Source organism: Pseudomonas sp. NPDC047961 (assembly GCF_050272435.1).
Classification (GTDB): Bacteria; Pseudomonadota; Gammaproteobacteria; order Pseudomonadales; family Pseudomonadaceae; genus Stutzerimonas.
The window spans coordinates 848,324-962,196 of the sequence record NZ_JBNNMD010000001.1 but is presented as its reverse complement, the minus strand read 5'-3'; the positions used below and the strand labels follow the sequence as shown (position 1 = coordinate 962,196).

The window sequence follows — 113,873 nt, the reverse complement described above, 5'->3', positions numbered from 1 at the left end:
CCTGCCTGTTTCTGCAAATTGCGCGGCGGCGCCGAGGCGGGTGAGCCTCTGTTGAAACTGGGCTCCTAACTTCCGACTGCGGCTGCGCTGAAGCGTTTCATTCATGTGCGCCCGCTGCGGCGCTGAGAACCTCTCATACCTGTGCTGTAGCCGCTCTGGGCCGGCTGTTTCGGTTAACCAGATAAACCAGCCCGTGATAGTCGATCCCGCCATGTTGTGACAGGCCGATTTCGCAGGTTCGGCTAGTGGAGATGCCTTCTTCGCAGATCTGCACAGCGTCTTTCAGGCTACGCAGAGCGTGGGCATTGAGCTCGGGGGTGGTGAAGCCTTTGTCGCCAGCAAAGCCGCAACAATGGATACCTTCTGGTACGACCACTTCCTTGGCGCAGCGGCGTGCGATATCGATCAGGGCCTGGGCTTCGCCGAGGTGTTGTGTACTGCAGGTGACGTGCACGGCAATCGGCGCGTCCTGCGGCTCGAAATCCAGCTTGCCGATCAGATGCGTGCGGATGAAGCGCACCGGATCGAAAACCTGCAGACGATCATCCGCCAGGTCTTGAACCAGGCGCAGTGTGCATGGGCTGGTGTCGCAGTAGATCGGATCGAGCCCGCCGCGGCTGGCCTTGAGCAGAGCATCGAGCGTTTGCTGACGCTTTTGTTCGGCCTGTTCGGCGTAGCCTTTGGAGGCAAATGGCTGGCCGCAGCAAAGGCTGTTTAGCTCATCGGGAAAGACGACTTGGTAGCCGGCTTTCTCCAGAAGCGCACGGGTGGTGTCGAGCAGTGGCTCTTGTTCTTGATCGCGTGCTGCGGGACCCATGGCTCGCGAAACGCAGGCGGCGAGGTAAACCACGCGCGGACGTTGGTCCTGCGATGATGGTGTGGGCAGATGAAGTCGCTGTAGGGGCTGCGGTGTGGCTGGCGTCCACTGAGGTACGCGACCTTTGCTGGCGTTGGTCAACGCTGCGGATGTCTTGCTCAGCAGGCGGGTGCCCATCATCAGGTGTGCACCATTGGCGACATGCAGCATGAACCGTGCGCCCTGCACGGCGGTGCTGAAATGCTCGGCCAACCAGCTGGCGGCGCGGGTACTCTCCGCATTGCGACCGCGCAGTTTGCGAACCAGATCGCCCGTGTTGATACCGACCGGGCATCGCTGCGCGCAAAGCCCGGTCGCGGCGCAGGTCTCGACGCCGTGGTAGTCGTAGAGTCGCTCGAGTTCGCTTGTGTCGATGCCGGCCCGCTTCTTCGCTTGAATATCGCGCCATACGACAATGCGCTGGCGCGGCGTCAAGGTCAGTCCGTTTGACGGGCACACCGGTTCGCAGAAACCGCACTCGATGCATTTGTCGACGATCTCGTCGGCAGCCGGCATCGGCTTGAGGTGCTTGAGGTGTATCTGTGAGTCTTCGCTGAGCACCACGTCCGGGTTGAGGATGCCTTGCGGGTCCAGCAGGCGCTTGATCTGCCACATCAGTTGGTACGCCTCGTGACCCCATTCCAACTCGACGAAAGGCGCCATGTTACGACCGGTACCATGCTCGGCCTTCAGCGCACCACCGAACTCCACCGCAACCAGTTGTGTCACGTCTTGCATGAAGGCTTCGTAGCGGGCGACCTGCAGCGGATCGTCGAAGCCCTGGGTGAAGACGAAGTGCAGATTGCCTTCCAGAGCGTGGCCAAAGAGGATGGCCTCGCTGTAGGCGTGTTTCTCGAACAACTGGATCAGACGGTAAACCCCCTCGGCGAGGCGCTCGATGGGGAAGGTCACGTCCTCGATGATCACAGTGGTGCCGGTCTGGCGCACCGCACCTACGGCCGGAAAAGTGTCCTTGCGGATCTTCCAGAGCTGGTTGTAGACCGCTGGGTCTTCGCTAAAGTCGACCTGCTTTTCCACGGGGAAGTGGGCGATCGACGTCATGATCAGATTGATCTGCTCTTGCAGCAGCGACTGGCTGGCTGCTCGCGATTCGATCAGCAGCGCACAGGCGTCTGCCGATAATGCCTTGACCCATTCCGGCATGCCGGCCTTGTTTTCTACAGAGCGCAGGCTGCGGCGGTCGAGCAGTTCCACTGCCGAGACGGGCTGTTGCTTGAGCACCGGTACGGCCAGGCAGCAGGTTTCCACATCGGGGAATACGACCAGCGCGCTGGCCTTGTGCGGATGATCCGGCACGGTGTCGTAGGTCACCGCGCTGATAAAGCCCAGCGTGCCTTCGGAGCCGACCATCAGGTGGTTGAGGATGTCGAGCGGCTCGTCATAGTCGACCAACGCGTTCAGCGAAAAGCCCGTGGTGTTCTTCAGGCGGTACTTGTGGCGAATCTTTACAGCCAGGTCGGTGTTGGCGCGCGTGGTGCGGCCGAGCTCTGCAAGCTGATCGAGCATGTTGCCGTGCGTCTGTCGAAAGAACGCGACGCTGGCCTGGTCTTCGCTGTCGACCACGCTGCCGTCGGCCAGCACCAGGCGCAGGCCAGCAAGGGTTTTATAGCTGTTCTGTGCCGTTCCGCAGCACATGCCGCTGGAATTATTGGCGACGATGCCGCCGATCTTGGCCGCGTTGATCGAGGCTGGGTCCGGGCCGATCTTGCGCTGCATAGGCGCCAGAACTGCATTGGCGTTGGCGCCGATCACGCCCGGCTGCAGGCGAATCTGCGCGCCGCCGTTACGAACTTCGCGCCCGTTCCAGTTATCGCCCAGCACGATCAGCACCGAGTCGGAAATCGCCTGACCGGACAGGCTGGTGCCGGCGGCGCGAAAGGTGACTGGCACCCGCGCGCCATGCGCTAGCTTGAGCAAGCCCACCACTTCCTCCTCGGACTCGACCCGTACCACCAGCTTGGGAATCAGCCGGTAGAAGCTGGCGTCTGTGCCGAAGGCCAGCGTCGAAAGCGGATCGTCGAAGCGCCGTTCAGCCGGTATCAGCTTTTCCACGGCGGCGAGAAAGTCGGTCGGTAGAGCGGCAGGCGCGTTCATTTTGGGCTCCGGTAGAAGAAGCGGGCCGCGTCGGTGTGCCACACGGCCTTCTGGATGGAACCAGCCAGACGTCAGTCGACGTGGCGGCTGGTCTGATAGTGGTCCACTTCGCGCACCAGCGAGTCGGCGCTGATTTCGCTGATGGTCTTGGCGCCGGTCAGAACCATCGCAACACGCATTTCCTTCTCGATGAGGTCGAGGAGGTTGGTCACCCCCGCTTCGCCGTCGACCGCCAGGGCGTAGGCGAATGCGCGGCCGAGCATGACGGTGTCCGCGCCGAGGGCGATCATCCGCACTACATCGAGGCCGTTGCGGATGCCCGAGTCGGCCAGGATTTTCAAGTCACCCTTGACCGCGTCGGCAATCGCCGGCATCGCGCGGGCACTGGACAGAACGCCGTCGAGCTGACGTCCGCCGTGGTTGGAGACGATGATGCCGTCGGCACCGAAGGTCACGGCGTCACGGGCGTCTTCGGGATCGAGAATGCCTTTGATCACCATCGGGCCGTCCCAGAACTCGCGGATCCACTCCAGGTCCTTCCAGGAGATCGACGGATCGAAGTTGGCCGCGAGCCAGCCGATGTAGTCTTCGAGGCCTGTGGTGTGCCCACGGTAGGTGGTGATGTTGCCGAGGTCGTGCGGCTTGCCGTGCAGCCCAACGTCCCAAGCCCAGAAGGGGTGCGTCATGGCTTGCAAAATTCGCCGCATGCTGGCGTTGGGGCCACTCATGCCCGAATGCGCGTCGCGGTAGCGGGCGCCGGGTGTCGGCATATCGACGGTGAAGACCAGGGTCGTAACGCCCGCGGCCTTGGCGCGCTCCAGCGCGTTTTTCATGAAGCCACGGTCTTTCAGCACGTAGAGCTGGAACCACATCGGCCGCTTGATTGCCGGTGCGACTTCCTCGATCGGGCAAACCGATACGGTGGACAGGGTGAAGGGAATGCCTTTCTTGTCTGCAGCGCGAGCGGCCTGGACTTCACCGCGGCGGGCGAGCATGCCAGTCAGGCCGACCGGGGCGAGGGCCACCGGCATCGACAAGGTTTCGCCGAACAGCTGGGTCTCCAAGCTGAGTTCCGACATGTTGCGCAACACGCGTTGGCGTAGGGCGATGCTGGCCAGATCCTCGACGTTGCGCCGCAGGGTGTGCTCGGCATAGGCGCCGCCGTCGACATAGTGAAAGAGGAAAGGCGGCAGTTTGCGTTTCGCGGCGGCGCGGTAATCCGTGGAGGCAGAGATGATCATCGTGTGTTCTCACCGAATGAAACGAGGTAGGTCTCGTGGTGCTCTCGTATACGACGAGAGGGCTTGTTCAGTCTGACGCTTCGATCCAGTGCCGAGGCGAATCGCGCGACCAGAGGGAGATTCCAAACGACTCTGCCCCGAGTTCAATCGGGGCAGAGTCCGTGCATTACATCAGACGCCGACCAGTGGGTCCGTCACGCCCATCAGGTAAATGGCGATCATGCCGATCACGCCGGTGGCCAACACGTAGTACAGGGTAGGCCAAACGGTCTTGCGCAGTGTGATGCCTTCGCGGCCGAGTAGGCCGACGGTGGCCGACGCAGCAACCACGTTGTGGATCGCGACCATGTTGCCCGCAGCGGCGCCGACAGCTTGGATCGCTACGATCATCGCCCCGGAGATACCCAGCGACTGCGCAACACCGAACTGGAATTGGCTGAACATCATGTTGCTGACGGTGTTCGACCCGGCGAGAAATGCGCCTAGCGCGCCGACCGAAGGCGCCAGCAACGGGTAGATGCCGCCTACGCTATCGGCCACATAACGTGCCATGGCGATTGGCATGCTTGGCAGATCACCCGCATTGACGCCGGAGTTGATCAAGATGCGCACCATCGGCACGGTGAACAGCAGCACGAAACCTGCGCTGAGCAGAACGCTGCTCGACTCCTTCACTGCCGCCTTGAGCTCTGCGGCACGCATGCGGTGCATGAAGAAGGTGATCAACACCACAGCAACCAGAATTCCGCCGGGCAGATAAAGTGGCTCGATGCTGGCGCTCACTCCGGTCTCGCCAAGAATGTTGGCAAAGCCGATTGAAACGGACTTCAGTGCGGCGGTGACCTGGGGGAAGACGCGGCTGATGACGAGAATCGCACCGACCAATACGTAGGGCAGCCAGGCGCGGAAAGCACTCATCGGGCGCGCCGCCAGGTCGTCGAGCTTCATCTCGATGGTGCCGATCCACTCAGCTGGCCAGTCTTTAGCGTCAGCGAAATCCCAGTTCGTTTTCGGCACCAGGAAATTGAAACGAGCTGCGGTGGTGACGATGGCCAGGCCGACCAGGCCGCCAAGCAGCGACGGGAACTCGGGGCCGAGGAACACGCCAGTGGCAACGTAGGGCAGGGTGAAGGCCAGGCCGGCAAAGAGTGCGAACGGCAGTACCTCGAATCCGGCCTTCCAGCTTTTTTCCTTGCCGAAGAAGCGCGTCAGCATCATTACCATGATCAGCGGCATGACGGTGCCAACGATGGCGTGGGTGATGGCAACGCTGCTGGTGATCTGCTGCAGGAAAATCGGCCAGCTGGAGCCTTGGGCGGCCAGCTGCGCACCGAGGGTCGCAGTGTCCAGTCCGCTATTTACGCCGACGATGATCGGTGTGCCGACCGCGCCGAAGGACACCGGCGTGCTTTGTACAAGCATGCCCATCAGCACCGCAGCCATGGCCGGGAATCCCACCGCAACCAGCAGCGGTGCTGCGATCGCCGCGGGTGTTCCAAATCCGGACGCACCTTCGATAAAGCAGCCGAACAGCCAGGCAATGATAATGGCCTGAATCCGACGGTCCGGGCTGATGGTTGTGAAACCTGCACGAATGGCGGTAATGCCGCCCGAATGCTTGAGAGTGTTCAGCAGCAGGATCGCGCCGAAGATGATCCACAACAGCCCCAGTGTGATGACCAGGCCTTGCAGGGTCGAGGCGATGATGCGGGTAACGCTCATGTCCCAGATGAACAGGCCAATGGCGGCAGTGAACAAGAACACGACCGGCATGGCGCGGCTGGCTGGCCAGCGCAGCCCGATCAGCAGAACGGCAGCTAGCAGGATCGGGGTAAAGGCAAACAGGGCGAGCAGTCCGTTAGACATGTCAGGCTCCCAGGGTCGAATTGAGCGAATGGGGGCCCGAGCGGACCGGTGATGAACAGATAAACGGAGACCGCATGAAGTAGTCCTCTTCTTGTTGGGTACTTCCGCTTGTAAAGTGGTATTACCAATTTACAAGGAAGTCCGGCCAGCGTAAGAGGTCCGTCGGCGTTGCGTCAATTAGCTAGCTATAGACTTTGGTCGCAGCACCAGCTGTTGCGTAGGCTCAGGTGGCTGGCTACGCTGGCTTTCCATATACAGTGGTCAAACCAATCGAGAGGCGTGATGGAAGTGGGAATGGTGCGTCAGCGGAGGCTGGCCGATAACATCGTCGAGCAGCTCGAAACGATGATTCTCGAAGGCACGCTCAAGGCCGGCGAGCGCCTGCCGGCCGAGCGTGTGCTCGCTGAACAGTTCGGTGTGTCTCGTCCATCCCTGCGAGAAGCGATCCAGAAGCTGGCGGCCAAAGGCTTACTGATCAGTCGACATGGTGGTGGTAATTTCGTCGCTGAGTCCCTGGGTTCGACCTTCAGTGATCCGCTATTGCATCTGCTCGAGAACAACGCTGATGCGCAGCGCGACTTGTTGGAATTTCGTCATACGCTCGAAGGTAGTTGCGCCTATTACGCCGCATTGCGGGCGACTGAGGTCGACCAGCAGCGTCTCGGCGAAGCGTTTGCGGCATTGCAGGACTGCTATGCGCGGGAGGGAGCGGTGACTCGTGCCGAGGAGGGCGTTGCTGATGCGCGATTCCATCTGGCGATTGCCGAAGCCAGCCACAACGCGGTTCTACTGCACACCATCCGTGGCCTGTTCGATCTGCTCAAGCGCAACGTGGTGACCAACATTGGTGGTATGTACGCCCTGCGCAACGAAACGCGGGACATGCTCATGCGTCAGCACCAGGAGTTGTACGACGCGATCATTGCCCGTCGAGCGAACGATGCGCGCGACGTCATCCATCGACATATCAGCTACGTGCAGGAGGTGTTGGCGGAAGGCCAGCAAGAGGCTCAGCGCCTAGCGCGTGCGCAGCGGCGTCAGGGACGGTCGGAAAAGCATATAGAGAGTTGATGCGCTGAGAGAGGCAGCTAAGCGGTCCGGCCGACTGGGCGGGGCACGACTGAGCGGGACAGGCCCGCTCGGTGACGTGAAAGGCTTAGTCTTCCTTTCCCTTGGTGCGCATGGCGCGCTGAATCTCACGGTCGGAGTCGCGCTCTTTCTCGGTGTGGCGCTTGTCGAATTCCTTTTTGCCCTTGCCCAGTGCGATATCACACTTGATCAGGTGCTTTTTCCAGTAAATCGATAACGCGACGCAGGCGTAACCCTTCTGCTGCACGGCACCGAACAGCTTGCCCAGCTCACGCTTGTTCAGCAGCAGCTTGCGGGTGCGAGTCGGGTCGGCAATGACATGGGTGCTAGCCGTGGTCAGCGGGGTGATGTGACAGCCCATTAGCCAGGCTTCGCCATCTTTGAGTAGGACGTAGCTGTCTACCAATTGCGCTTTGCCGGCGCGGAGGCTTTTCACTTCCCAGCCGGCCAGAACGAGGCCCGCCTCGAATTTCTGTTCGATGAAGTAGTCGTGTAGCGCTTTCTTGTTTAGCGCAATGGTCCCGGGGGACTGTTTCTTCTGTTTGGCCATAGGCTGCGCATTATAGGGAGTCGCGTTGCGGCTGGCGATAACCTCATGCTGCGACGGTGCGAAACTTGAGAGGGGTGCGCTTATCCCCGACAATGGCGATCTTTACGTTTGTTCATGCTCAGGGACCTGCTCCGCCACCGGGATCTGAGTTTTCATGCTTGTTCTCGATAGCCGCTGCCGGCTCTGGCCGTAGCTGCTGTTGTTGACTGACGAAGTAGAAGGGATCGAATGACGACGCATATTCAACGTTCGGCGCTGCTGCCCTATCCGGCACGCGCGCTGTTCGACATGGTCAACGATGTAGCCAGCTATCCCCAGTTTCTGCCCTGGTGTTCGGCGACCGAGGTGCTGTCCAACAGCGAAACCCAGATGCAGGCAAGCATGACCGTGGCCAAGGCTGGCATTAGCCAGCGCTTCCTCACGCGCAACGAATTGCAGGTGGGCAAACGCATCGAAATGTCGCTGGAAGAAGGGCCTTTCAGCCATTTGCATGGAATCTGGGAGTTCAAAGCGTTGGGAGAGAAGGCCTGCAAGATTAGTCTTGATCTGACCTTTGATTATGCCGGGCCCGTGGTCCGTGCCACCTTGGGGCCTTTGTTCAATCAGGCGGCCAATACCTTGGTCGATGCGTTTTGCGACAGGGCTAAGCAGCTGTATGGATAAGCCGATGATTGCGGTCGAGATCGTCTATGCACTGGCGGACAAGCAGAAGTTGCTGAGCTTGGCCGTGCATCAGGGCACCAGCGTCCGTCAGGCGGCGCTACGCTCGGGAATGGACAACTACTTTCCGGGGCTAGATCTCGCCACGTCACCGCTGGGCATTTTCGGCAAGGCGGTACCCAAGCCGGAAGAACGCACACTGGTCGAGGGGGAGCGTGTCGAAATCTACCGGCCACTGATCGCCGACCCGAAAGAAGTGCGCAAGCAGCGCGCGGCGAAGGCCGCGCAGAACAAGGCGGGCGAAGCGGGTGAGTCAGCCATCTAGGCCGTAAGGTGCTACGAAAAAAAAGCCCGGCATGCCGGGCTTTTTTGTGTTCGTTTGAAGTCTAGTCTGTTTCCAAACGGCCTGGAGTTGGCACTGGAACAGGCTCGGCCGCGTCCACGTCGCCCTGAATCTGTTCGAGCAAGGAGCCGGGTTTAGTTGCCTCAGGCTCAGTGCTGACAGGGTCTTCAGTGCTCGCTGGCAAATCGGTCCCCAGAATGGCTTCGTCACGGCTCACGCCGGGCTTGAAGTCACCCGCAAGACCGGCAAGCTGGTCGTTAGCGTTGAATACAAGGCTGACCCGTTCCTGCTGGCGTTGTCTACCGCCTGGCTGGATGCTGTACAGATAATCCCAGCGGTCGGCGTGGAAAGTATCGGTGATCAGAGGGTTGCCCATGATAAACCGCACTTGCGATCGGGTCATTCCTGGGCGCAACTGGTCTATCATGTCTTGCGTAACGACATTGCCCTGTTGAATGTCGACCTTGTAAACCCCGGGGAATGAACAACCGGCGAGTGCGAACAGGCCCACTAGCGTGAGGCTGGACAGCATGAGCTTGGTGTTTTGCATCGGTAGGTGACTTCCACTATCTTGGCTGGGCAAAGCCCGGATCATACCCGTATTGAAGGAGGCTGCGAAACAGCAGCAGCGAGAAAGCCAACCATGGTTGAAAATAGCGAACTACGCAAAGCTGGCCTCAAAGTAACCCTGCCACGGGTCAAGATCCTGCAGATGCTGGATACCACCGATCGGCGCCATATGAGTGCCGAGGACGTCTACAAGGCGTTGATGGAAGCCGGCGAGGATGTCGGTCTGGCGACCGTTTACCGCGTGTTGACCCAGTTCGAGGCGGCTGGCCTCGTGGTTCGGCATAATTTCGATGGCGGCCATGCCGTATTCGAGCTAGCAGACGGCGGCCACCATGATCATATGGTCTGCGTTGATAGTGGCGACGTCATTGAGTTCTTCGATCCGGAGATCGAGAAGCTGCAAAAGGAAATCGTCAAGCGTCACGGCTACGATCTGGTCGATCACAACTTGGTGTTATACGTCCGCAAGAAGCCCGAATGATCGCCTGCAATCTGCAGCAAAAATGAGTTCTAACACTTCTTGCCGCATGACAAAGCCCGCCTATTGGCGGGCTTTGTTTTTAAGTAAATGATTGTTCGAGAGCCGCCGCTTCGGTTTTTCGGCCATCTAGCCGATCACGGCCAAGCGTTGGCCGCGTGCGTGCGCTCTGTTTGTATGCCAGTCAGTGCGAGCCGCAAGTAAGTAAGCGTAAGGTGGCTGGCCCCAAGGCCGCTAACTAGCCTTTCTCAGCAGGCGAGGCGATCCTGAGTCGCAGTGCTTTTAAGTTTGATCAGGATGCTTGGGCAGAGTCGATCATCTGACGGGCATGGGCCAGTGCTTGCTCGGTCAGGTCGAGTCCGCCAAGCATGCGGGCGATTTCCTCGACCCGCTCGCCGCCATCCAGTGCGGCAACGGCTGTGTGGGTTTCCTCGGCACCGCGTGCCTTATGGACAAACAGGTGGTGGTGCCCTTGGGCAGCGACTTGCGGCAGGTGGGTTACGGTCAGTACTTGGCCTCGCTCGCCAAGCCGGCGCAGCAATTGGCCAACCACTTCCGCGGTTGGCCCACCGATGCCGACGTCTACTTCATCGAACACTAGAGTCGGGATGCGTGAGGTTTGTGCAGTGATCACCTGGATCGCCAGGCTGATACGCGACAGCTCACCGCCTGAGGCAACCTTTGCCAGCGGGCGTAATGGCTGGCCTGGGTTGGCGCTTACGAGAAACTCCACCTGTTCCAGTCCGTGCGGCATAAGGTCTCCGTCTGCGGCGGGCTTCAACACGACGCTGAATTTGCCGCCCGGCATGCCCAAACGCTGGATTTCCGCTTCCACTGCCTCTGCCAACGAATCGGCCGCGTGCTGGCGCGAAGCGCTCAGCTGTTCGGCCTTTTCTCGATAGTGCCTTTCATAGGCAGCGAGCTCCTCGCTGAGCTGCTCCAGTGCAGTGTCGTCGGCGTTGAGGCTTTCCAGTTCTTCGAAGAGGCGTTGCTGCAAGGCTGGTAATTCCGGCGGCTGAACGCGGTGTTTGCGCGCCAGGGTATAAATGCTGTCGAGACGTTCTTCCAGCGTTTGCTGCCGCTGTGGGTCAGAATCGAAGTGATCGAGAAAGCGGTTGAGTTCGCCCACCGCTTCTTCGACTTGGATCTGTGCGCTGGAGAGTAGGTTGACGGCCTCGCCGAGCGCGCCTGGCTGGTTCTGGAACCCAGTCAGGCGCTGCAGGCTCGAGGTCAGCGCCGACAGCACATTGCCAGCGTCGTTCTCGCTGCACAGCTCGATCACCTGGCGACAAGCGCCAAGCAGGTGCTCCGCGTTGGCGAGGTTCTTGTGCTCCTGCTCTAAGTGTTCCAGTTCGTCGTCACCTAGAGCCAACGTCTCGAGCTCTTCGAGTTGATAGCTGAGCAACTGGTGGCGGGCGCGCTGTTCGTCGCTGCTGCTGCTCAAGCGTTCTAAGCTTTGCCGGGTTTGCCTCCAGCGCTGCGCGGCCAGCTGCACCTGGCGGGCAAGATCCTGGCTGCCGCTGTACTCGTCGAGCAGTCGCCGGTGGGTATCAAGTTTGAGCAGTGATTGGTGTTCGTGCTGGCTGTGAATATCGATCAGCAATTCACCAAGCGCTTTCAAATCGCCCTGCGGGCAAGGCGTTCCGTTGATATAGCCGCGCGAACGCCCTTCGGCGGTGATCACGCGGCGCAGAATGCAAGGGCCATCGTTGTCCAGGTCTCGCTCGGCCAGCCAGGCTCGCGCATCTGGAATGTCATCCAGGTCGAAGCTGGCAAGAATGTCTGCCTTGTCCGCGCCAATGCGCACCACGCTGCTATCGGCACGGTCGCCCAGAGTGAGCCCCAGGGCGTCCAGCATGATCGACTTACCTGCGCCGGTTTCACCGCTGATCACGCTCATGCCGCGTTTCAGCTCAAGATCGAGATGCTCGACGATCGCGTAATTGTGAACGGAAAGATGAACCAGCATGGCAGGGCTCCTGCATTGGTGACTGGCTATTTATACAGTGCTTTCGCGTGACTCATCAAGCTGCTCGGCATAAGCGGTACGTAAACAAAGCGGTCGGGTTCGCTCCGAAAATCTTTCCGAGTTTCGTGTGTACGAGGTCGAGATGTGGGCGCGCCCTTGAAGCAGATTTTGTCGCCCCCATATAGCGGCACAAGCGCGGGTCGACGCCCGCTGACGTATCGATGAGGAGGACCGCATGGCCGACGAGCAAAACCTGGATAACCAGACCCCCGAAGAGAACGAGACCGCGCAAGCAGAGGTGACCGAGGATTTAGCTGGCCGCGTGCATTCTCTAGAAGAGCAGTTGGCCGCAGCCCAGGATCAGTCTCTGCGTGTGGCAGCCGAGCTGCAGAACATTCGCCGTCGCGCCGAGCAAGATGTCGAGAAGGCGCATAAGTTTGCGTTAGAGAAATTTGCTGGAGACCTCCTGGCTGTCGCGGACAGTCTGGAGCGTGGCCTCGAGTTGTCGAACCCGGACGACGAGGCGGTCAAGCCGATGCGTGAAGGTGTCGAGCTAACGTTCAAGTTGTTGCTCGACACCCTGGCACGCCATCAGTTGGTACAGCTGGACCCGCAGGGAGAGCCATTCAATCCTGAGCATCACCAGGCCATGGCGATGGAAGAGAGCACCCACGCCGAGCCTGGCAGTGTGCTCAAGGTATTCCAGAAGGGTTACCTGCTCAACGGACGCCTGTTGCGCCCGGCGATGGTAGTCGTCAGCAAGGCGCCGGCAGAAACCCCGCCTTCGATTGATGAGAAGGCTTGAATTTCCGCTAGCGACCCCCATCTCGTAGCCAAGCGTTTTTGTGTTACCCGCAGCCGGTAAACAGGCGCGGATCAATCAAAGTTCGGAGAGAAGCACATGGGCAAAATTATCGGTATCGACCTGGGAACGACCAACTCCTGCGTCTCCATTCTTGAAAACGGCAAGGCCAAGGTGATCGAAAACGCCGAAGGCGGCCGCACCACGCCGTCGATCATCGCGTATGCCAATGATGGCGAGATCCTGGTAGGTCAGTCGGCCAAGCGTCAGGCAGTGACCAACCCGCATAACACCCTGTACGCCGTGAAGCGACTGATCGGTCGTCGTTTCGATGAAGAGGTCGTGCAGAAAGACATCCAGATGGTCCCCTACAAGATCGTCAAGGCGGACAACAACGACGCCTGGGTTGAAGTGAGCGGTCAGAAGATGGCGCCGCCGCAGATCTCTGCCGAGATCCTGAAGAAGATGAAGAAGACTGCCGAAGACTATCTCGGCGAGCCGGTTACCGAAGCAGTCATTACCGTGCCGGCCTACTTCAACGACAGTCAGCGTCAGGCGACCAAAGACGCTGGCCGCATCGCTGGTCTGGACGTCAAGCGCATCATCAACGAGCCGACAGCGGCTGCGTTGGCGTACGGCATGGACAAGGCCAGGGGCGACCACACGGTCATCGTTTATGACCTGGGCGGCGGTACCTTCGACGTATCGGTGATCGAGATCGCTGAAGTGGACGGCGAGCATCAGTTCGAAGTGTTGGCCACCAACGGCGACACCTTCCTCGGCGGCGAAGATTTCGATATTCGCCTGATCGACTATCTCGTCGACGAGTTCAAGAAAGAAAGCGGCATGAACCTCAAGGGCGACCCGCTGGCGATGCAGCGCCTCAAGGAAGCCGCGGAAAAGGCCAAGATCGAGCTGTCCTCCAGCCAGCAGACCGACGTCAACCTGCCTTACATCACCGCGGATTCGACTGGTCCTAAACACCTGAACGTGAAGATCTCCCGTGCCAAGCTGGAAGCGCTGGTCGAGGATCTGGTGCAGCGCACTATCGAGCCTTGCCGTATGGCAATGAAAGATGCCGGCATCGACGTGGCCAAGATCGACGACGTGATCCTGGTCGGCGGTCAGACCCGTATGCCGCTGGTGCAGCAGAAGGTTGCCGAGTTCTTCGGCAAGGAAGCGCGCAAGGACGTGAACCCGGATGAAGCTGTCGCCATGGGCGCCGCGATTCAAGGGGCCGTGCTGGCGGGTGACGTGAAAGACGTTCTGCTGCTCGACGTGTCGCCGCTGACCCTGGGTATCGAAACCATGGGCGGCGTGATGACTGCGCTGATCGAAAAGAACACCACCATTCCGACCAAGAAATCGCAGGTTTTCTCGACGGCCGATGACAACCAGGGCGCGGTGACCATCCATGTGCTGCAGGGTGAGCGCAAGCAGGCGTCGCAGAACAAGTCGCTGGGCCGCTTCGATCTGGCTGACATTCCGCCAGCTCCGCGTGGTGTTCCGCAGATCGAGGTGACGTTTGACATCGATGCCAACGGCATCCTGCACGTGTCAGCGAAAGACAAGGCCACAGGCAAGCATCAGTCCATCGTGATTAAGGCCAACTCTGGTCTTTCCGAGGAGGAAATCGAGCAGATGGTGCGTGACGCCGAGGCCAATGCCGAGGAAGACCGCAAGTTCGAGGAGCTGGTGACCGTTCGCAACCAGGGCGATCAGCTGGTTCATGCGACCCGCAAGATGCTGACTGAAGCCGGCGACAAGGCCACCGAAGAAGATAAGGCCAACATCGAAAAAGCCATCGGCGAGCTGGAAGTTGCCATCAAGGGCGACGACAAGGCTGAGATCGAAGCCAAGATCGCGGCGGTCTCTCAGGCATCCACACCCCTGGCGCAGAAGATGTATGCCGAGCAGCCTCAAGGCGGCGAAGGCGAACAGGGTGGCGACAGCGGACAGTCCGGTGACGACGTGGTCGATGCTGAGTTCGAAGAGGTCAAGGACAACAAGTAAGCCGCGGCTTATGACCTCCATGAGTGGAGCGAGCGCAGGGGCCTGCATTGTGGCCGCTGCCTTTTCCTCCAGCCCGATGCGGTGATGCCGCGACGGGTCTAATCGCCGCGCGGGGGCTTGCTCCCGCGTCGGCGTGTCTGGAGGGTACGAATTTGAAGGTTCAGGAAACTTATGGCCAAACGTGACTATTACGAAGTGCTGGGTGTCGAGCGCGGCGCCAGCGAGGCAGAGCTGAAAAAGGCTTATCGTCGCCTCGCAATGAAGCACCATCCGGATCGTAATCCCGGAGACAAAGCCGCCGAAGATGCATTCAAGGAAGCCAACGAGGCTTACGAGGTGCTGTCCGATGCGAGTAAGCGTCAGGCCTATGACCAATATGGTCATGCCGGTGTCGATCCGCAGATGGGGGCTGGCGCGGGCGCGGCGTACGGTAACGCCAACTTCTCCGATATCTTCGGCGACGTGTTCAGCGATTTCTTCGCTGGCGGACGGGGCAGTTCGCGTGGCGGTGCTCAGCGCGGCAGTGATCTACGCTACACCCTCGAGCTGGATCTGGAAGAGGCTGTGCGGGGCACCACGGTTACCATTCGAGTGCCGACGCTTGTCGAGTGCAAGACCTGCGACGGTTCCGGCGCCAAGAAGGGCACCAGCCCGGTGACCTGTACCACCTGTGGCGGCATCGGCCAGGTGCGCATGCAGCAAGGGTTCTTCTCGGTGCAGCAGACCTGCCCGCGCTGTCATGGCAGTGGCAAGATGATTTCCGATCCTTGCGGCAGTTGCCATGGACAAGGCCGCGTCGAAGAGCAGAAGACACTTTCAGTCAAAGTGCCGCCGGGTGTCGACACAGGTGACCGGATTCGTTTGACGGGTGAGGGCGAAGCGGGCGCTCAAGGCGGTCCGGCTGGAGATCTTTATGTGGTGGTCAACGTCCGCGAGCACCCAATCTTTCAGCGTGACGGCAAGCACCTGTTTTGCGAGGTGCCAATCAGTTTCGCTGATGCGGCGCTGGGCGGCGAGTTGGAAGTGCCCACCCTCGACGGGCGGGTGAAGCTAAAAATTCCGGAAGGCACTCAGACCGGCAAGCAGTTCCGTTTGCGTGGCAAGGGTGTTGCTCCTGTACGTGGCGGTGCCGCCGGCGATCTGCTATGCCGGGTGGCGGTGGAGACGCCGGTTAACTTGGGCAAGCGCCAGCGCGAAATACTCGACGAGTTCCGCAAAACATTGCAGAGCGACAGCTCTCATTCGCCAAAAGCCAGCGGCTGGTTCGAAGGCGTAAAGCGATTTTTTGGCGATCTTTAACCCGGCGGCGAGCTGCAGGTGGCAGCCTTCCTGAAGGCGTCCTTGCAGCTTAAGGCTTGCAGCTTGGAGCTGTTTTTATGCGACGTATTGCAGTAACGGGCGCCGCGGGGCGTATGGGCAAGACGCTGGTCGAGGCTGTTCAGCAAACCTCTGGTGCTGCGGGCTTGACCGCGGCTATTGACCGGCCAGATAGCACCCTCGTGGGCGCTGATGCAGGCGAGCTGGCTGCTATCGGGCGGCTCGGCGTACCGCTGATCGGCGAGGTGGCGAAGGTCGTCGACGAGTTCGATGTGCTGATCGATTTTACTCATCCTTCGGTCACGCTGAAGAACCTTGAAGTGTGCCGGCGCGCAGGCAAGGCAATGGTGATCGGCACCACTGGTTTCTCGGTAGCAGAGAAGGAAAAACTGGCTGCTGCAGCACAAGATATTCCCATCGTGTTTGCCGCGAATTTCAGCGTCGGAGTCAACTTGTGCCTGAAGCTGCTTGATACGGCTGCGCGCGTGCTGGGCGACGAGGTCGATATCGAAATCATCGAGGCACATCACCGCCACAAGGTCGACGCGCCATCGGGTACTGCGTTGCGCATGGGGGAGGTCGTTGCGCAGGCGCTTGGTCGCGATCTGCAGAAGGTTGCGGTTTATGGTCGCGAAGGGCAGACGGGCGCCCGTGCGCGGGAGACGATCGGTTTTGCCACGGTGCGTGCGGGCGACGTTGTGGGGGATCATACGGTGTTGTTCGCTGCCGAGGGCGAGCGCGTCGAGATCACCCATAAGGCGTCTAGCCGGATGACTTTCGCCAAAGGCGCGGTGCGTGCCGCGATGTGGCTGGAGCACCAGCCTGCCGGGCTGTATGACATGCAGGATGTGCTTGGGTTGCGCTAATGAAGCGCTTCGCAGGGCGTTTTGGCTGATTGCGGCTGGACCTGAAAGGGCGGTTTCTGTAAGCTTCCCGTTTTAGTGTGTCCACTAAAAGTTGCGCAGAATGAATCAAATAAAAAGCGGGATGACCTTCACACGTCATCCCGCTTTTTTACAATCTGCGCTTGCTTCAGCCTTGATCTTTGGGAGGTCTCTTGACTAAGCCAGCCATTCTCGCCCTTGCCGATGGCAGTATTTTTCGCGGCGAATCTATCGGCGCCGACGGCCAGACTATCGGTGAGGTGGTGTTCAATACCGCCATGACCGGCTATCAGGAAATCCTCACCGATCCTTCCTATGCCAAGCAAATCGTCACCCTGACCTACCCGCACGTTGGGAATACCGGCACAACCCCAGAGGACGCTGAATCCTGGAAGGTTTGGGCTGCCGGGCTGGTGATCCGCGACCTGCCTCTTATCGCGAGCAGCTGGCGCGACAAGCAGTCTCTGCCGGATTACCTCAAGGCCAACGGTACCGTGGCCATTGCTGGCATCGACACCCGCCGCCTGACCCGTATTCTGCGTGAGAAAGGCGCTCAGGATGGCTGCATCCTGGCGGGAGATGATGCAACCGAAGAGAAGGCGCTTGAGCTGGCGCGCAGCTTCCCCGGCCTCAAGGGCATGGACCTGGCCAAGGAGGTCAGCGTCAAGGAGCGCTACGAGTGGCGCTCGAGCGTCTGGTGCTTGGATAATGATGGTCATGCCGAGGTGCCTGCCAGCGAGCTGCCATACCATGTTGTCGCCTTCGACTATGGCGTGAAGTACAACATCCTGCGCATGCTGGTCGCGCGCGGCTGCCGTGTCACTGTATTGCCGGCCCAGTCACCGGCCAGCGATGCGCTCGCCCTGAATCCGGACGGCGTATTCCTCGCCAACGGCCCAGGTGATCCTGAACCCTGTGATTACGCGATCAAGGCCATTCAGGAAGTGCTTGAAACGGACATACCGGTATTCGGCATCTGCCTTGGTCACCAGCTGTTGGCCCTGGCCTCAGGCGCCAAGACGGTGAAAATGCCTAACGGTCACCATGGGGCCAACCATCCGGTACAGGACCTCGATACCGGCGTGGTGATGATCACCAGCCAGAACCATGGCTTTGCCGTGGACGAAGCCAGCCTGCCGAGCAATTTGCGAGCGACGCACAAGTCGCTGTTCGACGGCACGCTGCAGGGCATTGAGCGCACCGACAAGGTCGCCTTCAGTTTCCAGGGTCATCCTGAGGCTAGCCCGGGGCCGCATGATGTAGCGCCGCTGTTTGATCGCTTCATCGACGCCATGGCCAAGCGCCGCTAAGCCCGCCGAGCACAGAATTCGAGAGAGACCATGCCAAAACGTACAGACATCAAAAGCATTCTGATCCTCGGCGCTGGCCCGATTGTTATCGGTCAGGCGTGCGAGTTCGATTATTCCGGCGCGCAGGCGTGCAAGGCGCTGCGCGAAGAAGGGTTCCGGGTCATCCTGGTCAACTCCAACCCGGCGACCATCATGACCGACCCGGCCATGGCAGATGCGACCTACATCGAGCCGATCAAGTGGGCCACCGTCGCCAAGATTATCGAGAAGGAGCGGCCTGACGCGCTGCTGCCAACCATGGGCGGCCAGACAGCGCTGAACTGCGCGCTAGACCTGGAAAAGCACGGCATCCTGGAGAAGTTTGGCGTCGAGATGATCGGTGCCAACGCCGACACTATCGACAAGGCCGAAGACCGCTCACGCTTCGACAAGGCGATGAAGAACATTGGCCTGGCGTGCCCGGTTTCCGGCATCGCGCACAACATGGACGAAGCCTACGGCGTCCTCGAGAAAGTCGGCTTCCCCTGCATCATTCGCCCTTCGTTCACCATGGGTGGCACCGGCGGCGGTATTGCCTACAACCGTGAAGAGTTCGAGGAAATCTGCGCCCGCGGTCTGGACCTGTCGCCGACCAGCGAGCTGCTGATCGACGAGTCGCTGATCGGCTGGAAGGAATACGAGATGGAGGTGGTCCGCGACAAGAAGGACAACTGCATCATCGTCTGTGCCATCGAAAACTTCGATCCGATGGGTGTGCACACCGGTGACTCCATCACCGTCGCCCCGGCGCAAACTCTGACGGACAAGGAATATCAGATCCTGCGTAATGCATCCCTGGCGGTGCTGCGCGAGATCGGCGTGGAAACCGGCGGTTCCAACGTGCAGTTCGGGATCTGCCCGAGCACCGGCCGCATGGTCGTGATCGAGATGAACCCGCGTGTTTCGCGTTCCTCGGCGCTGGCTTCTAAGGCCACCGGCTTCCCGATCGCCAAGATCGCGGCCAAGCTGGCTGTGGGCTACACCCTCGATGAGCTGCAGAACGACATCACTGGCGGTCGCACTCCGGCGTCCTTCGAGCCCGCCATCGATTACGTTGTGACGAAGATTCCGCGTTTTGCGTTTGAGAAATTCCCCAAGGCCGATGCGCGGCTGACCACCCAGATGAAGTCTGTCGGTGAGGTCATGGCCATCGGTCGTACCTTCCAGGAATCGGTACAGAAGGCACTTCGCGGTCTGGAGGTGGGTGTATCCGGCTTCGATCCGAAGCTTGATCTGGCTGATCCGGAAAGCGAGGGCACGCTCAAACGCGAGCTTACTGTGCCGGGTGCAGATCGCATCTGGTATCTGGCCGACGCTTTCCGTGCTGGAAAGTCGGTTGCCGAAGTCTTCGATCTGACACGGATCGATGAGTGGTTCCTGGTGCAGATCGAGGATCTGATTAAGGAGGAGGAACGGATCAAGACCATGGGCTTGTCCAGCATCGATCGCGATGTGATGTACAAGCTCAAGCGAAAGGGCTTTTCCGACGCGCGGCTGGCCAAGCTGCTCGGCGTGACCGAAAAGAACCTGCGGGCCCATCGCCACAAGCTCAAGGTGCTGCCGGTCTACAAGCGCGTTGACACCTGCGCCGCCGAATTCGCCACCGACACAGCCTACATGTATTCGACCTACGAGGAAGAATGCGAGGCCAATCCGTCGAGTCGCGACAAGATCATGATTCTCGGTGGCGGACCGAACCGTATCGGTCAGGGCATCGAGTTCGACTACTGCTGCGTACATGCCGCGCTGGCGCTGCGTGACGATGGCTATGAAACCATCATGGTCAATTGCAACCCTGAGACCGTTTCCACTGACTACGACACGTCAGATCGTCTGTACTTCGAGCCGGTAACCCTGGAAGACGTATTAGAAATCGTCCGTGTTGAGCAGCCTAAGGGCGTGATCGTGCAGTATGGCGGTCAGACTCCGCTGAAGCTGGCTCGTGCTCTGGAAGAAGCGGGTGTGCCAATCATCGGTACCAGTCCTGACTCCATCGACCGAGCCGAAGATCGCGAGCGCTTCCAGCAGATGGTCGAGCGCCTGAACCTGCGCCAGCCACCAAACGCTACAGCCCGTAGCGAAGAAGAGGCTCTCGCCGCCTCGAAAGTGATCGGTTATCCGCTGGTGGTGCGTCCGTCTTATGTACTCGGCGGTAGGGCGATGGAAATTGTCTACCAGGAAGAAGAGCTCAAGCGCTACATGCGCGAAGCGGTGAAGGTGTCGAATGACAGTCCGGTGCTGCTCGATCACTTCCTTAACTGCGCTATCGAAGTTGATATCGACGCGGTGTGCGACGGCGAACACGTGGTTATTGGCGCGATCATGCAGCACATCGAGCAGGCTGGCGTACACTCGGGCGACTCTGCCTGTTCCTTGCCGCCTTACTCTTTGCCGCCGCATATCCAGGACGAGATCCGAGATCAGGTCAAAAAGATGGCCCTCGAGCTCGGTGTGGTCGGCTTGATGAACGTGCAAATGGCCGTTCAGGGTGAAGACATCTTCGTGATCGAAGTGAACCCGCGTGCGTCACGCACCGTTCCCTTTGTATCGAAGTGCATTGGCGTGTCGTTAGCAATGATTGCCGCACGCGTCATGGCTGGCAAAACACTGGCGGAAGCTGGCTTGACCGAAGAGATCATTCCGAACTTCTACAGTGTCAAGGAAGCGGTATTCCCCTTCGCCAAGTTCCCGGGTGTCGATCCGATTCTCGGCCCCGAAATGAAATCCACCGGTGAGGTGATGGGTGTCGGCGACAGCTTCGCCGAAGCTTTTGCCAAGGCACAGCTAGGTGCGAGTGAAATCCTGCCGAATAGTGGATGCGCCTTCATCAGCGTGCGTGACGACGACAAGCCGCACGTTGCACAGGTCGCTCGTGATCTCGTCGAATTGGGTTTTGAAGTGGTCGCAACTGCTGGCACCGCCAAGTTGATCGAGGCTGCCGGATTGCCGGTGCGCCGCGTCAATAAGGTAACCGAGGGTCGCCCGCACGTTGTCGACATGATCAAGAATGACGAGGTCACCCTGATCATCAATACTACCGAGGGGCGTCAGTCCATCGCCGACTCCTATTCAATCCGTCGTAACGCTCTGCAGCACAAGATCTGCTGCACCACCACCTTGGCTGGTGGGCAGGCGATCTGTGAGGCGCTGAAGTTCGGTCCCGAGAAGACTGTGCGTCGTTTGCAGGATCTTCATGCAGGAATCAAGGCATGACCAAATACCCAATGACTGTCCAGGGTGCGCGTGCCCTGGAAGAAGAGCTGCACCATCTCACCAAGGTGCTTCGCCCCAAGCTCAGTCACGACATCGGCGTGGCGCGCGAACTGGGCGACCTGAAGGAAAACGCCGAGTATCATGCCGCGCGCGAACAGCAGGGCATGGTCGAAGCGCGGATTCGTGATATCGAGGGGCGTCTGCAGAATGCCCAAGTCATCGATGTCAGCAGCATCCCGCACACCGGCAAAGTGATATTCGGTACGACCGTTGAGATTGCCAATGTCGAGACCGACGAGCGTGTCACCTATCAGATCGTTGGTGAGGACGAAGCGGAGATCAAACTGGGCAAGATTTCGGTAGGCTCGCCGATAGCACGTGCTCTGATTGGCAAGGAGGAGGGTGACGTCGCGGTGGTGAAGACTCCGGGTGGGCTGGTCGAGTTTGAGATCGTCGAGGTTCGCCATCTCTAAACGTCAATCGATGCGGGCCGGAACCATAAGCTGGCAGCTGGCTCAGACTTTCTGGGTCGGTGGTCTTTGGCTGCTGCAGTTCGTCATGCTCCCGGCGCTCGGCAAGATTGGCCTTGCGCCGATGCTTATTGACGAAATCGCGAATAGCCTTCGCCCATTGCTGGTGGGCTTCGCTGCATTCTGTGTCGTCCTTCAGGCCGTCGTGCTGATTCAGCTCGGTGGATTGCGAAGCCTGTGGGAAGATTTGCGCGGTCAGCTTTTGCTCAGCATATTGCTGCTGGCGGCGAGTTTTTTCGTGGTGCGTGCCGGGGTCGTCCAGTCTCCGTACTGGCTGGTGTTCAGTTATCTGGTTATCGGCATGTGCGGGCTGATTTTGGTGCTGCAGGCCGCTCCCGGGCGGGAGCGGTCATGACTGGCGATGCTTGCGTCAGGCTTAGGCCTGAAAACGATGTACGTTGGATAGCAGCTTGTTCACGTTGGGGTTCTTGCGATAGACCAGCGCCATCTTGCCGATGGACTGGACCAGTTCGCAGCCTCCAATCTTGCATAGCTCATCGGTTACCGCACGCCGATCCTCACGCTCGGTGATCCGCAGCTGCACCTTGATCAGCTCATGATCGTTCAAGGCGCGCTCCAGTTCGGCCTGTACGCCTTCGGTCAAGCCGTTCTCCGATACGATCAACACTGGCTTCAGATGATGGCCGATGGATTTGTACTGTTTCTTCTGCTCGTTAGTGAGCGGCATAATTCGACCCTTGCGTCAGAACCCTGAAAATGGCGGCTAGTGTAACTGACACGCTCTGAGCCGCACAGATGAGGTAACAGCTTGGCACGCTCCAAGACCAGCCCGCGTTGGCTGAAAGAACATTTTGATGACCCCTATGTGAAGATGGCGCAGCGCGACGGCTATCGTTCTCGGGCCAGCTACAAGCTTCTCGAAATACAGGAAAAGGATCGTATTCTGCGGCCAGGCATGACGGTGGTCGATCTCGGTGCGGCGCCGGGAGGCTGGTCGCAGGTCACCAGTCGAGTGATCGGTGATCGCGGGCGGCTGATCGCTTCCGATATTCTGCCCATGGACAGCATCGCGGACGTCACCTTTGTGCTCGGTGACTTTACTGAAGACCAGGTATTCGCCGAGATCCTTCAGGCCATCGGTGAAACCCAAGTGGACCTTGTGATTTCCGATATGGCCCCCAATATGAGTGGGGTGAAGGTCGCTGACCAGGCGCGAGCGATGTTTCTTTGCGAGCTTGCGCTGGATCTGGCCATGCGAGTGTTGCGCCCAGGCGGCGATTTTCTGATCAAGATTTTTCAGGGGGATGGTTTCGATGCCTACCTGAAGGATGTCAGACAGAATTTCGACAAGGTACAGATGCGCAAACCCTTGTCCTCAAGGGATCGCTCCCGGGAACAGTATCTGCTGGCGCGCGGTTATCGGGGTGATGGCAACGAGATGCAAGCGCTGCGGTCTTAACCGCACGGGGACTGAGACTATTCTGGCAAATGCCAGCCGTGAAATTACGGGCTAGCATGTTTCATATCGGGTTACAGACCGAGCTGCGTGTTCAGCTACGTTGTGTAGTAAGTTAGGCCGAGAGCGAACCATCGGCCGTCATGCAGGCTCCCGACAATACGCCTGCTCTAGAGGGTAGTGAATTGAACGACATGGCAAAAAACCTGATTTTGTGGTTGATCATTGCCGCTGTCCTAGTGACGGTGATGAACAACTTTTCCAGCCCTACCGAGCCGCAGACGCTCAACTATTCGGATTTCATCGAGCAGGTCAAAGAAGGCCAAGTCGAGCGCGTGACCGTTGACGGTTTCGTCATTACCGGAAAGCGCAGTGACGGCGAGACCTTTAAAACCATTCGGCCTGCGATTCAGGATAATGGTCTGATCGGTGACCTCATCAACAACGATGTGGTGATCGAAGGCAAACAGCCCGAGCAGCAGAGCATCTGGACGCAGCTATTGGTGGCGAGCTTCCCGATTCTAGTGATCATTGCTGTCTTCATGTTTTTCATGCGTCAGATGCAAGGCGGCGCTGGCGGCAAGGGTGGGCCGATGAGCTTTGGCAAGAGCAAGGCTCGGCTATTGTCTGAAGACCAGGTCAAGACGACGTTCGCTGATGTTGCGGGTTGTGACGAGGCCAAGGAAGAAGTTACCGAGTTGGTCGAGTTCCTGCGTGATCCGGGCAAGTTTCAACGGCTTGGGGGGCGTATTCCACGCGGTGTGCTGATGGTCGGTTCGCCGGGTACTGGTAAGACGCTGTTGGCTAAAGCGGTTGCAGGTGAGGCCAAGGTTCCATTCTTTACGATCTCCGGTTCCGATTTCGTTGAGATGTTCGTTGGTGTGGGTGCCAGCCGCGTGCGCGACATGTTTGAGCAAGCCAAGAAGCACGCACCGTGCATCATTTTCATCGACGAGATTGACGCCGTCGGGCGTCATCGCGGTGCAGGTCTCGGTGGCGGTCACGACGAGCGGGAGCAGACGCTGAACCAGTTGCTGGTCGAAATGGACGGTTTCGAAATGAATGACGGCATCATCGTCATTGCTGCCACCAACCGTCCGGATGTCCTCGACCCTGCCCTGCTTCGCCCCGGCCGTTTCGATCGTCAGGTGGTTGTTGGACTGCCCGATATTCGTGGTCGGGAACAGATCCTGAAAGTACATATGCGCAAGGTTCCGCTTGGCGATAGTGTCGAGCCGGCTTTGATTGCGCGTGGAACTCCTGGATTTTCAGGCGCTGACTTGGCCAATCTTGTCAACGAAGCATCGTTGTTTGCTGCGCGCGCCGGTAAGCGTGTGGTTGAAATGAAAGAGTTCGAGCTGGCCAAGGACAAGATCATGATGGGCGCTGAGCGCAAGTCGATGGTCATGTCCGAGAAGGAGCGGCTCAATACGGCCTACCACGAGGCGGGTCACGCCATCGTTGGACGCGTCGTTCCGGAACACGATCCGGTCTATAAGGTATCGATCATTCCCCGCGGCAGAGCATTGGGAGTGACGATGTTCCTGCCTGAGGAAGACCGCTACAGCCTTTCCAAGCGCGCCTTGATCAGTCAGATCTGTTCGCTGTTCGGGGGACGGATCGCAGAAGAAATGACGCTCGGCTTTGAAGGTGTTACGACCGGCGCGTCCAATGACATCATGCGCGCCACCCAGCTGGCTCGTAACATGGTTACCAAGTGGGGGTTGTCCGAAAAGTTGGGCCCGCTGATGTACGCGGAGGAAGAGGGTGAAGTTTTCCTTGGTCGCAGTGCGGGTAGTCAGCACACAAATGTGTCCGGTGACACTGCGAAGCTGATCGATCTCGAGGTTCGTAGCATCATCGATCAATGCTATGGCACAGCGAAACAGATTCTCGCCGACAACCGTGACAAGCTTGATGTTATGGCTGAGACGCTGATGAAGTACGAGACCATCGACGCTGATCAGATCGATGACATCATGGCTGGTCGGACTCCGCGCGAGCCGCGGGACTGGCAGGACGGCTCCGGCCCAACCGGAACGCCCGTTCAGCCTGAAAGCGGCCGCCCACAGACACCGATTGGTGGCCCAGCTGGCGAGCACTAAGCTAAGGCTGAGTTAGATGAGTGAAAAGTCGTTCTCGACCCGGCTGTCCTGTGGCAGCCGGGTTCTTGATTTATCGCGCCCGCATGTCATGGGTATTCTGAACGTTACGCCCGATTCGTTCTCCGATGGCGGCCAGCATGCTAGTGTCGATGCTGCGCTGCGGCACGCCGCCGCAATGGTGGTGGCGGGTGCGACGTTGATCGACGTAGGTGGGGAGTCGACTCGCCCGGGCGCAAGCATTGTTTCGCCAATCGAAGAGCTTGAGCGTGTTGCGCCTGTGGTAGAGGCGATTGCCCGTGAGCTTGACGTGATTATTTCGGTGGACACCTCGACACCTGCCGTGATTCGCGAGACGGCCCGACTTGGTGCGGGTTTAATCAATGATGTCCGTTCGTTGTCTCGTGATGGGGCCCTGGATGCGGCAGCAGACAGCGGACTGCCGGTGTGCCTGATGCATATGCGGGGTGAGCCTGGTGATATGCAGAACGATCCTCACTACGACGATGTCACCAGCGAGGTCGTGAGCTTCTTGCGTGGGCGTATGGAGGTTTGCTTGGCTGCAGGCATCCCTGACGACCGGATTGTGCTCGATCCGGGGTTCGGCTTCGCTAAGACCCTCTCTCATAATCTGCATCTGTTCAACAGGCTGGAACAGCTCCATGTGTTGGGGCGGCCGTTGCTTGTTGGCGTTTCCCGCAAGAGTATGGTCGGCCAAGTTTTGCAGCGCGACGTGGCGCACCGTCTATATGGAAGTTTGGCGCTTGCAGCGCTGGCTGTTGTGAAGGGGGCTGGCATCCTCCGGGTGCATGACGTGGCCGAAACGGTTGATGTGGTTCGAATGATTGCCGCAGTGCAAGCGGCAGAATAGGGATTAATTCATGGGTAGAAAGTACTTCGGCACCGATGGCATTCGGGGTCATGTCGGCCAATTTCCGATCACGCCGGAATTTATGCTGAGGCTTGGTTGGGCGGCGGGTATGGCATTTCGTAAGCACGGGAAATGTCGCATTCTGATCGGCAAAGACACGCGGATATCCGGATACATGTTCGAATCGGCGCTGCAGGCTGGGTTGTCTGCCGCAGGCGCCGATGTATTGCTGTTGGGGCCCATGCCTACCCCGGCAGTTGCGTATCTAACGCGCACCTTCCATGCCGATGCCGGCATCGTAATTAGTGCCTCGCATAATCCCCATCACGATAATGGGATCAAGTTCTTCTCCGGGCGCGGAACGAAACTGCCTGATGAAGTTGAGCTGATGATCGAGGAGCTGCTCGACACGCCGATGACGGTGGTTGATTCGGTGCAGCTCGGTAAAGCTTCGCGGATTAACGATGCAGCGGGGCGCTATATCGAATTCTGTAAAAGCAGCGTGCCGACCAGTACCGATTTCAGCGGTATGAAGATCGTGCTCGATTGCGCTCACGGAGCTACTTACAAGGTGGCGCCTAGCGTCTTCCGAGAACTTGGTGCCGAAGTGGTGGTTATCGCTGCTCAGCCAGATGGGTTGAATATCAACGCTGATGTAGGGTCCACGCATGTAGCGCAGTTGCAGAGGGCGGTGATCGAGCACGGTGCAGACCTTGGTATCGCCTTCGATGGTGACGGCGACCGCGTGATGATGGTCGATCATACCGGGGCCCAAGTAGATGGTGATGAGCTGCTTTACATCATCGCCACTGACCTGCAGGACCGCGACCGCCTGGTAGGTGGTGTTGTCGGAACTTTGATGAGCAACCTTGGTTTGGAGCTGGCGCTCAAGGCGCGTGATATCCCCTTCGTTCGCGCCAAAGTCGGGGATCGTTATGTGATGGCGGAAATGCTCGAACGCGACTGGGTGCTCGGTGGCGAAAACTCAGGTCACATTGTCTGCGCGCAGCATGCCACCACGGGTGATGCCATTATCGCTGCGCTCCAGGTTGTGCTCGCTTTGAAACGTCGCGGGTGCAGCCTGGCACAGGAGCGTCTGGCTTGGAGTAAATGCCCCCAGGTGTTGATAAACGTTCGGTTCCGCGGTGATATGGATCCGATTGCACATCCTCAGGTTCAGGCAGTCTGTGACAGTGTTACCGAACGGATGGCAGGGCGGGGGCGCGTGCTGTTGCGCAAGTCCGGGACCGAGCCTTTGGTGCGGGTGATGGTCGAAGGCGATGATGAAAGTCAGGTTCGCTGTTACGCTGAGGAACTAGCGAACGCTGTAACGCAAGTTTGTGCGTGATTGCCGCTTGCCAGAGGTGTTTTCGTTGAGTACCATCTGCGCCCACTTTGACCGACGAGGTAAAGCATGCGTCGCCCATTGGTAGCTGGTAACTGGAAAATGAACGGTACCCGCGCCAGCGTCGCAGAGCTGATCGAGGCGCTTCGCCAGCAGGGCATTCCTGAAATGGTCGAGGTGGTGGTGTTTCCGACCACTCTGCACCTGATGCAGGTTGTGAGTGGCCTGGAAGACATGGCAATCGCCGTAGGTGCTCAGGACTGTGCGGTGGATGCTGGCTTTGGTGCATTGACGGGCGAGGAGTCCGCCTCTCAGCTGGCTGACGCGGGTTCCAGTTGGGTGTTGGTTGGCCACTCTGAGCGGCGCCTGATTTTGGGCGAAAGTGACGAGGTGGTAAGCAAAAAGTTTGCAGCGGCATTGGTGTGCGGTATGACGCCGGTGCTGTGTCTGGGCGAGACGCTGGAGCAGCGTCAGGCTGGGCAGACTCTTGAAGTGGTTGAGCGTCAGCTGGCTCGCATTTTGGCTGATGCCGGGGTTTCCGCTTTTGAGAGGGCGGTTGTGGCGTACGAGCCGGTCTGGGCGATAGGTACCGGGCTGACGGCGACGCCGCAACAGGCTCAGGAAGTACATTCGGCTATTCGAGAGCAGCTGTCCCGTGAGGATCAACGTATCGCCGAAGGCGTGCGGCTCCTGTACGGTGGCAGTGTAAAGGCGGAAAATGCTGCCGAGCTTTTTGGCATGCCGGATATCGATGGGGGGCTTATCGGTGGCGCCTCTCTGAAAGCGAATGATTTCGGTGCGATCTGTCGTGCCGCAGGGAACTGATCAGATGTTGCAGACTGTTGTGATTGTGGTGCATCTGCTGGTTGCTATTGGCGTGGTTGCGTTGGTGTTGCTGCAGCAAGGTAAGGGGGCTGACGCAGGTGCGTCCTTTGGTTCGGGTGCTTCGGCAACTGTGTTCGGAAGCCAAGGTTCTTCTACCTTTCTGAGTCGTTTTACTGCTATACTCGCCTGCGTTTTTTTCGCTACAAGCTTGGGTTTGGCGTTTTTTGCAACGCGCCAGGCTGACCAGGTATCGGGCGCAGGCCTGCCGGATCCGGCAGTGCTGGAAGTTCCGGCGAGCAAGCCGGTAGTGGAAGATGTGCCTGTTCTGGAAAATGCTCCGTCCGCGCCTGTTGCAGATGAAGTGCCTCAGCTTCAGCAGCAGGAATAAAGGTTTTTGCCGAGGTGGTGGAATTGGTAGACACGCTACCTTGAGGTGGTAGTGGCCATAGGCTGTAGGGGTTCGAGTCCCCTCCTCGGTACCAAACAAGTAGGCCCGCAGATGCGGGCTTTCTTGTTTTTTGTGTTTAGGTTGACCTGGTTTTGGTGCGGTCGTATAATTCGTGCCCAGTTTGACGCGGGGTGGAGCAGTCTGGTAGCTCGTCGGGCTCATAACCCGAAGGTCGTTGGTTCAAATCCAGCCCCCGCAACCAGTTGATGAAAAGCCCCTGTTAAGGGGCTTTTTATTAGCTTCAAGCCAGGTCGCCGGCATTCACAGGCGATCATCATGGATGGGCGTTTCGCCCATTTTTCATTTGTACGGCATGCACGAGGGACTTCGATGTCGAGCAAGCTAGAACAGTTGCAGGCCTTGATGGCCCCAGTGGTAGAGGCCCTCGGCTATCAATGCTGGGGCATCGAATTCATTTCACAGGGCCGGCATTCTCTGTTGCGCGTCTATATCGATAATCCCAACGGGATACTTGTCGATGACTGCGAAAAGGTTAGCCGTCAACTGAGTGGTGTGCTCGACGTTGAAGACCCGATCAGCTCCGATTACACGCTTGAAGTGTCTTCACCTGGTATGGATCGGCCGCTGTTCACACTTGAGCAGTACGAGGCGCACGTCGGCGAACAGGTCAAAATAAAGCTGCGCTCGCCCTTCGAGGGTCGGCGCAATTTCCAAGGTCTTTTGCGCGGGATCGAGGCACAGGATGTGGTGGTGCTGGTCGACGATCACGAATATCTGCTGCCAATCGATATGATCGACAAGGCCAACATAATTCCCCGTTTTGAGTGAATCGCGGATCCCGCGGACCCCAATGGATTGCGATAGGCGAGGCGTACGATGAGCAAAGAAGTACTGCTGGTTGTGGAGTCGGTATCCAACGAAAAAGGCGTACCGGCCAGTGTGATCTTCGAAGCGTTGGAGCTGGCTCTGGCCACTGCTACCAAGAAGCGCTTCGAAGATGAAGTTGACCTGCGGGTCGAGATTAATCGGCAGAACGGTAGCTATGAAACCTTCCGCCGCTGGACAGTGGTTGAGGAAGAGGATTTCGACGATCCGGCCCATCAGCTGACCACGGACATGAAGCAGGCACAAGAAGCCAACGCCAAGGTTGGTGATGTGCTCGAAGAAAAGATCGACTCCATCGAGTTTGGTCGGATCGCTGCTCAGACCGCCAAGCAAGTCATCGTGCAGAAAGTCCGCGAGGCTGAGCGCGCCCAGGTCGTCGAGGCTTATCGCGATCGGCTCGGCGAGATCATTTCCGGCACTGTGAAGAAAGTGACCCGTGACAGCGTGATCGTTGATCTGGGTAACAATGCCGAAGCACTGCTGGCTCGGGAAGATATCATCGCTCGCGAAACCTTCCGCGTTGGTGCCCGAGTGCGGGCGCTGCTCAAAGAAATTCGCACCGAGAACCGCGGGCCGCAATTGATTCTTTCGCGTACGGCGCCGCAGATGCTCATCGAGCTTTTCCGCATTGAAGTGCCAGAAATTGCGGAAGGCCTGATCGAGGTGATGGCCGCCTCACGTGATCCGGGCTCTCGCGCCAAGATCGCAGTGCGCTCGAAAGACAAGCGGATCGATCCGCAGGGTGCCTGTATTGGTATGCGCGGTTCGCGCGTACAGGCCGTCTCTGGGGAGATTGGCGGTGAGCGTGTCGACATCGTGCTGTGGGACGAGAACCCTGCACAATTCGTCATCAATGCAATGGCCCCGGCTGAAGTGGCTGCCATCATCGTCGACGAAGATGCCCACGCCATGGATATCGCGGTTGGCGAAGACAACTTGGCTCAAGCCATCGGTCGTGGTGGTCAGAACGTTCGCCTCGCCAGTCAATTGACCGGCTGGACGCTGAATGTGATGACCGAGGCAGACATCCAGAGCAAGCAGCAAGAAGAAACCGGCGACATTCTGCGCAACTTCATCGAAGAGCTGGACGTCGATGAAGAGCTGGCACAAGTACTGGTCGAGGAAGGTTTCACTTCGCTCGAAGAGATCGCCTACGTTCCAATGGAGGAAATGCTCGGCATTGAAGGCTTCGACGAAGATATCGTCAATGAGCTGAGAACCCGCGCTAAAGATCGTTTACTGACTAAAGCGATCGCAACGGAAGAAAAACTGGCAGACGCCCAGCCAGCCGAGGATTTGCTCGCGTTGGAAGGCATGGACAAGACACTGGCGGTCGAGTTGGCAATGCGAGGTGTTATCACCCGCGAAGACCTGGCCGAGCAGTCAATTGACGACCTGCTCGACATAGACGGCATAGATCAAGAGCGTGCCGGCAAGCTGATCATGGCCGCCCGAGCCCATTGGTTCGAGTAAGTAATTAGCGGCCTGAGGAGAGAGATGCATGACGCAAGTCACGGTGAAAGAACTGGCCCAGGTGGTCGACACACCGGTCGAGCGACTGCTACAGCAGATGCGTGAGGCAGGACTGTCGCACACCAGCGCCGAGCAAGTAGTGACCGATAACGAAAAGCAAGCCCTGTTGGCGCACCTCAAGAGCAGCCATGGGGCTAAAGTGGCCGAGCCAAGCAAGATCACCTTGCAGCGCAAAACCACGACCAAGTTGAAAGTGAGTAACAGCAAGACCATCAGCGTTGAAGTGCGCAAGAAGAAAACCTTCGTCAAGCGCAGCCCTGATGAGATCGAAGCTGAGAAGCAGCGCGAGCTCGAAGAGCAGCGCGCCGCCGAGGAAGCTGCTCGTCAAAAGGCGGCAGAAGAAGCACGGCAGCGGGCCGAGGAAGAAGCGCGCCGTCAGGCTGAGTCTTCCAAGACTGAAACGCCAGCCGCCGCCTCTCCCGAGCCTGTTGCAGCTGTCGCGCCTGAGTCCGTACCGGTTACGCCTACTGCTCCTGTTGAGGATCGCAAGAAGGATGAGCCACGTCGTCCGGACAAGGCCCGTAGTGAAGACGACGAACGTCGTGATCGCAAGCAGGCTCAACATCGTCCTTCGTTGAAAGCAAAGGCGCCGCTGTCGCGTACTGCGCGTAGTGGCGAAGACGACGCTGACGGCTTCCGTCGCGGTGGGCGTGGCAAATCGAAGCTGAAGAAGCGCAACGCGCATGGCTTCCAGAGCCCGACCGGTCCGGTCATTCGTGAAGTTGCCATTGGTGAAACCATCACTGTTGGCGATTTGGCGCAGCAGATGTCGGTCAAGGCCGCGGAAGTCATCAAGTTCATGTTCAAGATGGGTACCCCGGTGACCATCAACCAGGTGCTTGATCAGGAAACCGCACAGCTCATCGCAGAAGAGCTCGGCCACAAGGTCAAGCTGGTCAGCGACAACGCGCTTGAAGAGCAGCTGGCTGAGCTGTTGAAGTTCGAAGGTGAGGCGATTACACGTGCTCCGGTTGTGACCGTTATGGGTCACGTCGACCACGGTAAGACGTCGCTGCTCGACTACATTCGTCGCGCCAAGGTGGCTGCTGGCGAAGCGGGCGGTATCACGCAGCACATCGGCGCCTACCATGTGGAAACGGATCGCGGCATGGTCACCTTCCTCGACACCCCTGGCCACGCCGCGTTTACCGCGATGCGTGCTCGTGGTGCACAAGCGACCGATATCGTGATCCTTGTGGTAGCAGCCGATGACGGCGTGATGCCGCAGACCATCGAGGCGATCCAGCATGCTAAGGCTGCTGGTGTTCCGCTGGTGGTTGCGGTGAACAAGATCGACAAGCCTGGCGCCGATCTCGATCGGATTCGTAGCGAGTTGTCTGTTCACGAAGTAACGTCGGAAGAATGGGGCGGTGATACGCCGTTCGTGTCGGTATCCGCGAAGATGGGTACTGGCGTGGATGACCTGCTCGAGGCGGTGCTGCTGCAGGCCGAGATCCTCGAACTCACCGCTACCCCGTCGGCTCCAGGTCGTGGTGTTGTGGTCGAGTCGCGTTTGGATAAAGGCCGCGGCCCGGTTGCTACCGTTCTGGTTCAGGACGGTACGCTACGCCAAGGCGATATGGTGCTTGTCGGGTCGAACTACGGCCGTATCCGCGCCATGCTCGATGAGAACGGCAAATCGATCAAGGAAGCAGGACCTTCGATTCCGGTCGAGATTCTTGGCCTCGACGGTACACCGGACGCAGGTGACGAACTCAGCGTGCTCGCTGACGAGAAGAAGGCGCGTGAAGTGGCCTTGTTCCGTCAGGGCAAGTTCCGCGAAGTGAAGCTGGCCCGTGCGCATGCCGGTAAGCTGGAAAACATCTTCGAGAACATGGGTCAGGAAGAGAAGAAGACGCTTAACATCGTCCTCAAGTCCGATGTTCGTGGATCGTTGGAAGCGCTGCAAGGTTCGCTTAGCGGCCTGGGTAACGACGAGGTGCAGGTTCGTGTCATCGGTGGCGGCGTCGGTGGTATCACCGAGAGCGACGCCAACCTGGCGCTGGCATCCAACGCTGTTCTGTTTGGCTTCAACGTGCGTGCCGACGCCGGTGCGCGCAAGATCGTTGAACAGGAAGGTCTGGATCTGCGTTACTACAACGTTATCTACGACATCATAGAAGACGTCAAAAAGGCCCTGACCGGCATGCTGGGCAGCGATGTTCGCGAGAACATTCTCGGTATTGCAGAGGTTCGGGACGTGTTCCGCTCACCGAAGTTTGGTGCCGTGGCTGGTTGCATGGTCATCGAAGGCATGGTGCACCGCAATCGTCCGATCCGCGTCCTGCGCGACGATGTGGTCATCTTCGAAGGCGAGCTGGAATCCCTGCGTCGCTTCAAGGACGACGTTGCGGAAGTGCGTGCCGGCATGGAGTGCGGTATCGCGGTGAAGAGTTACAACGACGTCAAAGCTGGCGACAAGATCGAAGTGTTCGAGAAAGTCGAAGTGGCGCGTTCGCTCTAACAGCAGCTGTTAGGCAAATCGGCGGCAAGCTTTCAGGAGAGATCCGGGAAGCTTGCCGTTTGCCTTTGCAGCACGACGTTTTTTTAGGTTAGCAGCTTGCTGCTCAAGGCAGATTTTATGGCCAAAGAATTCAGCCGTACCCAGCGTATTGGCGATCAAATGCAGCGCGAGTTGGCGCAGCTCATCCAGCGTGAAGTTAAGGATCCCCGTCTGGGTCTGATAACCATCACGGCAGTCGAGGTCAGCCGTGACCTGTCCCATGCCAAGATTTTCATTACGGTCATGGGCAAGGATGACGATGAAGATGCGGTCAAGGGCAATCTCCGGATTCTCAACGATGCCAGCGGTTTCCTGCGAATGCAGCTGGGCAAGGCGATGAAGCTTCGGACCGTGCCGCAGTTGCATTTCAACTATGACGCCAGCGTGCGTCGTGGCGTCGAATTGACGTCGCTCATCGAGCGAGCGGTAGCGGAAGACCGCAAGCACAGCGACGATCTTGGAGAGTAAGGTTTGGCCCAGGTAAAACGCATCCGCCGCGCGGTCAGCGGCATCATTCTTCTCGACAAACCCCGCGGCTTCACATCGAACGCCGCGCTGCAGAAAGTTCGCTGGTTGCTCAACGCCGAGAAGGCCGGGCATACCGGTAGTCTGGACCCGCTGGCGACCGGTGTTCTGCCACTGTGTTTCGGGGAAGCTACCAAGTTCTCTCAATATTTGCTGGATGCTGATAAGGGCTACGAGACCGTCGCCCAACTTGGTGTGACTACTACCACGGCCGATGCCGAAGGTGAGGTGATCGAGCGTAAGCCGGTCGCCGTCAGCCAAGCGCAGCTAGAGGCGCTTTTGCCACAGTTTCGCGGTGATCTGCAGCAAGTGCCGCCGATGTATTCGGCACTCAAACGCGATGGCCAGCCGCTGTACAAGCTGGCGCGAGCTGGAGAGGTAGTGGAGCGCGAGCCGCGTTCTGTTACCATTGCGCGCTTGGATTTGTTGTCGCTTGAAGATGACCGTGCGCGATTGGCGGTTGCCTGTAGCAAAGGCACCTATATCCGGACGTTGGTCGAGGATATCGGGCATGCGCTGGGTTGTGGTGCGCACGTCGCCGAACTGCGTAGAACTCAAGCGGGGCCGTTCGATCTCAGCCAGACGGTCAGTCTTGAAGAGCTGGAACGACTGCACGCAGAAGGGGGCGCTGAGGCGGTTGATGCCTATCTGAAACCGGTGGACAGCGGGCTTGAACATTGGCCTCTACTGCAACTTTCAGAGCACAGCGCGTTTTATTGGTTGCATGGGCAGCCAGTACGTGCCCCGGAAGCGCCGAAGTTCGGCATGCTGCGAGTGCAGGATCATAACGGTCGCTTCATCGGTATCGGTGAGGTGAGCGAAGATGGGCGTATTGCGCCGCGTCGACTGATTCGGTCGGAATGACCGATACGCAGCTTACCTTTAAGGTGTGCAGCGTTACGAGGATGGCTGTTGGCAGGCACGGTCACACCTCTTTTAAAACACGGGACATATCCCGGCCTGTTCATAGAAGGAGCCCATCATGGCACTTAGCGTTGAAGAAAAAGCTCAGATCGTTAGCGAGTACCAGCAAGCTGAAGGTGATACCGGTTCGCCGGAAGTGCAGGTTGCCCTGCTGACCACCAACATCAACAAGCTGCAAGGTCACTTCAAAGCCAACGGTAAAGATCACCACTCGCGTCGTGGTCTGATTCGTATGGTTAACCAGCGCCGCAAGCTGCTGGATTACCTGAAGGGCAAGGACACCACTCGTTACAGCACCCTGATCGGTCGTCTGGGTCTGCGTCGCTAAGCGATGTTGGTGCGAAGCTGAATGCCAAAGCTGGAAGTAGGGCTCGCCCTGCTTCCAGCTTTTGCCTTTCAGAGGTACACCTCTGGACAGCGTTCGGGTCGATACCCTGCACTGCCCAAGAATTCGAATAAAGCGCTTCGCGCGTGGCATGGCCCGCGAGGCGTGAGTTAAGTTTCCCCCAAGGCAACATAGAGAAGGAACCACCGTGAACCCGGTAATCAAGAAATTTCAATTCGGTCAATCGACCGTAACTCTCGAGACTGGCCGTATCGCCCGTCAAGCCAGCGGCGCCGTACTGGTCACCGTTGATGACGACGTGACCGTGCTGGTTGCCGTCACTGGCGCTAAAACTGCAGACCCGAGCAAGGGCTTTTTCCCGCTCTCGGTTCACTATCAGGAAAAGACCTACGCAGCCGGCAAGATTCCAGGCGGTTTCTTCAAGCGTGAAGCGCGTCCTTCCGAAAAGGAAACCTTGACCTCGCGCCTGATCGACCGTCCGATCCGTCCTCTGTTCCCGGAAGGCTTCCAGAACGAAGTCCAGGTGATCTGTACTGTCGTTTCGACCAGCAAGAAGACTGATCCGGACATCGCTGCGATGATCGGTACTTCGGCTGCGCTGGCGATTTCCGGCATCCCGTTCAACGGTCCGATCGGTGCTGCTCGCGTTGCCTTCCACCCGGAAACCGGCTACCTGCTGAACCCGACTTACGAGCAGCTCAAGGCCTCGAGCCTTGACATGGTCGTTGCCGGTACCAAAGATGCCGTACTGATGGTCGAGTCGGAAGCCAAAGAGCTAACCGAAGACCAGATGCTGGGCGCGGTACTCTTCGCTCACGACGAGTTCCAGGCCGTAGTGCAGGCCGTTACCGAGTTGGCAGCCGAAGCGGGCAAGCCGACCTGGGATTGGCAGCCAAAGGCTGAAAATACTCAGCTGCTCAATGCCATTCGCAGCGAATTCGGCGAGGCGATCTCGCAGGCGTACACCATCACCATCAAGCAGGACCGCTACGCGCGCCTGGGTGAGCTGAAAGATCAGGTAGTTGCCAAGTTCTCCGGTGAAGAAGGCCAGCCGACAGCTGGCGAAGTCAAAGAAGCCTTCGGCGAAATCGAGTACCGCACCGTTCGCGAGAACATCGTCAACGGTAAGCCGCGCATCGATGGTCGCGACACCCGCACTGTTCGTGGTCTGAACATTGAGGTCGGTGTACTCGACAAGACCCACGGCTCGGCGCTGTTCACCCGTGGTGAAACCCAGGCTCTGGTCGTTGCCACCCTCGGCACTGCCCGTGATGCGCAGCTGCTCGACACCCTGGAAGGCGAGAAGAAAGATCCCTTCATGCTGCACTACAACTTCCCGCCTTACTCGGTGGGCGAGTGTGGCCGCATGGGCGCTACCGGTCGCCGCGAAATCGGTCACGGCCGTCTGGCTCGCCGTTCGGTTGCTGCAATGCTGCCGAGCGCTGATGAGTTTCCCTACACCATTCGCGTGGTGTCGGAAATCACCGAGTCGAACGGCTCCAGCTCTATGGCTTCGGTCTGCGGTGCTTCGCTCGCGCTGATGGATGCCGGCGTGCCGATGAAAGCGCCGGTAGCCGGTATTGCCATGGGTCTGGTCAAGGAAGGCGAAAAGTTCGCGGTTCTGACCGACATCCTGGGTGACGAAGATCACCTGGGTGACATGGACTTCAAGGTGGCCGGTACCTCCAAGGGCGTGACCGCGCTGCAGATGGATATCAAGATCCAGGGCATTACCGAAGAGATCATGGAGATCGCGCTGGGTCAGGCGCTTGAAGCGCGTCTAAACATTCTCGGCCAGATGAATCAGGTCATCGGTCAGTCGCGTACAGAGCTGTCGGCCAACGCGCCGACCATGATTGCGATGAAGATCGACCAAGACAAGATCCGCGACGTTATCGGCAAGGGTGGCGCGACCATTCGCAGCATCTGCGAAGAGACCAAAGCCTCGATCGATATCGAAGATGACGGCTCGATCAAGATCTTCGGTGAGACCAAGGAAGCTGCAGAAGCCGCCAAGCAGCGGGTTCTGGGTATCACCGCTGAGGCTGAGATCGGCAAGATCTATGTCGGCAAGGTTGAGCGCATCGTCGACTTCGGCGCCTTCGTCAACATCCTCCCAGGCAAGGATGGTCTGGTGCATATCTCGATGCTGAGCGATCAGCGCGTCGAGAAGGTTACCGACGTGCTCAAGGAAGGCCAGGAAGTGAAGGTCCTGGTGTTGGACGTCGACAACCGCGGCCGTATCAAACTGTCGATCAAGGATGTGGCTGCTGCCGAAGCATCAGGCGCATAAAGCATCCCAGTGACAAGAAGAGCCCCTCGGGGCTCTTTTTTTTGCGGCGGCGAAATGCTGGTCAAAACGTTGCGCGCGTTGAGCGCATTGCAGTCTGCACGCTTCGCTTGATCGAAACATGCAGAGTGCTAGTGGCAGAGCGGCACTACTAAGCTTTATGTCATTGAATCTTAGGAATATTTATAAATCCTTAGCTTGGCACGTCGCTTGCGATCTATTAGGTGAATCTGCGGAGACATACCGCAGTTACTATGAGAAAACAGGAGTGCCACTCATGAACAAGATCCAGACCTCTATTACTGCTGCCACCATTGCGACTGCCTTGAGCTTGCCGCTGGCAGGGGCTGCGTTCGCCGACACCACGCCTGCATTTGACGAGGCCCAACCAATGATGTTGGCTGCCAGTGACACCATGGACGCCGCTGAGCACACCGCAGACGAAGCGGGCGAGGCGATGTCTGACACTTGGATCACCACCAAAGTTAAATCTGCTCTGCTTGCTGGCGACTCGACTCCAGGCATGGAGATTGAAGTCGAAACCAACAACGGCGTGGTTTCACTGTCCGGTACTGTGGCTACCGAAGCACAGCGTGAGATGGCCATCGACAAGGCCAAGACGATCGAAGGCGTCAAAGACGTTTCTGCAGATGGTCTAAAAGCGGTCGACTAACGGGTCAGGTAACACTGGAACCCGCTGCTTGCAGCGGGTTTTTTTTGTTGCCGGTCAGCCTCGTTCGCTATCGATGTTGCTGAGGCGGTTACCCTCGAAGCGCAGAAAATGGTACATGCCATTAGTGGGGCCATAGGTCCACTCTTCAATTTGCACCTCCTGACGAAAACCGTATTCGTCGACCAGCTCCTTATACCCGGTCAGTGCACGGCTAGTGGGCTCACCGCACTTGGCTTGTACTTCGGCTGTCGAGGCTCGCAGGCTTACCAGGTTGCTTCCGCAACGAAAGGTCGAGGAGGCCTGCGCATGTAGCGTACAGAACGTGATGGTAAGCGCAGCCAGTACGGCACTTTTTTGCATGGTGACTCCCTGATCAATTAGCTCGGCTGGTTTCGATCCGTACCAGTCGGTTTCCCTCGAATGTGAGGATGTTGAATACCCCATTGTCGGGGCCGTATACCCATTCCTCGCGCATCATTTCCCGGCGTTGGTTTGGGCCCAGTGTGTAGCCCACCAGATCACGCTGAACAGGTTGGCCACATTTACGCTCGACCTCAAAGGTGCGGTCGCCTGTGTTGATCAAGTTGCTTCCACAGCGGAGGGTGTCTGCGCCGGCTATTGAACTCGCCAAGCTGGCCACGAACAGGAGGACCATCTTCCAACGACGCCCGATTGTTCTCATTCCGCCTCCAAATGCAGCACCGTTGGGACTCCACCGTCCTGGACAGTCTGGGTGATGCTGGTATCGAGCAGGTACACCCTGTCCGCAGCCAGCCCTGCGTTGTCTACCAGATAGTCCTTGATGCTGGCGGCCCGTGCACGGCTCAGGCGCCGCAGGAGTGCCGTGCTGGTTTCACGGCTGCTTAGAATCGCTTGCCGAAGCTGCCGCGTGCGGGCTTCAGCATCGAGACTTTGCCACTCGGCGGGTGGTTGTTGCTGCAGGCGGCTGCGATAGATTCCTTCCAACATGGCGGCTCTTTCTTCTTCACCGATTTCGAGCATGGATGGATCGGCGGGAACGGTATCACCACGTCGCTGCAAAACTTTATACCAGGTCTGCTGATATTCACGCTCGAGCCATTGTTCGGCGAGCAGCGCGCCGTCAACTGCCGGAGCACTCATGCCTTCGACCTCCAGGCGGAGTACGGGGCGCTCTTTCAGTGCGCTGGCCAGCGCGTCGAGCTTGCTGCGCGCTCTGCTGTCCAGTTCGCTGCTGCCGGGCAGGAACAGAATCTGGCTAAGATCCGCCTGTTCACGACCGACGAGTCCTCCAAGGAATTTGAAGGGTGACTTGGCTGCCCGTACTACCAGATTGCGTAACGTCTGCCAGATGATGGGCACCACGTCGAACTGTGGATTCTTGAGATCTCCCTGTACGGGAATCTTCAGCGCAATGGTGCCGCTACTGTCTTTCAATAGTGCCACCGCAAGGCGCACCGGCAAATCTACGGCCTGCTCGCTGTCGACTTTCTCGCCCAGCTGCAGCTCTTCCAGCACCACTTCGTTTTCAGCATTCAGCTGCCCTTGCTGGATACGGTAATGCAAATCCAGGTTGAGCCGTCCCTTACGAATACGATAGCCCGCGAACTTGGCGGAATAGGGCGAGAGCGTGGTCAGCTCGACCTGCCTGAAGCGGGTGGTGATGTCGAGGCTCTGGAGCGGCTCGAAAGGCGTCAGGCTGCCCTCGATGCTCACGGGTGCGTAACGATCAACTTTGCCCTCTATATCAACGCTGGCAGCGTTGTGCTGACGATTATCGAGGGTGCCGATGCTACCGCCGAGATCTTGGATAGCAGTGATGAAGGGCGGGCGCAGACTGAGGTCGGAGAAGTTGGCTGAGCCGTCAGCTATCTGAATACCGCCAATCCTCAACGCGAAGGGCACGTTTGGCTCCTCTGGGGAGGCGGGTGCTTCGGAGGGTGGAGCCTCTTGGTTGGGCGAAGCTGAGGGCTTGTCTACCAGCAGGTCATTGATGTTGGTCGTCAGGTCCGGGTTGATAATGAAGCGTGCATAGGGCTGGTTCAGGTCGATCTTTTCGATCTGCAGCGCGTTCGGATAGCTATAGTCCAGACCGCTGACCTGCAACGACTGCCATTTCATCAAGTCACGGTCCTGGATGGTGTCGAGCGTATGAAGCTGGGTAATCTCGGCGGAACCGCCTATGTGAAATGCTAGCGGCTCGACGCCCGTCAGCTCGACCGCAAGCTGGCTCGCCAGCTGTCCGCTGCGTAACTCCAGGTGAACGAACGGCGACAAATAGGGCTGCGCCAAGCGCAAGTCGATGCCTGTCAGCGTGACGTCGAAGCTCCCCTGCATTGGCGTCAATGTCAGCTGGCCCTCGGCAAGTAGCGAACCTTGTTTACCGACCTCGGTGGTCAGCTTGAGCTCCATCGGAGCTGTGCCGCGGCTGTCGAAGTTACGCACGTCCAGATCGAGGGGCCCGAGTTCCAGTTCGACGTTTGGCTCAGGAACGTTATCCGCCAAGTGCAGCTGATAGTTACGCAGTTCAGCGTCACGTAGAACGATCCGCCAAGGCTGATCAGATGTATCACCTTCCTGCGTTGGCTTAGGCTCGTCCTGCGTCGGTTGCTCCTCTGTGTCGGTTGGCTGCGGTTGCGGTTGCGGTTCTGGCTTGCTGGCAAGCAAGCGCTGCCAATTGAGTTGGCCGTCAGGCTCACGAATCAGCCAGCTCTCCAGTGCCTGGCTGCGCAGCTGGCCAAGGGTGAGTTGTCGTTTCGGCAAATCCAACGAAGCTTGGGCGATCTCTGCCTGTTCCAAACGGAGTAATGGCTGGCCATGGAGGCTATCGATACTCAGCGATGCCAGCGTAGCGCTCGCGTCGCTCAATTGAAGTGAAGTGCCCTTGCTGAGGTCGAGCTGGTACTCGGTCTTTAGGCTCAGCTGCCCTTCGTTAAGGGCGAGCGGTGCCATGTCGCGGACATAGGGCCAGAAGGTTTTCAGTGCCAACCCATTTATTTCAAGCTGGCCGGTGGACGTGACGGGGGAGAGGTTGAGCTGACCTTTCCATTTGATGCGTGATCCGTCCGGGCCTCTGGCAACTAGGACGGCATCAGCGGCGTCGTCTGAGCGGGTCGCAAAGTTAAGGAGCTCAAACTCCAGCGAGTCGAGCAGGAAGTCGATCGGCTCCTGGGTTCGCTGATCAGCGAAATGCACCCGTCCGCCGGCCAGTTGCAGGCGATCGATGCGCAGGGCCAGGGGCTCTTTATCCTCTGCGGGCGTATCTTCATTGCTGGGCAGCTCGAACAGCTCGGCCAGGTTCAGCTTGCCGTCAATGTCAAACAGGACTTCGGCGTTCGGCCCGATGAGCTCGATATCCGAAAAGTGCAGGGAGCGGCTCCACAGGCTGTCCCAATCGAGGTCAACGAATAACCGCTCGAAAGCCAGTTGCTCGGCATCCGGCTCGCCCAAGTGCAGGTTGTGGAGTCTCAAGTTCAAGGTGAACGGATTGAACTCGATCCGCTCAAGGCGAGCCGGTACCGTCGCGTATTTTGCCAGCTGTTGGTTGACGACACGCTCCGCCACTCCGGGCAGGATCAGAAAACCGAGCAGGCAATAGACGATCAGGGCGGTCATCACGCCGATGAGCGCGCGCTTCATTCCGTTGGGCATGCGGATCTACTTTCCAGGCGATGAACTGCCTTGGAGTATGGCATGGCACGCGGGTTCCTCCTGCGCGCGCGGGCGCGCGTTACCTCACAACTGGAGCATCAGCACCTTGAGCGGCGGCTTGCCGTCCGTTGACGGGAAGTCGGCGGCCGGTGGCAGTACTTGGCAGTCCTGAACCGGCCGACCAGCCTTGGTTGCGCAGCGCAGGACTTGATCGCGCCATTCGTCGAGATCGACCTTTGCCAGGTTGTTGCAGCAGATGAGGACGCCGTTCTCGGCGGTCGCGAGTAGGGCGGGTTTGAGCAGGCTTTGGTAGTCGCGCAGCAGGTCGACGGTTCCGAACGCGCTCTTCGACCAGGCGGGAGGATCGAGCAAAACCAGATCGAACTGCTTCGGTGACAGGCGCGGGTAGTCTGGCAGTGGACGGCCGCGTCGCTGCGGGATCGGCATGTCGGCGAGCTGACGGATCGCGGGAAAGTAATCCGACTGAATGAACTGCATCGGGGCCAGCTCAGGATTCAGCGCGCCGTTCTCGCGGCCCACCGCGAGGTTGCTTTCGGCGAAATCCAGATTGCAAACCTCACGAGCACCACCAGCGGCAGCGCAAAGACCGACCCCGCAGGTGTAGGCGAAGAGGTTAAGCACAGACTTGCCGGCACTGTTGGCCTTGACCCAGCCGCGCACATTGCGCAAGTCCAGAAACAGCAGCGGGTCCTGGCCGCTATGGCGTGCACGGACGCGGTAGTTCAGGCCCCACTCGTGACCGATCACGTCTTCTAGTGCCGAAGGTGCTGCGCGATATACCGGATCGCTGCGGTCGATACGCGAGTTGCCTTGGGAGCGATCGTTGTAGACGAGTGCCAAGGGCAGGCCGAGCTCGGTGCATATCTGCTCATGCAGGGTCAGCAGGGCGTCACGTTCAAGCGGCTGATGGAAGCTCTGTACCAGTAGCAGCGGGCCGTAACGGTCGATGGTGAGCCCTGGTGAGCCCTCCTGACTGCCATGGAACAACCGATAGCAGTCGGTGGCCTGGTGGTGCAGTTCGGAGAGCAGTGCTTCGCGATTGTGGTAGGCGGCGCGCAGCGCCTGTTCGAGAGAGCGCATGCGCGGCGACTCGGGAAAGAGGGCCGCGCAGTTTATCGGAAATCGCCGATAATGGGCCGGCGGGCTGCCTGTCGGTCAGCGTTCGATTGCCAGCGCGACGCCCTGACCGCCACCGATGCAGAGCGTTGCCAGTCCTTTATGGACATCGCGGCGAATCATCTCATGCAGCAGGGTTACCAGGATGCGGCAGCCCGACGCGCCAATCGGGTGGCCGATGGCAATAGCGCCGCCGTTGACGTTGACCTTCTGTTGATCCCAACCCAGCTCTTGGCCGACCGATAGCGCTTGTGCCGCAAAGGCTTCGTTGGCTTCGATCAGGTCCAGCTCATCGAGCGTCCAGCCGGCCTTTTCCAGGCAGCGGCGCGTGGCCGATACCGGGCCGATGCCCATGATCGCAGGATCGACGCCAGCGTTGGCATAGCTGGCGATGCGAGCCAGCACTGTTAGGCCAAGCGTCTTGGCCTTCTCGGCGCTCATCAGCAACACGGCTGCGGCACCGTCGTTGAGGCTGGAGGCGTTACCGGCCGTTACGCTGCCATCCTTCTTGAAGGCTGGTTTGAGTTTGGCCAGGCTCTCTGCCGTGGTGCCCGCCCGTGGCTGCTCGTCCGTATCGAAAACCAGCGGTTCGCCCTTGCGCTGCGGAATCTCGATCGGGGTAATTTCGTCGCGCAGACGCCCGGCTTCGATGGCGGCAATTGCCTTTTGCTGTGAGGAGGCAGCGAATGCATCTTGCGCTTCGCGCGTGACGCCGTACTTTTCCACCAGATTTTCGGCGGTGATGCCCATGTGGTAGTCGTTGAACGCGTCCCAAAGGCCGTCCTGAATCATGCTGTCGATCAGCTTTCCGTGACCCATGCGCAAGCCCGTGCGTGCGGCGGGCATGACGTACGGCGCCAGGCTCATGTTTTCCATGCCGCCGGCAATCACCACTTCGGCATCGCCACAGCGAATCGCCTGTGCCGCCAGGTGCAGCGCTTTGAGGCCGGAGCCGCAAACCTTGTTCAGGGTCATCGCCGGTACTGCATGGGGCAGCCCTGCGTTCATGGCCGCCTGTCTCGCCGGGTTCTGCCCCGCGCCAGCAGTCAGAACCTGGCCGAGGATGACTTCATCGACCTCGGCGGCATCGATTCCGGTCTGCTTAAGAAGTTGGCGAATCACCGCGGCGCCCAGGTCGACGGCAGGGATGTTGGCCAGCGCGCCCTGAAAGCTGCCGACAGCAGTGCGAGTGGCGGCGACGATGACGACGTCTTGCATGATCTTGAACCTCAAGAAGGTGCGGGCTCCCGCGGGGCGCTCATGTTGGCACAGGCCTGAAGGCGGCTCCAGGTGCGGAACCTGCCGGTCACGCTAGCGTATGGGCAGGTCCATGCGGCGCCGTGCCCGGTGCACCGAGCCGCTGCGTACGGCCCAGCGCAGCACCGGGGCGGTTCGCCTTACTGCTATCCGAATCAGTTGCCGTTCGCGGTCGGACTGGCTGAGATCGAGCATATCGCTGGCCCAGTCCGGCAACAGGTCGATGCCGGCGCGCATCATCAGGGCACCGAACGGCTTGGCGAGGCGACTCGGAGCGGGCGCTTCGAACAGGATGCGTACGATCTCCCGAGAGCGCTCATCACAGCGCAGTTCTGGCCGGATAGCCGCGAAATAGTCCTCTATCTGCTGCCGCGAGCGCGGCACCTTGCGTGCGCCGAGCGCTTCGGCGATACGTGCGACCTCGGCGTAGTAGCGGTCCTGTTCCTGACCTGGCAACGCCGGGTTGAGGTAACGCAGGTGCGCCTTGAGAAAGCTCCTGACTTCGGCGACATGCACCCAGGTCAGCAGGTCCGGGTCGTACGCGGCGTACGGGCGGCCGTCGGGTGCGTGGCCGGTAACCTTCAGGTGAATGGCTCGGACCCGTTCAATCAACCGCTGCGCATCGGCCTGGCTACCAAAGGTGGTCGCCGAGATGAACTGGCCGGTGCGACGCAGTCGGCCGAGCAGATCGTCGCGGAAATTCGAGTGATCCCAGACGCCGGCGAGCGCAAGCGGATGCAGGGCTTGGAGCAGCAGTGCGGAAATGCCGCCGATTAGCATCGAGGTAAAGTCGCCGTGCACGCGCCAGCAGACCGAATCCGGGCCGAACAGACCGGGGTCGCCTGGTGGGTTTTCGTAGTCGACACCGCCGATGGCCAGCCCGGTGAGGCTGAGCACCTGCGATTCGATATGACGGCGGATCATTTCCAAAAGGGCGACATCTGGCTGGGCTGGGAAGTCGAATCTTACTCGATGTCCAGGCGTTACCCAGGCCCAGTCGATCAGCGTGGTGCCGAAGGCGTATCTGTGAAGCAGCGGAGGAAGGAGCACCGGACAGCGGTCAAGCGCTGTCCGGTGTTGCACATCGATCAGCCGCGATGGCGGCCGCGGAAGAAGTCGATCAACCCCTGGGTCGAGGCGTCTTCGGCGGGTTGCGCATCGAAGCTGGTCATCTGGCCGTAGACGGCTTTGCCCAGGTCCTTGCCGAGCTCCACGCCCCACTGGTCGAAGGAGTTGATTCCCCAGATCACGCCCTGGACGAACACCTTGTGTTCATAGAGCGCGATCAGCGCACCAAGGCGGCCGGGGCTGATGGTTTCCATCACCACGGTATTGCTTGGCCGATTACCCGGAATGACCTTGTGCGGCGCCAGGCGCTCGACTTCGGCTTCGCTCATGCCTTTTGCTCGCAGCTCCGCTTCGGCCTCTTCGCGCGTCTTGCCGCGCATTAGCGCCTGGCTCTGTGACAGGCAGTTGGCGTACAGCCACTCATGGTGATCGGCAACCGGATTGTGACTGACCACTGGCACGATGAAATCTGCCGGAATCAGCGGCGTGCCTTGGTGCAGCAGCTGGTGGTAAGCGTGCTGGCCGTTGGCGCCGACGCCGCCCCAAATCACCGGTCCGGTGGTGCAGGACACTGGGGTGCCGTCCTGACGCACGCTCTTGCCGTTGGATTCCATGTCCATCTGCTGCAGGTGTTTGACGAAGTTGCGCAGATAGTGGTCATAGGGCAGGAAGGCGTAGCTCTGCGCGTCCCAGAAGTTGTGATACCAGATGCCCAACATCGCCAGCAGAATCGGCATGTTGCTTTCGAACGGCTCGTTGAGGAAGTGCTGGTCCATGCTGTACGCGCCGGAGAGCAAGTCCTTGAAGTTGGACATGCCGATGGCCAGTGCGATCGGCAGACCGATGGCCGACCATAGCGAGTAGCGGCCGCCAACCCAGTCCCACATAGGGAAGATATTCTTCTCGCGGATACCGAACTCAACGGCGGCTTTCTTGTTGCTTGTGACAGCGATGAAATGCCGGTAGAGCTTTTCTTCGGTGCCGCCTTTGCCTAGGTACCAAGTGCGTGCAGCTTGGGCGTTCTTCAGCGTTTCGAGGGTGCCGAAGGTCTTGCTGGAAATGATGAACAGCGTCGTCTCAACGTTCAGTTTGGCGGTCACCTCGCGGAACTCGCTACCGTCGATGTTCGCCAGGTAATGAGTGCGCACGCCGTGCTGAGTAAAGGGCAGGAGCGCTTCGGAGACCAGCTGTGGACCGAGGAAGGATCCGCCGATGCCGATGTTGACCACGTCGGTGATGGTCTTGTCGCTGAAGCCGCGCCAAAGGTTGTTATGAATACGGGTGACGATGTCAGTCATCTGCGCCAGGGCAGCATGCACATCACGCATGATGTTCTGCCCGTCGACCATCACCGATTCGCCCATGGGGCGTCGCAACGCGGTGTGCAGTACCGGACGATTCTCTGAGCCGTTGATTCGCTCGCCTTCGAACATGGCGCGAGCCGCTTGCTCGACGCCAGCCTCGCGGGCCAGGTTCACCAGCAGAGTGCGAGTCTCGGGGGTGATCAGGTTCTTCGAATAATCGAGAAACAGGCCGCAACAGGATACCGACAGGTCATCGAAGCGCGTCGGATCGGCCTTGAATGCCTCGCGCATGCTGAAGTTTTGCATGGTCAGGCGGTGTTCTTCCAAAGCCTTCCAGGATGGCAGGCCGGTGGCATCGAGAGGGTGCTGGTAGTAACTCATGGTTGTGCGGCTTCCTTTGCTTTGGCGGACTGTCTGCGGCTCTGCGATTCGTTCGGACAGTCATTCGATCATGCTGGCACGCTGGCATTCGTCCTGAATGTGACAGGCGCGTTCCGCTGCGGCTGGACCGCAACGGCGGCGGCGCATCCTGCACCGTCGAGACTGGTCTGACTGGCAAAAACGCGCGGCGTTCCGAAGCGTTGCGCACAGGGTACGGATAGCGGCCAGAACAGGGCGACCATTGCAGATTTCCGCCGCCAGGGGAAACCCTTTGCACACAAAAAAAGCCCGCGTCACGCTTGGCGATGCGGGCTTTCGAACAACCGATGGTGAATCAGGCGACCTGAACTGGAATCGCGTTGCTGGTGTGACTGAGATCCCCATCAGCGCCCATATACAGAACGTGTGGTTTGAAGCTAGCCAGTTCAGCTTCGCTGTAGTGGGCGTAGGCACAGATAATCACCCGATGACCAACGCCAGCCTTGTGTGCGGCGGCGCCGTTGACGGAAATGATCTTCGAGCCTTCTTCGCCACGGATGGCATAGGTCGTGAAGCGCTCGCCGTTGTCGACGTTGTAGATCTGGATCTGCTCGTATTCGCGGATGCCGGCGAGGTCCAGCCAGTCACCGTCGATGGCGCAGGAGCCTTCGTAATCCAGCACCGAATGGGTCACCTGGGCGCGGTGCAGTTTAGCCTTGAGCATGATGGCGTGCATGGCGGGGTCCTCCGGAGGCGCAAGCGGCGCAGAGTGTGCCCGAACCCTCAGGTCGGTTCAAGACCGAGGGCCGAGCTGGGTTATGCCGATGATCGGCCGTTATCAGTCCACTGGCGGAGCGATGTCGACCAGCAGGTTATCCAGCAACCGAGTCTTGCCCAGGAACGCTGCGGCGAGGATCACAACTTCGTGGCTGTCTGGCTTGACCGGTTGCAGGTCCGGGGCGTTGCGGATCTCCAAGTAGTCGGGCCGCAAGCCGGCAGCTTGCAGTGCCTGATGGCCGGATGCGAGCAGGGCGGGGTAGTCCCGTTCTCCGTTGCGCAGGGCGTCCGCCAGCTGTTGCAGCGTACGGTGAAGTACGGGCGCGGTTGCGCGCTCGTCGGCGCTGAGGTAACCGTTGCGCGAAGACAGTGCGAGGCCGTCGTCAGCCCGCACGATGGGTTCGCCAATGATCTGCACGGGCATGTTCAGGTCGCGGACCATGGTGCGGATAACCGCCAGTTGCTGGAAATCCTTCTGGCCAAAGACCGCAAGGTCCGGCAGCACCATGTTAAACAGCTTGCTCACCACGGTCGAAACGCCGTCGAAGTGCCCTGGGCGGCTGCCGCCACAGAGTCCCTCGGACACGCCCGGTACCCGAACGATGGTCTGCAGTGCCTGGCCGTGCGGGTACATTTCCTCGACGCTGGGCGCGAACAGCAAGTGGCAGCCGGCCTCGAACAGCTTGTCCTGGTCGGCCGCGAGCGTACGTGGATAGCTGGCGAGGTCTTCGTTGGGGCCGAACTGCAGCGGATTGACGAAGATGCTGGCAACCACGAAGTCGGCACGCTGGCCGGCCTTCTTGACCAGTGCGATATGGCCGGCATGCAGGTTGCCCATGGTCGGCACGAAGCCGATGCGCTTGCCTTCGCCCCGCGCGCGGGCCACCGCGGCGCGCAGATCAGCAACGGTTTTCACCACATTCATGCGGAGAACCCATGTTCGGCTGCAGGAAACTCAACGGACTTGACCGCCTGGACGTACGCGGCAATGGCCGTCGGTATATCGCCATGCTCACGCATGAAGTTCTTGACGAACTTTGGCGCTCGGCCGGTCAGCGACAGGCCGAGCATGTCGTGTAGAACCAGTACCTGGCCGTCCGTGTCGCTGCCCGCACCGATACCGATCACCGGAACCGTAACCGCCCGTGTGATCCTCGCAGCCAGCGCGCTTGGGACACATTCGAGCAGCAGCATGGCCGCGCCAGCATCCTCAAGCGCCTTGGCGTCGGCAATCATCTGTTGTGCCTGCGCTTCTTCGCGCCCCTGCACCTTGTACCCCCCAAAGATGTTGACCGCCTGCGGGGTGAGGCCCATGTGCGCGCAAACCGGGATCCCGCGCTCGGCCAGCAGGCGAATGGACTCCGCCAGCCAGGCTGCGCCTTCGACCTTGACCATGTGGGCGCCGGCCTTCATCAAGGTCGATGAGTTGTTCAGCGTTTGCTCGACGGTCGCGTTGGCCATGAACGGCAGATCAGCGACGATCATGGCGCCGCGGTTGCCGCGTTTGACACAGGCCGTGTGGTACGCCATCTCGTCAACTGAAACCGGCAGCGTGCTGTCGTGACCTTGCAGGACCATGCCCAGGGAGTCGCCGATCAGCAGCATCTCGACACCAGCTTCGCAGGCTGTCTTGGCGAAGGTTGCGTCATAGCAGGTCAGCATGACGATCTTCTCGCCTTTCTGCTTGAGGCCTTGCAGGGTGGTCAGGGTTACGTCTGGCATGAAAGCCGTCCTCCTAAAGCCTCTCGGGGATCACGTTGCAGGCGGAGCGTCAGGGTTGCCCCGTTTCGATGCGTGCCGGCAGAGGGCGCTTATAGTCCTGATGGCGGCGAGCTAAGTCAATCGCGAGTGTTACCCGCACGTTACATCTGTTACCCACTGGTTACAGCGGGTCGCCGAGCCGCTCGAGGCCTTCAAATGGGCAGGCAGCGAGTAACTCAGCAAGCGTGCGGCCATCGGCGAGCTTGAGTTCGGCGGGAGCAATCTCGGCCAGCGGGTAGAGCACAAAGGCCCGCGCATGCATGTGGTAGTGCGGAACCGTCAGGCGGGGCTCGCTGATCAGCCGATTACCGAACAGCAGAATATCGAGATCCAGTGTGCGAGGGCCCCAGCGTTCGGCTTTACGTTCGCGCCCTTGAGCGAGCTCGATCGCTTGCAGCGCATCAAGCAGAGCAAGCGGTGACAGCGAGGTATCCAGCGCCGCCACGGCATTGTTGTATCGGGGCTGGTCAGCAGGGCCGAGCGGGTCGCTGAGATAAAGCGAGGAGACGGCTGCCAACTGCGAGTCGCGAATGCATGTCAAAGCATCCAGGGCTCCGCGCAGCTGCCGACGCGGCTCGGCCAGATTGCTGCCGAGGCCGATGTACACACGTTCCATATCAGTCCGCTGATGCGGGTGCGCTTTCGTTCGGGCCCCGCTTGCGACGGTTGCTTCGGCGACGTTTGCGCGGCGCACCGTTACCCTCGTCTTTGCTACTGAGGCCGCGGATCATGTCACGGCGCTCACTGTCGCTGGCTTCCTGGTAGTCGGTCCACCATTCGCCAAGACCATCGGTTTCCTCGCCGGCGCTCTCTCGCAACAGCAGGAAATCGTAGCCAGCGCGGAAGCGTGGATTCTCCAGTAGCTGGTCTGCACGACGTCCTTGTCGGCGTGGCAAGCGTTCCTGCATGTCCCAGATCTCGCGCATGGGCATGGTGAAACGCTTGGGAATGGCCGTGCGCTGGCACTGTTCCCATATGAGGTCATGCGCGGCTTCCTGCATCGCCGGTATTGGCGGCAGGCCGCGCGCTTGGACCTCGGCGACGCGCGCCGGCAAGGCCGGCCAGAGCAGGGCCGCAAACAGGAATGCCGGGGTGACGGGCTTGCCTTGGGCGATGCGCAGGTCGGTATTGGCCAGGGCGTTGCGGATCAGCGTACCGGCATACTCAGGGTTGTCTTCCAGCGCATCGGCGCTGGCCGGGAATAGCGGTGCGAACAGGTCGTACTCAACCAGCAAATCGAAGGTGCGTTCGGCTTTACCGCTAAGGAACAGCTTGATGATCTCGTCGAACAGGCGCGCAGACGGCACGTCGTTCAACAGGTCGGCCAGGTCGGCAATCGGCTCGGCGCTATGCTTTTCGATCTCGAAGTCCAGCTTGGCGGCGAAGCGGACCGCTCTCAGCATGCGTACCGGATCTTCCTGGTACCGCTGCTCTGGGTCGCCAATCAGGCGGATCAGCCTGTTGCGAATGTCGTGAACCCCGTGGGTGTGGTCGAGGATCCGCTCGCTGGAAGGATCGTAGTACAGAGCGTTAATTGTGAAATCGCGACGCTGCGCATCGTCTTCTAGCGTGCCATAGATGTTGTCACGCAGAATCCGCCCGCTCTCGTTGCGCGAAGCCAGGTGGTTGGGTTCATCATCCTCTTCTTCGGGATGATTGGCGCGGAAGGTTGCGACCTCGATGATCTCGCGGCCGAAGTGCACGTGAACCAGCTTGAAGCGACGACCTATGACACGTGCATTACGAAACTCGGCGCGCACCTGCTCGGGCGTGGCACTGGTAGCCACGTCGTAGTCCTTTGGCTCCAGATCGAGCAGCAGGTCGCGGACGCATCCACCCACGACATACGCCTCGTAGCCGGCATGCTGGAGCCGCTCGACGACACTGACGGCGTGCCGGCTGAGATCGTTGCGGTGCAGCGAATGCTGCCGGCTGGACAGTATTTCGGGGGTGCGACGAGGATGCGGGAGTCGGCGCAGGGGTAAACGAAAAGACTGGAACAGCTTTTTCAGCATGAGAGGCACTGTGTGGCGAAATGACAAGGTGGCGACGTGAATAGCCACGAAACAGGCGTGGATTCTAGCACCGGGAGCAGGGATGGTGAACGAAGCGCGGAGAGGTGTCAAAACTCGGCCGAGGCCAGAAAGCACTAGGGGGAGCCGAAGCTCCCCCTTTAAATGATGTCGCGTGCTTTGTTGTTATTAGTATTTCGGGCGTGTTGTTTTTGTTTGGGTCACCCGTTCCATTCAGCTATCGCATCCAGGAATCGCTCCTACGTTGGGAGCAAAGAGCAAACGGATTTCTTTGGTCGCTGATTTACCATCGATCATTCGATCCAACCAGTTCAGGCGCTGCTTATGCAGTTCTTGTTGTTCTCAGCCTGGTCGCGGGGCAAAACCCCATTTGGCATTTCCTCTCCAAAAGAATCAGTTAGCTACGCCTCTGCCTTATTGTCTTTATTTTGCTAGAGCCGGTACGTCTTGTTCTTATTGTGGGTCTGCTTGTTATTGTTGTTGTGCCAGATATAAAGCATTCGCCGTGCCAGTTTTAGAAAAGTCTTTAGAATCAATGGTTTGATCTTTTTGATTGTCGCTCTGGTCCGAAGAGTCTGTAGCGTTCGTTACCGATGAACCCGCATTTTGTTACGTCTTGGTAGTGGGGGTAACAGCTCACTACCCAGCCGTGGCCGATTTGCGTCGTGGGATCCCGAGCCGCTGACGACGCTCCCAAAGGCACTTGCGGCTGATGCCCAGCTTGCGTGCCAGCTCGGTCTCGGTCATGTGGTCCTGGTGCTCAAGTACGAAATGCTGAAAGTAGTCTTCCAGCGATAGATCCTCGGTCGGCTCGTTGCTGGTCGAGACAGCGGAACCTAGAAGGGCACCGGGTTCATCAAAATCCTCGTCGAGGGGGTCGAGCTCGATGTCGATACCCAGCAGCTCAGCACTGATTTCTTCGCTCTCACTGAGAATCGCCGCCCGCTCGATGGCATTCTCCAGTTCGCGCACGTTCCCCGGCCAGGTGTATTGCCGTACGGCCTGCTCGGCCTCTCGGGAGAAGTGCAACCCCTCGGTGGCCATGCGCGCACTCTGGCGCGCCAGGAAGGCCTTGGCGATTTCCAGCACGTCGGCGCCGCGCTCGCGTAGGGGGGGCAGTTTCAAGGCGATGACATGCAGCCGGTAGTAGAGGTCCTCACGAAATTGCCCATTCTTGGCCAGCGTTTTCAGGTCACGGTGGGTCGCGGCGACCAGGCGCACATCGACTTTTTGCGACTGGGTAGAGCCTACCCGCCGGATCTCGCCTTCCTGCAATACGCGTAACAACCGCGCCTGTGCTTCCAGAGGCAGCTCACCGATTTCGTCGAGGAACAGGGTGCCACCATCTGCGGCCTCGACCAGGCCGGCGCGACCGGCACTGGCGCCGGTAAAGGCCCCTTTCTCGTGACCGAAGAGTTCGGATTCGATCAGGCTTTCCGGAATGGCGGCGCAGTTGACTGAAATCATCGGCGCCTTGGCGCGACGGGAAAGGTTATGCAGCGCGCGGGCAACAAGCTCTTTACCTGTACCCGATTCGCCTTGGATCAGCACATTGGAGTCGGTTGGGGCGACCTTGCGGATCTTGCCGAACAAATCCTGCATCGGGCCGCAGCGTCCGATGATGCCAATCTCACCATTGATCGAGTCGTCTGTCTTGCCGGCAACGGGCGTGGCGCTGCGCGACGCCTCAGCCGGCGCCGAGGCGGCCTGCTGCCGATCATGAAGAATGCGCGCCACGGTCTGCAGCATCTCGTCGTGGTCAAAGGGCTTGGCGATGTAGTCCACTGCCCCCATTTTCATCGAGTCCACTGCCGAGCGTAGGCTGGCGTAGCTGGTCATGATAAGCACGGGAGTGCCTTCGGCCAGCTTGATCAGTTCGGTGCCGGGCGTGCCAGGCAGACGCAGATCGCTGACGATGAGATCAAAGGAGGGAATGCTGAAGCGCTCTTGTGCCTCCTGCACCGAGCCGGCTTCACTCACCTCGTACTGGTTGCGCTCGAGCAGTCGGCGCAGGGCGGAGCGGATAATGGTTTCGTCTTCGACGATCAGAATATGGGACATCAGTACTCTCTCGACGGTCTGAAGGCGGCTACACGGTGGTGGGAACGGCGCCAAAAGAGGGCTCGTTCCCGAACCTGTGCTAGTTGCCGCGCTGCGGCTTGGTGCGGGGTGCCAGTGTCATCTTCATCCAGGACGCGGCGGGGCCAGCTATACGCTGGGCCGCCCATGGTCGAGACCTGGCAGAAAACGGCCGGTGCCTCGTCATTCACCGGAATCTGTGGCCTCGACATGACGCGGCAAAGTGATGCGGAAACGCGTGCCGCGTTGGGTTTCCGGGTCGGCCGGGCTGTCAATATTGATCTGCCCATAATGCTCTTCCACGATCGAATAGACCAGTGCGAGGCCCAGCCCTGTCCCTTCACCTGGATCCTTGGTGGTGAAGAACGGCTCGAAAAGCCGATCCTGAATCGCCTGCGGAATGCCGCTACCTTCGTCTTCGACGATGAGATAGACAGTCTGTTCGGACACTTCGCTGCGTACTCGGATCGCGCCGCCGGGCTCGGATGCGTCGCGGGCGTTGGACAGCAGGTTGATCAGCACCTGAGCGAGGCGCTGCGGGTCTCCTTCTGCCAGATGATCGGGGTCGCAGAGGTTGAAGAATCTCACCTCGGTTCCCCTCCGGTTGAGTGAGAGCAGGGCAATCGCATCTTGCGCCGCCTCGGCCAGACTCACGGGGTACCGGTCCTGTTGTCTGCCGCCGGCATGGGCGAAGCTCATCAGCGACTGGACGATGCGTGAGACGCGTTTGGTCTGCTCGACGATCTGGTTGCTGATCTCGATGATCTCGGGGTCTGCCTCGCGCTCCTCGCGCAGGTTCTGCGCCAGGCAGGCGATGCCGGTGATCGGGTTGCCAATTTCGTGGGCGACTCCCGCCGCCAACCGACCAATGCTGGCCAGGCGTTCGGAGTGAACGAGGCGGTCCTCCAGCTGTTGGGTTTCGGTGAGATCTTCGATCAGCAGTACCAAACCGCTACTGCCGGGCGCCAACGGTTCGGCGATCGCGGCCTTGTGCAGGTTCAGGCAGCGGCTATGGCCGTCCAGCTGCAAGCGTTGTTTATGCAGGTGCTCCTCGCGCTGCTGCGTGAAATCGCTTAGCAGGCTCTGCCAGGGCTCGGCGATGGTCGACAGGCGAGAGCCCACCACCTGCAGCGCGGGAATTTCGGTGAGTTCTTCCAGGGCTTTGTTCCACATCAGGATTTCCTGGTCCTTGGCCAGCGAGCAGACGCCCATCGGCAGCTCCTGCAGGGTCTGCCGGTGGTAACGGCGCAGGGCATCGAGTTCGGCAGCAAGGCCGGTAAGGCGTGAGTGATAGTCCTCCAGGCGACTCTCGATGAAATGGATGTCTTCGGTCACATAGCTGTCTGCACCGTTCTTGTACGAGAGAAAATTCTCAACGATGTCCTGGGCGACGCTCGGCCCCATCAGGCCAGACAGGTTTGCCTCAATACGATCGCGTAGCCGGCGCAAGGCATAGGGGCGATGCTCGTCGAAGGGCAGTTGCAGATCCCGCAGCGCCTGTTCCACCTCCCGCTGCGCAGTCTTGGCGCCCAGCGGCTTGGCTAGCTGAGTGGCGAACTCCTGCGGCGAGGCGGCTGCCAGCTCACGACGTTGAGGTCGGCGCACGTTTTCCACCGCGCAGGCTTCTGCTGCGGCTTGCTCCTCGGCGCTGGTCTCGGTGAACAGCGATAACAGCGAAAACGCCAGCACGTTGACCGCCAGCGAGGCGATCGCCGCTAGGTGCCAGCTGGTGTCGTCGAGCACGTAAACCACGTTGAACAGGGGGATGTAGAAGCCATCGAGGTTGCCGACCAGCGGCAGCAGCATGGTCACAACCCAGACGGCAATACCGGCGAGCAGCCCAACGATGTAGCCACGACGGTTGGCGGTCGGCCAATAGAGCACTGAAAGCACGCCGGGCAGGAACTGCAGGGTCGCCACAAAGGCAACAATGCCCAGGTTTGACAGGTCCTGCTCGGCGCCCAGCATCAGATAGAAGCCGTAGCCGGCCATGATGATGGCGAGGATCAGGCTGCGCCGGGTCCATTTCAGCCAGCGATAGATGTTGCCTTCGGTAGGGGGTTGGTAGAGCGGTAACACGAGATGGTTGAGCGCCATACCCGACAGGGCCAGGGTGCTGACAATGATCAGACCGCTGGACGCCGAAAGCCCGCCGACAAAGGCCAACAGCGTCAATGCCTCGCTCTGCGCCGTAATACCGAGGCCGAGGGTGAAATATTCGGGGTTGGTGCTGACGCCAAGTTTGAGCCCGGCCCAGAGAATCAGCGGCACGGCCAGGCTCATCAGCAGCAGATACAGCGGCAGGCCCCAGCTGGCGCTGACCAGCGCGCGCGGGTTGAGGTTTTCGGTAAAGGTCATGTGATACATGTGCGGCATGACAATCGCCGATGCGAAGAACACCAACAGCAGGGTGCGCCAGGGCCCTTCCTGCAGCGGCGTATGCAACGCCTGCAACGCCGACTGGTTCTGTAGTAGCCAGATTTCCAGCTGATGCGGCCCACCGAACACGACAAACAGCGCGTACAAACCGATGGCGCCGAAGGTCAGCAACTTGACCACCGATTCGAACGCGATGGCGAAGACCAGCCCTTCGTGCTTCTCCCGTGTGGCGATATGCCGGGCGCCGAAGAGAATGGTGAACAGCATGATCATCACGCAATAACCCAGCGCGACCCGTTCCTGCAGGGGCTCGAGGGTGAGAATCCCGATGGCATCGGCGACCGCCTGAATCTGCAAGGCGAGTAGCGGAAGCATGCCAATCAGCATGACCACCGTGGTCAGCGCGCCGCTCCAGGTGCTGCGGAAACGGAAGGCGAACAGATCCGCCAGTGAGGCCAGCTGGTAGGTTCGGGTGATACGCAGTATCGGATAGAGCAGGACCGGCGCCAGCAGAAACGCACCGCACACGCCCAGGTAGGTGGCGAGGAACCCGTACCCATACTGATAGGCCAGACCCACCGTGCCATAGAACGCCCAGGCACTGGCGTAGACGCCGAGGGACAGGGTGTAGGTGAGCGGGTGCCGAATCACCCAGCGCGGGATCAGTCCTCGCTCGCTGATCCAGGCCACCCCGAACAGCACCAGCAGATAGGCGACACTGATCAGAATCAGGTGGCTGAGGCTAAAGCTCGTCTGCATCGCGTTGACTCTGAAGGATGAAGGTCACCACGATGAGGATCAGCCACAACAGATAAGGCCGGTACCACGCGCCGTTGGGGTCGATCCACCAGTCCATGATTGCAGGGGAAAACAGATAGATCCCCACCACCAGGAGCAGCACCAGTCGGTAGATGTACATGCTGGAACTCGTGTCGAAAGTAGGCGGATGGTAAAGGAAGCGGCAAGCGGCAAGCCACAGGCTGGCGGAAAAGAGCGTCTCGCGTCGGTTTTGCCCATATTAAGAGGCACGGATGCCGCCTCAGTGAAGCTGCGACTCGGCCAGGGTTCGACAGCGCGGGATGCGCTCAGCATTCCAGTGGGCTGTCGCCCAAGTCAGCACCTCGTCGGGCAGGGCGTCGCTCAGCTCGCCCGGCGTGGGTTGGCCGAGCGCGCGCAGCGCACGCAGTAACAGTGGTGTGGCTTCAGCCGGTTGCAGCGGCGGTGAGCGGTAACGTTTTCCCAGTTTATGGCCGTCGGGCTGAATGATCAGAGGGACATGCAGGTAGCGCGGGTGTGGCAGGCCAAGCAGGTCCTGCAGAAAGAGTTGCCGCGGGGTCGAGTCGAGCAGATCGGCACCGCGGACGACATCGGTCACGCCCTGCCAGGCATCATCGAGCACCACCGCCAGCTGATAAGCAATCAGCCCGTCTCTGCGGCGGATAACGAAGTCGCCCACTTCGCGGGCCAAGTCCTGGCTGTACTGGCCCTGGACGCGATCGCTGAAACTGTAGTTCCGATCCGGCACGCGCAGGCGGATGGCGGCGTCAGTGGTGTCGCGGGCGGCTTCACGGCAGAACCCTGGATAGAGTCCGGCAAACGCCTGCAATTGCTTGCGCGAGCAGGTACAGGCATAGGCATGGCCGTCCTGCCTGAGGCGATCGATCACCTCGTTATAGACGTCGAGCCGTTCGCTTTGGCGGACCATCTGGCCATCCCACTGGAAACCGTAGGCTTCCAATGCCTGCAGAATCGAGGTCTGCGCCCCCGGCATTTCTCGCGGCGGATCGAGGTCTTCCATGCGCAACAGCCAACGGCCGCCAACGGCGCGGGCATCGAGATAGGAGGCGAGGGCAGCGATCAACGAGCCGAAGTGCAGATAGCCGCTGGGGGTCGGCGCGAAGCGACCTATATAGGGAGAGGGTGTGGACATGGGCCGGCTCGGGTAAGGGGCGTCGAGGCGGGGTGAAGCAAAGGCGCGGGAGGCCGAAAATGAAGCGGGGCGCCGTAGCGCCCCGTTCGGGATCAGGAACCGATCTGCTTTTCCTTGATCTCCGCCAGCGTCTTGCAGTCGATGCACAGCGTAGCGGTCGGACGGGCTTCCAGACGGCGAATGCCGATCTCGACGCCGCAGGAATCACACCAGCCATACTCGTTGTCTTCGATCAGCTGCAGCGTCTCGTCGATCTTCTTGATCAACTTGCGCTCGCGATCACGGGCGCGTAGTTCCAGGCTGAATTCTTCTTCCTGGCTGGCGCGATCGGCCGGATCGGGGAAGTTGGCCGCTTCGTCCTGCATGTGATGCACGGTACGGTCGACTTCCTCCATCAGCTCCAGCTTCCACTTATTGAGGATGCCGGTGAAGTGAGCGCGCATGTTGTCGCTCATGTATTCCTCGCCCTTGGACTCCTTATAGGGAACGAAGGCGCGGATCAGTTGGTTGCTGGGTGTCGTTTTAGTAATGGGCATGGATGAACGCCTCTCGCTATGTCCATTGCGCAGGATAGTGAATCCCTCTGCCGGCCCGTGCCGGCCCTGCGGCTGCAAGCGGGCGAACTTACCAGATCGTATCGGGGTGCGCTACTCCCGAATATCACGGTGGCTGCGGTGTCAGGGGGACCTTCGGTAGAATTCACGTTTTGTACTCGTCAGGAAGGTCAGATGACCTCGTCATATAGCGCGCGTAGCCGTGCAATCGAACCCTTTCACGTCATGGCATTGCTGGCCCGGGCCAACCAATTGCAGGCGTCTGGACATGATGTCATTCACCTGGAGATCGGAGAGCCGGACTTCACCACCGCCGAGCCCATTGTCGCGGCCGGTCAGGCTGCCCTCGCGGCTGGTCATACCCGCTACACCGCTGCCCGAGGGCTGCCGCAGCTGCGCGAGGCGATTGCCGGTTTCTACAAGCAGCGCTATCAACTGTCTATTGACCCCGAACGCGTGCTGATTACTCCCGGCGGGTCCGGTGCGCTGCTACTGGCCAGCAGTTTACTGGTCGACCCAGGCAAGCACTGGTTGTTGGCCGACCCGGGTTATCCCTGCAACCGACACTTCCTGCGCCTGATCGAAGCTGCCGCGCAGCTGGTGCCGGTCGGTCCGGATGTGCGTTATCAGCTGACGGCCGATCTGGTCGAGCGTTACTGGGACAAGGACAGCGTGGGCGCCCTGGTGGCTTCGCCGGCCAATCCCACCGGTACCTTGCTGACACGGGACGATCTGGCGGGCCTGTCCGCTGCGTTGAAAAGCCGCGGCGGGCATCTGGTGGTGGACGAGATCTACCACGGCCTCACCTATGGCACCGATGCGGCCAGTGTGTTGGAAGTCGACGACTCGGCGTTCGTGCTCAACAGCTTCTCCAAGTACTTCGGTATGACCGGCTGGCGTCTCGGCTGGCTGGTCGCGCCACCTCAGGCTGTCAGCGAGCTGGAAAAGCTGGCGCAGAACCTCTACATCAGTGCGCCGACCATGGCCCAGCATGCCGCACTGGCCTGCTTCGAGCCGGCCACCCTGGAAATTCTCGAAGCGCGCCGCGGCGAATTTGCCAAGCGCCGTGATTTTCTGCTGCCCGCATTGCGCGAGTTGGGCTTCGGCATTGCGGTGGAGCCGGAAGGGGCTTTCTATCTCTACGCCGATATCAGCGCCATCGGCGGTGATGCTTATACGTTCTGCCAGCACATGCTGGAAACCGAGTTCGTCGCCATCACGCCGGGGTTGGATTTCGGGCGGCATCAGGCCGGTCACCATGTGCGTTTCGCCTATACGCAGGATTTGCCCCGGCTGGAGCAGGCGGTTGAGCGCATTGCGCGTGGCCTGCGGAGCTGGAAAGGCTGATGCAGTTCACAACGCCTCTGGAGCAGGGTCGGCTGGTCCGGCGCTACAAGCGATTCCTCGCCGATGTCGTTACCGACGCCGGCGAGCACCTGTGCATCCACTGTCCGAATACCGGCTCGATGCTCAATTGCATGGGCGAGGGCGCGCGCGTCTGGTTTCAGCGCAACAGCGATCCCAAGCGCAAGCTGCCGGGCACCTGGGAACTGGTTGAAACCCCGCAAGGGCGGCTGGCCTGCGTCAACACGGCACGGGCCAATCGACTGGTCGAGGAAGCCCTGCTGGCCGGAGTGATCGGGGAATTGAACGGCTTCACCGCGCTCAAGCGTGAGGTGGCGTACGGCATTGAGAACAGCCGCGTGGATTTCCGCCTGGACTATCCCGCAGGACCCGCATTCGTCGAAGTCAAAAGCGTGACCCTGGGCTTCGCTGATACGGCTGTTGCGGCCTTTCCCGATGCGGTGACGGACCGCGGCGCTCGCCATTTGCGCGAACTCGCGGTGCTGGCCCGTCAGGGCGTACGGGCGGTACAACTGTATTGCGTCAACCTCACTGGAATCGAGGCCGTGCGCCCTGCTGGCGAGATCGACCCGCGCTACGCCGCCGCGCTGCAGGATGCAGTGGAGGCGGGCGTCGAAGTGCTGGCCTATGGCGTCGAACTGTCGCCGAAAGAAATCCGGCTGGTGCGTCCCTTGCCGGTCATTCTGTAAGCAGACCTGTAGCGACCGGCTTGGGCCCCGGTCGCGATCCTATCCCTTCATTGGCCGCTGGGTGTGATCCGCCAGATCACGTTCCCGACGTCATCGGCCACCAATAGCGCGCCGGCCTTGTCCACTGCGACGCCCACCGGGCGACCCATGGCCTGCTCATCCTCGTTGAGAAAGCCGGTCAGCACGTCTTCGGCTGTGCCGTCCGGCTTGCCATCCTTGAAGGGTACGAAAACCACTTTGTAGCCACTGCGTGGCTTGCGGTTCCAGGAGCCATGCTGGCCGATGAACGCGCCGTGACGGTAGCGCTCGGGCAGCAGCGAGCCTTCATAGAAGGCCAGTCCGAGCGACGCCGTGTGTGCGCCAAGTGCGTAGTCGGGCATGATGGCTTTGGCCACCAGATCCGGGCGCGGTGGCTTGACCCGCTCGTCGACGTGCTGACCGTAATAGCTGTAGGGCCAGCCGTAGAAACCGCCGTCTTGTACCGATGTCATGTAATCGGGCACCAGATCGCTACCGATTTCGTCGCGCTCGTTGACGGTGGTCCACAGCTCGCCGCTGTCTGGTTGCCAGGCCAGACCATTGGGGTTGCGCAGGCCAGAGGCGAACAACCGCATCGTCTTATCGTACGGGTCAATCTCAAGAATGGCCGCGCGGTTTTCCTCGGCCTCCATGCCGTTTTCACCCACGTTGCTGTTGGAGCCGCTGGTGACGTACAGCCGTGATCCATCGGGGCTAGCGATGACGTTCTTGGTCCAATGGTGGTTGATCGGCCCGGCTGGAAGGTCGACCACTTTCTCACCCGCCGCGTCGATCCTGGTCGCACCTTGCTTGTAGGGGAAGCGCACCAGTGCATCGGTGTTGGCGACGTAAAGCTGATCGCCAATGAGTGCCATGCCGAACGGCGAGTTCAAACCTTCGAGGAATACCGAGCGGTCCTCCAGCGTGCCATCACCATCACTGTCACGCAGCAGCGTGATGCGGTTGGCGCTCTTGCCGCCGGAGCCCGCCCGCGCCATGACCTTTTTCATGATCCAGCCACGAATGCCCTGGCCGTCGTCCGGCTTCGCGGGCGCATTGCTTTCGGCCACGAGCACGTCACCATTGGGCAGCACATAGAGCCAGCGCGGATGATCGAGGTTGCCAGCGAACGCCTGGACTTGCAGGCCGGGAGCCGCTTGCGGCGAGCGATCCGCGGGCCACCCGGTGGCCTCGGCGATGTTGACGGTCGGGATCAGCGACTTGTTCGGCTCGGGCAGCGCCGGGGCCGGGCCGTAGCCAGCTTCGACTGGCAGTGTTGCAGTGTCGCCGCAGCCGGCCAGGCCAAGCATAAGCGCCCCGGTTGTCAGGTAAGCGTAACGGCTAGGCATGGTCTACTCCTGTGTGATGATCGCAGCTGGACTCATGGGGCATTGTCCTGATCACGCCCCCTCTTGTGGGTACTGGCCGATCTATGCGCTGCATGTTGTTCCAGGCGAGGCATCAGCAGAAAGATGACCAATGCGAAGGCCGTCGTCATCACTGCGGTGGACTCATGACCCAGCCCCGTGGCGACGCCGATTGCCGCGGTCAGCCAGATTCCTGCCGCCGTGGTAAGGCCTTTGACGTCCTCCACCGAACTGCCCTTCAGAATTGTGCCGGCGCCAAGAAAGCCAATGCCAGTGATGATGCCTTGCATGACCCTAGACAAGTCTTCGATCGGCATCCCCGCTTCCAGTGGCACCAGAACGAAGAGGGCGGCACCCAGCGATACCAGCATATGGGTGCGCAGGCCGGCGGCCTTGCCCTTGTATTCACGTTCGTAGCCGAGCACGCCACCCAAAAACGCGGCCAGGACCAGCCGTACGGAGACGCGAATCGCATGCTCGAAGTCGGGGATGTCGGAAAATTCCGAGGCGACGGTGCGGCTCAGGATATCCCACCATTCCATGCATTCCTCCCTTGGGCTTAGCGGACGTGCTTTGCCGTTCGAGTACCGCCTGGCTTCAGCGGTTCATTCCACGACCTCGAAGCGCAGCATGCCGATCATCTGCCCTGCCTCGGTCATCACCCGCACGCGCCATTTACCTTCGGCCTGCTTTGGAAAGTTGCGCTTGTGGGTCCAGGCACGATAGCCGGCCTCCCGGCCACCGCTGATGTCCAGCGGGATGCGGTCGACCCGCTTACCGTTGTGCATCCATTCATGGTAGATGCGTTCTTTCAGGCCGCGCGGTGCGTTGATTGCGGTAAATGCGTAGAGGCCATTGCTGTGCAGCTGTTGGCTGGAGATTTCACGCAGACGACTGCCAGGCTTGCGCGAGGCATCATCGAGGGTCGTGGTCACTGCGACATCCGTCAGCCAGAGCGTTGCCGGCGGCACCCAGGTGCGTCCCACCCAACCGGCCAGCCCGACCATGGCAGCGAGCGCCAGCACCCCCAGCACGCTTCTCCAGTTCCACGATGCAAACAATCCGCTGAGGCTCGGCAGTGCGAGTACCACGGCGATGCCCAATGCCCAGAGGTAACTTTGCGGTGTCGACAGGTGAAAGATGATCGGTAGCGCAGTGAGTAGAACGGCAAATAATGTCAGCGCATGAAATGCCAGATAGACCCAGCGTCGCGGCGCGAGCCACTTGTAATAGAGCGGATCGACCAGCGAGACCAGCGCTGCCAAGCCCAGCATCACGGTGAACGCGGCCTGGCCACTGTTCCAGGTCGTGGTGATGAAAAAGAACGGGATGATGAAGAACAGGCTTTCCTGGTGGACCATTTGCGTCACATAGCGCAGCAAAGGCGGCGGCACCTTCCAGCCGAAGCGGCGTTCCAGACCGGCGCGTAGGCTTTTCTCCAGCATCAGCCAGAGCCAGCTGAACAGCATCAAGGCGGCGATGACCTTGGCCAGCCCGGCGTGGCGCTCGACCAGCACAAAACTGGCCAGGCCCGAACAGAAACCAAAGAGTGCAACCGTGCCGGGGTAGCGGCGAATCAGCCGCGAGGCCAGCTCGAACAGGCTCAAGAAGCGGGTCTTCAACGACATGACGACTTCACAGTGAGGGGTGTCTCCGGTTGATACGAGGCAGACGCGGAATGAGCGAGGGGCTCATCGTTGTTCTGTAGGCAGGCTATTGTGCTTGAGTTCCCGGGCTGCCGTTCAGGCATCGCAGCGGCTGACTATGCCGAGCCGTGGGAGATCGGAGGGATTGCCTGATCAATGGCGGCACACAAGCGATCATAGGCGCGGGCGGTCTCCGGTGTCAGGCGGATCAGTGGTAGATCGATGGTCTGGCAGAGCTCATCGACGAACGCGTTGGCCTCGTCAGGCTGCTCCATTTCGATGGCGCAACAGGGCGTCAACGTCAGCGGGTCGCACAATAGGAAATCGAACCGTGCCGCGGAGATGCGGTTGACCGCCTGATACCAGGGCGCACGCCGCGGAACCGCTGTGACTTCAACCACATCGGCGACACGCACCTTGCATAGAATCAGGAAGCGCTCACCCACGGCCTGCTGCAACAGGGCCAGCAATTCCTGCTCGCTCGGCTGAAAAAACGGCTCTTGTAGTCGGTAGGGCATGCGCAGCGCCGGGTGGTTGTACTGACGCTGCTTGATAAAAAAGACCAGCGCAAAGCAGACGAATGCCACTAGCACCAGAGCCAGGAAACTCATCATCGAGCGGCCTCCGGCACTGACGGAGGCGAGCTTGCAGAAGCGAGCCATGACGGCATGGAAGAGCTCCGGTACGGCGAATGTAACTATTGGAGGAGGCGACCCCGGTGAAGTTCGTTACACCGCAAACACCGTTCAGCGATCCGAGCGTCGCCTGGAACGCTCGCAGATAGTTATCCCATATATCTGTTAAGTGTTCTGTGGATAACCTTGGGGTCAACAGCGCAGCGCCACAAGCTGCACCGCTTTCCGTCGCTTGGTCAACTTTTGATCAGGCCGCCGCTACAGGTGAAAAAACACAGCTAAGCGGTTTTTGCAATCTCAAAACAGGCCCATTTGCGGGTGTTCGTCCGTATGCATAACGCGAGGTTCGGACTTATCCCCGATTGCTGTGGAGAGTGCTGTGGATAAAGGAAGGTGAACGCTGCCGAAACGCCGCCGCACCTAGGCTGTAGCTGATCGGTCGTTTTTCATACAGCGGTACGGCGCACAATCGGCCAATAGCACACTGCAGGTGAGGGTGGATTGCCCCGCGCGTCGCGGAGCTGGGCTGCAGTTCGTTCAGCAAGGGGACCTGCGGCTGCCGTGGTTCGCGTTGCTGGAATACGCCGGGACACTGCGCGCTCCTTCAGGCCCTGTTGCGCGATTCCGAAACTCCGTCCGCTGCGGCTGGTGCGTGATGCCGTCCATTGGAAATACAGCCAGTGATACTGGCGCCGCGAAACGTGTCCGGCGAACGCCAGGATTCCCTACGGCCAAAACGTCAGCAGCGCTCGCCAATGCAGACACCATTGATCCCTAAGGCGTAGTTGGCAAACAAGCTCTGGATCATCTCAAGACTGGGCATGGGCGACTCCTCGTTATTTAAAACAAGCCTAGTCGCTTCCCGACGGCATGCCCTTTAGCTTTTATTGATCGCTTCGATAGGCCTCGTGCAGAACTTATCCCCTTAGTCTGTGCAAGCTTCTGTGCATAACCTATTAGTGACCTTCGCAAACAGGCGGTATCACTGGCGTTGCGGGCGCTGATCAAGAACTGATCAGCTAACGCCTGAGAAGCGTTAAGTGGTTGTTACGCGGAATAGTTTGCTTGACAGCGACTGCGTGTTGAGAGCTGGGAGCGCAGCCGATTATTGTCCAGTATTACTGTGGGGCTCTCTGTGGATAACGTGGGGAAACGAAGCGCCAGGGCGCGCTACGACTGGGGTGTAGCTGGCTGGTCGTAAAATGATCAGCTGGGGCTGAGCTGGCGCTCTAATTGGAAGTCTTGGCGAGTGAAGCGGCCGACAATCCTTCAGTCGTCCGTACTGACAAGGCCTTTGCGCAGCGCATACAGCACCAGCGAGGGCACATCACGCAGTTTGAGACGATCCATGATCTGCGCCCGGTGCGCATCCACCGTCTTTACGCTCAGGCCCAGGCCGCTGGCGATATCACGCGTCGAAACGCCGCGCACGATCAGCCGCAGGATTTCAACCTGGCGTGGCGTCAGCGACGGAGCGCCAGGCTGCTCGCGCTGGCCGCCTTCGATCACTGCCGACTGGATGACTGTCTGCGCGATACCGGGGCTGAGGTACGACTCGTTGCGCGACAGCGCCCTCAATGCCAGCTCCAGCTCCTGCGCGGCGGCGTCTTTGAGTAGGTAACCGCTGGCACCCAGGCGCAGCGCCTGCAGGACATAGTCGGGCGTGGTGTGCATCGACAGAATCAGGAACTGCACATTAGGGAATTCGGTGCGCCACTGACGCAGGGCATCCAGGCCGCTCATGTGTTTCATGCTGATATCCAGTAACAGGATGTCAGGCTTGAGTTCGGTGAGGATGGTGTGAACCTCGCTGCCGTCGGCTCCCTCGGCTACCACCTCGTATCCCGGCTGGTCTTGCACCAGCGCCCGCAGGCCTGCTCTGACCAGTCCATGATCGTCAATCAGTGCTACCCGTTTCATGCATCTACTCCGTGGTGCGGGGATGGGGCTGCTATCGGCAAGCTCACGGTTACCCGTGTGCCGACCCCGCTGAGGCTTGCTATGTTCAGTTCTCCGCTCAATGCAGCGACGCGCTCTTCCATGCTGGTCAGGCCCAGACTTAGAGCGCGTGCACGAGCCGCTCGAAAGTCGAAGCCTACGCCGTCATCAATGACTTCGACCTGAAGAAGGTTGACCGTACGGCGGATATGGACCTCCACGCGGCTGGCATGGGCATGGCGGGCGACGTTGTTTACCGCTTCCTGGATGATGCGGAACGCAACCAGCGCGATGTCAGGAGATAGGCCGACCGTTTCGCCATCAAGCTTAAGCGACCAGCGGGTATGCGCAGCTTCGAGGAAACGCGACAGGTGCCAGTGGACGGCGGCCTGCAGACCGAGCGTCTCGAGTTGCAGCGGATGCAGCGCCAGCGACAGGCTGCGCACCTTGTCCAGCGCTTCGTCGGCAGCATCGCTGAGCTGGGCGGCGAGCCTGGCCAACACCGGTTCATGCGCCAGCGACCCGCACAGCCGTTGCAGGTGCAGCTTGAGGGCTGTGAGTTGCTGGCCGATGTCGTCGTGCAGGTCACGTGCGAGCTGGCGGCGCTGGTTCTCCTGGACCTCCATCAGCCGCTGCGACAGATGTTGGAGGCGCTGGTTGGCCTGCTCCAGCTCGCGCTGCATCCGCTCCGACTCGCTGATGTCACGCAGCAGCAAGAGCACGTCGTGGTATCCGTCGTTTTCCAGTAGCAGCTCGCTTACTTCGGCCTGGAACGGGGCGCCGTCGGCGCGCAGCAGGGTGACGTGTCGAAAGCACAGCGGGCCGATCACGCCACACTGCAGGCGGTCCAGCCGCTCGGCTTCGCGTGCTCGCAGGTCTGGGGCAACGTAGGGCTGCCATTCACCTGTGACCGATGGCGCCTCGCCTGACGGATCGAACAGGCTGCCCGCCGCCGCATTGCAAAAGCGGACCTGTCCGCTGCGAATGATCACCACGCCGTCGGGTAGGCTGGCGACCACCCGTTCGTAAATGCGCGGCGGATAGGTGCCGGTCGGTTCGGCTGGCGGCGATGGGGCGACGTGCGTGGCGCGGGCGATTACGCCTTCGCTGGCGGCTGACTGTTGCGCCCGCATCGAGCGGAGCATGACCTGGATGGCCAGCCACACCAGCGCTGACGACAGCAGCACCGCCAGCAGACTCCAGCCGATGGGCATCGATGGCCGTGTCCCGATCCAGAGCCCGCCCAGGAGCATGAGCCCCGCATGCAGCGCGGCGATTGCCCAGGGCATCCAGCGCAACAGTGAGTGGGGCGAACCCAGGCGATCTGTAATGTTTGACACACGCTCCGTCATCTAAGAACCGTTACCTGCGGTCGGTGGGTGCCGCTGCGTGCGGCACCGCCAGGGGTAGCTGTTTCTGCGCGAGCGCTCTATCTAGCCTAGTCCGCGCGCCGGCCCCCGCAACCTTGCAGCCCGATGGATGACGCGAGGCGGCCCATGCAGCCCCGGCAGCGGCGGGGAAAACTTTAGCGCTTTCACACCTTAGGACACCCTAGAGCCGCCTAGGGTTTAGCCTGATATCGCGGTCTCTGCCGGCTCCCTATCGTGACGACCATTCGACTCTGTCATGCGAGGCCGTACCGTGTTTGCCTACCCCGTACTCTGGATTGGAATTGCCATCGGGCTCGCCGGTCTTGCCCTGGGCTCGTTCTGGATCGTCGGTACGGGCAGCGCCATTTGCGTCGCCGCTGCGGTGTTCCTGAAGCCTCGCGCCTCGCGTGGGCCGGCCACCCCCGAACCAGTCACCGCGCCGCCGGTTGCCGTACCGGCCGTCGAGCCGCTGCTCAACGCCGTTTTGCCGACCTGGGGCAAGAACCTGGGGCAGGTGCGCGACATCCAGCAAAACAGCGTGCGCCAACTGTTCGAGCACTTCGCTGGATTGTCGGCTCGCCTCAGCCAGACCCTGAGCAATTCGGACAATGTGATCGGCGGCGATGGCATGGCCAGCAGCCTGCGCCAGGCGCAGAACCGCCTCAATGAAGTGACCTCGGCGTTCCACGCCGCCAGCGGCCGCAAGGCCGAACTGCTGGGCACCATTTCCGACCTCAACGGCTACGCGGCTGAGCTGCAGTCGATGGCCAAGCACGTGCAGGACATCGCCAGCCAGACCAACCTGCTCGCGCTCAACGCCGCCATTGAGGCGGCCCGGGCCGGGGACTATGGCCGTGGTTTCTCGGTGGTCGCCGACGAGGTGCGCAAGCTGTCGACGCTGTCGGCCGAGACCGGCCAGCAGATGGGCAACAAGGTCAGCGAAATCAACCAGGCGATCCGCGCCACTGTGACCGCGGCAGACGAACTGACCACCAGCGAGCGCGACAACCTGAGCTACCTCGACAGCGTGGCGGGTGACGTCATGCAGGGGCTGGGGCAGAGCCTCAATGAACTCTCGGTCACCTCGTTGCAGCTGCAGCAGGAAACCCGCGTCACCCAGGCGACGATCGAGGAAATCGTGGTCAGCCTGCAGTTCCAGGACCGCACCGACCAGATGCTCGACCACCTGCAACATGACATGCAGCGTCTCGATCAGGCCGTGCGTGCCGGCGACAACAGCGTGAGCGACCCGCAGCGCTGGCTGCGCGAGCTGCACCAGCACTTCACCACCGACGAGGAGCGCCACGGCAAGACCCGTAGCAAGAGCGCTGCCGACGACGTGACCTTTTTCTGATTCAACAAGGAGCATCACCACATGGCCAAGACCATTCTCATCGTCGACGACTCGCTCTCCATGCGCCAGTTGGTGAAGATGACCCTCACCGGCGCGGGTCATCAGGTCATTGAGGCCGTCGATGGCAAGGACGCGCTGACCAAGCTCAACGGGCAGAAGATCAACCTGATCATCAGTGACGTGAACATGCCGAACCTCGATGGCATCGGCCTGGTGAAGGCGGTCAAGGCCAATGCGGCCTACCGCTTCACGCCCATCGTCATGCTCACCACCGAAAGCGAGCAGGGCAAGAAGGCCGAGGGCCAGGCCGCCGGTGCCAAGGCCTGGATCGTCAAGCCGTTCCAGCCGCAGCAACTGCTGACAGCTGTCGACAAGCTGGTCGGCTGACATGCTCGAACTCACTTACGACCGCAGCGTGGAGCCGGCCCGGCTTCGCCTGTCCGGCAGCCTGACCATCTACGAGGTCGGCGAGGCGCATGCGACCTTGCTGAGCATGCTGGCAAAGCCTGAGGCAACCCCCTGCCTGCTCGACCTCGAGGCGCTCGAAGAACTCGACACCGCCGGGGCGCAGCTGCTGCTCGCGACCCAGCGTTATTTCGAGGCGGCCGGCGGCAGTTTGAAGGTGCAGGGACCGGCCGCCGCGGTGACCGAGGTGCTCGAGCTGTTGCGCCTTGAAACGCTGTACCCCGACGTCCTACTGGCTCATCGCTGAAAGGAAACCGTGATGCTTGATGGCGAACAATGGAGCCAGCTGTTGCTGAGCTTTGTCGAGGAGGCCCGCGATCTGGCCAAGCAGGCTGAAGAGTACCTGCTGCTGCTTGACGAGTGCCCCACCGATGAACAGTCGATCAACGGGCTGTTCCGCGCAATGCACACGCTCAAGGGCTCGGCGGGCCTGTTTTCGCTCGCGCCGCTGGTGGGCTTTACCCATCACCTGGAAAACCTGCTCATGGCGGTACGTGACGGTGCGCAGAGCCTGTCGCCAGAACTGATCTCGCTGATGCTGCGCTGCCTGGATGAAATCAGCGCGATGATCGAGCTGATCGATACCGACAAGGGCGAGCTGCTGGTCGACGACAGCCGCCACCAGCCGCTGCTTGCCGAGCTCGCCAGCTGCATCAACGCTGCGCCCCAGGCGCTGCAGATCCCGGTCGTGATGCTGCCCGACAGCTGCAACAGCCGCGGGGGGCTGGAACGCTGCGCCAGCTGCGACGCCGATGGCGCCTGGCACATCTCGTTGCGCTTTCACGCCGATCTGCTGAGAAACGGCTTCGAACCCAGTTCGTTCGTCCGCTTTCTGAGCCGCCTGGGCGACATCCTGCATCTACAGACAATCAGTCAATCGTTGCCCTCGCTGGCCGAACTGCAGCCGGAGACCTGTTACCTCGGCCTCGAAATCGCGCTGTGCACGCCGGCCAGCAAGGGCGAGATCGAGGAAGTTTTCGAATTCATAGAGGACTTCTGCACCCTGCGCATCCTGCCGCCGACCAGCGAGCTCGAGGACTATCTGCAGCTGATCCGTGACCTGCCCGAAACTGATGCACAAATCGGCCGGATCCTGGTCGCCAGTGGCCTGTTGACCGAGCGCGAACTTGAAGAAGGCCTGGCGCTGCAGGCCGCGGAAACGGTCGAGGTCAAGTCGCCGCTGGGCACGGTGCTGGTGAATGAAGGCATCGTCGCCCCCCAGGCGGTGAACGCCGCCCTGGCCAAGCAACAGGTTGCCCGTGAAAAGCGCAGCCAGGAAAACAGCCAAATCCGTGTGGCTGCAAACAAGCTGGACGAACTGATCAACCTGGTCGGTGAGCTGGTCATCAGCGCGGCCGGTGCCCAGCTGCGTGCGCGCTCGCATGGCGATGCCAATTGCATCGAGAGCACCCAGACCGTCAACCAGCACGTCGAGCTGATCCGTGAAGCCGCACTGAAGCTGCGCATGATCGAGATCGGCGACACCTTCAACCGCTTCCAGCGCGTGGTGCGCGATGTCAGCCAGCAACTGGGCAAGGATATTCGTCTGGATATCCGTGGCGCGGACACCGAGCTCGACAAGGCAGTCATCGACAAGCTGGCCGACCCCCTGACGCACCTGGTGCGCAACGCCATCGACCACGGTATCGAGTCAGCAGAAGGCCGCGTCGCCGCGGGTAAACCGGTCGAAGGCCACCTGCGCCTGAACGCCTATCACGAGTCGGGCATGATCGTGATCGAAGTCGGCGACGATGGGCGCGGCCTCAACACCGCGCGTATCCGTGAGAAAGCGATCGCGCGCGGCCTGATCGATGCCGCATCAAACCTGCCCGAACAGGACATCCAGGCGCTCATATTCGCCGCCGGGTTCTCCACCGCCGAGAGCGTGTCCGACCTGTCGGGACGAGGCGTGGGGCTGGATGTGGTGCGCAGCGCTATCGATGCGTTGCGCGGCACCATAGAGATCGATTCCCGTGAAGGCCTGGGCTGCACCTTCCGCATCCGCCTGCCGCTCACGCTGGCGATCATCGATGGATTCCTCGTCAGCCTTGGCGACGACTATTTCGTCATCCCGCTGGACATGGTCACCGAGTGTCTGGAGATGGACGCCGAGCAACTCAGTTCAGGCGCCTACGGCTACCTCAATCTGCGCGGCAAGCCGCTGCCCTGTCTGTCCCTGGCCGCCCACTTCAACCTGGCGGAAAGTCACGCCAAACGCCGCAACATCATTGTCGTCAGCCAGGGCCGGCAACAGGCCGGGCTGATCGTCGATCACCTTCACGGTGAACTGCAAACCGTCATCAAGCCGCTCGGGCAGCTGTTCCAGCACCTGCAAGGCATTGGTGGCTCCACCATCCTGGGAACCGGGCAAGTAGCCCTGATCCTGGATATCCCCAGCCTGTTCCGTTACCTGCAAAACCACGTCGACGCGAATCCTGCTGCCCAGCGCATCAGCCAATCCCGCCAGGACCTCGCAGGCCAGTAAGGAGAAACAACCATGAACGTATTCGGTAACTTCAAGATAGGGACGCGTCTGATCGCGGGTTTCCTGATAGTGGTGGCACTGACCATTACCGTGGGCATGCTGGGTATACGTAACCTTGAACACGTCAGCGAGTTGTCCGACCAGATGTATGACCGCGAGTTGATCTCGCTGAACAACATCCAGTCGGCCAATGTGCAGCTGATCTATGTTGGACGTGGTCTGCGTTCGAGCCTGCTGGCCACCAGCCTGGAGGAGCGTGACTCTTCCATCAAACTGACCCGGGACGCGATCAGCAAGATGTACGAGCACATCGAGCTCACCCGCACCAGCTTCGTGACGCCCGAAGGCATCGCCCAGTTCGAGTCGCTCAGTGAGCCGATGGCCGCCTACGTGCGGACCGTCGAGCAGGCCCTAAAGCTGCGCGAAGCCTCCAGCGAGGTGCGCCCGGCCGACGAGCTGACCGTGATGCTGCCGCAACTGCGTGAGACCGGAAACAAGGCCGACGATCTGCTGACTGCCCTGGTTGAGCGTAAGGTCGCCAATGCTAAGGAAGCCAATGAACAAATCACGAGCATCTATCTTAGCTCGCGGACCCAGATGATCGGCTTGGTGATCATCGCGGCCTTGCTGGGCTTCGGCATCGGCATTCTGGTCACACGCAGCATTACCCGGCCGCTCAACCGCGCCGTGTCGGTTGCCGATGCGCTTGCGGCTGGCGACCTCAGTGTGCAGGTGGAAGTGAACAGCAAGGACGAGACGGGCCAGTTGCTCAACGCCATGAAGAACATGGCCGAGCGGCTGCGTAGCGTGATGGGCGATGTGCGCAGCGCTGCCGATTCCCTGTCCTCGGCTTCGGAGGAAGTCAGTGCCACCTCGCAATCGCTCAGTCAGGCGGCTAGCGAGCAGGCGGCGGGCGTCGAGCAGACCACCGCGTCGGTGGAGCAGATGTCCGCATCCATCGCGCAGAACACCGAAAGCGCCAAGATCACCGACAGCATTGCCGGCAAGGCCGCCAATGACGCCGTAGCCGGTGGCCGGGCAGTGCGCGATATGGTCGTTGCGATGAAGCAGATCGCGGACAAGATCGGCATCATCGATGACATCGCTTACCAGACGAACCTGCTGGCGCTCAACGCGGCTATCGAGGCGGCGCGGGCCGGTGATCATGGCAAAGGCTTCGCGGTGGTCGCCGCGGAAGTGCGCAAGCTGGCCGAGCGCAGCCAGGTGGCCGCGCAGGAGATTGGTGGCGTGGCCGGCAGCAGCGTGCAGCTGGCCGAGCAGGCCGGTCGCCTGCTCGACGATATAGTGCCGAACATCCAGAGGACTTCGGACCTGGTGCAGGAAATCACCGCGGCATCCCAGGAGCAGAGCACTGGCGCGGGCCAGATCAATATCGCCATGGGGCAGATGAACCAGATCACCCAGCAAAACGCCTCGGCGTCCGAAGAGCTGGCTGCCACCTCCGAGGAGATGAACGCCCAGGCCTCGCAACTGCTGGAGCTGATCGGCTTCTTCCGCCTCGATGCGCGCGATGGGGTCGCTCAGGGCCTCGGTCGCCAGCCACAGGCACCCAGCGTCAAGCCCAGCGGCAACCGCTCGGTGCGCAGCATCCGCAAGCCGACCGCCATGGCTGATGACAGTCAGTTCGTCAGCTTCACATAAGGGGGCGCAGATGAATTTTCCACAGGTAAGCGGTGCCGCCAGCACCGCGCCGGCTGATATCCAGCACCTGTCGTTCCGGGTGCGCCAGGCACGCTACGCGTTGCCGATTGAGCTGGTACGCGAAATCATCGAGTACGGGCAGATCACCGGCGTGCCGATGATGCCGGCATGCATTCACGGCGTGATCAACCTGCGTGGCAACGTGGTGCCGGTGCTGGACCTAGCCGCACGCTTCGGTATGGAGCGCACGGTGCCGAGCAAGCGGACCTGCATTGTGATCATCGAGCTGGACCTGAACGATGCGCTGCAGCGCATCGGCCTGGTGGTCGATGCGGTCGACGCCGTGCTGGATATCCAGGCTGCCGACGTCGAGCCCGCACCAGGGTTCGGCGCTGGGATTCGGACAGAATTCATTGCCGGCATGGCGCGCGACGAGCGGGGTTTCACCATCATTCTGGACGTGCGCAAGGTGTTGTCGCTGGACGACATCCTGCAGATCAGCCAGGCGATGGCGCAGGCGAGCTGAGCATGCCGACGTCGAGCCTGCCGGTGCTGGGCGAGCAGGAGTTCCGGTTCCTGCAGCAGCTGATGGTCGAGGCGTCGGGTATTCATCTGAGCGACAGCAAGCGGCCGTTGGTGGCAGGCCGCCTGATGCGCCGGTTGCGGGCTCTGAACCTGAGCAGCTACCGCGACTACCTGTTGCTGCTCAAGGATCCGACGAAGCAGGCCGAGCAACGCTTGGTGATCGACCTGCTGACCACCAATGAAACCTACTTCTTTCGTGAGCCGCAGCATTTCCAGTTCCTGGCCCGTTGGCTGGACGGCCGGCGCGAGCCGTTGCGCATCTGGAGCGCCGCCTGTTCGTCGGGTGAAGAACCCTACACCCTGGGCATGGTGCTGGCCGAGCATGGGCCGGCGGAGTGGTCGATCCTTGGCAGCGACCTCAGCCGCACGGTGCTGGAAAAGGCCGAGGCTGCGATCTATCCGCTGGACGAGGCGAGCAACTTTCCGCCTGGCTGGCTCAAGCGCCACTGCCTGCGCGGTATCGGTGAGCACGAGGGCGCCTTTCGCTTCGGTCAGGAGTTGCGGGAGCGGGTGCGCTTTCGCGAACTGAACCTGATGCGGCCGTTGCCTGAAGACATCGGCCGCTTCGATGTGATCTTCCTGCGCAACGTGCTCATTTATTTCAGCGCCGAGGACAAGCGAGCCATCGTTGCCCGCCTGATCGAACGCCTGCGCGTCGGCGGCTTGCTGTTTATCGGCCATGCGGAAAGCCTGCATGGGTTCGGACTGCCGCTGCGCAGCGTCGCTTCTTCGGTATTCGAGCGCCTATGACCGCGCCTCGTTTTCTCATGCCTGGCGAGTACTTGTTCGGTCCGCTTCAGGAGCCGGTGGCCACGCTGCTTGGCTCGTGTGTCGCCGTTACCCTGTGGCATCCGCGGTGTCGCCTGCTTGCCGTAAGCCATTTCGTCGTGCCCCGCAGCGCCTCCGACCAGGATGACACGCGCACCGGCGAAGCGGTGTTCGCGCGGCTGCAGCGCGACATGGTTAGCCACCGCACCGCGCCGGAGGAATACCGCAAAGGGCTCTATGGTGGCGGCACCTGCTTGCAGCCAGGCCGGCGCAACAGCCTGCAGATCGGGCTGATGAATATCGCGTTCGCCCGTGAGCAGTTCGCCTTGCTCGGTTGGCGCGTCGACGATGAGCAGCTCGGTGGCTTGGGTTATCGACGATTGTCAGTCGATGGCCGAGACGGACGCCTGAGCTGTCAGTCGTTCACCACGGCCAACCTGCTGGAGGGCACCGCATGATCAAGGTGTTTATCGTCGATGACTCAGCACTGGTGCGGCAGGTCTTGTCGGCCTGTCTGGAAAGCCATCCGAATATCGAGGTGATTGGACAGGCGGCCGACCCACTGTTCGCGCTGGAGAAGATGCAGCGCAACTGGCCCGATGTGCTGGTGCTCGACGTCGAAATGCCGCGCATGGACGGCATCACCTTTCTGCGTAAGCTGATGGCCGAGCGGCCGACACCGACCATCATCTGTTCGACCCTGACCGAGGCGGGCGCGGCCATCACGCTCGAAGCGTTTGCAGCGGGCGCCGTTGGCGTTTTCACCAAGGCGCGACTCGGTCTTAAAGACAGTCTGCTGCAGCTCTCCAGCGACCTGATTAAACAAATCCAGCAGGCCGCCGCGACCCGTCCACGGGTGGTGGCTGCACGCACCGCGACGGTAGCGGCACCGGCGCGCCCGGCGGAGCCGACCAGCAACGCCCTGACCACCACCGACAGGGTCGTTGCCCTGGGTACGTCCACTGGCGGCACCCAGGCACTGGAACTGGTGCTTAAACAGCTGCGCGTCGATTCGCCGGGCATCGTGATCGTCCAGCACATGCCGGAAAAATTCACTGCCGCCTTCGCTCAGCGTCTCGACAGCCTCTGTCAGATCGAGGTGCGTGAGGCCCGCCATCTGGATCGCGTGCGCTCCGGGCTGGCGCTAGTGGCACCCGGCGGCAAGCACATGCAGCTGAAACGCAGCGGCGCGCAGTATTTCGTCGAGGTGCTCGACGGGCCTCCAGTCAACCGGCACAAGCCGTCAGTGGACGTGCTGTTTCGCTCTGTCGCCCGACATGCCGGGCATAACGCGCTGGGTGTGATCATGACCGGCATGGGCGACGACGGCGCCCGTGGACTGCTGGCCATGCGCGAAGCCGGCGCCCGCACAGTGGCCCAGGACGAAGCCAGCTGTGTCGTTTTCGGAATGCCCAAGGAGGCCTTGCAGCTGGGTGCGGCGCAGTGCACCGAGTCGCTGGAAAACTTGCCTCGCCTGATCACCGAATATGCACGCGCACCGCTTGCATGACGGCGGCTGCGCTTGGCGGGTACTCCGCTGTGTGAATTAGAGGCTCGCTTTGCTGAGTGAAGGGACTCCGCCTAAGATCACGGACGCTTCTGCACACAAGGACAACAAGGTGAAGATCGTTCTGCAACTGGTGACTGCCGTAGTCTTGCTGCTCTTCCTGATCATCGCGGTGCTGGTGGCGCTCAGCTGGGCGCCGCCACGACCGGTCGAAAGCCTGACCGAACGCTGGGCGCCGGAGCCGTCCGGATTCGTCGAGGTGTCCGGCATGCAGGTGCATGTTCGTGACGAGGGGCGACGTGAGGATCCCGTTCCGCTGGTGCTGCTGCACGGCACCTCGGCGAGCCTGCATACCTGGGAAGCGGTGGTCGACGAACTGAAGCAGCAGCGGCGGGTGATCAGCCTCGACCTGCCGGGCTTCGGTTTGACCGGCCCGTTTCCCGACGGCGACTACCGCATGCGCCATTACGTCGACTTCCTGTCGACATTTCTGGACAGGCTGAAGGTAGAGCGAGCAGTGCTCATCGGCAACAGCTTTGGTGGCCAGCTTGCCTGGGAAATGGCGCTGGACCAGCCTAGGCGTGTAGAGCGATTGGTACTGATCGATGCGGCAGGTTACCCGCGCCAGTCGACCTCAGTGCCGATCGGTTTCAAGCTTGCGGGCATTCCGGGTTTGGCGCCGCTAATGGCCAACATACTCCCGCGGCGGTTGGTCGAGTCCAGCACGCGCAGCGTCTATGGCGATCCAGGCAAAGTGACGCCGGAGCTGGTTGATCGCTACTACGAACTGACCCTGCGTGAAGGCAATCGTGAGGCGCTGCGCGAACGGTTCAAGCAGGTGCCGGCAGTCGACAATTCTAAGCGGATCGCATCGATCCAGACGCCGACGCTGATCATCTGGGGCGGGCGCGACGGGTTGATTCCGCCGCTCAATGCGCGCCGCTTCAAGGACGACATCGCAGGCAGCGAGTTGGTCATGTTCGACGACCTCGGTCACGTTCCGCAGGAGGAGGCCCCGTCGCGAGTCGCCGCGGCCATCCGGGCGTTCCTGCCGCAGCCCTGACGCTGCTACATCATCCCGCAGCCTTATGTTCGGGCATTCATTCGCGGCCGTTTGATTGTGGACGGCTGTGGCCTCGTCGACACTCGTCAGAGATTGCAACGCATCCAACAATAATCCGCTGGAGGAATTTCCATGAGTGACGCCATTCGCTTCGAAGACAAGGTGGTCATCGTGACCGGTGCCGGTGGTGGACTCGGCCGCGCACACGCGCTGCTGTTCGCCCGCCATGGCGCCAAGGTGGTGGTCAACGACCTGGGCGGCAGTGCCCAAGGCGAGGGCGCCAACGCCTCGGCAGCTGATCGCGTCGTCGAGGAAATCCGCCAGGCCGGCGGCACTGCGGTGGCCAATCATGACTCGGTGACCGAGGGCGACAAAATCGTACAGCACGCGCTGGACAGCTTCGGCCGCATCGATGTGGTGGTGAACAATGCCGGCATCCTGCGCGACAAGACCTTTCACAAGATGGAAGACGCCGACTGGGATCTGGTCTATCGGGTGCACGTCGAAGGCGCTTATAAGGTGACCCGTGCCGCCTGGCCACACATGCGCGAGCAAGGTTACGGTCGAGTGATCTTCACTGCCTCGACCTCCGGTATCTACGGCAACTTCGGTCAGTCCAACTACGGCATGGCCAAGCTGGGTTTGTACGGCCTGACCCGCACACTCGCCCTAGAAGGGCGCAAGAACAACATTCTGGTCAACGCCATCGCGCCGACCGGCGGCACGCGCATGACCGAGGGGCTGATCCCGCCGCAGGTTTTCGAGCAGCTCAAGCCTGAGCTGGTCAGCCCGCTGGTAATCTTTCTCGCCAGCGAGCAATGCCAGGAAACTTCCGGCCTGTTCGAGGTCGGCGGTGGCTGGATGGGCAAGGTGCGCTGGGAGCGGAGCCTGGGTGCCGGTTTCGATCCGAAGGCCGGCTTTGATGCCGAGGACGTTGCCGATCATTGGCAGCAGATCTGCAATTTCGACAACGCGGCGCATCCGGCCGACAACATGGAAGCGTTGAAGGAAATGATGGCGAACCTGCAAAAGTACGCCGGTTAAGCTGCTGGCCACTGCGGTCGCTTGAGCTGCAGAAGCGCCTGGCACGCTTCTGCAGCTCAATGAGCTTTTCTCGTATCAGGCGGATGGTTCGGCTGCTGCCGGCGCCGGTAACAGGCGCAAGGCTTTTGCCCGAGCCTGGATCAGATTGCGCACGTAGTACAGCTGCCCTTCAAGCGGATGAATGCCAGCGCGGCGCAGCTTGAGCCGTAACCGGACATTGCTGCCGGACAGAATCAATGCGATGCCTTGCTTGCGGTAGTCCAGTAGAACGTTTTCCAGCGCTGCCAGGGCGGTCATGTCCATCATCGGCACGCCGCTGATGTCGACGATGACGATTTTCACGTCTGGATTGAATCGCCGCAGCACGCTCAATGCCTTTTCGGCGGCGCCGAAGAACAGCGGGCCACGAATCGCATAGGCAGCGACGTGTTCGGGCAGGTCTCGGAGGACGGGGCTTTGCCCAAGATTCAGGCGGGTGGTGTCGGTCAGCTCGCTCATGCGTTTGATGAACAGCCCGGCCGCGAGCAACAGCCCCACGCCCACCGCCAGCACCATGTCGAACAGGACGGTCAGGCTCAGGCAGGTCAGTAGTACCAACACATCGCTGCGTGGTGCTATTCGCAGTGTCTTGAAGACGTGCGGTGCTTCGCTCATGTTCCAGGCCACCATTAGCAGCAGCGCCGCCAGGGCGGCCATCGGCAGATAGCTGAACAGCGGTGCCAGCCAGAGGATTGCCACCAGCACCACGCCCGCGTGAATGATCGCCGCCAGTGGTGAGAACGCGCCGGCGCGTACGTTGGTGGCGGTGCGCGCAATGGCAGCGGTCGCCGTGATGCCGCCGAACAGCGGGGCGACCAGGTTGCCGATGCCTTGACCCAGCAGCTCGGCGTTCGGGTCGTGGTTGCCGCCGGCCATGCCGTCGGCGACCACCGCACAGAGCAGGGATTCGATGGCGCCGAGCATGGCAATGGCGAACGCCGGCGCCAACAGTTGGTGAAACAGCTCGAAGCTCAGCACCAGCGGTTGACCGTCAGGGCCGGGCAACAGCCATGGCCAGGCGAAATCCGGGAGGAACGGTGGAATGCCGGGATGCACCACATCCTCGACCACATAGCTGAAGCGCTCACCAAGCGTGGCGACGGTAAGGCCAGCCGATTCCAGCGCCATTGCGACGAGTGCACCAACGACGAGGGCAACCAGATGGCCTGGCACTTTGGGTACCAGACGCGGCCAGACGATCAAGACGCCCAGGCAAAGCAGGCCGACAAGTGCGTCACCCAGCTGCGCGCTGGGCAGGGCACGCACCAGCAAGCTGAGCTGCTCCGCATAGTGTTGCGGCTGCTCGGTCAACGTCAGGCCGAATATGTCCTTGAGCTGGAGGGTCGCGATGACGATGCCGATGCCTGCAGTGAAACCAAGCGTGACGGGGTAGGGCACAAACGCGATCAATCTACCGGCACGCAACAGCCCGAGCGCGATCAGGATCAGCCCGGCGAGCATGGTGCAGAGCAGCAACCCTCCGAGGCCGAATTGCTGGGTAATCGGCAGGAGGATGACGACGAAGGCTGCGGTAGGACCGGACACGTTGAACCGCGAGCCTCCGGTCAAGGCGATCAAGGGTGCAGCAACCAGCACCGTATACAGGCCGTGCTGCGGCGCAACACCTACCGCTATCGCCAACGCCATGGCCAAGGGGATGGCGATAATGCCCACCGTCAAGCCGGCCGTGATGTCGCCGCGCAATGCCGGCACTCCGTAGCCCGAACGCAGGGTTTGACGCCAGGCAGCGAACAACGGCGGAAGCTTCATCCCAGACACTCCATGTGCGCAAAGCGCCAGTATAAGCACTGGCCATACCGCCGGGCCTGCAAGAACGCAACATCGCGGTTAAATCGAAGATTTTCGTGTACGACCTTGGTCTTATCGGCCTTTGGCGCGTTGAGTGCGCCGGTCGTGCAGAGTAAACTGCCGCCCCCGAAAGGCCCCGTCGAACCGGAGAAACCATGCGTAAAGACAAGAAAAAGGTGATCGGCGAGGAAGTCAGCGACGAGTCGATCAAATTGTTTCTCGAGCCGGAACCGGCTGACGACACGCCGCCTTCGTTGCACAAGCTGACCAAGGCGTATCGCGGTTTGCGGGTCGATGATTTCGAGCGTTTTCTCGGATTCTTTGTCCAAGCGGGGTATGACCTGAATGCGAAGGATGCCAAGGGGCAAGACTTTGTAGCCTTGATCGCGGATCAGCGCCAGGCCGAGCCCTACATCGAGCTGATCGAGGCCGCGCGCGGCTGAGCTCGTCTGTAACCGTCGAGCTTCAAGCATGACCTGGCTGAGCAATCGGCAGCCGCAATAGATTTTCTCGCTGCACGCGTCCCGTAGAGCCCAGGCTAGTCGCCCCGCTCCGGGAAGCAGAGGCGCGAGAGGGAGGAGGCCAAAAGCCGCTCTCCCGACAGCGGGTAGGGGCTTTCGAGTTCTCCTGCCTTCGGGCACAAGCCCGAGCAGCGGTATAGAAACCTCCTCCGTTTCTAGCCGCCAGGCTGGTGGTTCTACATGATCGCGTACTGCGGTCGTGACAGTTTAATGCTGTGATTCTGGAGAACGCGTTAATGACGCAACACGATAGCGAAGCCGTGGATTTGGTGCTGGTGGGAGCCGGCATCATGAGTGCGACTCTGGCAGTACTGCTCAAGGAACTCGATCCCAACATCAGGCTGGAGATTGTCGAACTGCAGGAATCCGGGGCCGTCGAAAGTTCGAATCCCTGGAACAATGCCGGCACCGGCCACGCCGGTCTCTGTGAGTTGAACTACACGCCGGACAGCAAAGACGGCTCGATCGACATCAAGAAAGCCGTCACCATCAATACCCAATTCGAAGTGTCGAAGCAGTTCTGGGCCTACCTGACGGGCCGTGAAGGCTTCGGTAGCCCGCGCGACTTCCTCAATGCGGTTCCGCATCTGAGCTTCGTGCGGGGCACCAAGAACATCGATTACCTCCAGCGTCGATTCAACGCGCTGAAAACCCATCACGCCTTTGAAGACATGGTCTACAGCGAAGATCGCGCGACCATGGAAGAGTGGATGCCACTGATGATGCCGGGCCGTCCGCTGGACGAGCCGATCGCCGCGACCCGCGCGATGAACGGCACGGACGTCAACTTCGGCGAGCTGACCCGGCAGATGCTGCAGTATCTGGCCGCCAAGCCCGGCGTAAAGATGTCCTACTTCCAGAAGGTCACCGGCCTGGCTCGCGACGGCAAGGGCTGGCGCGTTGAGGTCAAGAACACCCGTGACGGTGGCGGTCGTGAGATCAAAGCCGGCTTCGTCTTCCTCGGTGCTGGCGGCGCAGCGCTGCCGCTGCTGCAGATGTCCGATATCGAAGAAGGTAAGGGTTACGGCGGCTTCCCGGTCAGCGGCCAGTGGCTGCGGTGCGACAATCCGGAGATCGTCAAGCAGCATCAGGCCAAGGTCTACAGCCTGGCCGCAGTAGGCGCACCGCCCATGTCGGTTCCGCATCTGGATACCCGCGTCGTGGATGGCAAGAAGTCTCTGCTGTTCGGGCCGTACGCCGGCTTCACTACCAAATTCCTCAAACACGGCTCGCCGCTTGATCTGCCGATGTCGATCCGTCCGGCCAACCTCAAGCCGATGCTGGCCGTGGCGCGGGACAACATGGACCTGACGCGCTACCTGATTAAGGAAGTCCGGCAGTCGATGGGCGACCGTCTTGAAACTCTGCGCGGCTTCTACCCTGAAGCCAAGGCAGAAGACTGGCGCCTGGAAGTGGCCGGACAGCGCGTACAGATCATCAAGAAGGACCCGAAGAAGGGCGGCATCCTGCAGTTCGGCACCGAGTTGGTGTCGGCCAAGGATGGTTCGATCGCCGCACTGCTGGGCGCGTCTCCGGGTGCCTCGGTTACCGTTTCGATCATGCTTGACCTGATCGAGCGTTGTTTCCCCGAGCAGGCGAAGAGCGAAGCCTGGAGCGGTAAGCTCGCCGAAATATTCCCGGCGCGGGAGAAGGTTCTCGAAGACGATGCAGCGGTCTATCGCGAGGTCGTCTCCAGAGTCGACAAGCGTCTGGGGCTGGCCACTAGCTCTCCAGACACGCTGTAAGCAAGCCGCGCTGCCGTTCAGGGCTGCGCGGCTTTTTTTATGCGTGCGGGATGGGGCCGGAACGCTGCTGTAGACTTGCTTGAGGCAGTGGCTTGCCGATCCAGCCGAGACGAACTTCCGCTATCTCGACCCAGCGTTCACCATGAGGGCGCTCTTTGGCCGTCAGCAGCATGCGGCAGCGATTCTGGTCGTCCAGCAGGGCGTAGTGACGCGGCGGGTGTTGTCGGAACAGCGTTTTGAATAAAGACATGGCCAGGCGCTCGTAGGGCTGTTCGCCGTTATCGCACCCTGAGGTTACGGTTGCATGAATGGAACGCGGCCGGGCTGCAGGCGGTCTTTAGGGCATCACTGTCAGGCGGTTGCGGTGCTGGTTATACTGCGCGCCATCCATCCCTAACCTGGAGTAAGCAGTATGCTGAAACGCCTGTTGTTCAGCCTCGCCGCCGCGTCAGCACTGGTGCTCGCCGGTTGTGCCCACAGTCCTCAACAGCTCGACCCCAATCCAAAACTCACCGATACCATCAATCCCGTTGGCCAAGGGCAACCAGTAGCCGTGCGTGTGGTCGACGGTCGCCCCTCTGCAACCTTGGGTACCCGTGGCGGCCTGTATCCGGAGACCAGTGCGGTGATCGTGCCGAAAGAAAAAGTCATTCCCAAGCTGCAGGCCCAGGCCGAAGCGGCGGTCCGGTTGCTGGGGTTCACTCCGTCGGCCAACGCCTACAACGCGCCGCAACTGACCCTGACCCTAGCTGAACTGAAGTACCAGTCGCCGAAGGAAGGCCTGTACGTTACCGAGGCTACCATTGGTGCGACCTTCCGCGTCGAGGTGCAGAACGGCGGTCGCCGCTATACCGGCCGCTACGGTGCTTCTTTGAATCAGCGCTTCGGCATGGCACCGAATGAGCAGACCAACACCAAGCTGGTAACCGAGGTGTTGAGCGATGCGCTGACCCGCACCTTCCGCGACCAGAATATTGGTCAGGTGTTGGCGCAGTGAGCCGCAACTAGCCCAGACGGTCATTTGCGACAGAATAGAACCCCGCCCTTTGGCGGGGTTTTTGTTTCGCTGGCGCTCTGCCGGAGAGCGGTGCGCTTTATGCTTGTTGGCCCAATGCGTAGTAAACGAAGCAAGAGAGCGACGCCCGTTCGGCGAGATTTCCGATGCGAGTTGTTGCCTGAGCAAATCGCGAGCATCGCCTCATGTAAACCAATCCGAGCGACTGCGCGCCTGTCGAAGGCTGAAAAACAAACGCCCCGAACATGTCGGGGCGTTTGTCTTACCGGTGTGGCTTAGCGTACGCCGGAGTTACGCAGCGCGGCCGGGGTGTACTGGTTGGAGTTGGCCTTGTAGTTGTATACGTAGGGGTTTTTCTCCTCGTTCTTCATGCCCATCACCAGGTAGCGACCGGAGACCAGGTCATACAACGTCTCCATGGCGTACAACGGGACCTGGTCGTTGTAGATGTATTCAGCATGCGCCTCGGCAACGCGCCAAAGCGTATCGCGGCCGTCGTAGTGGTCGATCACTGCGGCCTGCCAGGTGTCTTCGTCGATGAAGAAGGTACGCTTGGCATAGATGTGGCGCTCGCCGGGCTTCAGCGTCGCCTCGACTTCCCACACGCGGTGCAGCTCATAGCGGGTCAGATCCTGATTGATGTGACCGGCCTTGATGATGTCGTCGTACTTGAGCTGCGGTGAGTCCAGACGGTAGGCGTTGTAGGGGATGTACATCTCCTTCTTGCCCACCAGCTTCCAGTCGTAGCGGTCCGGTGCGCCGTTGAACATATCCAGGTTGTCGGAGGTGCGCAGACCGTCAGAGGCGGTGCCTGGGCCGTCGTAAGCAACCTGTGGGGCGCGGCGCACGCGGCGCTGACCGGCGTTGTAGATCCACGCCATGCGCGGCTCTTTGACCTGGTCCAGGGTTTCGTGCACCAGCAGCACGTTGCCGGCCAGGCGTGAAGGCTCGGTCACCTGTTGCTTGAAGTAGAACAGCACGTTGCCGTGTTTCTCGGCGTTGTAGTCGGTCAGGGTGTCGGTGTAGACGACTTCGTCGACGAACTTGACCAGGCTGTAGCTACCGTTCACCTGAGGAGTGGCCTGCGCCACGGTGCGGCGGGCAGAGCCCCCGCGGTAGCGAGTGATGTGGTTCCAGATCACTTCAAGGCCGTCTTGAGGAATCGGAAAGGCCACTGCGGTGTCGAAATTTTCCAGCCCGTTGCCGCCTCGGACCAGCTTGGTCTGGGTCGCGTTCTTCTGGGCTGCGTCATAGATCCGCTGAGGTACGGCAGCGCTGCGGTGGGTTTCGAAGACCGGCAGGCGATAGGTATCGGGGTAGCGCTTGAGCATGGCGATCTGGCCAGGGCTCAGGTTGTCCTTGTACTGCTCGAAGTTCTGCGCGGTGATGGTGAACTTCGGCTTGTCGTTCGAGTAGGGATCGCTGACGAAGCCATCCTCTCCGACTGCCGCTGCGTCGGTTGCCAAACCGCCGGTCCAGGCAGGAATGGTGCCGGCCGCGTTGCCCGCTTTCTCGGCACCCATCGGCGTCAGGCTGCTACCCAGCTTGGCCGCTTCGGATTCGGATACCGCAGCCATGGCTCCGCTTGCCAGCACAGCGCTTGCCAGCAAAGAGAGTGTGAGGGCCCCCGTCTTAAACCTGTTCTTATTCATTGTTTGGTCCTGTTGATTCTCGGTAACTGATTCACTGCAAGCGAAGCCGTAAGCGCGGCGCTTGCAGGTGGCGACTTCCACAGAGGAGGTGGCGGGCCGAAGGCCCGGTACATCACGTCAGAGACGCAGTGATCACAAGTTGCCGTTTGCCCGACTCCGCGGCAGTCCCGTCTGGTTGCTCACGCCAGGCGCACGCTCTATTTCGGTTGTTCGAGGCGAGATGAGGGTGAAGCTGGAAGGGACTATAAGTCAACAATCGAGACGGGACCTATCTGCATAAATGGCGCAAATACCCGGCAAATTGCCATCGCTTAGTTGTGTTCCGTTCTGTCGGAAATCGGCTGAGCCGACAATGCCGTTTCGGTAGACTCCGCAGCCCTCAGTTCGGCCGCCCAGGCCTTTATGTTTTCGGCCCAACGGAGAATGCGGTTGTTGCTTGATTTTGATTATTCGGCGCTAGCGAGGGTCGCGCCTCTGGTCAACTCACTGGCCTTGCTAATCGCGCTCAGCGGTGCCTGGCTGTTGCTGGCGACGCGCTGGCGTCGGCAGCTGTCGAGGGCCGAGACCTCCCTTGCGGGTTCTCGTCTCTCTGCTGCTGAGCAGGGTGGCTTGGCAGCTACCCGGCGTCTTGACCGATTTTTCTATGGCTTTGGATTCAGCAGTCTGGGACTGGCCTGCCTGCTTTCTTCGCTAACCCGGCTGACCTGACGGCCAGTCGGGCTTGTGCTGAGTATTAGAGACTCAAGCCAGCTTTCAATCGATACTGGTTACGCACCGGCATGGCGTATTGCTGGATGAGGTAGGGCTGCTGCACGCTTGGGCATGCCGCGAGGCGCTTGCCCCATTCGGCCTCGGCGCGTTCGATTTCCGCACGGCTGAACAGCTCGCTGAGCTCGGGTATCTCCAGTGCCGGGTCGCGATGCTCCCACATCCGATGCGCCAGGAAATTCACCGGAAACAGACGGTAGTCCGTCAGGATTTGCCGGTCGATATCGGCCGCCAGCTGCTTTGCATCCTCGGGTACCTCGCTGATGGGTGTACCGAAGCTGACATGCACCCGACCTTTGTAGCCGGTGATGCCGAGGGCAATGCTGGTGTCATCCTCGCCAGGCGCCTTGGTGTAGCTGCCGGTGCTGGCCCGAATGTAGAGCTCGCGTGCCTTGGCCTGATCGCAGGGGTCGTACTCATAGCTGATCGACACCGGCGTCGGACGCAGGGTCGCCAATGTGTCGGAGAAGGGTTCGTCCTTGCGGCTCATGTGCAGCATTTTCAGAATCGCCGAATCGGTACGATCGTCACCGTCCTTGGCCCGCCCTTCGGCCTGGGCGATCCATATCGATTCACCGTCGTTGCGGATCGAGTGGTTGATGTAGGCGGATAGCAGCTGGTAGGCCGCAAGCTTTTCACGTCTACCAGTGACCGAGCGGCGCACGATGAAGCTCTTGTTGAGTCGCATCAGATCGCTGACGAAGGGTCGCTGCAGCAGATTGTCGCCAATGGCGATGCGTGGCGTGCGCATCTTGGCTTGAAATACCGCATAGTTGACGAAAGCCGGATCCATCACGATATCGCGGTGGTTGGCGATGAATAGATAGGCGCAGCCTGGCCGTAGTTTTTCCAGCCCGGAATAGGTAATGCCATCCGTGGCGCGCTCGATGGTGCGGTCGAGGTACATCTCGATTCGCGCTTGCAGCGTGTCGATCGAATGGATAGTGGCGAATTCGCGTCGCAGTCGTTGCGCTATGAGGGGTTTGAGCATCCAGCCCATTGGGCCGGCCAGCCGCGGGAAGCGGAAGTGCGCCAGAATATCGAGGAATTCCCGGTCGGCGAACAGCCGCGCCATGACAGCAGGGACCTCGGCATCGGCGTAGGGTCGGATGGCTTCGAATTCGTCCATCATGTTCTCTGTAAGGGTAACAACTGAATAAACCCAGTTACTCAAGGGTCAAAGTTAGGTCTGTGGATGCTTAGTCGCGATCACTGCAGGCTTGGATAAAGCCATGCTGCACCGGTCGGGCCCGCGCATAAATGCGCCCTTGGGGGCATCTCTACAGAATCCGGACGGCGATTATAGCGGCAAGTCACGCAGGAGACGCTGATGCTGGAATCACAGGACTACCAATGCCCTTATTGCGGCGAAGGGGTAGAGGCGCTACTCGATCTGAGCGGTGGCGATCAGCAGTACATCGAAGACTGCTCGGTCTGTTGCCGGCCGATCGTATTCGATCTGCGTACCGACGGCAGCGATTGGCAGCTCGATGTGCGGCGGGAGGATGACTAGATGCGGCGGATATACGAGCCGCGTGATCTGCTCGAGGCGGAGATGCTACGCGGCATGCTGCTCGCCGAAGGTATCGACGTGCATCTTAACGGGCGACATCTGATCGGCGCGGTCGGCGAGTTGCCTGTGGCCGGTTTGCTCGGGCTGATGGTCGCCGATGGTGAGGCTGATCGCGCGATGCAGTTGATCGCTGCGTACAATGGCGCCGAACCGCTGCCCGGCGACGAGCCGGAAAGCTATCCAGGTGAGCTCATCTGCTGAATGCCGACCGCGTGACGTCGCGGTAGCTGCCTTGATCCTTTTTCCCATCGAGTCCTTTGTTCATGTGTGGCCGCTATGCCCTGTTTCGCTGGAGTCCCGCCTTTGCCGCGCTGCCCGGTTTTCCATCTGATCAGCAACCGCATTGGAGCCTGGCGCCTGGCGCCTCGGTACTGCTGTTGCGGCAGGTCGAAGATGCGCTGCAGCTGAGTCGCGTGCGCTGGGGGCTGACCCCAGCGTGGCTGAACGATTTTACCCGCACGCCGGCACAGGCCCGGGCGGAAACGCTGGCCGAGCAGCCGATGTTTCGAGACGCCTTTCGCCTGCGTCGAGGCGTACTCCCAGCGAACGGTTTCTACGAGTGGAGGGGCACAGCACGTAAGCGACCCTACTGGATGACAACGGAAGACTCGCTGATGTATTTCGCCGCGGTCTGGGAGGCTTATCCAGTTGAAGGCCACAGCTACCTCAGTGCGGCGGTGGTGACGCGTCCAGCAGCGAACCAGCGGCGTCCGCTGATGCTGGATCAGGCCGGCATGACCGCCTGGCTCGATCCGCAGACCCCGCTTGAAGTGCTGCAGGTGTTGCTGACCGGACCTCAACCGGCGCTGCGCGAACGGCCCTTGGCGACGTTCGTCAATGATCCCAAACTGGACGCGCCTGAGTGCCTGACTCCAGTGAACTAGGCATTGGCCGCTGCCATCGAAAGGGGACTCACACGCTATCAGGCCGGTGCCGATCCGACGTGCCCGATTACCGCTAACTGACGCCTAAAGCAGTGTCTATAAGCTTCCAGTCGGTTGCCCGGTGCGCTGCCACGCTCTAGCATACGGCGCAGAATTCACGGGAGACGCGACATGTTCAAGCTGCATTCACTCAGCCTTTTTCTGGCGGCCGCCGCGCTTGCCGGTTGTCAGGCCGTCAACACCACCAGCAGCGGTGCTGTTGGCGTCGATCGCAAGCAATACATGTTCAGCATGCTGTCGACCGAACAGGTCAATCAAATGTATGCACAGTCTTATCAGCAGACTGTGTCGGAAGCGAAGAGCAAGGGTGTGCTCAAAAATAATTCGCCGGTGGCTCAGCGAGTCAATCGAATCGCCAGCAAGCTGATCGCCGAGGTCAAGACCTTCCGACCCGACGCAGCCGAATGGGATTGGGACGTGAATGTGATCGACAGTCCGGAACTGAATGCCAACGCCGGCCCAGGCGGGAAGATCATTTTTTATACCGGTCTGATCGAAAAGCTAAACCTGACCGACGACGAGATCGCGGCGGTCATGGGGCACGAGATAGCCCATGCGTTGCGTGAGCACGGCCGCGAAGCCATGTCCAAGGCCTACGGTGTGCAGATGGCAACCCAGATTGGCTCAGCCGTCGGAATCGGCGACGGCAGCCTGCAGCTGGCCAATATGGGGGTGCAGTATCTGATGACGCTGCCCAACAGCCGCAGCAACGAAAACGAGGCTGACCTGATAGGTCTGGAACTGGCCGCGCGGGCGGGTTACAACCCTAATGCCGCGGTCAGCCTCTGGCAGAAGATGGCGGCGGCCGGCGGCTCCGCTCCGCCGGAGTTCCTCAGCACCCACCCGTCATCGGGCAGCCGTACGCAGGCGCTGCAGGAAACCATTCCGAAGGTGATGCCGCTCTATCAACCGCGACGCTGATGCATATGCCGTCGACCCTCTCAGGTTGACGGCAGCGTAATAGGGATGGGGCTTGCCAGGCCCAGCTGGGTTCGGGCGCTTTCCAAGTCGAACAGGGTATTGATTTCCTCGATGTCGCCGCTCGGATTGAGTGTCCATATCGACATTGCGGCGACCGTGAGGATCTTGCCGCTCGGTGCGAGGCCAAACACGGATTTCTCCAGCGTTCCGAACAGGGTGCTGGAGGTCACGACGCGGTTACCTTCGCTGAGGCACTCTTCTACCGCGACCTCCAGGTCCGGAATGGCTTGGCGGATCTCTCGCACGATCAGACCGAAACCGGCACTGTTGACCGGCTGCGAGATGAACGAACTTCTGTAGCTGAAGTAGCGGCTCTGAAGCTGTTCAGCTAATGCCAACCGACCTTTGCTCCAGCTCAGGTCGATATGCTGCCGAACCCGCCGTTTTCGTTCCTCCGGTGACATGCCGCCTACTCCCCTCGAGTGCCGCCAGAATGCGGTGAATGCGCACTCTAACAGCACCCGTAGTGGGGCAATTTGCGCTGCGTATCAGACTGGAAGCATGCCGCTCAAGCTCAGCGCCTGATACACGGCGTACAGTGCCAAGCCTGCAAAGCAGACGGCGGCGATTCGGCGGATCAGAGTGAGGGGCATGCGATCGGCAGCGAAATTGCCGGCCAGTACCACCGGCACATTGGCGATCAGCATGCCCAGAGTGGTGCCGATAATCACAAGGATGAAGTCGGGGTACTGGGCGGCAAGCATGACGGTCGCGACCTGCGTCTTGTCGCCCATTTCTGCGAGGAAGAACGCGATCAGCGTCGCCACGAAGGGGCCGAAGCGTCGCCCGCGAGAAGCTTCTTCTTCCTCAAGCTTGTCGGGGACCAGCGTCCACAATGCGACGGCGGCGAAGGATGCGGCGAGAATCCAGCTGAGTATGGCGGGTGAGACCAGCGATGAAACCCAGTTGCCGATGGCGCCGGCAGCCGCATGATTGACCAGCGTAGCCACCACGATGCCCCAGATGATGGGTAGCGGTCGCCGGTAGCGGGCAGCCAGCAATAGCGCGAGCAGCTGCGTTTTGTCGCCGATCTCAGCGAGTGCGACGATCAGGGTGGGGATGTAGAACGATTCCAACGGACTTCCTTGCGGGGGCGGGTCGACTAATCACCATGACACGCACCGCCTGCCCGCCCCGGGTCAGGTGTACGTGTCATGGGTCTTGTCAAACCGAGCGCTGCTGCCGAAGCAGCCTGCGCGGGTCGCGTGCGCCATGGTCTGTGGACCAAGTATGTTGACGCATGCCGGGCGGGCTGGGTGCTCGCCGGAGACTACTCCCCCAGGACGGGCGCGAGTTTGCCCGCGCGTGGCGCGTTGTGCAAGTCGGTCAGGCACGCTGCGCGCGGTAAATGCGGAAGCCGTCGGCAGTGATCAACGTTTCGCAGCGGCCCAGATGAGCTTCGATCAGCGGGGGATACTTCAGAAATGCATTGGCCACCAGCCTTAGCTCACCACCGGACCGGATGTGGCTGGCGGCACGTTGCAGCAATGCTTCGCTGGCCTCGTAGTGGGTGTGTACACCCTGGTGAAACGGCGGGTTGCTGACGATCGCCGCGCAGTCTTCTGGAGCGGCGTCGATACCGTCGCCAGCAATCACCTGAGCCTGTAGCCCATTCGCGGCGAGGGTCATGCGACTGCTTTCGACAGCGAACGCATCGACATCCAACATCACCACTTCGCTCTCTGGATAACGTTTTTTCAGTGAGGCGCCAACGATGCCCGCGCCGCAGCCGAAATCCAGCAGCTTACCGGCGGGCAGTCCATCGAGTTGATCCAGCAACAGGGCGGTTCCGCGATCGAGACGACCGTGACTGAACACGCCTGGCAAGCTGATGATCTGCAGCGGTCCGTCCGCAAGCGAGAGCTCGAAGCGTTGAGCCAGGGTCGGCAGTTCTGGAGCCGGTGGGCTGTTTGTGACCTTGACCTGCCAGAGCTGGCAGTGCCGCGCACTATCGAGCTTCCGCGCTTCGCCGAATGGGGTCAGTTGTTTCGCGGCGCGTTCCACGCCTGCGCGTTTCTCACCCACTAGATACAGCAAACGGCCCGGCAATCTGGCAGCCAGTGCATTCAGCAGGTAGTCGGTCAGTTCTCGTGACTTGGGCAGAAACAGCACGGCACTATCGAATGGGGCCGTGGGCGGCTCGACACCAAATGTGCAACGACCGGCGAAGCGAGTCTGCAGGCTGTGCTGTTCCCCGGCGTGCCAGCTCCAGCCGATGGCGCCCGGTAACTGTCCAAGCAGATCGTCAGCCGGTAGCCCGGCGAGCAGCAGGTCACCACTGAACAGTTCAGCCTGGCGCAGCAGTACTTCGCTTCGAGGATCCATGATGCCTCCGGACAAAAGCTGGCGAGCTTACCAGCCTTGTCCCCGGCTGCAGAAGCGTCAGCCCACCTGACGCTTCGGGGTACCAGCGAAGAAAGCTTCGGCATTATCACGCAGCTGGCCCACGATGCGCTGTCTGGCTTCGCGACTTCCCCAGGCACTGTGGGGCGTCACGATCAGGCGCGGTACGTCTGCTGCCAGCAGCGGGTTATCGTTGCTGGGGGGCTCGCTGATCAGCACATCCGTGGCGGCACCGCCCAGGTGGCCGCTACGCAGGGTGTCTGCCAGCGCTTGCTCGTCGATCAGACCGCCACGGGCGGTATTGATGATAAATGCCGAAGGTTTCATTAGCTGCAATTCGCGAGCGCCGATGAGGTTGCGCGTCTGATCGGTGAGCGGGCAGTGCAGGGTCAGGGCGTCAATCTGCGGTAGCAGCTCATCCAGCTCCAGCCGGTCCGGGCGAGGCGGGCGCCCGGGCAGGTTGCCGACCAGCACACGCATGCCCAGCGCTTCGGCGAGCTTGCCCACGGCACCCCCCAGCTCACCGTGACCGAGCACGCCGAGGGTCTTGCCGGCCAACTCGATAATGGGAAAATCTAGCAGGCAGAACTGCCCGCTTTCCTGCCAGCGGCCACGGGCGACGGCGGCTTGATAATCGGGTAGTCGTGTGGCCAGCGCGAGCAGTAGCATCAAGGTGTGCTGCGCCACGGTGGCCGTGCCGTACGCTTGGCAGTTGCAGACGGCGATCCCTCGCTGCTTGGCAGCAGCCAGATCAATGTTGTTGACACCGGTAGCCGCTACCAGAATCAATTTCAGGTCCGGGCAGGCGGCGAGCGTGGCATCGCTCAAGGCGACCTTGTTGACGATGGCGACTTCAGCGCCCTCCAGTCGGTCGACGATTTGCGTTTCGCTGGTCTGCGTATGGCAGGTCAGCTCAGCAAAGGCGGACTGCAAGGGGGCCAGGTCCAGATCGCCCTGATCGAGGGGGGATAAATCGAGGAATACAGCGCGGTACTTGCTCATGGACTTTACTCGTATGAATCAGTGGGCGAATGTTCCGCCCTGGGAATAACGGAGTCGCTAGATGTACTGGATCGAATTTCTCACCGTGGCGCTGGTTCACTTGCTCGCTGTCGCCAGTCCTGGTCCGGACTTCGCGGTCGTCGTGCGTGAAAGCGTGGCTCGCGGTCAGCGCAGCGGCAGTTGGACGGCCATCGGTGTAGGCAGCGGCATCTTGCTGCACGTGGGTTATTCATTGCTCGGGATTGGTCTGATCGTCTCGCAGTCGATCATGCTGTTCAACCTGTTCAAGTGGTTAGCGGCCGGCTACCTGTTCTATCTCGGTTTTCAAGCACTGCGGGCCAAGCCCGTCGCGGTCGGCAATCTTGCATCATCCGCCTCCAGTGTTGCGCTTCCTCGACGCCGCGCTTTTACCGTTGGGTTCGTTACCAACGGCTTGAATCCCAAGGCGACATTGTTCTTTCTGTCCCTATTCACCGTGGTTATCGACCCCCATACCCCGCTCGCCGTTCAGGCGGCCTATGGGTTATATCTGGCATGCGCCACTGGGTTGTGGTTCTGCCTGGTGGCCTGGTTGTTCAGCCGCGAGCGCGTACGGGCCGGTTTTGCTCGCATGGGGCACTGGTTTGACCGCGTCACGGGCGCTGTATTGATTGGTCTTGGCGTTCGGCTGGCGGCAAGCGAGATCGCCTGATCGGCCGAGCCGGTCCTTGCGTGAACTTTGTCTCCGCAGGTTGAACAACTGTGCAGCCAGATGTCCGAAGAGGACAGCGGTACGGCCAGGTCGCGTAAACGGCCTGCGCCAACAGCTAGCGAGCGTCTCATAACATCTATAACAGGAAGCCCTATGTTGCAGACACGAGTGATCAAACCCGCCGCCAACGCCTACCAGTACCCCCTGTTGATCAAGAGCCTGCTGTTGTCGGGGCAGCGCTACGAGCGCACCCGCGAGATCGTCTATCGCGATCAACTGCGTTTCGACTATCGCACCCTCGGCGAGCGCATTGCCCGGCTTGCCAACGTGCTGACCAACGCGGGAGTAAAGGCGGGTGACACGGTGGCGGTGATGGATTGGGACAGCCATCGCTACCTCGAATGTATGTTTGCGATTCCGATGATCGGGGCGGTGGTTCATACCATCAACGTGCGGCTATCGCCCGAGCAGATTCTTTACACCATGAATCATGCTGAGGACCGCTTCGTTCTCGTCAATAGCGAGTTCGCGCCGCTGTACCACGCAATCGCCGGGCAGCTGACAACGGTCGACAAGACATTGCTGATCACCGATGCCGACGACAAGCAGTGCGATTTGCCGAACTGCATCGGTGAGTACGAGAGCTTGCTGGCGGCCGCCGAGGCCAAGTACGACTTCCCGGATTTTGACGAAAACTCGGTGGCGACCACGTTCTACACGACCGGTACCACCGGTGACCCCAAGGGCGTCTATTTCACGCACCGTCAGCTAGTTCTGCACACGCTGGCCGGTGCGGTGACGGTCGGCTGTCGCGAGAATCCTCAGCTGATGGCGGCGGGCGACGTGTATATGCCGATTACGCCGATGTTCCATGTGCACGCCTGGGGTTTGCCCTATGTGGCGACGATGTTGGGCCTCAAGCAGGTTTATCCGGGGCGCTATGATCCGGAGCTGCTGATCGAGCTCTGGCGTCGAGAGAAGGTCACCTTTTCTCATTGCGTACCGACCATTGTGCAGATGCTGCTCAAAGCCAAGGCGGCGCAGGGCACCGACTTCGGCGGCTGGAAGATCACCATCGGCGGCAGTGCGCTCACCCGCGGCCTTTACGAGTCGGCTCGGGCATGTGGCATGCAATTGGTGGCGGCGTATGGGATGTCGGAAACCTGTCCGTTGATTTCCGGCGCCCATATCAACGACGAGCTGCGCAACGCCAGTGAAGACGAACAGACCACCTACCGCCTCAAGGCTGGGATCCCGGTGGTGCTGGTCGACGCCGCAATCCAGGCGGCTGACGGCAGTTTTCTTCCGGCCGATGGCGTGTCTCAAGGTGAACTGGTGCTTCGGGCCCCCTGGCTGACGCAGGGCTATGTGGGCAATCCGGAGAAGAGCGAAGAGCTGTGGGCGGGCGGTTGGCTGCATACCGGTGACGTGGCCACCCTCGACGAAATGGGCAACATCGACATTCGTGACCGCATCAAGGACGTCATCAAGACGGGCGGTGAGTGGATTTCATCCTTGGCGCTGGAAGGTCTGATCAGTCGGCACGATGCCGTGCGCGACGTGGCGGTGGTAGGCGTGCCAGATGAGCGCTGGGGCGAACGACCCTTCGCCTTGCTGGTGCTCTGTGAAGGCAAGCAGCTAGACGCGCGCGCATTGCAAGCGTTCCTTGAGCCAGCGGTTGAGCAGGGGCAGCTCAACAAATGGGCGATTCCGCAGCAGATCGCCGTCGTCGAGGATCTTCCCAAGACCAGCGTCGGTAAGCTTGATAAGAAGCGTATCCGTTTGGACATCGCACGTTGGCTGGAAGACGGTAGTAGCGCCATCTCTTCGGTGTAGGTTTGGCTGTTCTGGCTCGACTAGTAGTCGCCTCGGGGCGAACCACGGTCGAGCTTGGCTTCCTGTGCTTGAGCTCACGGCTTCGTCGGGACGTTCCGGTTCTGCGGGCGGACGGGTGTTACTCTAGCGACGAATTTCCAGCCTGTGCGTTCGGCAGGTTGGCGTCCCGTAGATGAAGGAAGTAAACATGAAATCGATCAGTAACCTGACCGCACTTGCCGCCACCCTTGCGCTGCTGGTTGGCTGTACCAACAATCCTTATACCGGCGAGCGCGAAGCTGGCAAGGCCGGCATTTATGGCGGCATCGGTGCGGTCAGTGGTGCGGTAATCGGCGCAGCAACCTCTAGCAAAAAGGACCGTGCCAAAGGCGCGTTGATCGGCGCCACCGTCGGTGGGGCCGCTGGCGGAGGCTATGGTTACTACGTCGATACCCAGGAAGCCAAGTTGCGCCAGACGTTGCAGGGCACAGGCGTACAAGTGCAGCGCCAAGGCGATAACCTGACGCTGATCATGCCCGGCAACATTACCTTTGCAAGCAATTCAGCTGACATTTCCAGTAGCTTCTATCCAACGCTTAATTCACTGGTTCAAGTGTTCAAAGAGTTCAATAAGAACGGTGTCGACATCATCGGCCATACCGACAGTACCGGCTCGCAGCAACTGAATCAGGACCTTTCAAATCGCCGCGCGCGTAGCGTTGCTAATTATCTGGAAGGCAACGGCGTGCCCGGTTCACGTATCTCATCTTATGGTGCCGGCTCGAGCCAACCGATCGCCAGCAACGATACCGCTGCTGGGCGCGCACAGAACCGCCGTGTAGAGATCAATCTGCGCCCACTGTAAGCCGCTAAGCGCAAGCGAGACTGCCAGTGCTCGCTTGCGTCATTTGGGTGGCGTCAACTTTACGGCTGATTGTCGCTTCTATTGAACCTCTGAACGATCTACGACTCTGAAGCTTGTGACAGCGAGCCATGTAGTGGCACTGAGGAGGTCGAATGGATGATCGTTCCGCTCTCCATTCTCGTAAGCCTTGGCTGCCATTGGTAGTGACGCTGGCCCTGATGGTAGGGCTCGGAGGATGGGTTGGCTGGCAATGGCATGTTCAGGAAATGCGGGTGCGCGCCGAGCAGGCCCAGCGATTCAATCTGGCGGTCAATGACGTTGAAAGCACTCTGCGTGAGCGTATGCGCGCGTACGAGATGGTTTTACGAGGCCTGGCGGGGCTTTTCGTCGGGAGTGATGCGGTCAGTCTGCAGGACTGGAATCGGGCTTCCGATCAGCTTCAGCTCCAGGATTTCTACCCCGGCATCCAAGCCATTGCTCTGGCCCGCTATGCGCGCGCAGAGAACCTGGGCGTTCTGCTCGCGAAGATTCGCGAGGGAGGGCGTGATTTCCGCATCTATCCCCGGGGGGAGCGCAGCGAATACCTGATCGTGGATTACATCCATCCGCTTGATTGGCGTAACCGTCGGGTGCTGGGTTTTGACATGCTAAGTGAGGAAACGCGCAAGCAAGCCGTGATGGCGGCGCGCAACATCGGCACTCCGATGCTCACCGGCCCGTTGCGGCTCAAGCAGGAAACCGAGCAGAACGCGCAAGTAGGCATTCTGTTGTACCTCCCTCTTTACCGGGTCGGCGCCCCCATCACCACGTTGGAAGAACGCCAGGAAGCCTTTGCCGGAACCCTTCACGGTGCCTTCCGGCTAACTGACTTAATGGAGGGGGTGCTGGGTTCGCGCAGCAAGCTGTTCCAATTGCAGCTATTCGATGCCGCCGCCCCAGACGAGCCCTTGCTGGTCGGGCGAGCGCCGGTGAGTAGCGACGCCAGCTTCCATCGCACCCGCAACATCTACATGTATGGTCGTAGCTGGCAGCTGGAAGTTGCCAGCACACCGGAATACGAAGCCATCCTCAACCGGGTGGGCCGGGCCTTCAATCTGGCTGCTGCGCTAACTGCAGCGGTGCTGTTTTCGCTGTTGATCGGCGGCTACCTGTACTTGCGTGAACGGGCTTTGCGCAACAGCCAGACGCTTGGCGCGCAACTTCAGGAGCGCGAGGCATGGTTTCGCCAGCTGATTGAGCAGCTGCCAGTGGCAACTGTGCTTTGCAGCGATAAAGGGCGGATCGAGCTGGCCAACCAGAGTGCCGCCACGCTGCTTGGTAGCAGTGCTGGCCTGCTCGCTGGCGAGCGCCTCAGTCGCTACGTTCCGGGGGCCCTTGACGAGACCGCGAGCGGGCCACAACTTGAAGCCGATCAGCGGGAAAGCCAAGCGTTGCGCGAAGATGGCTCGCCGGTCCCGGTTTCGCTCAGCCTGACCAGTTTCAAGCGCGACAAGTCCGTTCATCATCTGCTCAATCTGGTCGACCTGCAGCAACGCAAGCGGGACGAAGAGCGTTTCCGTAATGTGGTCGAAGCCTCGCCAAACGCCTTTGTACTGTTCGATCAGGACGGCCGAATCGTTATGGTCAATCGCCAGACTGAGCTGCTGTTTGGTTACAGCCGGCAGGAGCTGCTAGACCAGCCAGTCGAGATGCTGATCCCTGAGTCGATGCGCAAGACCTACCTCGAAGTACGGCATCGTTTCGGTCAATCCCCTGAGTCGCGTAGGCTGGGTGAAAACCGCGAGCTTTTCGGACGCCACCGGGATGGTCATCTCGTGCCTGTTGAAGTCGGCTTGTCGCCGCTGCGTAGCGGGGATGAGCATCTCGTGCAAGCCGTGGTGACCGATATCGCTCATCGCAAAGCTGCAGAGCGGCGACTGCGCGATCAGGCTAACGAGTTGATGGTTGCCAATCGCTATAAGTCCGAATTCCTCGCCAACATGTCGCACGAGCTGCGCACCCCGCTGAACAGCATTCTTATCTTAAGTGATCAGCTGAGGCAGAACGCTGCGAGCAACCTGACCGAGAAGCAGGTCCGCCATGCCGACATCATTCATCGGGCCGGTCACGATCTGTTGCAGCTGATCAACGATGTACTTGATCTGGCCAAGATCGAGGCTGGGCATATGCAGATTAAGTCGGAGCCGCTGGACCTCGGCGAGTTGCTGGCGGAGCTGGTTGCGAACCTCGAGCCTATGGCCGCCCAGAACGGGCTGACCCTCAAGGCCCGGATCGACGAGGGAGTTCCTGCTTCGCTGGTTAGTGACCGGGCCCGGCTGCAGCAGATTTTGCGAAACCTGATTACCAATGCTCTGAAGTTCACCGAGCACGGCTCCGTTGATATACACGTGTCCAGCCAGCAGGCTGAAAGCGCTGTCGATACAGAAATGCTACAGATCTGCGTAACCGACACCGGCATCGGTATTGCTGAGGATCAGCACGAACGAATCTTCCAGGCGTTCCAGCAGATCGACGGCTCCATCAGTCGGCAATACGGCGGCACCGGGCTGGGGCTGGCCATAGCGCGTCAGCTTGCAGAAGTGCTCGGCGGTGGAATCCGGCTTAAAAGCGCGCCGGGCCAGGGCTCGAGTTTTACGGTCGAACTGCCCTTGAAAGTTGCGGCGACTCCAGAAATCCGCACGCTGCGGCCGCTGCAGCGGCGTGGCCAGGGTGGTGGTCTTCTGATAGTCGAGGATGACGCCGATTTCGCCTCGGTAGTGGCCGAGGTGGCCCAGTCCCACGGTTTCTCCAGCGTTATCTGCGGGACCGGACAAGAAGGGCTCGATGCGCTAGCTCAGGACGATTTTGCAGCGGTGATTCTGGATGTCCTGCTGCCTGACATCAGCGGTTGGCAGGTCCACCGGGTGCTGCGAGCCGACCCCAGGCACCAGGACACGCCGGTGTACATCATTTCCTGCGTGCCACAGCCGCAGGGCTGGTCGGATGACGGCTCACGCTACCTGATCAAACCCGTGGCTCAGTCGGAACTGGAACGCCTGTTTGTCGATCTTTCGCAGCAGGAAGGCAATTCGACGCGGCTGCTGCTGCTGGAAACCGAGCCGGATCGGCGCCGTCAGCTGCGGGAGCATTTCGAGCGGCTCGGCTACCGGGTCAGCGAATGCCAGCGCAGTGAAGAGGCCCGGCTGGCCTATGCTGAGCACAGCTACGCGGTGCTGATCGTCGACTTCGAACTCCCCGGCGAAGACGGGCTCGACTTGCTGGACGCACTGGACCGCCTGCGGCCCCTGAAAGACGTCAGGGTGATCCTGACCAGTCGCGAGGCGTTATCGGAAAAGAATCTGCAGCGGCTTAAGCGTTATTCATCAGTTGCGTTGTCGAAAACAGAAGGAATGGAGCATATGGAAGATGCACTGAAGCCCGACGGGGTAGAAGCTGCAGCGTGGGCAAGGGAAGAACTGGAGCATCCTCTTTTGGGGCAGCGGGTACTATTGGTCGATTCGGACGTGCGGGCGATTTACGCCATCAGCGCCATGCTTGATGAGCAGGGGCTGCAGGTGGTGCCAGTCACGACCAGTTCCGAGGCGCTGGAGCGCTTCGATCAAGATGCCTTTGATCTTGCGCTGGTGGACCTGTCCATGCCGGATAATGGCGGTCCCGAACTGATCCGTCAGCTCAGAAACGACTATGGTTGTCAGGTGCCGATTGTGGCAATGGCGGTTGGCTCTGACACGGCTGTTTCAGAACAGAAACTTCCGGCCGGTGCCGACGACATCCTGCTCAAGCCGGTCGACGGCACCAGGCTGGCCAAGCTGCTGCGGCGTCTGGAACGTAGTGATGGCCCTCATGCAAGTCCGTAAGGAGAAATGTGTGACGCATCGTTCAAGCCGAACTGGCGTCCCTGCCGACGTCGGTAGCGGAAGCCAAATCATGCTGTGTTGGGGGCTCGGCTGATGGCGTGGTCGCAACCCCAATCAAAGCCTCGGACCCGCACATTGCTGGTCGTCGATGATCGCGAGGCGAACCTGGTGGCCATGGAGGCCCTGCTCGGCGATGGCGACTGGCAGGTCCATACGGTTAATTCGGGTGAAGCCGCGTTGCAGGCGTTGCTCGATCTGGACGTAGAGCTGGTGTTGCTGGACGTTCAGATGCCTGGCATGGACGGATTCGAAGTGGCGCGCCTGATGCGCGGCAGTCCGCACGCCCGCTACACACCGATCATCTTCGTATCGGCCATTGCGCATACGCGTGAGTCGGTGTTGCGTGGTTACGCGACGGGTGCGGTGGATTTCATTCTCAAGCCGTTCGATCCGCAGGTGCTCAAGCACAAGATCAATACGTTGCTCAGCCATGAGCACAATCGGCGTGACTTGCAGCTGCTCAGCCAGCAGCTCGACAGTGCAAGGGCGTTTAACGCGTCCGTACTCAATAACGCTGCCGAAGGCATTCTGGTAGTGGGGGAGGATGGATTCATCAACTTCGCCAACCCGGCGATCGCCAAAATGCTGCACACCCGTGTCGATGATCTGCAAGGTACCGCGCTGATCAAGCATCTGGCCTCGCCGCAGATGCCACAGGCCTGGCGTGATACCGATTTCTACCAACATTGGCGTAGCGGCAATACCTATCGTCTTCATGAGGCGCAGCTGTTCACTGCCAACGGAGACACGCTGCCAGTAGCACTGTCTTCATCACCGCTGCCTCGTCAGCAGCGTTCAATGGTCGTGATCGCCCTGGACATGTCGGTGGTGCGCAGCTTGCACGTGCAGCTGGAAACCCAAGCGGTAACCGACTCGCTCACGGGCCTGCTCAATCGTCGCGGTTTTCATCAGGCGCTGGATTCGGCTTTGGCGCGGGTCGATCGCAACGGCAAGCGCATGGCCATCCTCTATATCGACCTTGATGGTTTCAAGCGCATCAACGATTCGCTGGGGCACGATGCCGGCGACGAGATTCTCTGTCGCGTAGCGCGCGTATTGGAAGCCTGCATGCGTCCATACGACATCATCGCCCGAATGGGAGGTGACGAGTTCACTGCGTTGCTGGACTCTCTGGATCATCCAGAAGATGCCGCCAGGGTGGCGGAAAAGCTCATAGAGTTAATTTCGGTTCGACATACCATCGACGGCACCGACGTCACGCTCGGTGCCAGTATTGGCATTGCGAATTTTCCGGATTGCGGCCAGAGCGTCGAAGAGTTGCTTCGCTCGGCGGACATGGCCATGTACGAGGCCAAACGCAACGGCCGGCAGCAATATCGCTTCTTCTCCGGTGAGATGAACGGGCGGGCCCACGCGCGCCTGATGATGGAAGAAAACTTGCGTAGCACCATCGAGCGCAATGGTTTCGCTTTGGCCTATCAGCCGCAGGTCGTGCTCGAGACCGGTGAGCTGCGTGGGTTCGAGGCCTTGCTGCGCTGGAATTACGCCGGGCGCGGTTCGGTGGAGCCGAGTGTATTCATCCCCTTGCTGGAAGAAACCCGGCTAATTGACCGGGTCGGCGAATGGGCGCTGCGTGAAGGCCTGGCCCAGTGCCGCGACTGGCGTGAGCGATTCGGCGACAAGCTGGTGCTGAGCTTCAACGTCAGCCCGGTGCAGTTCCGCCGAGCCGGATTGATCGACGAGTTGCGCCGGCTGCTCGATGAGTATCAGCTTGATCCCCGACAGTTGGAGCTGGAGGTCACCGAGGGCGCACTGATGGAGGACCTGGAGCAGAGCTGCGACAAGCTTCGTCAGCTGCGTGAGCTGGGGGTCAGGGTGGCGGTAGATGACTTCGGCACCGGTTACTCATCGCTGGCTTACCTGCGCCATTTCGATCTGGACACGCTGAAGATTGATCGATTGTTCGTCGCCAACATGCTCGATTCGCCCCGCGATGCTGCAGTGGTCAGCACCATTATCGATCTGGGGCGAAACCTGGGACTGGAGGTGATTGCCGAGGGCGTTGAAACGCTGGCCCAGCGCGAGTGGCTGATCGATCATGACTGCCACGTGATGCAAGGGTTTCTGGTCGCGCCAGGGCTGGCCGTTGAGGACGCTCTGGAATTTCCGCGAACAATCGACTGGCTAAATCTTGAACATCGACCGGCCGGCTAGTGCCGGCCTGTTTGGCTAAGCTGAAGCGCCATGACGAGGCGGGTATTGGTGATGTAGCTTTTCTAGCTCGGCATCTTTGTCGCTCCAGAGCTCATTGACCCACTCCTGAAAGCTCAACCGGTAGGCTTCGTCCTGGTCGTAGCTACGGTGTAGGAACTCGGCAGGGATCGGCTGCGAGTCGATGCGCATCACGACCCGGCCGATTCGGCCGCAGAGCAGGTCCCAGAAGCTCGAATTGCCGTCCGGGTAGTGAATGGTGACGTTGATCAGTGCCGTCAGTTGCTCGCCCATCGCATCGATCACGAACGCAATGCCGCCGGCCCGGGGTTTGAGCAGGTAGCGGTAGGGCGATGTCTGTTCAGTGTGCTTGTCCTCGGTGAAACGAGTGCCTTCGAGAAAATTGAACACCGACACCGGGTTGGTCCGGTAGCGCTCACAGGCCTTGCGGGTGGTGGCCAGATCCTCGCCGCGCTTCTCCGGATACTTGGTAAGGTATTCCTTGCTGAAGCGCTTCATGAAGGGAAACTCCAGCGCCCACCAGCACAGGCCGATGACTGGCACCCAGATCAGCTCCTGCTTGAGGAAGAACTTCAGGATCGGCATCCGTCGGTTGAACTGGTACTGCAACATCAGGATGTCAGCCCAGCTCTGGTGGTTGCTGGTGACCAGATAGGAGTGTTGCAGATCGACCTTTTCGAGTCCCTGCACGTCCCACTCGGTTCGCCGCACCTGATCCATCCAGAAGCTGTTCACGGCCATCCAGGATTCAGCGATCCAGTGCATGCCAAAGCGCAATGCGCGCTGAATACGCGGAACCGGTAGCGCAAGCTTGAGCAATGACAGGGCAAACAACGGCCAGCACCAGAACAGCGTGTTCAACGCCAGGGTCAAGCCAGCCAGGACACCCCGTAGTGGGGCAGGAAGGACGCTCAGCATCGATTGGATCTTATATCCGTCAATAAAGGCGGCAAGAGTACCGATTGCGGGCTGAACTGCAAGGCAAAAAGTAGCGCCTAGCATTGCGAAGCGCCCGGCCAGGCTGGCCGGGCGCGGGACGCAGATCAGGCCTTCTGGTTGTCAGCCTGCAGAGCGGTCAACGCGATGGTGAACACGATGTCGTCCACCAGTGCACCGCGGGACAGGTCATTGACCGGCTTGCGCAGGCCTTGCAGCATCGGGCCGACGCTGATCACGTTGGCGCTGCGCTGAACCGCCTTGTAGGTGGTGTTACCCGTGTTCAGGTCAGGGAAGATGAACACCGTGGCTTGACCTGCCACTAGGCTGTTAGGCGCCTTTTGCTTGCCGACACTGGCGACCGATGCGGCGTCGTACTGCAGCGGACCGTCGATTGGCAGGGTGGGTGCGCGCTCCTGGGCGATGCGTGTGGCTTCAGCAACCTTTTCCACCTCGGCGCCACTGCCGGACGTACCAGTGGAATAGCTGATCATCGCCACGCGCGGGTTGACGCCTAGCGCGACGGCCGATTCGGCGCTCTGCAGGGCAATCTCCGCCAGCTCGGTAGCACTCGGGTTCGGATTTACAGCGCAGTCGCCGTAGACCAGTACTTGATCCGGCAGCAGCATGAAGAACACCGACGAGACCAGGCTGTAGCCTGGGGCTGTCTTGATCAGCTGCAGCGCCGGGCGAATGGTGTTAGCGGTTGTGTGTATGGCGCCGGAAACCAGACCGTCCACTTCGTCGAGCGCCAGCATCATGGTGCCAAGGACCACCGTGTCTTTGAGCTGCTCACGCGCATCGTCTGGAGTCAGCCCCTTGGCCTTGCGCATTTCGCACATCGGCTCGACGTACTGGTTGATGATCAGCTCCGGATCGAGAATCTCCAGGCTTGCCGGCAGCTGGATACCTTGCTCGCGTGCAACTGCCTGGACTTCTTCCGGCTTGGCCAGCAGTACACAGCGCGCGATGCCGCGCTCCTGACAAATGGCCGCGGCGCGGATGGTGCGCGGCTCGTTGCCTTCCGGCAGGACGATGCGCTTGTTAGCTTGCTGTGCGCGCTTGACCAGCTGATAGCGGAACGCCGGAGGCGACAGGCGCAACTCGCTGCGGGGTACGCTGAGTCGGGTATGCAGCAGTTCGGGCTGCAGGTGCTGCGCAATGAAGTCAGTAACCTGGCTGGCACGCTCGATGTCGTCCGCTGGGGTTTCCTTGTTCAGCCCGAACAGGTTGGTGGCCGTATCGTAGGAGCCCGTCTGCACGGTCATCACCGGCAGGCCGCCATCCAGTGCCGCTTTGCAGAGCTCGAGAATCCGCGGGTCGGGCGCGAAGTCACTGCACAGCAGCAGACCAGCGAGCCTGACGCCATTGAGCGAGGCCAGGCTCGCCGCCAGGATGATGTCGTCGCGGTCACCCGGCGTGACCACCAGTACGCCCGGCTGCAGCAGTTGCACTGTGTTGGGGACGGCTCGGGCGCACAGGACGATCTTTTCGACGCGACGCTGCTCCGCTTCGCCGGCGTGAAGGACCTTGGCGTCGAGCAGTTCGGCGATGTCACGGGTCCGCAATGCGTTGAGTTTGTCGGCGAATGGGATCGCGCCGAGCAGCTGGAAGTCCGCAGAGCCCAGTACCGGCAGCTGGGCCTTGAGGCCCTCGATGAAGGCCGGCGTGCCGTCCTCACTCTTGACCTTGTTGAGAATGACGCCCAGCACTTTCGGATCCTTGGCGCCACCGAACAGCTGGGCCTGGATCTCGATGCGCTCGGCCAAGCGCTTGAGCGTGTCACTTCCTTGCGCGGCGATCAGGATGACATCCGCGTCCAGGCTTTTCGCCAGATGCGTGTTAATCCGCGACGTGTGGTTGAACTCACGCGTCGGCACCATGCCTTCCACAATGACCACGTCCTTGCCCGCAGCAACGTCCTGATAGCGGCTGACCACGTCCTCGAGTAACAGGTCGAGTTCACCATCGGCCAACTGGCGCTCGACCTGCTCCAGCGGCAGTGGCTCGGGCGACACGATATTCAGGGTGCGCTCAACCAGGACACAGGAGCGCTCACGACCCTGGTCATGTGGAAAGGGCTGGGCGATGGGCTTGAAAAAGCCGACCTTCAGCCCGGCACGTTCGAGCGCGCTGATCAGGCCAAGGCTGATGGAGTTGAGGCCGCCGCCAAAACCGCAGGGGGCGAGGAATAAGGTATGCATGATGATCTCCTATCGGGCGAAGGGCGATGCCAAGTAGACGAAACCCGACGCCGTTTACGGTCGTCGGGTTCGTGCGGTGCGTCTGGCTGTCGGCGCGCTATCAGGCGTCGAGCAGCGCCAGCGTGTCCAGCGCGATCTGACGTTCTTCGTTGGTCGGTACCACCAGTACACGGGGGCTGCCTGCTGCCTGGATCTCTCCACCAACACCGCGCGTGCAGCGTGCGTTGGCTTCTTCGTCCAACGTAAAGTTGAACAGCTTCAAGTGCTCGAGGGTGCGGGTACGCACGGCCATCGAGTTCTCGCCGATGCCGCCAGTGAAGATCAGTCCATCAAGTTTCGGCAGGGCGCAGGCCATGCTTGCCAGTGACTTGGCCAAGCGGTAGCAGAACACTTCGAATGCCAGGGTGGCACCGGCATGTCCGGCGACACGGGCTTCCTGCAGGGTGCGCAGGTCGTTGGATAGCCCGGAAAGACCTTTCAGGCCGCTGTCGTGATTGAGCATGCGATCGATCTGCTCCAGGCTCCAGCCCAGGGTGCGGTTCAGGTAGCTGTGCAGGTTGGGATCGACATCACCGCTGCGAGTGCCCATTACTAGGCCTTCCAGCGGGGTCAGCCCCATGCTGGTGTCGCGGCTCTCGCCGTTGACGATGGCGCACGTCGAGCAGCCATTGCCCAGGTGAGCCGTCAGCCAGCTGCTGTCATCGACCGGGAGCCCGGTCATCTCAGCGGCACGCTTGCTGACGTAGTTGTGGCTGGTGCCGTGGAAGCCGTAGCGGCGGACGCTGTGTTCCTTGTAAAGGAATTCCGGCACGGCGTAGCGGAACGCACGTTCCGGCATGGTCTGGTGGAAGGCGGTATCGAACACGCTGACCTGCGGCAGGCCGGGGAACAGCGCCATGGCTGCATCGATCCCGACCAGGTTGGCTGGGTTGTGCAGTGGCGCCAGCTGCGCGCTGTCGCGAATCGCCTTCAGCACTGGCTCGTCGATCAGGCTGGAACCAGTGAAATGCTCGCCACCATGGACCACACGATGGCCGATGCCGTCCAGTTTGCCGCCTGCGGCCTCCTGGGCCACCGGCAGCAATTTTTCGAGCGCGGCACGGTGATCGGCATCCGGAATGTTCAGGCTCTGCTTGGTGTCCCCCAGCTGCCAGTGCACCACGGCTTCGGGGGAGCCGAGACGTTCGGCCAGGCCCTGCAGGGGGAAAGTGGCTTGAGCTTCGTTGACCAGTGCGAATTTGATCGACGAGCTGCCGCAGTTAATCACCAGGATGTTACGAGCTGACATCGGTGCTCCTTGGATGCGAAATTAATTGTTGAAATAGGTCGCCTACATTTACAGGCGTGGATTCTTGCATAACCTTGAGAGGCGCGATGCTCTCCAAAGGTTGTATTCGTCACCACCTAGGGCATGAGGTCGCGTGGGGTGGATCTGCTGCCGATGGTCCCCTAAATCGTGCGTCGGTTCGCAATCAATGCAGCTCGCGGTTAGACTTTCACACACATTCCCCAACAAAGGTTTTGCCTCATGCAGATTGCCGCTAACAAGGCTGTGTCAATCGACTACACACTCACCAATGATGCCGGTGAAGTGATCGACAGCTCGGCCGGCGGCGCGCCGCTGGTCTATTTGCACGGTTCGGGCAACATCATTTCCGGTCTTGAAAAGGCGCTGGAAGGCAAGCAAGGCGGTGACGAAGTGAAGGTCGCCATCGAACCGCAGGATGCCTACGGTGAGTACAGCCCGGAACTGGTCGCCACCCTCAATCGTGCGATGTTTGAAGGCGTCGATGAGCTTGAAGTCGGCATGCAGTTTCACGCCTCCGGCCCGGACGGCGGGATGCAGATCGTTACCATTCGTGATGTTGAAGGCGACGATGTGATCGTTGACGGTAATCATCCGCTGGCCGGACAGCGCCTCAACTTCGAAGTCAAGATTGTTGATGTGCGTGAAGCCAGCGAAGAAGAAATCGCTCATGGTCATGTGCATGGCGAAGGTGGTCACCAACACTGATTGGCGCCCGCAAGCGGCTGGTCAGCGAGAAGCCCGGATCGAACGGGCCATGGAAGCGCTTCGGTTCTGCCGGAGCGCTTTTTTACTCTGGAGTAGAAACACATGAGCGCGTTTCACGAGTTGGTTCTGCCCGGCCTTGCGGGCCAGGAACTTCCCCTAGCGCCGTTGAAATCCCAGGTGACACTGGTGGTCAATGTGGCTTCCGAGTGCGGTCTCACGCCTCAATATGCAGGCTTGCAAGCGCTGCATGAGCGTTACCAGGATCGTGGTTTCGGCGTACTGGGCATCCCCTGCAATCAGTTCGCTGCTCAGGAGCCAGGCAGCGATGCGGAAATCCTGCAGTTTTGCGACGAGAATTACGGCATCACCTTTCCGATCAGCAGCAAGCTCGAGGTCAACGGCTCGCAGCGTCACCCGTTGTACCGCCTGCTGGCAGGGGAGGGCGCTGACTTCCCAGGTGACATCAGCTGGAACTTCGAGAAGTTTCTGGTAGGCAAGGACGGACGTGTGCTGGCGCGCTTTTCGCCGCGCACTGCCCCGGATGATCCTGCGCTGATCCAGGCCATCGAAAGCGCGCTCGCCTGAGCGCGCCATCTCCTATCAAAGCCGTGTGTTGTTGCTGACGGCTTCTCGAAGTCGATATCGCGACAGCATGGGTCTGCAATAAGTGTCGTGGATGATGGTGGTCGGTCTAGACGACCGGTCATATCCTCGGCGCCATGAGCAATCAAGCCCGCAACGACAAGCGTGACCTGATCCTGGCCAAGGGGGCGCAGGTGATGACCCGTCGTGGCTACCACGGCACCGGCGTGCTGGAAATCGTCCAGGCTGCCGGGATTCCCAAAGGCTCCTTCTATCACTACTTCGCCAGCAAAGAAGACTTTGCCTTGCAGGCGCTGGAGCATCTCTACCTGCCTCGGCTGGAGCGCTATCAGGCGGCGCTACTCGAGTCTCCGCTGAGCCCTCGGGCGCGCATTCTGGGTTATTACGCAGACCTCATTGCGCACTTCGCTCGGCAGGAATGCCCGGAATACCATTGTTTCATCGGCAGCCTGAGCTTCGAGATGGCTGAACTGTCACAGCCCATCGGCCAGCAAGTCGAGGCGATTTTGCTGCGTTCGGTCAGAGTGCTCGCCGACTGCCTCGAACAGGCTTGCGCGGCCAGCGAGCTTGATGCCGATACCGATTGCCTAGCGCTGGCTGAATTCATCGGCAATGCCTGGGAGGGCGCCTTGTTGCGCATGAAGGTTGGCCGCAGTGTCACGCCGTTGAAGATATTTCTGACCCAGCTGGAGCGTCTGCTGACGCCCCGCTGATTTTTTGTGGCGATCGGCGAGACGACCGGTCGCTTTTTCTTCAAGCCAGAGGAGACAGCAATGACTGCAGCCGTGAATGCCCTGTTCCAACCCTTCCAACTCGGTAGCTTGCAACTGCCGACGCGTGTCGTGATGGCGCCGATGACCCGTTCCTTCTCTCCTAACGGTGTGCCAACCGCGGACGTCGTCGAGTACTACCGCCGTCGTGCCGCGTCGGGTGTGGGGTTGATCATCACCGAGGGCACCACGGTCGGCCATAAGGCCTCCAATGGCTATCCGCAAGTGCCGCGCTTCTACGGCGAAGCCCCACTGGCCGGCTGGAAAGCGGTGGTCGAGGCCGTGCACGCGGCCGGTGGCAAGATCGTTCCGCAGTTGTGGCACGTGGGCAATGTTCGTCACAAGGGAACCGAGCCGGAGCCGGAAGTGCCGGGTTACGGTCCGATGGAGAAGGTGAAGGACGGCGAGGTCGTGGTGCACGGCATGACCGAACAGGATATTCAGGACGTGATCGCAGCGTTCGCCCAGGCTGCCAAGGATGCCCAGGCCATAGGCATGGATGGTGTCGAGATCCACGGCGCGCACGGCTACTTGGTTGACCAGTTCTTCTGGGAGGGCAGCAACCAGCGCACCGACGAGTACGGTGGGAGCCTGGCCAATCGCTCCCGCTTCGCCATCGAGCTGATCGAGGCAGTACGCGCGGCGGTAGGACCGGACTTTCCGATCATTTTCCGCTTTTCTCAGTGGAAGCAGCAGGACTACTCAGCGCGCCTGGTCACCACGCTGGAAGCGCTTGGCGAATTCCTCGAGCCGCTTTCTGCGGCGGGTGTGGACATCTTCCATTGCTCGACTCGCCGATTCTGGGAGCCGGAGTTCGAAGGTTCCGAGCTCAACCTCGCTGGCTGGACCCGTCAGCTGACTGGCAAGCCCACCATCACCGTCGGCAGCGTGGGGCTCGATGGAGAGTTCCTGCAGTTCATGGTCAAGACTGACAAGGTGGCGCAGCCAGCCAACATTGAGGGGTTACTCGAGCGCCTGAACAAGCAGGAGTTCGATTTGGTGGCGGTAGGACGCGCACTGATTTGCGATCCGGACTGGGCGTTGAAGGTGAAAGAAGGGCGTATGCAGGACATTCTGCCCTTTAGTCGTGAAGCGCTGAAAACGCTGGCCTGACGCGCGACGTAATCTCTAGCTGCAGAGAAGCCATCCTTGGGATGGCTTCTTTTTGCGCATCGTTATTGCGAGGCACCGGGATAACCGGCCTGCTTTAGCAGCTTGGCCAAGTGCACGGCGTTGCGCGCCAACATCGCGTTGGTCTTGCCGATCTTCTCGCCCGGATGTTCCACATCCTTGTAATCCGTCGACCCCATCGCCGGTCCGACCCAATAGGTGCAGCCGTTGGCAGGGATGGTGAAGCCTACGTCATTCAGTCCCTGATAGAGACTGGCAACCACATGATGGGCGCCATCCTCGTTACCCACCACAGCGACGCAAGCAACCCGCCCGTACGAGACCATCCGCTTTCACCAATGAACGCGTCCAGGCGCTCCAGTACGCGCTGACAAACGCTGGATGGATGGCCAAGCCAGATCGGCGTGCCGAGAATCAGGATGTCCGCTGCAAGCAACTTTTCCCGAATCATCGGCCAGTCGTCACCTTCGCCTTCGTCTGACGTCACGCCGGGCTTGATGTTGAAGTCCACTGCGCGGACCTGCTCGCAGCTGACGCCGAGTTTTTCCAGCTCGCGCTGAGCCTGGTTCAGCAACAAGCTACAGGACGATTCTTGGGGCGACACCTTGAGGGTGCAGTTGATTGCGAGGGCGGTTAGCGCCATTGGGGGGCTCCCGGTGTGAGGTGTTCGAATCTAGACACCTCAACGTGTCGCAGTTCACGGATCGATCACGGTAGGCATTGTCGATTTGCCGCCCTCGCGCACCCAGAACAGCGTTGCGGCTGCCACGGCTGCCGGCATGATCAGGAGATTGACGAAAGGAATCAGCAATGCTGCGTAGGTCACCGCGCCGAGACTCAGGCTTTTCCAGCGGCGCTGGCGCAGCCAGACCATCATTTCGTCCCAGCTCAGCTTGTTGTTGTCCGCTGGATAATCGATGTACTGCACCGCCATCATCCAGACGCCAAACAGAAGCCAGAGTGGCGCTGCGACCAGATTGACCACCGGAATGAATGACAGGATCAGTAACACCAGCGCACGGGGTGCGAAGTACGCCAGTTTGCGTGCCTCACGTCCGATGGTTCGCGGCAACATGGCCAGCAGCTCGCTCCAGCTGAACGGTGGGGCGCTATCGACTCCGCGTGCCACGGTTTCCACCTTTTCGGCAAGAAAGCCATTGAAAGGGGCGGCAACGATGTTGGCGAGCATGGTGAAGGTGAAGAACACGATCAGCACCACCAGCACTACGAACAGCGGCCAGATGATGTATTCGAGGAACATCAACCACTCGGGGAGGTTTGGCATGAAGGCATCGACCCAGCCGCCGAACTGGCGCACCGCCAGATAGATCAGACCGCAGAACAGCAACAGATTGACCGTCAGCGGCAGAATGACGAACAGCCTGAGGCCTGGGCTAAGAATGAGCTTCAGGCCTTCACGTAGGTATTGGGGGCCGGATAGGGCAGCGACGGGCATTGACGATACTCCGGAAAGGACGGTCCGGACCTTACCGGCTTTATTGGGGTGGGAAAAGCGACATCACAATCGATAGGACTGGGCTATTAGGCCGATCGGCTTTATGCAATAGCCAGCGTTGCGCTTGGCTTTTAGGCTAGCCCCGAAATCTCCTTTTGGTTTTCAGGGCCGTCCGCTTCAAGCCTTCCCCAAGTGCCTGGCCGGCCCTTTTTTATTTCTCTTCGAAATTGACCGGTTTGCGCCTCAGCGGCTGCTGATCAAAGCGCACGCCCGGGAGTCCGGTATCCATCAGGGCGCGGATGTTCAAGTGGTCGGATCCACTGGGGTTCTCCAGCACTGACTGATAGTGCTCCCCGAACGCAAGCAAGGCTTCCTCTGTGGTGAAGCCTTCTAGTACGGCCAGGCCCAACGTCTTGCACGAACCCTCGTTCTGCCCGGCAGCGTTTTCAACGTTGCCATTGAAAAAGCGGGTTGGCTGGTAGTCATAGGCGCTGGCGATGAATGCCAGCGTCTCGCTGAATGGGTGGTTTCGGTTGCGCAGACTGGCGCGAAAGTCCCTGAGGCTACTCATGGTTTCTGGGCCTTGTCGAACGCAGCCTGTTGCTCTGGCGTTGCGTCCTTCTGATAGCGTTTCTTCCAATCCGCGTATGGCATGCCGTAGACCTCTTCGCGAGCCTCATCGAGGCTGACGTCGATATCCAGGTCATCGGCGGCGGCCTTGTACCATTTCGACAGGCAATTGCGACAGAAGCCAGCCAGGTTCATCAGGTCGATGTTTTGTGCGTCCGGGCGGCTGCGCAGGTGCTGCACTAGGCGGCGGAAAGCGGCGGCTTCGAGTTCGGTGCGTTCTTGTTCATTCATTTCAAGGGTCTCGGCGTTGCAGACTTCGGCGGGATCATAACCTCGACGCAGGCCGTGGGCCAGATAGCGGCGGGGAACTTTAGCGGCTTGAACCGCCTCCGCTAAACAGGATGGCCGGCCGGCCATCCAGCTGTCGAGGAGACTGGATGTGATTGGAAAAAAACACTGGGTGATTGCCGAAGGGTACCTACCGGCGTTGGGACCGAAACCCGATGAGCCAGCGCTGCGCAGCCATGAGACGGCGTGCATTTTGAACGCTGGCCCGTTGGAGGCGGTGATTGAGCTGACGCTGTACTTCGCTGACCGTGAGCCGGTCGGGCCGTACGCGATACGGGTCCCCGCGCGGCGAACCTTGCATCTCCGTTTCGATGACCTGCAGACGCCCCAGGCAGTGCCGCGTGAGACTGACTATGCCAGCGTATTCATCTCCAACGTACCGGTGGTCATTCAGCACACTCGGCTGGACGCACGCAGCGGTGACCGTGCGCTGATGACGACCCTGGCCTATGGCAGCGATTGACCCGAAGGGTCAGTCCCGATGCGCGGCGAGGGTAATCGATACCGACTCGGCAAAGCGCAGAGCGTGTGGCTTGTCCACTTCGACTTCGGCGTAACGCACTTGCGGATGCGCCATGACCAGGTCAAGGATTTCCTGGGTGAGCCGTTCGAGCAGGGCGAAACGGTTGTCCTCGACGTGTTGGATGATTGCCTTGGTGATGGTTCGGTAGTTCAGTGCATGGCCGATGTCGTTGTCACGCACGGCCTCGGCCGCAGGATAAAGCATCGTCAGATTGATCAGGACATCCTGCTTGTTGAGGATTTCCTCTTCCTTGATACCGATGAAGGTACGTAGGCGCAGGTCTTTGACGCGGATGCGCGCCATGGCAGGTTCCAATCGGGGCATGGGGTTCCTTCGCGTATCAGATCAGGTGGCGGCCACCGTTAACGCTCAGCGTGGTGCCGGTGACATAGGGATTATCCAGCAGGTAGCGCAGGCTCTGGTAGATCACCTCGGCGCCGGGCTCGATGCCAAGGGCGGATTTGGCAAGCGCCTTGCGTTGGTAGACTTCATCATCGCCTTCGTTGAACTGTATCAAGGCAGGCGCGATGCCATTGACCTTGATCGCCGGCGCCAGTCTGGCTGCAAACGACAGCGTGAGGTTGTCCAAACCGGCTTTGCTGGCTGCATAAGCGATGTGCTTTTTGCTGCCAACGCGGGTGACGTCATCACCGATGTGGATGATGTCTGCCGGACCGCCATGCTGCAGCAGTTCAGTGCAGTGAAGGTTGATCAGATAAGGC

The 113,873-nt window shown here is 60.3% G+C and carries 105 protein-coding genes, 2 tRNA genes and 1 riboswitch (1 of these 108 cut by a window edge); of the genes, 59 read left to right on the top strand and 48 right to left on the bottom strand.

Annotated features, from left to right (window positions below; translation table 11 throughout):
• Positions 1-133: 133 nt before the first annotated feature.
• From ACQKIK_RS04545 to ACQKIK_RS04535, 3 genes are all read right to left on the bottom strand, one after another.
• Positions 134-2,971: an FAD-binding and (Fe-S)-binding domain-containing protein gene (locus tag ACQKIK_RS04545; protein WP_499134893.1), complete on the bottom strand. Its 2,838-nt coding sequence runs from the start codon at positions 2,969-2,971 to the stop codon at positions 134-136.
• A gap of 71 nt (positions 2,972-3,042) precedes the next feature.
• Complete coding sequence (lldD, locus tag ACQKIK_RS04540) at positions 3,043-4,212, bottom strand: FMN-dependent L-lactate dehydrogenase LldD (protein ID WP_241530338.1); 1,170 nt, start codon at positions 4,210-4,212, stop codon at positions 3,043-3,045.
• Between the two features lie 171 nt (positions 4,213-4,383).
• Positions 4,384-6,078, bottom strand: coding sequence for an L-lactate permease (locus ACQKIK_RS04535; RefSeq protein ID WP_241530339.1), 1,695 nt, complete (start codon positions 6,076-6,078; stop codon positions 4,384-4,386).
• A gap of 282 nt (positions 6,079-6,360) precedes the next feature.
• On the opposite strand from ACQKIK_RS04535, the gene ACQKIK_RS04530 reads away from it, so the two are divergent.
• On the top strand, positions 6,361-7,149 hold the full coding sequence (locus ACQKIK_RS04530; RefSeq protein ID WP_241530340.1) for a GntR family transcriptional regulator: 789 nt from the start codon (positions 6,361-6,363) through the stop codon (positions 7,147-7,149).
• Between the two features lie 85 nt (positions 7,150-7,234).
• Here ACQKIK_RS04530 and smpB read toward each other — a convergent pair whose 3' ends face one another.
• On the bottom strand, positions 7,235-7,717 hold the full coding sequence (smpB, locus tag ACQKIK_RS04525; RefSeq protein WP_019340344.1) for an SsrA-binding protein SmpB: 483 nt from the start codon (positions 7,715-7,717) through the stop codon (positions 7,235-7,237).
• Positions 7,718-7,945: 228 nt separating this feature from the next.
• On the opposite strand from smpB, the gene ACQKIK_RS04520 reads away from it, so the two are divergent.
• On the top strand, positions 7,946-8,380 hold the full coding sequence (locus ACQKIK_RS04520; RefSeq protein ID WP_127838529.1) for a type II toxin-antitoxin system RatA family toxin: 435 nt from the start codon (positions 7,946-7,948) through the stop codon (positions 8,378-8,380).
• Positions 8,373-8,702, top strand: a complete 330-nt coding sequence (locus tag ACQKIK_RS04515; RefSeq protein ID WP_241530341.1) for an RnfH family protein — start codon at positions 8,373-8,375, stop codon at positions 8,700-8,702. The genes ACQKIK_RS04520 and ACQKIK_RS04515 overlap by 8 nt, the downstream gene beginning before the upstream one ends.
• A 61-nt stretch (positions 8,703-8,763) precedes the next feature.
• On the opposite strand, the gene ACQKIK_RS04510 is transcribed toward ACQKIK_RS04515, so the two are convergent.
• Positions 8,764-9,270, bottom strand: a complete 507-nt coding sequence (locus ACQKIK_RS04510; protein ID WP_046162841.1) for an outer membrane protein assembly factor BamE — start codon at positions 9,268-9,270, stop codon at positions 8,764-8,766.
• A 93-nt stretch (positions 9,271-9,363) separates the two neighbouring features.
• On the opposite strand from ACQKIK_RS04510, the gene fur reads away from it, so the two are divergent.
• The gene (fur, locus tag ACQKIK_RS04505) at positions 9,364-9,771 is read left to right on the top strand and encodes a ferric iron uptake transcriptional regulator (protein ID WP_045429745.1); all 408 of its coding nucleotides are present in this window, start codon (positions 9,364-9,366) and stop codon (positions 9,769-9,771) included.
• A gap of 289 nt (positions 9,772-10,060) precedes the next feature.
• On the opposite strand, the gene recN is transcribed toward fur, so the two are convergent.
• A complete protein-coding gene (gene recN, locus ACQKIK_RS04500; RefSeq protein WP_128120970.1) occupies positions 10,061-11,737 on the bottom strand; it encodes a DNA repair protein RecN in 1,677 nt (558 codons plus the stop codon).
• A 235-nt stretch (positions 11,738-11,972) separates the two neighbouring features.
• Here recN and grpE point away from each other — a divergent pair, with 235 nt between their 5' ends.
• From grpE to ACQKIK_RS04460, 8 genes are all read left to right on the top strand, one after another.
• Positions 11,973-12,542: a nucleotide exchange factor GrpE gene (gene grpE / locus ACQKIK_RS04495; RefSeq protein ID WP_045429741.1), complete on the top strand. Its 570-nt coding sequence runs from the start codon at positions 11,973-11,975 to the stop codon at positions 12,540-12,542.
• 96 nt (positions 12,543-12,638) lie between these two features.
• A complete protein-coding gene (gene dnaK, locus ACQKIK_RS04490) occupies positions 12,639-14,552 on the top strand; it encodes a molecular chaperone DnaK (protein ID WP_127838533.1) in 1,914 nt (637 codons plus the stop codon).
• 171 nt (positions 14,553-14,723) lie between these two features.
• Entirely contained in the window at positions 14,724-15,851 is a 1,128-nt protein-coding gene (dnaJ, locus tag ACQKIK_RS04485) for a molecular chaperone DnaJ (protein WP_045429735.1), read from the top strand.
• 77 nt (positions 15,852-15,928) lie between these two features.
• The gene (gene dapB / locus ACQKIK_RS04480; RefSeq protein WP_499134891.1) at positions 15,929-16,735 is read left to right on the top strand and encodes a 4-hydroxy-tetrahydrodipicolinate reductase; all 807 of its coding nucleotides are present in this window, start codon (positions 15,929-15,931) and stop codon (positions 16,733-16,735) included.
• 191 nt (positions 16,736-16,926) lie between these two features.
• Positions 16,927-18,063, top strand: a complete 1,137-nt coding sequence (gene carA, locus ACQKIK_RS04475) for a glutamine-hydrolyzing carbamoyl-phosphate synthase small subunit (protein WP_127838535.1) — start codon at positions 16,927-16,929, stop codon at positions 18,061-18,063.
• Positions 18,064-18,093: 30 nt separating this feature from the next.
• Complete coding sequence (gene carB, locus ACQKIK_RS04470) at positions 18,094-21,315, top strand: carbamoyl-phosphate synthase large subunit (RefSeq protein WP_241530344.1); 3,222 nt, start codon at positions 18,094-18,096, stop codon at positions 21,313-21,315.
• Complete coding sequence (gene greA, locus ACQKIK_RS04465; RefSeq protein WP_222910872.1) at positions 21,312-21,788, top strand: transcription elongation factor GreA; 477 nt, start codon at positions 21,312-21,314, stop codon at positions 21,786-21,788. Before carB ends, greA begins: the two co-directional genes overlap by 4 nt.
• A 10-nt stretch (positions 21,789-21,798) precedes the next feature.
• Positions 21,799-22,200, top strand: a complete 402-nt coding sequence (locus ACQKIK_RS04460) for a hypothetical protein (protein WP_045429721.1) — start codon at positions 21,799-21,801, stop codon at positions 22,198-22,200.
• 21 nt (positions 22,201-22,221) lie between these two features.
• Here the strand turns inward: ACQKIK_RS04460 and ACQKIK_RS04455 are convergent, their stop codons facing one another.
• Positions 22,222-22,533 carry a YhbY family RNA-binding protein gene (locus ACQKIK_RS04455; RefSeq protein ID WP_045429718.1) on the bottom strand — a complete coding sequence of 104 codons (312 nt, stop codon included), beginning with the start codon at positions 22,531-22,533 and terminating at the stop codon, positions 22,222-22,224.
• Positions 22,534-22,614: 81 nt separating this feature from the next.
• Here ACQKIK_RS04455 and rlmE point away from each other — a divergent pair, with 81 nt between their 5' ends.
• The 16 genes from rlmE to ACQKIK_RS04375 all read left to right on the top strand — a co-directional run bounded on the left by rlmE (position 22,615) and on the right by ACQKIK_RS04375 (position 38,493).
• Positions 22,615-23,265 carry a 23S rRNA (uridine(2552)-2'-O)-methyltransferase RlmE gene (gene rlmE / locus ACQKIK_RS04450; RefSeq protein ID WP_045429715.1) on the top strand — a complete coding sequence of 217 codons (651 nt, stop codon included), beginning with the start codon at positions 22,615-22,617 and terminating at the stop codon, positions 23,263-23,265.
• 191 nt (positions 23,266-23,456) lie between these two features.
• On the top strand, positions 23,457-25,367 hold the full coding sequence (ftsH, locus tag ACQKIK_RS04445; protein ID WP_045429712.1) for an ATP-dependent zinc metalloprotease FtsH: 1,911 nt from the start codon (positions 23,457-23,459) through the stop codon (positions 25,365-25,367).
• A 16-nt stretch (positions 25,368-25,383) separates the two neighbouring features.
• On the top strand, positions 25,384-26,235 hold the full coding sequence (gene folP, locus ACQKIK_RS04440; protein ID WP_241530345.1) for a dihydropteroate synthase: 852 nt from the start codon (positions 25,384-25,386) through the stop codon (positions 26,233-26,235).
• 10 nt (positions 26,236-26,245) lie between these two features.
• Entirely contained in the window at positions 26,246-27,583 is a 1,338-nt protein-coding gene (glmM, locus tag ACQKIK_RS04435; RefSeq protein WP_241530346.1) for a phosphoglucosamine mutase, read from the top strand.
• Positions 27,584-27,649: 66 nt separating this feature from the next.
• Positions 27,650-28,405 carry a triose-phosphate isomerase gene (gene tpiA / locus ACQKIK_RS04430; RefSeq protein ID WP_241530347.1) on the top strand — a complete coding sequence of 252 codons (756 nt, stop codon included), beginning with the start codon at positions 27,650-27,652 and terminating at the stop codon, positions 28,403-28,405.
• Positions 28,406-28,409: 4 nt separating this feature from the next.
• Complete coding sequence (gene secG, locus ACQKIK_RS04425) at positions 28,410-28,793, top strand: preprotein translocase subunit SecG (protein ID WP_241530348.1); 384 nt, start codon at positions 28,410-28,412, stop codon at positions 28,791-28,793.
• A gap of 8 nt (positions 28,794-28,801) precedes the next feature.
• Positions 28,802-28,887, top strand: a tRNA-Leu gene (locus ACQKIK_RS04420).
• A 91-nt stretch (positions 28,888-28,978) separates the two neighbouring features.
• Positions 28,979-29,055: transfer RNA gene (locus ACQKIK_RS04415), tRNA-Met, on the top strand.
• Positions 29,056-29,183: 128 nt separating this feature from the next.
• A complete protein-coding gene (gene rimP / locus ACQKIK_RS04410) occupies positions 29,184-29,642 on the top strand; it encodes a ribosome maturation factor RimP (protein ID WP_045429696.1) in 459 nt (152 codons plus the stop codon).
• A gap of 48 nt (positions 29,643-29,690) precedes the next feature.
• Positions 29,691-31,172 (top strand): transcription termination factor NusA, encoded by a 1,482-nt coding sequence (nusA, locus tag ACQKIK_RS04405; RefSeq protein ID WP_046162830.1) that lies wholly within the window; start codon positions 29,691-29,693, stop codon positions 31,170-31,172.
• A 28-nt stretch (positions 31,173-31,200) separates the two neighbouring features.
• A complete protein-coding gene (infB, locus tag ACQKIK_RS04400) occupies positions 31,201-33,696 on the top strand; it encodes a translation initiation factor IF-2 (RefSeq protein ID WP_045429692.1) in 2,496 nt (831 codons plus the stop codon).
• 117 nt (positions 33,697-33,813) lie between these two features.
• Complete coding sequence (rbfA, locus tag ACQKIK_RS04395; protein WP_019342081.1) at positions 33,814-34,203, top strand: 30S ribosome-binding factor RbfA; 390 nt, start codon at positions 33,814-33,816, stop codon at positions 34,201-34,203.
• 3 nt (positions 34,204-34,206) lie between these two features.
• Positions 34,207-35,124 (top strand): tRNA pseudouridine(55) synthase TruB, encoded by a 918-nt coding sequence (truB, locus tag ACQKIK_RS04390; RefSeq protein ID WP_241530349.1) that lies wholly within the window; start codon positions 34,207-34,209, stop codon positions 35,122-35,124.
• A 118-nt stretch (positions 35,125-35,242) separates the two neighbouring features.
• Entirely contained in the window at positions 35,243-35,512 is a 270-nt protein-coding gene (rpsO, locus tag ACQKIK_RS04385) for a 30S ribosomal protein S15 (protein ID WP_045429687.1), read from the top strand.
• Positions 35,513-35,717: 205 nt separating this feature from the next.
• On the top strand, positions 35,718-37,823 hold the full coding sequence (pnp, locus tag ACQKIK_RS04380) for a polyribonucleotide nucleotidyltransferase (protein WP_046162828.1): 2,106 nt from the start codon (positions 35,718-35,720) through the stop codon (positions 37,821-37,823).
• Positions 37,824-38,097: 274 nt separating this feature from the next.
• Positions 38,098-38,493 (top strand): BON domain-containing protein, encoded by a 396-nt coding sequence (locus ACQKIK_RS04375; RefSeq protein ID WP_045429681.1) that lies wholly within the window; start codon positions 38,098-38,100, stop codon positions 38,491-38,493.
• 54 nt (positions 38,494-38,547) lie between these two features.
• On the opposite strand, the gene ACQKIK_RS04370 is transcribed toward ACQKIK_RS04375, so the two are convergent.
• From ACQKIK_RS04370 to dksA, 17 genes are all read right to left on the bottom strand, one after another.
• The gene (locus ACQKIK_RS04370; RefSeq protein WP_127838542.1) at positions 38,548-38,853 is read right to left on the bottom strand and encodes a DUF2845 domain-containing protein; all 306 of its coding nucleotides are present in this window, start codon (positions 38,851-38,853) and stop codon (positions 38,548-38,550) included.
• A 13-nt stretch (positions 38,854-38,866) separates the two neighbouring features.
• Positions 38,867-39,148: a DUF2845 domain-containing protein gene (locus ACQKIK_RS04365; protein ID WP_241531110.1), complete on the bottom strand. Its 282-nt coding sequence runs from the start codon at positions 39,146-39,148 to the stop codon at positions 38,867-38,869.
• 23 nt (positions 39,149-39,171) lie between these two features.
• The gene (locus tag ACQKIK_RS04360) at positions 39,172-42,123 is read right to left on the bottom strand and encodes a DUF748 domain-containing protein (RefSeq protein ID WP_241530350.1); all 2,952 of its coding nucleotides are present in this window, start codon (positions 42,121-42,123) and stop codon (positions 39,172-39,174) included.
• An 84-nt stretch (positions 42,124-42,207) separates the two neighbouring features.
• Positions 42,208-43,224 carry a class I SAM-dependent rRNA methyltransferase gene (locus ACQKIK_RS04355; RefSeq protein ID WP_241530351.1) on the bottom strand — a complete coding sequence of 339 codons (1,017 nt, stop codon included), beginning with the start codon at positions 43,222-43,224 and terminating at the stop codon, positions 42,208-42,210.
• Between the two features lie 75 nt (positions 43,225-43,299).
• Complete coding sequence (locus ACQKIK_RS04350; protein WP_241530352.1) at positions 43,300-44,478, bottom strand: acetyl-CoA C-acetyltransferase; 1,179 nt, start codon at positions 44,476-44,478, stop codon at positions 43,300-43,302.
• Positions 44,479-44,571: 93 nt separating this feature from the next.
• Entirely contained in the window at positions 44,572-45,447 is an 876-nt protein-coding gene (locus ACQKIK_RS04345; RefSeq protein WP_241530353.1) for an oxygenase MpaB family protein, read from the bottom strand.
• Positions 45,448-45,605: 158 nt separating this feature from the next.
• Positions 45,606-47,270: a glucose-6-phosphate isomerase gene (pgi, locus tag ACQKIK_RS04340; protein ID WP_046162821.1), complete on the bottom strand. Its 1,665-nt coding sequence runs from the start codon at positions 47,268-47,270 to the stop codon at positions 45,606-45,608.
• Positions 47,271-47,604: 334 nt separating this feature from the next.
• Positions 47,605-47,985, bottom strand: a complete 381-nt coding sequence (gene panD / locus ACQKIK_RS04335; RefSeq protein ID WP_019342093.1) for an aspartate 1-decarboxylase — start codon at positions 47,983-47,985, stop codon at positions 47,605-47,607.
• Positions 47,986-48,087: 102 nt separating this feature from the next.
• The gene (gene panC / locus ACQKIK_RS04330; RefSeq protein ID WP_241530354.1) at positions 48,088-48,951 is read right to left on the bottom strand and encodes a pantoate--beta-alanine ligase; all 864 of its coding nucleotides are present in this window, start codon (positions 48,949-48,951) and stop codon (positions 48,088-48,090) included.
• Positions 48,948-49,748 carry a 3-methyl-2-oxobutanoate hydroxymethyltransferase gene (gene panB, locus ACQKIK_RS04325; RefSeq protein WP_241530355.1) on the bottom strand — a complete coding sequence of 267 codons (801 nt, stop codon included), beginning with the start codon at positions 49,746-49,748 and terminating at the stop codon, positions 48,948-48,950. Before panB ends, panC begins: the two co-directional genes overlap by 4 nt.
• A gap of 160 nt (positions 49,749-49,908) precedes the next feature.
• Positions 49,909-50,403: a 2-amino-4-hydroxy-6-hydroxymethyldihydropteridine diphosphokinase gene (folK, locus tag ACQKIK_RS04320; protein WP_499134880.1), complete on the bottom strand. Its 495-nt coding sequence runs from the start codon at positions 50,401-50,403 to the stop codon at positions 49,909-49,911.
• Position 50,404: 1 nt separating this feature from the next.
• Positions 50,405-51,802, bottom strand: a complete 1,398-nt coding sequence (locus ACQKIK_RS04315) for a polynucleotide adenylyltransferase PcnB (protein WP_499134879.1) — start codon at positions 51,800-51,802, stop codon at positions 50,405-50,407.
• Positions 51,803-52,459: 657 nt separating this feature from the next.
• Positions 52,460-53,881 carry a sigma-54-dependent transcriptional regulator gene (locus ACQKIK_RS04310; RefSeq protein ID WP_046162816.1) on the bottom strand — a complete coding sequence of 474 codons (1,422 nt, stop codon included), beginning with the start codon at positions 53,879-53,881 and terminating at the stop codon, positions 52,460-52,462.
• A 201-nt stretch (positions 53,882-54,082) separates the two neighbouring features.
• Positions 54,083-57,037, bottom strand: a complete 2,955-nt coding sequence (locus ACQKIK_RS04305; protein ID WP_241530359.1) for a sensor histidine kinase — start codon at positions 57,035-57,037, stop codon at positions 54,083-54,085.
• Positions 57,021-57,197, bottom strand: a complete 177-nt coding sequence (locus ACQKIK_RS04300; RefSeq protein ID WP_003095129.1) for a hypothetical protein — start codon at positions 57,195-57,197, stop codon at positions 57,021-57,023. Before ACQKIK_RS04300 ends, ACQKIK_RS04305 begins: the two co-directional genes overlap by 17 nt.
• Before the next feature lie 120 nt (positions 57,198-57,317).
• On the bottom strand, positions 57,318-58,208 hold the full coding sequence (gluQRS, locus tag ACQKIK_RS04295; RefSeq protein WP_241530360.1) for a tRNA glutamyl-Q(34) synthetase GluQRS: 891 nt from the start codon (positions 58,206-58,208) through the stop codon (positions 57,318-57,320).
• 92 nt (positions 58,209-58,300) lie between these two features.
• Positions 58,301-58,744, bottom strand: a complete 444-nt coding sequence (gene dksA, locus ACQKIK_RS04290; protein WP_019342101.1) for an RNA polymerase-binding protein DksA — start codon at positions 58,742-58,744, stop codon at positions 58,301-58,303.
• Positions 58,745-58,936: 192 nt separating this feature from the next.
• Between dksA and ACQKIK_RS04285 the strand changes: the two genes are divergently transcribed.
• Together ACQKIK_RS04285 and sfsA are read left to right on the top strand one after the other, a co-directional pair.
• A complete protein-coding gene (locus ACQKIK_RS04285; protein WP_499134873.1) occupies positions 58,937-60,109 on the top strand; it encodes a pyridoxal phosphate-dependent aminotransferase in 1,173 nt (390 codons plus the stop codon).
• A complete protein-coding gene (gene sfsA, locus ACQKIK_RS04280) occupies positions 60,109-60,816 on the top strand; it encodes a DNA/RNA nuclease SfsA (protein WP_499134871.1) in 708 nt (235 codons plus the stop codon). The genes ACQKIK_RS04285 and sfsA overlap by 1 nt, the downstream gene beginning before the upstream one ends.
• Before the next feature lie 47 nt (positions 60,817-60,863).
• Here the strand turns inward: sfsA and ACQKIK_RS04275 are convergent, their stop codons facing one another.
• From ACQKIK_RS04275 to ACQKIK_RS04250, 6 genes are all read right to left on the bottom strand, one after another.
• Positions 60,864-62,183, bottom strand: a complete 1,320-nt coding sequence (locus tag ACQKIK_RS04275) for a PQQ-dependent sugar dehydrogenase (protein WP_499134869.1) — start codon at positions 62,181-62,183, stop codon at positions 60,864-60,866.
• 32 nt (positions 62,184-62,215) lie between these two features.
• Positions 62,216-62,743: an MgtC/SapB family protein gene (locus tag ACQKIK_RS04270; protein WP_045429653.1), complete on the bottom strand. Its 528-nt coding sequence runs from the start codon at positions 62,741-62,743 to the stop codon at positions 62,216-62,218.
• 63 nt (positions 62,744-62,806) lie between these two features.
• Positions 62,807-63,829, bottom strand: a complete 1,023-nt coding sequence (locus tag ACQKIK_RS04265; RefSeq protein WP_499134867.1) for a DUF5924 family protein — start codon at positions 63,827-63,829, stop codon at positions 62,807-62,809.
• A gap of 134 nt (positions 63,830-63,963) precedes the next feature.
• Positions 63,964-64,458, bottom strand: coding sequence for a DUF2726 domain-containing protein (locus ACQKIK_RS04260; protein WP_499135194.1), 495 nt, complete (start codon positions 64,456-64,458; stop codon positions 63,964-63,966).
• 1,293 nt (positions 64,459-65,751) lie between these two features.
• Positions 65,752-66,402 (bottom strand): response regulator, encoded by a 651-nt coding sequence (locus ACQKIK_RS04255; RefSeq protein ID WP_045429649.1) that lies wholly within the window; start codon positions 66,400-66,402, stop codon positions 65,752-65,754.
• On the bottom strand, positions 66,399-67,760 hold the full coding sequence (locus ACQKIK_RS04250; RefSeq protein ID WP_177327083.1) for a PAS domain-containing sensor histidine kinase: 1,362 nt from the start codon (positions 67,758-67,760) through the stop codon (positions 66,399-66,401). The genes ACQKIK_RS04255 and ACQKIK_RS04250 overlap by 4 nt, the downstream gene beginning before the upstream one ends.
• 286 nt (positions 67,761-68,046) lie before the next feature.
• Between ACQKIK_RS04250 and ACQKIK_RS04245 the strand changes: the two genes are divergently transcribed.
• The 11 genes from ACQKIK_RS04245 to ACQKIK_RS04195 all read left to right on the top strand — a co-directional run bounded on the left by ACQKIK_RS04245 (position 68,047) and on the right by ACQKIK_RS04195 (position 78,723).
• The gene (locus tag ACQKIK_RS04245; RefSeq protein WP_499134864.1) at positions 68,047-69,144 is read left to right on the top strand and encodes a methyl-accepting chemotaxis protein; all 1,098 of its coding nucleotides are present in this window, start codon (positions 68,047-68,049) and stop codon (positions 69,142-69,144) included.
• A 21-nt stretch (positions 69,145-69,165) separates the two neighbouring features.
• Complete coding sequence (locus tag ACQKIK_RS04240) at positions 69,166-69,531, top strand: response regulator (RefSeq protein ID WP_021205875.1); 366 nt, start codon at positions 69,166-69,168, stop codon at positions 69,529-69,531.
• Between the two features lies 1 nt (position 69,532).
• The gene (locus ACQKIK_RS04235; RefSeq protein ID WP_241530365.1) at positions 69,533-69,856 is read left to right on the top strand and encodes an STAS domain-containing protein; all 324 of its coding nucleotides are present in this window, start codon (positions 69,533-69,535) and stop codon (positions 69,854-69,856) included.
• A gap of 12 nt (positions 69,857-69,868) precedes the next feature.
• Positions 69,869-72,094: a chemotaxis protein CheA gene (locus ACQKIK_RS04230; RefSeq protein WP_241530366.1), complete on the top strand. Its 2,226-nt coding sequence runs from the start codon at positions 69,869-69,871 to the stop codon at positions 72,092-72,094.
• A 12-nt stretch (positions 72,095-72,106) separates the two neighbouring features.
• A complete protein-coding gene (locus ACQKIK_RS04225; RefSeq protein WP_241530367.1) occupies positions 72,107-73,756 on the top strand; it encodes a methyl-accepting chemotaxis protein in 1,650 nt (549 codons plus the stop codon).
• Between the two features lie 10 nt (positions 73,757-73,766).
• A complete protein-coding gene (locus ACQKIK_RS04220) occupies positions 73,767-74,282 on the top strand; it encodes a chemotaxis protein CheW (protein ID WP_045429642.1) in 516 nt (171 codons plus the stop codon).
• 2 nt (positions 74,283-74,284) lie between these two features.
• Positions 74,285-75,091, top strand: a complete 807-nt coding sequence (locus ACQKIK_RS04215) for a CheR family methyltransferase (protein WP_045429640.1) — start codon at positions 74,285-74,287, stop codon at positions 75,089-75,091.
• Positions 75,088-75,567, top strand: a complete 480-nt coding sequence (locus tag ACQKIK_RS04210) for a chemotaxis protein CheD (RefSeq protein WP_045429638.1) — start codon at positions 75,088-75,090, stop codon at positions 75,565-75,567. The genes ACQKIK_RS04215 and ACQKIK_RS04210 overlap by 4 nt, the downstream gene beginning before the upstream one ends.
• Positions 75,564-76,619: a protein-glutamate methylesterase/protein-glutamine glutaminase gene (locus ACQKIK_RS04205; RefSeq protein WP_216706960.1), complete on the top strand. Its 1,056-nt coding sequence runs from the start codon at positions 75,564-75,566 to the stop codon at positions 76,617-76,619. Before ACQKIK_RS04210 ends, ACQKIK_RS04205 begins: the two co-directional genes overlap by 4 nt.
• A 109-nt stretch (positions 76,620-76,728) precedes the next feature.
• Positions 76,729-77,679, top strand: coding sequence for an alpha/beta fold hydrolase (locus tag ACQKIK_RS04200; protein WP_241530369.1), 951 nt, complete (start codon positions 76,729-76,731; stop codon positions 77,677-77,679).
• Between the two features lie 132 nt (positions 77,680-77,811).
• Positions 77,812-78,723, top strand: a complete 912-nt coding sequence (locus tag ACQKIK_RS04195) for an SDR family oxidoreductase (protein ID WP_045429634.1) — start codon at positions 77,812-77,814, stop codon at positions 78,721-78,723.
• Between the two features lie 75 nt (positions 78,724-78,798).
• Here the strand turns inward: ACQKIK_RS04195 and dauA are convergent, their stop codons facing one another.
• Positions 78,799-80,532: a C4-dicarboxylic acid transporter DauA gene (gene dauA / locus ACQKIK_RS04190; protein ID WP_045429632.1), complete on the bottom strand. Its 1,734-nt coding sequence runs from the start codon at positions 80,530-80,532 to the stop codon at positions 78,799-78,801.
• Positions 80,533-80,726: 194 nt separating this feature from the next.
• On the opposite strand from dauA, the gene ACQKIK_RS04185 reads away from it, so the two are divergent.
• Both ACQKIK_RS04185 and mqo read left to right on the top strand, forming a co-directional pair.
• Complete coding sequence (locus ACQKIK_RS04185; RefSeq protein WP_045429630.1) at positions 80,727-81,014, top strand: PA4642 family protein; 288 nt, start codon at positions 80,727-80,729, stop codon at positions 81,012-81,014.
• Positions 81,015-81,313: 299 nt separating this feature from the next.
• Positions 81,314-82,837 (top strand): malate dehydrogenase (quinone), encoded by a 1,524-nt coding sequence (gene mqo / locus ACQKIK_RS04180; RefSeq protein ID WP_256044698.1) that lies wholly within the window; start codon positions 81,314-81,316, stop codon positions 82,835-82,837.
• A gap of 37 nt (positions 82,838-82,874) precedes the next feature.
• Here mqo and ACQKIK_RS04175 read toward each other — a convergent pair whose 3' ends face one another.
• Positions 82,875-83,087: a hypothetical protein gene (locus ACQKIK_RS04175; RefSeq protein ID WP_045429627.1), complete on the bottom strand. Its 213-nt coding sequence runs from the start codon at positions 83,085-83,087 to the stop codon at positions 82,875-82,877.
• Positions 83,088-83,249: 162 nt separating this feature from the next.
• On the opposite strand from ACQKIK_RS04175, the gene ACQKIK_RS04170 reads away from it, so the two are divergent.
• The gene (locus ACQKIK_RS04170; protein WP_045429625.1) at positions 83,250-83,834 is read left to right on the top strand and encodes a YajG family lipoprotein; all 585 of its coding nucleotides are present in this window, start codon (positions 83,250-83,252) and stop codon (positions 83,832-83,834) included.
• Positions 83,835-84,127: 293 nt separating this feature from the next.
• On the opposite strand, the gene ACQKIK_RS04165 is transcribed toward ACQKIK_RS04170, so the two are convergent.
• Positions 84,128-85,504 carry a DUF1329 domain-containing protein gene (locus ACQKIK_RS04165; RefSeq protein WP_045429622.1) on the bottom strand — a complete coding sequence of 459 codons (1,377 nt, stop codon included), beginning with the start codon at positions 85,502-85,504 and terminating at the stop codon, positions 84,128-84,130.
• A gap of 429 nt (positions 85,505-85,933) precedes the next feature.
• On the opposite strand from ACQKIK_RS04165, the gene ACQKIK_RS04160 reads away from it, so the two are divergent.
• Positions 85,934-86,212, top strand: a complete 279-nt coding sequence (locus ACQKIK_RS04160; RefSeq protein ID WP_231107968.1) for a hypothetical protein — start codon at positions 85,934-85,936, stop codon at positions 86,210-86,212.
• A gap of 25 nt (positions 86,213-86,237) precedes the next feature.
• Here ACQKIK_RS04160 and ACQKIK_RS04155 read toward each other — a convergent pair whose 3' ends face one another.
• Positions 86,238-87,404, bottom strand: coding sequence for a 1-acyl-sn-glycerol-3-phosphate acyltransferase (locus ACQKIK_RS04155; RefSeq protein WP_045429617.1), 1,167 nt, complete (start codon positions 87,402-87,404; stop codon positions 86,238-86,240).
• A gap of 198 nt (positions 87,405-87,602) precedes the next feature.
• Here ACQKIK_RS04155 and ACQKIK_RS04150 point away from each other — a divergent pair, with 198 nt between their 5' ends.
• The 4 genes from ACQKIK_RS04150 to ACQKIK_RS04135 all read left to right on the top strand — a co-directional run bounded on the left by ACQKIK_RS04150 (position 87,603) and on the right by ACQKIK_RS04135 (position 89,710).
• Positions 87,603-87,785: a CPXCG motif-containing cysteine-rich protein gene (locus tag ACQKIK_RS04150; RefSeq protein WP_045429615.1), complete on the top strand. Its 183-nt coding sequence runs from the start codon at positions 87,603-87,605 to the stop codon at positions 87,783-87,785.
• Positions 87,786-88,046, top strand: a complete 261-nt coding sequence (locus ACQKIK_RS04145; protein WP_045429613.1) for a putative signal transducing protein — start codon at positions 87,786-87,788, stop codon at positions 88,044-88,046.
• 62 nt (positions 88,047-88,108) lie between these two features.
• A complete protein-coding gene (locus ACQKIK_RS04140; protein WP_045429611.1) occupies positions 88,109-88,729 on the top strand; it encodes an SOS response-associated peptidase in 621 nt (206 codons plus the stop codon).
• Positions 88,730-88,900: 171 nt separating this feature from the next.
• A complete protein-coding gene (locus tag ACQKIK_RS04135; protein WP_045429609.1) occupies positions 88,901-89,710 on the top strand; it encodes a M48 family metallopeptidase in 810 nt (269 codons plus the stop codon).
• Positions 89,711-89,730: 20 nt separating this feature from the next.
• Here the strand turns inward: ACQKIK_RS04135 and ACQKIK_RS04130 are convergent, their stop codons facing one another.
• The 4 genes from ACQKIK_RS04130 to ACQKIK_RS04115 form a co-directional block, all read right to left on the bottom strand.
• Complete coding sequence (locus ACQKIK_RS04130; protein ID WP_045429605.1) at positions 89,731-90,174, bottom strand: ester cyclase; 444 nt, start codon at positions 90,172-90,174, stop codon at positions 89,731-89,733.
• 84 nt (positions 90,175-90,258) lie between these two features.
• Complete coding sequence (locus ACQKIK_RS04125) at positions 90,259-90,846, bottom strand: TMEM165/GDT1 family protein (RefSeq protein ID WP_045429602.1); 588 nt, start codon at positions 90,844-90,846, stop codon at positions 90,259-90,261.
• A 108-nt stretch (positions 90,847-90,954) separates the two neighbouring features.
• Positions 90,955-91,061: riboswitch (yybP-ykoY riboswitch) on the bottom strand.
• A gap of 35 nt (positions 91,062-91,096) precedes the next feature.
• Positions 91,097-92,095 (bottom strand): methyltransferase, encoded by a 999-nt coding sequence (locus tag ACQKIK_RS04120; protein ID WP_045429599.1) that lies wholly within the window; start codon positions 92,093-92,095, stop codon positions 91,097-91,099.
• A gap of 57 nt (positions 92,096-92,152) precedes the next feature.
• Positions 92,153-93,115 (bottom strand): 2-hydroxyacid dehydrogenase, encoded by a 963-nt coding sequence (locus tag ACQKIK_RS04115; protein ID WP_045429596.1) that lies wholly within the window; start codon positions 93,113-93,115, stop codon positions 92,153-92,155.
• A 61-nt stretch (positions 93,116-93,176) separates the two neighbouring features.
• Here ACQKIK_RS04115 and ACQKIK_RS04110 point away from each other — a divergent pair, with 61 nt between their 5' ends.
• From ACQKIK_RS04110 to ACQKIK_RS04090, 5 genes are all read left to right on the top strand, one after another.
• The gene (locus tag ACQKIK_RS04110) at positions 93,177-93,806 is read left to right on the top strand and encodes a LysE family transporter (RefSeq protein WP_045429593.1); all 630 of its coding nucleotides are present in this window, start codon (positions 93,177-93,179) and stop codon (positions 93,804-93,806) included.
• 153 nt (positions 93,807-93,959) lie between these two features.
• Complete coding sequence (locus ACQKIK_RS04105; protein WP_045429591.1) at positions 93,960-95,642, top strand: fatty acid--CoA ligase; 1,683 nt, start codon at positions 93,960-93,962, stop codon at positions 95,640-95,642.
• Between the two features lie 187 nt (positions 95,643-95,829).
• Positions 95,830-96,486 (top strand): YiaD family glycine zipper/OmpA-like lipoprotein, encoded by a 657-nt coding sequence (locus ACQKIK_RS04100; RefSeq protein ID WP_045429589.1) that lies wholly within the window; start codon positions 95,830-95,832, stop codon positions 96,484-96,486.
• A gap of 152 nt (positions 96,487-96,638) precedes the next feature.
• Positions 96,639-100,343: a CHASE domain-containing protein gene (locus tag ACQKIK_RS04095; RefSeq protein ID WP_499134855.1), complete on the top strand. Its 3,705-nt coding sequence runs from the start codon at positions 96,639-96,641 to the stop codon at positions 100,341-100,343.
• A 93-nt stretch (positions 100,344-100,436) separates the two neighbouring features.
• Positions 100,437-102,578 carry a putative bifunctional diguanylate cyclase/phosphodiesterase gene (locus ACQKIK_RS04090; protein WP_101152974.1) on the top strand — a complete coding sequence of 714 codons (2,142 nt, stop codon included), beginning with the start codon at positions 100,437-100,439 and terminating at the stop codon, positions 102,576-102,578.
• 15 nt (positions 102,579-102,593) lie between these two features.
• Here ACQKIK_RS04090 and yihG read toward each other — a convergent pair whose 3' ends face one another.
• From yihG to ACQKIK_RS04075, 3 genes are all read right to left on the bottom strand, one after another.
• Positions 102,594-103,514: a 1-acylglycerol-3-phosphate O-acyltransferase, YihG family gene (yihG, locus tag ACQKIK_RS04085; protein ID WP_499134853.1), complete on the bottom strand. Its 921-nt coding sequence runs from the start codon at positions 103,512-103,514 to the stop codon at positions 102,594-102,596.
• 125 nt (positions 103,515-103,639) lie between these two features.
• The gene (pta, locus tag ACQKIK_RS04080) at positions 103,640-105,736 is read right to left on the bottom strand and encodes a phosphate acetyltransferase (protein WP_064481674.1); all 2,097 of its coding nucleotides are present in this window, start codon (positions 105,734-105,736) and stop codon (positions 103,640-103,642) included.
• A 100-nt stretch (positions 105,737-105,836) separates the two neighbouring features.
• Positions 105,837-107,024: an acetate kinase gene (locus ACQKIK_RS04075; protein WP_499134851.1), complete on the bottom strand. Its 1,188-nt coding sequence runs from the start codon at positions 107,022-107,024 to the stop codon at positions 105,837-105,839.
• Between the two features lie 240 nt (positions 107,025-107,264).
• Here ACQKIK_RS04075 and ACQKIK_RS04070 point away from each other — a divergent pair, with 240 nt between their 5' ends.
• The 4 genes from ACQKIK_RS04070 to ACQKIK_RS04055 all read left to right on the top strand — a co-directional run bounded on the left by ACQKIK_RS04070 (position 107,265) and on the right by ACQKIK_RS04055 (position 110,236).
• Positions 107,265-107,750 carry an FKBP-type peptidyl-prolyl cis-trans isomerase gene (locus ACQKIK_RS04070; protein WP_045429574.1) on the top strand — a complete coding sequence of 162 codons (486 nt, stop codon included), beginning with the start codon at positions 107,265-107,267 and terminating at the stop codon, positions 107,748-107,750.
• A gap of 102 nt (positions 107,751-107,852) precedes the next feature.
• Complete coding sequence (locus tag ACQKIK_RS04065; RefSeq protein WP_045429571.1) at positions 107,853-108,335, top strand: glutathione peroxidase; 483 nt, start codon at positions 107,853-107,855, stop codon at positions 108,333-108,335.
• A 134-nt stretch (positions 108,336-108,469) separates the two neighbouring features.
• A complete protein-coding gene (locus ACQKIK_RS04060; protein ID WP_082082152.1) occupies positions 108,470-109,066 on the top strand; it encodes a TetR/AcrR family transcriptional regulator in 597 nt (198 codons plus the stop codon).
• 60 nt (positions 109,067-109,126) lie between these two features.
• Positions 109,127-110,236 carry an NADH:flavin oxidoreductase gene (locus ACQKIK_RS04055; RefSeq protein WP_499134849.1) on the top strand — a complete coding sequence of 370 codons (1,110 nt, stop codon included), beginning with the start codon at positions 109,127-109,129 and terminating at the stop codon, positions 110,234-110,236.
• 62 nt (positions 110,237-110,298) lie between these two features.
• Here ACQKIK_RS04055 and ACQKIK_RS04050 read toward each other — a convergent pair whose 3' ends face one another.
• The 5 genes from ACQKIK_RS04050 to ACQKIK_RS04030 all read right to left on the bottom strand — a co-directional run bounded on the left by ACQKIK_RS04050 (position 110,299) and on the right by ACQKIK_RS04030 (position 112,571).
• A complete protein-coding gene (locus ACQKIK_RS04050) occupies positions 110,299-110,517 on the bottom strand; it encodes a hypothetical protein (RefSeq protein ID WP_499134846.1) in 219 nt (72 codons plus the stop codon).
• Positions 110,490-110,897: a flavodoxin family protein gene (locus tag ACQKIK_RS04045; protein WP_499134844.1), complete on the bottom strand. Its 408-nt coding sequence runs from the start codon at positions 110,895-110,897 to the stop codon at positions 110,490-110,492. The genes ACQKIK_RS04050 and ACQKIK_RS04045 overlap by 28 nt, the downstream gene beginning before the upstream one ends.
• A 54-nt stretch (positions 110,898-110,951) precedes the next feature.
• The gene (gene cysZ / locus ACQKIK_RS04040) at positions 110,952-111,710 is read right to left on the bottom strand and encodes a sulfate transporter CysZ (RefSeq protein WP_046162779.1); all 759 of its coding nucleotides are present in this window, start codon (positions 111,708-111,710) and stop codon (positions 110,952-110,954) included.
• A gap of 211 nt (positions 111,711-111,921) precedes the next feature.
• The gene (locus ACQKIK_RS04035) at positions 111,922-112,281 is read right to left on the bottom strand and encodes a HopJ type III effector protein (RefSeq protein ID WP_045429560.1); all 360 of its coding nucleotides are present in this window, start codon (positions 112,279-112,281) and stop codon (positions 111,922-111,924) included.
• Entirely contained in the window at positions 112,278-112,571 is a 294-nt protein-coding gene (locus tag ACQKIK_RS04030; RefSeq protein ID WP_499134842.1) for a DUF1244 domain-containing protein, read from the bottom strand. Before ACQKIK_RS04030 ends, ACQKIK_RS04035 begins: the two co-directional genes overlap by 4 nt.
• Positions 112,572-112,719: 148 nt before the next feature.
• Here ACQKIK_RS04030 and ACQKIK_RS04025 point away from each other — a divergent pair, with 148 nt between their 5' ends.
• Entirely contained in the window at positions 112,720-113,091 is a 372-nt protein-coding gene (locus tag ACQKIK_RS04025) for a sensory rhodopsin transducer (RefSeq protein WP_196766685.1), read from the top strand.
• A gap of 9 nt (positions 113,092-113,100) precedes the next feature.
• Here ACQKIK_RS04025 and folX read toward each other — a convergent pair whose 3' ends face one another.
• Both folX and folM read right to left on the bottom strand, forming a co-directional pair.
• Entirely contained in the window at positions 113,101-113,475 is a 375-nt protein-coding gene (folX, locus tag ACQKIK_RS04020) for a dihydroneopterin triphosphate 2'-epimerase (RefSeq protein ID WP_045429554.1), read from the bottom strand.
• Between the two features lie 16 nt (positions 113,476-113,491).
• On the bottom strand, positions 113,492-113,873 hold the 3' portion of the coding sequence (folM, locus tag ACQKIK_RS04015) for a dihydromonapterin reductase (protein ID WP_241530380.1). Its footprint extends 329 nt past the window's final position; 382 of the gene's 711 nt are visible here — the last part of the coding sequence; its start codon lies off the right edge, out of view; the stop codon is at positions 113,492-113,494.

Coding starts and splice junctions, on each gene's coding strand:
- ACQKIK_RS04545 (WP_499134893.1), bottom strand. CDS start 2,971: ATGAACGCGCCTGCCGCTCTACCGACCGACTTTCTCGCCGCCGTGGAA.
- lldD (WP_241530338.1), bottom strand. CDS start 4,212: ATGATCATCTCTGCCTCCACGGATTACCGCGCCGCCGCGAAACGCAAA.
- ACQKIK_RS04535 (WP_241530339.1), bottom strand. CDS start 6,078: ATGTCTAACGGACTGCTCGCCCTGTTTGCCTTTACCCCGATCCTGCTA.
- ACQKIK_RS04530 (WP_241530340.1), top strand. CDS start 6,361: ATGGAAGTGGGAATGGTGCGTCAGCGGAGGCTGGCCGATAACATCGTC.
- smpB (WP_019340344.1), bottom strand. CDS start 7,717: ATGGCCAAACAGAAGAAACAGTCCCCCGGGACCATTGCGCTAAACAAG.
- ACQKIK_RS04520 (WP_127838529.1), top strand. CDS start 7,946: ATGACGACGCATATTCAACGTTCGGCGCTGCTGCCCTATCCGGCACGC.
- ACQKIK_RS04515 (WP_241530341.1), top strand. CDS start 8,373: ATGGATAAGCCGATGATTGCGGTCGAGATCGTCTATGCACTGGCGGAC.
- ACQKIK_RS04510 (WP_046162841.1), bottom strand. CDS start 9,270: ATGCAAAACACCAAGCTCATGCTGTCCAGCCTCACGCTAGTGGGCCTG.
- fur (WP_045429745.1), top strand. CDS start 9,364: ATGGTTGAAAATAGCGAACTACGCAAAGCTGGCCTCAAAGTAACCCTG.
- recN (WP_128120970.1), bottom strand. CDS start 11,737: ATGCTGGTTCATCTTTCCGTTCACAATTACGCGATCGTCGAGCATCTC.
- grpE (WP_045429741.1), top strand. CDS start 11,973: ATGGCCGACGAGCAAAACCTGGATAACCAGACCCCCGAAGAGAACGAG.
- dnaK (WP_127838533.1), top strand. CDS start 12,639: ATGGGCAAAATTATCGGTATCGACCTGGGAACGACCAACTCCTGCGTC.
- dnaJ (WP_045429735.1), top strand. CDS start 14,724: ATGGCCAAACGTGACTATTACGAAGTGCTGGGTGTCGAGCGCGGCGCC.
- dapB (WP_499134891.1), top strand. CDS start 15,929: ATGCGACGTATTGCAGTAACGGGCGCCGCGGGGCGTATGGGCAAGACG.
- carB (WP_241530344.1), top strand. CDS start 18,094: ATGCCAAAACGTACAGACATCAAAAGCATTCTGATCCTCGGCGCTGGC.
- greA (WP_222910872.1), top strand. CDS start 21,312: ATGACCAAATACCCAATGACTGTCCAGGGTGCGCGTGCCCTGGAAGAA.
- ACQKIK_RS04460 (WP_045429721.1), top strand. CDS start 21,799: ATGCGGGCCGGAACCATAAGCTGGCAGCTGGCTCAGACTTTCTGGGTC.
- ACQKIK_RS04455 (WP_045429718.1), bottom strand. CDS start 22,533: ATGCCGCTCACTAACGAGCAGAAGAAACAGTACAAATCCATCGGCCAT.
- ftsH (WP_045429712.1), top strand. CDS start 23,457: ATGGCAAAAAACCTGATTTTGTGGTTGATCATTGCCGCTGTCCTAGTG.
- folP (WP_241530345.1), top strand. CDS start 25,384: ATGAGTGAAAAGTCGTTCTCGACCCGGCTGTCCTGTGGCAGCCGGGTT.
- glmM (WP_241530346.1), top strand. CDS start 26,246: ATGGGTAGAAAGTACTTCGGCACCGATGGCATTCGGGGTCATGTCGGC.
- tpiA (WP_241530347.1), top strand. CDS start 27,650: ATGCGTCGCCCATTGGTAGCTGGTAACTGGAAAATGAACGGTACCCGC.
- secG (WP_241530348.1), top strand. CDS start 28,410: ATGTTGCAGACTGTTGTGATTGTGGTGCATCTGCTGGTTGCTATTGGC.
- rimP (WP_045429696.1), top strand. CDS start 29,184: ATGTCGAGCAAGCTAGAACAGTTGCAGGCCTTGATGGCCCCAGTGGTA.
- nusA (WP_046162830.1), top strand. CDS start 29,691: ATGAGCAAAGAAGTACTGCTGGTTGTGGAGTCGGTATCCAACGAAAAA.
- infB (WP_045429692.1), top strand. CDS start 31,201: ATGACGCAAGTCACGGTGAAAGAACTGGCCCAGGTGGTCGACACACCG.
- rbfA (WP_019342081.1), top strand. CDS start 33,814: ATGGCCAAAGAATTCAGCCGTACCCAGCGTATTGGCGATCAAATGCAG.
- rpsO (WP_045429687.1), top strand. CDS start 35,243: ATGGCACTTAGCGTTGAAGAAAAAGCTCAGATCGTTAGCGAGTACCAG.
- ACQKIK_RS04375 (WP_045429681.1), top strand. CDS start 38,098: ATGAACAAGATCCAGACCTCTATTACTGCTGCCACCATTGCGACTGCC.
- ACQKIK_RS04370 (WP_127838542.1), bottom strand. CDS start 38,853: ATGCAAAAAAGTGCCGTACTGGCTGCGCTTACCATCACGTTCTGTACG.
- ACQKIK_RS04365 (WP_241531110.1), bottom strand. CDS start 39,148: ATGGTCCTCCTGTTCGTGGCCAGCTTGGCGAGTTCAATAGCCGGCGCA.
- ACQKIK_RS04360 (WP_241530350.1), bottom strand. CDS start 42,123: ATGCCCAACGGAATGAAGCGCGCGCTCATCGGCGTGATGACCGCCCTG.
- ACQKIK_RS04355 (WP_241530351.1), bottom strand. CDS start 43,224: ATGCGCTCTCTCGAACAGGCGCTGCGCGCCGCCTACCACAATCGCGAA.
- ACQKIK_RS04350 (WP_241530352.1), bottom strand. CDS start 44,478: ATGCAAGACGTCGTCATCGTCGCCGCCACTCGCACTGCTGTCGGCAGC.
- pgi (WP_046162821.1), bottom strand. CDS start 47,270: ATGAGTTACTACCAGCACCCTCTCGATGCCACCGGCCTGCCATCCTGG.
- panD (WP_019342093.1), bottom strand. CDS start 47,985: ATGCACGCCATCATGCTCAAGGCTAAACTGCACCGCGCCCAGGTGACC.
- panC (WP_241530354.1), bottom strand. CDS start 48,951: ATGAATGTGGTGAAAACCGTTGCTGATCTGCGCGCCGCGGTGGCCCGC.
- panB (WP_241530355.1), bottom strand. CDS start 49,748: ATGCCAGACGTAACCCTGACCACCCTGCAAGGCCTCAAGCAGAAAGGC.
- folK (WP_499134880.1), bottom strand. CDS start 50,403: ATGGAACGTGTGTACATCGGCCTCGGCAGCAATCTGGCCGAGCCGCGT.
- ACQKIK_RS04315 (WP_499134879.1), bottom strand. CDS start 51,802: ATGCTGAAAAAGCTGTTCCAGTCTTTTCGTTTACCCCTGCGCCGACTC.
- ACQKIK_RS04310 (WP_046162816.1), bottom strand. CDS start 53,881: ATGTCCCATATTCTGATCGTCGAAGACGAAACCATTATCCGCTCCGCC.
- ACQKIK_RS04305 (WP_241530359.1), bottom strand. CDS start 57,037: ATGCAGACGAGCTTTAGCCTCAGCCACCTGATTCTGATCAGTGTCGCC.
- ACQKIK_RS04300 (WP_003095129.1), bottom strand. CDS start 57,197: ATGTACATCTACCGACTGGTGCTGCTCCTGGTGGTGGGGATCTATCTG.
- gluQRS (WP_241530360.1), bottom strand. CDS start 58,208: ATGTCCACACCCTCTCCCTATATAGGTCGCTTCGCGCCGACCCCCAGC.
- dksA (WP_019342101.1), bottom strand. CDS start 58,744: ATGCCCATTACTAAAACGACACCCAGCAACCAACTGATCCGCGCCTTC.
- ACQKIK_RS04285 (WP_499134873.1), top strand. CDS start 58,937: ATGACCTCGTCATATAGCGCGCGTAGCCGTGCAATCGAACCCTTTCAC.
- sfsA (WP_499134871.1), top strand. CDS start 60,109: ATGCAGTTCACAACGCCTCTGGAGCAGGGTCGGCTGGTCCGGCGCTAC.
- ACQKIK_RS04275 (WP_499134869.1), bottom strand. CDS start 62,183: ATGCCTAGCCGTTACGCTTACCTGACAACCGGGGCGCTTATGCTTGGC.
- ACQKIK_RS04270 (WP_045429653.1), bottom strand. CDS start 62,743: ATGGAATGGTGGGATATCCTGAGCCGCACCGTCGCCTCGGAATTTTCC.
- ACQKIK_RS04265 (WP_499134867.1), bottom strand. CDS start 63,829: ATGTCGTTGAAGACCCGCTTCTTGAGCCTGTTCGAGCTGGCCTCGCGG.
- ACQKIK_RS04260 (WP_499135194.1), bottom strand. CDS start 64,458: ATGAGTTTCCTGGCTCTGGTGCTAGTGGCATTCGTCTGCTTTGCGCTG.
- ACQKIK_RS04255 (WP_045429649.1), bottom strand. CDS start 66,402: ATGAAACGGGTAGCACTGATTGACGATCATGGACTGGTCAGAGCAGGC.
- ACQKIK_RS04245 (WP_499134864.1), top strand. CDS start 68,047: ATGCGAGGCCGTACCGTGTTTGCCTACCCCGTACTCTGGATTGGAATT.
- ACQKIK_RS04240 (WP_021205875.1), top strand. CDS start 69,166: ATGGCCAAGACCATTCTCATCGTCGACGACTCGCTCTCCATGCGCCAG.
- ACQKIK_RS04235 (WP_241530365.1), top strand. CDS start 69,533: ATGCTCGAACTCACTTACGACCGCAGCGTGGAGCCGGCCCGGCTTCGC.
- ACQKIK_RS04230 (WP_241530366.1), top strand. CDS start 69,869: ATGCTTGATGGCGAACAATGGAGCCAGCTGTTGCTGAGCTTTGTCGAG.
- ACQKIK_RS04225 (WP_241530367.1), top strand. CDS start 72,107: ATGAACGTATTCGGTAACTTCAAGATAGGGACGCGTCTGATCGCGGGT.
- ACQKIK_RS04220 (WP_045429642.1), top strand. CDS start 73,767: ATGAATTTTCCACAGGTAAGCGGTGCCGCCAGCACCGCGCCGGCTGAT.
- ACQKIK_RS04215 (WP_045429640.1), top strand. CDS start 74,285: ATGCCGACGTCGAGCCTGCCGGTGCTGGGCGAGCAGGAGTTCCGGTTC.
- ACQKIK_RS04210 (WP_045429638.1), top strand. CDS start 75,088: ATGACCGCGCCTCGTTTTCTCATGCCTGGCGAGTACTTGTTCGGTCCG.
- ACQKIK_RS04205 (WP_216706960.1), top strand. CDS start 75,564: ATGATCAAGGTGTTTATCGTCGATGACTCAGCACTGGTGCGGCAGGTC.
- ACQKIK_RS04195 (WP_045429634.1), top strand. CDS start 77,812: ATGAGTGACGCCATTCGCTTCGAAGACAAGGTGGTCATCGTGACCGGT.
- dauA (WP_045429632.1), bottom strand. CDS start 80,532: ATGAAGCTTCCGCCGTTGTTCGCTGCCTGGCGTCAAACCCTGCGTTCG.
- ACQKIK_RS04185 (WP_045429630.1), top strand. CDS start 80,727: ATGCGTAAAGACAAGAAAAAGGTGATCGGCGAGGAAGTCAGCGACGAG.
- ACQKIK_RS04175 (WP_045429627.1), bottom strand. CDS start 83,087: ATGTCTTTATTCAAAACGCTGTTCCGACAACACCCGCCGCGTCACTAC.
- ACQKIK_RS04170 (WP_045429625.1), top strand. CDS start 83,250: ATGCTGAAACGCCTGTTGTTCAGCCTCGCCGCCGCGTCAGCACTGGTG.
- ACQKIK_RS04165 (WP_045429622.1), bottom strand. CDS start 85,504: ATGAATAAGAACAGGTTTAAGACGGGGGCCCTCACACTCTCTTTGCTG.
- ACQKIK_RS04155 (WP_045429617.1), bottom strand. CDS start 87,404: ATGATGGACGAATTCGAAGCCATCCGACCCTACGCCGATGCCGAGGTC.
- ACQKIK_RS04150 (WP_045429615.1), top strand. CDS start 87,603: ATGCTGGAATCACAGGACTACCAATGCCCTTATTGCGGCGAAGGGGTA.
- ACQKIK_RS04145 (WP_045429613.1), top strand. CDS start 87,786: ATGCGGCGGATATACGAGCCGCGTGATCTGCTCGAGGCGGAGATGCTA.
- ACQKIK_RS04140 (WP_045429611.1), top strand. CDS start 88,109: ATGTGTGGCCGCTATGCCCTGTTTCGCTGGAGTCCCGCCTTTGCCGCG.
- ACQKIK_RS04135 (WP_045429609.1), top strand. CDS start 88,901: ATGTTCAAGCTGCATTCACTCAGCCTTTTTCTGGCGGCCGCCGCGCTT.
- ACQKIK_RS04130 (WP_045429605.1), bottom strand. CDS start 90,174: ATGTCACCGGAGGAACGAAAACGGCGGGTTCGGCAGCATATCGACCTG.
- ACQKIK_RS04120 (WP_045429599.1), bottom strand. CDS start 92,095: ATGGATCCTCGAAGCGAAGTACTGCTGCGCCAGGCTGAACTGTTCAGT.
- ACQKIK_RS04115 (WP_045429596.1), bottom strand. CDS start 93,115: ATGAGCAAGTACCGCGCTGTATTCCTCGATTTATCCCCCCTCGATCAG.
- ACQKIK_RS04110 (WP_045429593.1), top strand. CDS start 93,177: ATGTACTGGATCGAATTTCTCACCGTGGCGCTGGTTCACTTGCTCGCT.
- ACQKIK_RS04105 (WP_045429591.1), top strand. CDS start 93,960: ATGTTGCAGACACGAGTGATCAAACCCGCCGCCAACGCCTACCAGTAC.
- ACQKIK_RS04100 (WP_045429589.1), top strand. CDS start 95,830: ATGAAATCGATCAGTAACCTGACCGCACTTGCCGCCACCCTTGCGCTG.
- ACQKIK_RS04095 (WP_499134855.1), top strand. CDS start 96,639: ATGGATGATCGTTCCGCTCTCCATTCTCGTAAGCCTTGGCTGCCATTG.
- ACQKIK_RS04090 (WP_101152974.1), top strand. CDS start 100,437: ATGGCGTGGTCGCAACCCCAATCAAAGCCTCGGACCCGCACATTGCTG.
- yihG (WP_499134853.1), bottom strand. CDS start 103,514: ATGCTGAGCGTCCTTCCTGCCCCACTACGGGGTGTCCTGGCTGGCTTG.
- pta (WP_064481674.1), bottom strand. CDS start 105,736: ATGCATACCTTATTCCTCGCCCCCTGCGGTTTTGGCGGCGGCCTCAAC.
- ACQKIK_RS04075 (WP_499134851.1), bottom strand. CDS start 107,024: ATGTCAGCTCGTAACATCCTGGTGATTAACTGCGGCAGCTCGTCGATC.
- ACQKIK_RS04070 (WP_045429574.1), top strand. CDS start 107,265: ATGCAGATTGCCGCTAACAAGGCTGTGTCAATCGACTACACACTCACC.
- ACQKIK_RS04065 (WP_045429571.1), top strand. CDS start 107,853: ATGAGCGCGTTTCACGAGTTGGTTCTGCCCGGCCTTGCGGGCCAGGAA.
- ACQKIK_RS04060 (WP_082082152.1), top strand. CDS start 108,470: ATGAGCAATCAAGCCCGCAACGACAAGCGTGACCTGATCCTGGCCAAG.
- ACQKIK_RS04055 (WP_499134849.1), top strand. CDS start 109,127: ATGACTGCAGCCGTGAATGCCCTGTTCCAACCCTTCCAACTCGGTAGC.
- ACQKIK_RS04045 (WP_499134844.1), bottom strand. CDS start 110,897: ATGGCGCTAACCGCCCTCGCAATCAACTGCACCCTCAAGGTGTCGCCC.
- cysZ (WP_046162779.1), bottom strand. CDS start 111,710: ATGCCCGTCGCTGCCCTATCCGGCCCCCAATACCTACGTGAAGGCCTG.
- ACQKIK_RS04035 (WP_045429560.1), bottom strand. CDS start 112,281: ATGAGTAGCCTCAGGGACTTTCGCGCCAGTCTGCGCAACCGAAACCAC.
- ACQKIK_RS04030 (WP_499134842.1), bottom strand. CDS start 112,571: ATGAATGAACAAGAACGCACCGAACTCGAAGCCGCCGCTTTCCGCCGC.
- folX (WP_045429554.1), bottom strand. CDS start 113,475: ATGCCCCGATTGGAACCTGCCATGGCGCGCATCCGCGTCAAAGACCTG.